Origin of the sequence: Kitasatospora sp. NPDC001540 (assembly GCF_042894345.1) — a bacterium.
GTDB classification, from domain to species: Bacteria; Actinomycetota; Actinomycetes; order Streptomycetales; family Streptomycetaceae; genus Kitasatospora; species Kitasatospora phosalacinea_C.
Genome location: NZ_JBIAVO010000009.1, coordinates 139,042 through 224,029, shown reverse-complemented (window position 1 = coordinate 224,029; position 84,988 = coordinate 139,042). Strand labels below are relative to the sequence as shown.

General features: G+C 75.0%; 82 protein-coding genes and 2 pseudogenes. 40 read left to right on the top strand and 44 right to left on the bottom strand.

Annotated elements, in window-relative coordinates:
• Positions 1-108 (top strand): annotated as a pseudogene (locus ACFY00_RS14555) (electron transfer flavoprotein subunit alpha/FixB family protein); the annotation flags it as partial.
• 80 nt (positions 109-188) lie between these two features.
• Here ACFY00_RS14555 and ACFY00_RS14550 read toward each other — a convergent pair.
• Complete coding sequence (locus ACFY00_RS14550; RefSeq protein WP_388031083.1) at positions 189-2,174, bottom strand: hypothetical protein; 1,986 nt, start codon at positions 2,172-2,174, stop codon at positions 189-191.
• Between the two features lie 86 nt (positions 2,175-2,260).
• On the opposite strand from ACFY00_RS14550, the gene ACFY00_RS14545 reads away from it, so the two are divergent.
• Positions 2,261-3,103, top strand: coding sequence for a class I SAM-dependent methyltransferase (locus tag ACFY00_RS14545; RefSeq protein WP_388031080.1), 843 nt, complete (start codon positions 2,261-2,263; stop codon positions 3,101-3,103).
• Positions 3,104-3,119: 16 nt separating this feature from the next.
• Here ACFY00_RS14545 and ACFY00_RS14540 read toward each other — a convergent pair whose 3' ends face one another.
• Together ACFY00_RS14540 and ACFY00_RS14535 are read right to left on the bottom strand one after the other, a co-directional pair.
• The gene (locus ACFY00_RS14540; RefSeq protein WP_388031078.1) at positions 3,120-3,461 is read right to left on the bottom strand and encodes a DUF5713 family protein; all 342 of its coding nucleotides are present in this window, start codon (positions 3,459-3,461) and stop codon (positions 3,120-3,122) included.
• A gap of 90 nt (positions 3,462-3,551) precedes the next feature.
• A complete protein-coding gene (locus ACFY00_RS14535) occupies positions 3,552-4,646 on the bottom strand; it encodes an Acg family FMN-binding oxidoreductase (protein WP_388031076.1) in 1,095 nt (364 codons plus the stop codon).
• Positions 4,647-4,843: 197 nt separating this feature from the next.
• Between ACFY00_RS14535 and ACFY00_RS14530 the strand changes: the two genes are divergently transcribed.
• Positions 4,844-5,848 carry an aldo/keto reductase family protein gene (locus ACFY00_RS14530; RefSeq protein ID WP_388031073.1) on the top strand — a complete coding sequence of 335 codons (1,005 nt, stop codon included), beginning with the start codon at positions 4,844-4,846 and terminating at the stop codon, positions 5,846-5,848.
• A 178-nt stretch (positions 5,849-6,026) separates the two neighbouring features.
• On the opposite strand, the gene ACFY00_RS14525 is transcribed toward ACFY00_RS14530, so the two are convergent.
• From ACFY00_RS14525 to ACFY00_RS14515, 3 genes are all read right to left on the bottom strand, one after another.
• The gene (locus tag ACFY00_RS14525; RefSeq protein ID WP_388031072.1) at positions 6,027-8,513 is read right to left on the bottom strand and encodes a SpoIIE family protein phosphatase; all 2,487 of its coding nucleotides are present in this window, start codon (positions 8,511-8,513) and stop codon (positions 6,027-6,029) included.
• Complete coding sequence (locus tag ACFY00_RS14520) at positions 8,510-10,567, bottom strand: SpoIIE family protein phosphatase (protein ID WP_388031070.1); 2,058 nt, start codon at positions 10,565-10,567, stop codon at positions 8,510-8,512. Before ACFY00_RS14520 ends, ACFY00_RS14525 begins: the two co-directional genes overlap by 4 nt.
• A 160-nt stretch (positions 10,568-10,727) precedes the next feature.
• Positions 10,728-11,132 (bottom strand): SHOCT domain-containing protein, encoded by a 405-nt coding sequence (locus ACFY00_RS14515; protein ID WP_388031068.1) that lies wholly within the window; start codon positions 11,130-11,132, stop codon positions 10,728-10,730.
• A 155-nt stretch (positions 11,133-11,287) separates the two neighbouring features.
• Here ACFY00_RS14515 and ACFY00_RS14510 point away from each other — a divergent pair, with 155 nt between their 5' ends.
• On the top strand, positions 11,288-12,622 hold the full coding sequence (locus tag ACFY00_RS14510; RefSeq protein ID WP_388031066.1) for a threonine/serine exporter ThrE family protein: 1,335 nt from the start codon (positions 11,288-11,290) through the stop codon (positions 12,620-12,622).
• Between the two features lie 51 nt (positions 12,623-12,673).
• Here the strand turns inward: ACFY00_RS14510 and ACFY00_RS14505 are convergent, their stop codons facing one another.
• From ACFY00_RS14505 to mptB, 9 genes are all read right to left on the bottom strand, one after another.
• Complete coding sequence (locus ACFY00_RS14505; protein ID WP_388031064.1) at positions 12,674-13,570, bottom strand: hypothetical protein; 897 nt, start codon at positions 13,568-13,570, stop codon at positions 12,674-12,676.
• 216 nt (positions 13,571-13,786) lie between these two features.
• Positions 13,787-14,155 carry a hypothetical protein gene (locus tag ACFY00_RS14500; RefSeq protein ID WP_388031062.1) on the bottom strand — a complete coding sequence of 123 codons (369 nt, stop codon included), beginning with the start codon at positions 14,153-14,155 and terminating at the stop codon, positions 13,787-13,789.
• Between the two features lie 57 nt (positions 14,156-14,212).
• Positions 14,213-14,848, bottom strand: coding sequence for a ubiquinol-cytochrome c reductase iron-sulfur subunit (locus ACFY00_RS14495; protein WP_388031061.1), 636 nt, complete (start codon positions 14,846-14,848; stop codon positions 14,213-14,215).
• Positions 14,845-15,462, bottom strand: a complete 618-nt coding sequence (locus ACFY00_RS14490; RefSeq protein WP_388031059.1) for a 4Fe-4S dicluster domain-containing protein — start codon at positions 15,460-15,462, stop codon at positions 14,845-14,847. The genes ACFY00_RS14495 and ACFY00_RS14490 overlap by 4 nt, the downstream gene beginning before the upstream one ends.
• Before the next feature lie 5 nt (positions 15,463-15,467).
• Positions 15,468-17,768, bottom strand: a complete 2,301-nt coding sequence (locus ACFY00_RS14485) for a molybdopterin oxidoreductase family protein (RefSeq protein WP_388031057.1) — start codon at positions 17,766-17,768, stop codon at positions 15,468-15,470.
• Complete coding sequence (locus ACFY00_RS14480; protein WP_388031055.1) at positions 17,765-18,889, bottom strand: MFS transporter; 1,125 nt, start codon at positions 18,887-18,889, stop codon at positions 17,765-17,767. Before ACFY00_RS14480 ends, ACFY00_RS14485 begins: the two co-directional genes overlap by 4 nt.
• Before the next feature lie 182 nt (positions 18,890-19,071).
• Positions 19,072-20,211 (bottom strand): DUF4037 domain-containing protein, encoded by a 1,140-nt coding sequence (locus tag ACFY00_RS14475; RefSeq protein WP_388031053.1) that lies wholly within the window; start codon positions 20,209-20,211, stop codon positions 19,072-19,074.
• A 57-nt stretch (positions 20,212-20,268) separates the two neighbouring features.
• Entirely contained in the window at positions 20,269-21,600 is a 1,332-nt protein-coding gene (locus ACFY00_RS14470) for a glycosyltransferase 87 family protein (RefSeq protein WP_388031051.1), read from the bottom strand.
• Positions 21,594-23,402 carry a polyprenol phosphomannose-dependent alpha 1,6 mannosyltransferase MptB gene (mptB, locus tag ACFY00_RS14465; protein WP_388031049.1) on the bottom strand — a complete coding sequence of 603 codons (1,809 nt, stop codon included), beginning with the start codon at positions 23,400-23,402 and terminating at the stop codon, positions 21,594-21,596. The genes ACFY00_RS14470 and mptB overlap by 7 nt, the downstream gene beginning before the upstream one ends.
• A gap of 332 nt (positions 23,403-23,734) precedes the next feature.
• Here mptB and ACFY00_RS14460 point away from each other — a divergent pair, with 332 nt between their 5' ends.
• From ACFY00_RS14460 to ACFY00_RS14450, 3 genes are all read left to right on the top strand, one after another.
• A complete protein-coding gene (locus tag ACFY00_RS14460; RefSeq protein WP_388031047.1) occupies positions 23,735-24,661 on the top strand; it encodes a GNAT family N-acetyltransferase in 927 nt (308 codons plus the stop codon).
• Positions 24,658-25,557 carry a lysophospholipid acyltransferase family protein gene (locus tag ACFY00_RS14455; protein WP_388031045.1) on the top strand — a complete coding sequence of 300 codons (900 nt, stop codon included), beginning with the start codon at positions 24,658-24,660 and terminating at the stop codon, positions 25,555-25,557. Before ACFY00_RS14460 ends, ACFY00_RS14455 begins: the two co-directional genes overlap by 4 nt.
• A gap of 69 nt (positions 25,558-25,626) precedes the next feature.
• The gene (locus tag ACFY00_RS14450) at positions 25,627-25,893 is read left to right on the top strand and encodes a metal-sensitive transcriptional regulator (RefSeq protein WP_388031042.1); all 267 of its coding nucleotides are present in this window, start codon (positions 25,627-25,629) and stop codon (positions 25,891-25,893) included.
• A gap of 104 nt (positions 25,894-25,997) precedes the next feature.
• Here ACFY00_RS14450 and ACFY00_RS14445 read toward each other — a convergent pair whose 3' ends face one another.
• Positions 25,998-26,264 (bottom strand): metal-sensitive transcriptional regulator, encoded by a 267-nt coding sequence (locus ACFY00_RS14445; RefSeq protein WP_033255610.1) that lies wholly within the window; start codon positions 26,262-26,264, stop codon positions 25,998-26,000.
• 170 nt (positions 26,265-26,434) lie between these two features.
• Positions 26,435-27,808, bottom strand: coding sequence for a rhodanese-like domain-containing protein (locus ACFY00_RS14440; protein ID WP_388031039.1), 1,374 nt, complete (start codon positions 27,806-27,808; stop codon positions 26,435-26,437).
• 230 nt (positions 27,809-28,038) lie between these two features.
• Between ACFY00_RS14440 and ACFY00_RS14435 the strand changes: the two genes are divergently transcribed.
• The 3 genes from ACFY00_RS14435 (at position 28,039) to ACFY00_RS14425 (ending at position 30,176) form a co-directional block, all read left to right on the top strand.
• A complete protein-coding gene (locus ACFY00_RS14435; protein ID WP_388031036.1) occupies positions 28,039-28,413 on the top strand; it encodes a rhodanese-like domain-containing protein in 375 nt (124 codons plus the stop codon).
• A complete protein-coding gene (locus ACFY00_RS14430; RefSeq protein WP_388031035.1) occupies positions 28,410-29,381 on the top strand; it encodes a sulfite exporter TauE/SafE family protein in 972 nt (323 codons plus the stop codon). Before ACFY00_RS14435 ends, ACFY00_RS14430 begins: the two co-directional genes overlap by 4 nt.
• A gap of 219 nt (positions 29,382-29,600) precedes the next feature.
• On the top strand, positions 29,601-30,176 hold the full coding sequence (locus tag ACFY00_RS14425) for a rhodanese-like domain-containing protein (protein WP_388031034.1): 576 nt from the start codon (positions 29,601-29,603) through the stop codon (positions 30,174-30,176).
• 203 nt (positions 30,177-30,379) lie between these two features.
• Here the strand turns inward: ACFY00_RS14425 and ACFY00_RS14420 are convergent, their stop codons facing one another.
• Positions 30,380-30,619 carry a hypothetical protein gene (locus ACFY00_RS14420; protein WP_388031032.1) on the bottom strand — a complete coding sequence of 80 codons (240 nt, stop codon included), beginning with the start codon at positions 30,617-30,619 and terminating at the stop codon, positions 30,380-30,382.
• Positions 30,620-30,753: 134 nt separating this feature from the next.
• The gene (locus ACFY00_RS14415) at positions 30,754-31,584 is read right to left on the bottom strand and encodes a pentapeptide repeat-containing protein (protein ID WP_388031030.1); all 831 of its coding nucleotides are present in this window, start codon (positions 31,582-31,584) and stop codon (positions 30,754-30,756) included.
• A 359-nt stretch (positions 31,585-31,943) separates the two neighbouring features.
• On the opposite strand from ACFY00_RS14415, the gene ACFY00_RS14410 reads away from it, so the two are divergent.
• Positions 31,944-33,653, top strand: coding sequence for a SpoIIE family protein phosphatase (locus ACFY00_RS14410; protein ID WP_388031028.1), 1,710 nt, complete (start codon positions 31,944-31,946; stop codon positions 33,651-33,653).
• Positions 33,654-33,772: 119 nt separating this feature from the next.
• Here the strand turns inward: ACFY00_RS14410 and ACFY00_RS14405 are convergent, their stop codons facing one another.
• Both ACFY00_RS14405 and ACFY00_RS14400 read right to left on the bottom strand, forming a co-directional pair.
• Positions 33,773-34,537, bottom strand: coding sequence for a nucleotidyltransferase domain-containing protein (locus ACFY00_RS14405; protein ID WP_388031026.1), 765 nt, complete (start codon positions 34,535-34,537; stop codon positions 33,773-33,775).
• 182 nt (positions 34,538-34,719) lie between these two features.
• On the bottom strand, positions 34,720-35,676 hold the full coding sequence (locus ACFY00_RS14400) for a hypothetical protein (RefSeq protein ID WP_388031023.1): 957 nt from the start codon (positions 35,674-35,676) through the stop codon (positions 34,720-34,722).
• A gap of 371 nt (positions 35,677-36,047) precedes the next feature.
• Between ACFY00_RS14400 and ACFY00_RS14395 the strand changes: the two are divergent.
• The 3 genes and pseudogenes from ACFY00_RS14395 to ACFY00_RS14385 form a co-directional block, all read left to right on the top strand.
• A pseudogene (locus ACFY00_RS14395) lies at positions 36,048-37,178 on the top strand (glycosyltransferase family 4 protein); the annotation flags it as partial.
• A 209-nt stretch (positions 37,179-37,387) separates the two neighbouring features.
• Complete coding sequence (locus ACFY00_RS14390; protein WP_388031020.1) at positions 37,388-38,623, top strand: glycosyltransferase; 1,236 nt, start codon at positions 37,388-37,390, stop codon at positions 38,621-38,623.
• Positions 38,624-38,741: 118 nt separating this feature from the next.
• Positions 38,742-39,656: an SGNH/GDSL hydrolase family protein gene (locus tag ACFY00_RS14385; RefSeq protein ID WP_388031018.1), complete on the top strand. Its 915-nt coding sequence runs from the start codon at positions 38,742-38,744 to the stop codon at positions 39,654-39,656.
• 416 nt (positions 39,657-40,072) lie between these two features.
• Here ACFY00_RS14385 and ACFY00_RS14380 read toward each other — a convergent pair whose 3' ends face one another.
• Both ACFY00_RS14380 and ACFY00_RS14375 read right to left on the bottom strand, forming a co-directional pair.
• Complete coding sequence (locus ACFY00_RS14380) at positions 40,073-41,146, bottom strand: hypothetical protein (RefSeq protein WP_388031017.1); 1,074 nt, start codon at positions 41,144-41,146, stop codon at positions 40,073-40,075.
• A gap of 329 nt (positions 41,147-41,475) precedes the next feature.
• Positions 41,476-42,009, bottom strand: coding sequence for a GNAT family N-acetyltransferase (locus tag ACFY00_RS14375; protein ID WP_388031016.1), 534 nt, complete (start codon positions 42,007-42,009; stop codon positions 41,476-41,478).
• A gap of 152 nt (positions 42,010-42,161) precedes the next feature.
• On the opposite strand from ACFY00_RS14375, the gene ACFY00_RS14370 reads away from it, so the two are divergent.
• The 6 genes from ACFY00_RS14370 (at position 42,162) to ACFY00_RS14345 (ending at position 48,995) form a co-directional block, all read left to right on the top strand.
• Positions 42,162-43,058 carry an NAD(P)-dependent oxidoreductase gene (locus ACFY00_RS14370; RefSeq protein WP_388031105.1) on the top strand — a complete coding sequence of 299 codons (897 nt, stop codon included), beginning with the start codon at positions 42,162-42,164 and terminating at the stop codon, positions 43,056-43,058.
• 193 nt (positions 43,059-43,251) lie between these two features.
• Positions 43,252-44,160, top strand: a complete 909-nt coding sequence (locus ACFY00_RS14365; RefSeq protein WP_388031013.1) for a PHP domain-containing protein — start codon at positions 43,252-43,254, stop codon at positions 44,158-44,160.
• 115 nt (positions 44,161-44,275) lie between these two features.
• On the top strand, positions 44,276-45,355 hold the full coding sequence (locus ACFY00_RS14360; protein WP_388031011.1) for an SPFH domain-containing protein: 1,080 nt from the start codon (positions 44,276-44,278) through the stop codon (positions 45,353-45,355).
• Complete coding sequence (locus tag ACFY00_RS14355; protein WP_388031009.1) at positions 45,352-46,251, top strand: hypothetical protein; 900 nt, start codon at positions 45,352-45,354, stop codon at positions 46,249-46,251. Before ACFY00_RS14360 ends, ACFY00_RS14355 begins: the two co-directional genes overlap by 4 nt.
• An 87-nt stretch (positions 46,252-46,338) precedes the next feature.
• Complete coding sequence (locus ACFY00_RS14350) at positions 46,339-48,645, top strand: hypothetical protein (protein ID WP_388031006.1); 2,307 nt, start codon at positions 46,339-46,341, stop codon at positions 48,643-48,645.
• Between the two features lie 119 nt (positions 48,646-48,764).
• Entirely contained in the window at positions 48,765-48,995 is a 231-nt protein-coding gene (locus tag ACFY00_RS14345) for a DUF6296 family protein (RefSeq protein WP_285737599.1), read from the top strand.
• A 103-nt stretch (positions 48,996-49,098) separates the two neighbouring features.
• Here the strand turns inward: ACFY00_RS14345 and ACFY00_RS14340 are convergent, their stop codons facing one another.
• Positions 49,099-50,082, bottom strand: a complete 984-nt coding sequence (locus ACFY00_RS14340) for an aldo/keto reductase (RefSeq protein ID WP_388031004.1) — start codon at positions 50,080-50,082, stop codon at positions 49,099-49,101.
• Positions 50,083-50,237: 155 nt separating this feature from the next.
• Complete coding sequence (locus tag ACFY00_RS14335; RefSeq protein ID WP_388031003.1) at positions 50,238-50,813, bottom strand: TerD family protein; 576 nt, start codon at positions 50,811-50,813, stop codon at positions 50,238-50,240.
• Between the two features lie 256 nt (positions 50,814-51,069).
• Here ACFY00_RS14335 and ACFY00_RS14330 point away from each other — a divergent pair, with 256 nt between their 5' ends.
• The gene (locus tag ACFY00_RS14330) at positions 51,070-51,432 is read left to right on the top strand and encodes a UBP-type zinc finger domain-containing protein (RefSeq protein WP_388031000.1); all 363 of its coding nucleotides are present in this window, start codon (positions 51,070-51,072) and stop codon (positions 51,430-51,432) included.
• A gap of 119 nt (positions 51,433-51,551) precedes the next feature.
• Positions 51,552-51,875, top strand: a complete 324-nt coding sequence (locus ACFY00_RS14325) for a MazG-like family protein (RefSeq protein WP_388030997.1) — start codon at positions 51,552-51,554, stop codon at positions 51,873-51,875.
• Between the two features lie 84 nt (positions 51,876-51,959).
• Here ACFY00_RS14325 and ACFY00_RS14320 read toward each other — a convergent pair whose 3' ends face one another.
• A complete protein-coding gene (locus ACFY00_RS14320; protein ID WP_388030996.1) occupies positions 51,960-52,094 on the bottom strand; it encodes a DUF6126 family protein in 135 nt (44 codons plus the stop codon).
• Positions 52,095-52,246: 152 nt separating this feature from the next.
• On the opposite strand from ACFY00_RS14320, the gene ACFY00_RS14315 reads away from it, so the two are divergent.
• Positions 52,247-53,029, top strand: coding sequence for an SGNH/GDSL hydrolase family protein (locus ACFY00_RS14315; protein ID WP_388030994.1), 783 nt, complete (start codon positions 52,247-52,249; stop codon positions 53,027-53,029).
• Between the two features lie 85 nt (positions 53,030-53,114).
• Here ACFY00_RS14315 and ACFY00_RS14310 read toward each other — a convergent pair whose 3' ends face one another.
• Complete coding sequence (locus tag ACFY00_RS14310) at positions 53,115-53,525, bottom strand: organic hydroperoxide resistance protein (protein ID WP_388030992.1); 411 nt, start codon at positions 53,523-53,525, stop codon at positions 53,115-53,117.
• Positions 53,526-53,663: 138 nt separating this feature from the next.
• Between ACFY00_RS14310 and ACFY00_RS14305 the strand changes: the two genes are divergently transcribed.
• Complete coding sequence (locus tag ACFY00_RS14305) at positions 53,664-54,134, top strand: MarR family winged helix-turn-helix transcriptional regulator (RefSeq protein ID WP_388030990.1); 471 nt, start codon at positions 53,664-53,666, stop codon at positions 54,132-54,134.
• A gap of 62 nt (positions 54,135-54,196) precedes the next feature.
• Here the strand turns inward: ACFY00_RS14305 and ACFY00_RS14300 are convergent, their stop codons facing one another.
• On the bottom strand, positions 54,197-54,475 hold the full coding sequence (locus tag ACFY00_RS14300; protein WP_388030988.1) for a DUF2630 family protein: 279 nt from the start codon (positions 54,473-54,475) through the stop codon (positions 54,197-54,199).
• 185 nt (positions 54,476-54,660) lie between these two features.
• On the opposite strand from ACFY00_RS14300, the gene ACFY00_RS14295 reads away from it, so the two are divergent.
• Both ACFY00_RS14295 and ACFY00_RS14290 read left to right on the top strand, forming a co-directional pair.
• A complete protein-coding gene (locus ACFY00_RS14295; protein ID WP_388030987.1) occupies positions 54,661-55,050 on the top strand; it encodes an SCO5389 family protein in 390 nt (129 codons plus the stop codon).
• Between the two features lie 205 nt (positions 55,051-55,255).
• Positions 55,256-56,830, top strand: a complete 1,575-nt coding sequence (locus tag ACFY00_RS14290) for a glycosyl hydrolase 53 family protein (protein ID WP_388030986.1) — start codon at positions 55,256-55,258, stop codon at positions 56,828-56,830.
• Positions 56,831-56,931: 101 nt separating this feature from the next.
• Here ACFY00_RS14290 and ACFY00_RS14285 read toward each other — a convergent pair whose 3' ends face one another.
• Positions 56,932-58,392, bottom strand: coding sequence for an MFS transporter (locus tag ACFY00_RS14285; protein WP_388030984.1), 1,461 nt, complete (start codon positions 58,390-58,392; stop codon positions 56,932-56,934).
• A gap of 318 nt (positions 58,393-58,710) precedes the next feature.
• Between ACFY00_RS14285 and ACFY00_RS14280 the strand changes: the two genes are divergently transcribed.
• Positions 58,711-59,289 (top strand): TetR/AcrR family transcriptional regulator, encoded by a 579-nt coding sequence (locus ACFY00_RS14280; RefSeq protein WP_285737612.1) that lies wholly within the window; start codon positions 58,711-58,713, stop codon positions 59,287-59,289.
• Between the two features lie 213 nt (positions 59,290-59,502).
• On the opposite strand, the gene ACFY00_RS14275 is transcribed toward ACFY00_RS14280, so the two are convergent.
• Positions 59,503-60,069 carry a DJ-1/PfpI family protein gene (locus ACFY00_RS14275; RefSeq protein ID WP_285737614.1) on the bottom strand — a complete coding sequence of 189 codons (567 nt, stop codon included), beginning with the start codon at positions 60,067-60,069 and terminating at the stop codon, positions 59,503-59,505.
• A 274-nt stretch (positions 60,070-60,343) separates the two neighbouring features.
• Between ACFY00_RS14275 and ACFY00_RS14270 the strand changes: the two genes are divergently transcribed.
• Positions 60,344-61,144 (top strand): tyrosine-protein phosphatase, encoded by an 801-nt coding sequence (locus tag ACFY00_RS14270; RefSeq protein ID WP_388030981.1) that lies wholly within the window; start codon positions 60,344-60,346, stop codon positions 61,142-61,144.
• A gap of 7 nt (positions 61,145-61,151) precedes the next feature.
• Here the strand turns inward: ACFY00_RS14270 and ACFY00_RS14265 are convergent, their stop codons facing one another.
• Both ACFY00_RS14265 and ACFY00_RS14260 read right to left on the bottom strand, forming a co-directional pair.
• A complete protein-coding gene (locus tag ACFY00_RS14265) occupies positions 61,152-61,817 on the bottom strand; it encodes a VOC family protein (RefSeq protein ID WP_388031102.1) in 666 nt (221 codons plus the stop codon).
• 42 nt (positions 61,818-61,859) lie between these two features.
• Positions 61,860-62,864 (bottom strand): PHP domain-containing protein, encoded by a 1,005-nt coding sequence (locus tag ACFY00_RS14260; RefSeq protein ID WP_388030978.1) that lies wholly within the window; start codon positions 62,862-62,864, stop codon positions 61,860-61,862.
• A gap of 143 nt (positions 62,865-63,007) precedes the next feature.
• Here ACFY00_RS14260 and ACFY00_RS14255 point away from each other — a divergent pair, with 143 nt between their 5' ends.
• Both ACFY00_RS14255 and ACFY00_RS14250 read left to right on the top strand, forming a co-directional pair.
• Positions 63,008-63,952 (top strand): diiron oxygenase, encoded by a 945-nt coding sequence (locus tag ACFY00_RS14255; protein ID WP_388030977.1) that lies wholly within the window; start codon positions 63,008-63,010, stop codon positions 63,950-63,952.
• Between the two features lie 64 nt (positions 63,953-64,016).
• Positions 64,017-65,495: an MFS transporter gene (locus ACFY00_RS14250; protein WP_388030974.1), complete on the top strand. Its 1,479-nt coding sequence runs from the start codon at positions 64,017-64,019 to the stop codon at positions 65,493-65,495.
• A gap of 64 nt (positions 65,496-65,559) precedes the next feature.
• Here ACFY00_RS14250 and purB read toward each other — a convergent pair whose 3' ends face one another.
• Complete coding sequence (purB, locus tag ACFY00_RS14245; protein WP_388030973.1) at positions 65,560-66,990, bottom strand: adenylosuccinate lyase; 1,431 nt, start codon at positions 66,988-66,990, stop codon at positions 65,560-65,562.
• Positions 66,991-67,083: 93 nt separating this feature from the next.
• On the opposite strand from purB, the gene ACFY00_RS14240 reads away from it, so the two are divergent.
• Entirely contained in the window at positions 67,084-67,440 is a 357-nt protein-coding gene (locus tag ACFY00_RS14240; protein ID WP_388030970.1) for a DUF6204 family protein, read from the top strand.
• Between the two features lie 38 nt (positions 67,441-67,478).
• On the opposite strand, the gene ACFY00_RS14235 is transcribed toward ACFY00_RS14240, so the two are convergent.
• The 5 genes from ACFY00_RS14235 to ACFY00_RS14215 form a co-directional block, all read right to left on the bottom strand.
• Complete coding sequence (locus ACFY00_RS14235) at positions 67,479-68,114, bottom strand: hypothetical protein (RefSeq protein ID WP_388030969.1); 636 nt, start codon at positions 68,112-68,114, stop codon at positions 67,479-67,481.
• 96 nt (positions 68,115-68,210) lie between these two features.
• Positions 68,211-69,122, bottom strand: a complete 912-nt coding sequence (locus ACFY00_RS14230) for a DUF2797 domain-containing protein (RefSeq protein WP_388030967.1) — start codon at positions 69,120-69,122, stop codon at positions 68,211-68,213.
• Positions 69,123-69,179: 57 nt separating this feature from the next.
• Positions 69,180-69,632: a MarR family winged helix-turn-helix transcriptional regulator gene (locus ACFY00_RS14225; protein ID WP_388030964.1), complete on the bottom strand. Its 453-nt coding sequence runs from the start codon at positions 69,630-69,632 to the stop codon at positions 69,180-69,182.
• A gap of 105 nt (positions 69,633-69,737) precedes the next feature.
• Positions 69,738-70,136, bottom strand: coding sequence for a DUF3037 domain-containing protein (locus tag ACFY00_RS14220; RefSeq protein ID WP_388030962.1), 399 nt, complete (start codon positions 70,134-70,136; stop codon positions 69,738-69,740).
• Positions 70,136-70,891 carry a HipA family kinase gene (locus tag ACFY00_RS14215; RefSeq protein ID WP_388030960.1) on the bottom strand — a complete coding sequence of 252 codons (756 nt, stop codon included), beginning with the start codon at positions 70,889-70,891 and terminating at the stop codon, positions 70,136-70,138. The genes ACFY00_RS14220 and ACFY00_RS14215 overlap by 1 nt, the downstream gene beginning before the upstream one ends.
• A 154-nt stretch (positions 70,892-71,045) precedes the next feature.
• On the opposite strand from ACFY00_RS14215, the gene ACFY00_RS14210 reads away from it, so the two are divergent.
• Positions 71,046-72,404 (top strand): NAD(P)/FAD-dependent oxidoreductase, encoded by a 1,359-nt coding sequence (locus ACFY00_RS14210; protein WP_388030958.1) that lies wholly within the window; start codon positions 71,046-71,048, stop codon positions 72,402-72,404.
• A 55-nt stretch (positions 72,405-72,459) separates the two neighbouring features.
• On the opposite strand, the gene ykgO is transcribed toward ACFY00_RS14210, so the two are convergent.
• The 3 genes from ykgO to ACFY00_RS14195 all read right to left on the bottom strand — a co-directional run bounded on the left by ykgO (position 72,460) and on the right by ACFY00_RS14195 (position 74,341).
• Entirely contained in the window at positions 72,460-72,582 is a 123-nt protein-coding gene (ykgO, locus tag ACFY00_RS14205; RefSeq protein ID WP_111552099.1) for a type B 50S ribosomal protein L36, read from the bottom strand.
• 80 nt (positions 72,583-72,662) lie between these two features.
• Complete coding sequence (locus ACFY00_RS14200; RefSeq protein WP_388030954.1) at positions 72,663-73,013, bottom strand: hypothetical protein; 351 nt, start codon at positions 73,011-73,013, stop codon at positions 72,663-72,665.
• 11 nt (positions 73,014-73,024) lie between these two features.
• A complete protein-coding gene (locus ACFY00_RS14195) occupies positions 73,025-74,341 on the bottom strand; it encodes an aminotransferase class I/II-fold pyridoxal phosphate-dependent enzyme (RefSeq protein ID WP_388030952.1) in 1,317 nt (438 codons plus the stop codon).
• A 34-nt stretch (positions 74,342-74,375) separates the two neighbouring features.
• Between ACFY00_RS14195 and ACFY00_RS14190 the strand changes: the two genes are divergently transcribed.
• The 6 genes from ACFY00_RS14190 to ACFY00_RS14165 all read left to right on the top strand — a co-directional run bounded on the left by ACFY00_RS14190 (position 74,376) and on the right by ACFY00_RS14165 (position 79,996).
• Positions 74,376-75,041: a pyridoxamine 5'-phosphate oxidase family protein gene (locus ACFY00_RS14190; RefSeq protein ID WP_388030950.1), complete on the top strand. Its 666-nt coding sequence runs from the start codon at positions 74,376-74,378 to the stop codon at positions 75,039-75,041.
• The gene (locus ACFY00_RS14185) at positions 75,035-75,682 is read left to right on the top strand and encodes an FMN-binding negative transcriptional regulator (protein ID WP_388030948.1); all 648 of its coding nucleotides are present in this window, start codon (positions 75,035-75,037) and stop codon (positions 75,680-75,682) included. The genes ACFY00_RS14190 and ACFY00_RS14185 overlap by 7 nt, the downstream gene beginning before the upstream one ends.
• 112 nt (positions 75,683-75,794) lie before the next feature.
• Positions 75,795-77,198, top strand: coding sequence for a sugar porter family MFS transporter (locus ACFY00_RS14180; protein ID WP_388031100.1), 1,404 nt, complete (start codon positions 75,795-75,797; stop codon positions 77,196-77,198).
• Between the two features lie 149 nt (positions 77,199-77,347).
• A complete protein-coding gene (locus ACFY00_RS14175; RefSeq protein ID WP_388030945.1) occupies positions 77,348-78,043 on the top strand; it encodes a dienelactone hydrolase family protein in 696 nt (231 codons plus the stop codon).
• A gap of 76 nt (positions 78,044-78,119) precedes the next feature.
• On the top strand, positions 78,120-79,397 hold the full coding sequence (locus ACFY00_RS14170; RefSeq protein ID WP_388030943.1) for an MFS transporter: 1,278 nt from the start codon (positions 78,120-78,122) through the stop codon (positions 79,395-79,397).
• Between the two features lie 80 nt (positions 79,398-79,477).
• A complete protein-coding gene (locus ACFY00_RS14165; RefSeq protein WP_388030942.1) occupies positions 79,478-79,996 on the top strand; it encodes an HAD domain-containing protein in 519 nt (172 codons plus the stop codon).
• A 357-nt stretch (positions 79,997-80,353) separates the two neighbouring features.
• On the opposite strand, the gene ACFY00_RS14160 is transcribed toward ACFY00_RS14165, so the two are convergent.
• From ACFY00_RS14160 to ACFY00_RS14150, 3 genes are all read right to left on the bottom strand, one after another.
• Entirely contained in the window at positions 80,354-80,656 is a 303-nt protein-coding gene (locus ACFY00_RS14160) for a hypothetical protein (RefSeq protein WP_388030939.1), read from the bottom strand.
• Positions 80,657-80,769: 113 nt separating this feature from the next.
• Positions 80,770-81,558, bottom strand: coding sequence for a CPBP family intramembrane glutamic endopeptidase (locus ACFY00_RS14155; RefSeq protein WP_388030937.1), 789 nt, complete (start codon positions 81,556-81,558; stop codon positions 80,770-80,772).
• A 147-nt stretch (positions 81,559-81,705) separates the two neighbouring features.
• Positions 81,706-83,205 (bottom strand): glutamate--cysteine ligase, encoded by a 1,500-nt coding sequence (locus ACFY00_RS14150; protein ID WP_388030935.1) that lies wholly within the window; start codon positions 83,203-83,205, stop codon positions 81,706-81,708.
• A 370-nt stretch (positions 83,206-83,575) separates the two neighbouring features.
• Between ACFY00_RS14150 and ACFY00_RS14145 the strand changes: the two genes are divergently transcribed.
• Positions 83,576-84,370 carry a hypothetical protein gene (locus tag ACFY00_RS14145; protein WP_388030934.1) on the top strand — a complete coding sequence of 265 codons (795 nt, stop codon included), beginning with the start codon at positions 83,576-83,578 and terminating at the stop codon, positions 84,368-84,370.
• Positions 84,371-84,654: 284 nt separating this feature from the next.
• A complete protein-coding gene (locus tag ACFY00_RS14140) occupies positions 84,655-84,846 on the top strand; it encodes a DUF5999 family protein (protein WP_033251206.1) in 192 nt (63 codons plus the stop codon).
• Positions 84,847-84,988: the final 142 nt, after the last annotated feature.

The window sequence follows — 84,988 nt, the reverse complement described above, 5'->3', positions numbered from 1 at the left end:
GTCAACAAGGACCCCGAAGCCCCGATCTTCGAACTCGTCGACTACGGCGTCGTCGGCGACCTCTTCACCGTCCTGCCCCAGCTCACCGACGAGGTCAAGGCGGGCTGACACCGCCTCGACCCGCCGGCTAGCTCCACCCGCACGCAGGGCGCGACCGCCACGGTCGCGCCCTGCTGCCGTCCGTCCGCTCACCCCTGGACGGCCACCAGCGCTTCGGCCGCCGCCGTCCGCAGTTCCTCGTCCTCGACGAAGCCGCGCCAGGCCGCGTTGCTGCGCAGTCGGCGGTCCCCCGCGAGGGCGGCCCGCAGCAGCGGGGCGGCGGGCCGGGCGGCGGGGCCGATCCGGGCCAACTGCCGGACGGCGGTGGGCATGACGGGCAGGTGACGCCCCTCCTCGAGGCCGCGCAGGGCGGACAGCAGCGCCGGGACGGCCGCCTCGGCCTCCCCGGTCGCCGCCCACAGGGCGCCCGCGGCCTCGACCCCGACCCAGGCGTCCCGGTCGGCGGCCCGGACGCGCAACCGCCCGGCGCAGCGTGCCGCGTGCGGGCCGAGGTCGGCGAGCATCCGCAGCGCGGCGGGCCGGTGCAGGTGCGCGGCGAGGGCGTCGACGGCGGCCTCCGGGTCGCCGCCGAGCCGCCAGCACGCCCAGGCCGCAGTCCCGGCACCGGCACCGGCACCGGCACCGGCACCCGTGTCCGTACCGCCGTCGGCTCCGTTCATCCGTGCGTAGAGCATCTCCCTGGCCCGCGCGGCGGCGTCGGCACCGAGCACCCCGGGGCCGAGAAGCGCGAGCGCCCCGGCGGCGGGGGCCCAGCTGAGCTCCTCGGCCAGCAGGTCGAGCAGCCGCTCGACGGCGGTCCGGCTCGCGGTGCCCCACCCGGCCAGCACGGTGCCGAACCGGTGGGCCACCGTCCGGTCCCCCTGCCTGGCGAGTTCCTGCTCGACCACGGGCATCAGGTCCTGCGCGTGGCCGGGCAGCAGGGCCAGCACCTCGTGCAGCGCGGGCAGGACGGGCCAGTGCCCGCGGACACCCAGCCCGAAGTGCTGCCCTGAGCTGCCGAAACCCGCCGGAGCGCCCCGCAGGGCGGGCACGCAGCGCGGGTCGCCGCCGCGGGCGAGGGCCCAGAGCGCGGTGTCGGCGACCGGGTCGTCCTCCAGCAGGGCCGCGATCCGGTCGGCGTGCGGGGTGACGGCGGCCGGTCCGAGGCAGGCGAGCAGGTCGAGCGCGAGGCGGCGCACCTCGGGCGCGGGGTCGTCGAGGCGGGCGGCGAGCACGGGCAGCAGGTCGGCCGTGGGTGAGCGCCACTCGGCGAGCAGGGCGCCGGCCTGCTCCAGGGCGGCGGCGCGGTGCGCGGCGTCGGGGTGGTCGCGGAGCAGTGCGCGGACGAAGGCCGCGGCCGGTCCGGGCGCGGCGAACAGCGCTGTCGTGCGGCTGTAGACGCGGGTCAGGGCCCCCTGCTCCGCCCACTGCCGGGCGTCGGGGTCGCGCAGCGCTGCGACCAGCAACTCGGCATGGCCAGCCGGGAGTTCGGGTTCCTCCGGAACGAGGGCGAGCAGGGCGGCGTGGCGTTCCTGGAGGCTGTCGCCGTCCGCGAGCAGGGCCCGCAGCAGGCCCAGCGCCTCGGGGCCGTGCGGCCCGGCGGGTTCGCGCCGGGCGGCGCGACCCAGGGTCAGCAGCAGGTCGAGCCGGAGCGCCGGGTCGTCCTCCGCCGCCAGGGCCGCGAGCAGTCCGGGCAGCAGTTGCTCTCCTGGCGTGTCGCAGCACCGCAGCGCACGGGAGGCCCGGCGGCGGATCACGGGCAGCGGATCGCCGAGCAGCGCGAGGAGGTGCGGCAGCGCGCGCTCCCAGGCGGGCCACCAGCCGGGGTCGACGCCCGGTCCGCCCCTGGGGGCGTCCGCGGCCAGGTCGCCGACCAACTCCAGCAGCCACTCCCGGACGCCCGGTGCGAGGCTCGCGTCGGCCGCCATCCGCAGCACGAACGGCAGCGCGGCGGGGGCCGCCGAACAGATCCAACCCCCGTCGTGGAAGAAGCTGTTGGAGAGTTCCGAGACCGCGTCCTCGGCCTCCTCCCGATCGTCCCCCGCGCAGGCCCGCAGCAACTCCGGCAGGTCCTGCGCGCTGCCGTAGTTGTGTGTCAACGCGGCCCAGTCGACGGCGTCCAGTCCCTCCCACATGCCGCGGACTCTCTCACACCCGGGGCCCGACCCGCCCGTCCCCCTGCCCTATGATCGTCCACCGACCACCGGAACGAGGGGGACCCGTGTCGCAGGCCGCACCGTCTTCGAGCACCGCTTTCGACGCCAACGAGCGCACCGCCTGGGCCGGGCGCGGCGACGCCTACGCGGCCTCGTTCGGTCGGCTGTGCGCCCGCCCGGTGGGCGAACTGCTGGACGCGGCGGGCGTGTCGGCGGGCAGCCGGGTGCTGGACGTCGGGACGGGGCCGGGCACCGTCGCCGCCGCCGCGGGTGCGCGTGGGGCCCGGGTCACGGCCGTGGACGCCGAGCCGAGCATGCTCGAACTCGCCCGCCGCCACGCCCCGCAGGCCCGCGCCCTCCTCGCCACGCTGCCCGAACTCCCGTTTCAGGACGGCGAGTTCGATGCGGTGGTGGCCAACTTCGTGCTCAACCACGTGGGCCGTCCGCTGCTGGCCCTGGCCGAGCTTCGCCGGGTGCTGCGCCCGGGCGGCCGCCTCGCGCTGACCATCTGGTCGGGCAGCCCCGCTCCGGGTCAGACCCTGGTCCCGCGCGCCCTGCAGGCCGCCGGTGCGGTCCGTCCGCCGCACCTGGGCCCGCTCGACCCGGCCGACGACTTCCCGCGCACCACCGACGGCCTGGCCGGGCTGCTCACCGCCGCCGGACTGCGCGAGGCCGACTGCCGCACCCTCGACTTCGACCACGCGACCACGCTGGACGAGTGGTGGAGCGGCCCGGCGTCCGGCGTCGCCACGATCGGGCTGACCCTGCTCGCCCAGTCGCCCGAGGTCCGCGCCGCGGCCCGCGGCCACTACGAGCGGCTCGCCGCCGAGTACCGCACCGGCGACCCGAGCACCCCGGACGCCCTGCTGCTCCCGCACCGCGCGCTGCTGGCCACCGCCCTCCGCTGAGCCCGGCCGCCCGGTCTCACCACTCGCGGACGGCGACCAGCTCCTCCACGTCGGCGTCCGCGAAGCCGTACGCCTGCGCGATGTGGCCGAAGTCCTCGGCGATCGCCTCGCGCGCGACGGTCTCGATCTCGCTGTCCGCGGCGTCGAACTCCTCCGCCAGCAGGTTGAACTGCTCCGTCGCGACCTGCGTCAGCTCGTACAACTCGTCGAGCCCGCGCGGGGGTTCGGCCTCGATCCGCTCGCACAGCGCGTACAGGATGTCGCCGCCCTTGGCGACCAGGTGCGCCGGGTAGTAGCCGTCCCCGCGCATCGGCCGCAGGAACTCGTACCCCGCCACCCGCTCGTTCGTGATCGCCATGCCGTTGCTCCGCCCGGATCGAAGGATCTCCTGCGGCCCGATTATGCCCCGGAGCACCGACAGCGGGCGCGGACGGCGCCGCCGGGCCGCTCAGCCCTCCCCGGTGGGGCCGCGGAGCAGGTCGTCGACGTCCCGGCGCGGGGTGGCGGCGCCGGGCGGGCCGTAGCCGACCCTCAGCACCACCTGCACGGTGCCGATGCCGCTCTCCGGGTCGCGCAACCGCCATCGGGTGTCCGGGAGTTCGACCGCCTGGTGGAGCACCGAGACCCGCAGCCCGCGGGCGGTGGCCACCAGCCACACCCGTTCCATCGCCTGCCCGGCCCGCAGCCAGTCGGCGGCCGCGTCGCCACGGGTGGCGATGGTCGCGACCTGCGGCAGCGCTTCGAAGCGCTGGGTGCGCACCGGCCCGCGCCCGGCGAAGTCCCGTACGGGAACCCGGGCTTCGTGGTCCTGCGGGCCGAGCGCCCGCTCCGGGATGCCGTCCCGCACCGTCTCGGCGGGGCCCTCCGCACCCAGCGCCCCCGCCGGTTCCGCGCGCAGCCAACCCGCGGTCTCCGCACGGCGGGCGGCGTCCGCGACGATCCGTGCCTCGGCCTCCGCGGTGAGCGCCAGCACCCGGCGCGCCTCGGCCTCCTCGAGCACCTCCAGCACGGCGTCCTCGTCGGCGGCGGCCTCGACCAGTTCGCCGATCACCGCCTCGGGCACGTCCCGGTTCCCGAACGGCTCACGGCTGGAGCGCCGTCGGCCGATCGTCGCGGCCAACTCCGCCAACTCGACCGGTTCATCGGGGACTCCACGCGGCCCGAAGCGCACCACCGCGACCGGCCCATCCGGCCCGACGGCGCCGAGCGGCCCGGGCAGCAGGTCCAACTCCTCCACCGGCAGCCCGAGTTGTGCGGCCGCGACGCGCAGGTTGAACAGCGCCGCCCCGACCGACAGCAGCATCCCGCGCCCGTCCGGATCGGCCAGCGGCACCGCCCGCGCCGGGTCGGCGAACACCAGCACCCCGGGCCCGTCCGCGGTCGGCCGGAACCGCCACGGCTGCGCGTTGTGCAGCGACGGCGCGGCCCCGGCCGCCGCCACCAACGCCCGCAGCTCCGCCGCGCTCGGCCCGCCCGGCACTCCGGCACCGACCGTCGGCCCCGCCATCGAATCGGTCATCGACCCGGTCATCGACTCGGTCATCGCGGATCACTCCTCGCCGCATCCTCGTCGCGTTCCCCCACCTTCCGTGCCTCGATCCTGCGCCTGCCCCACCCCGCCCGGTAGAGCCCAAAGGCCCGGGCCGGACGGCCTCCGCCCCCTTCCTCCCCGCCCCGCCCCCGCCCCCGCCCCGCGTCGGTGCCCGCACCGCCCGCCGCCCCTGGCGTACCGTACCGACCATGGAATTCCGCCACCTGGGCCGCAGCGGCCTGATCATCAGCGAGATCGCGTACGGGAACTGGCTCACCCACGGTTCGCAGGTCGAGGAGGACACCGCGGCCGCGTGCATCCGCGCCGCCCTCGACGCGGGGATCACCACCTTCGACACCGCCGACGTGTACGCCGAGACGCGTGCCGAGTCGGTCCTCGGCCGGGCGCTCAAGGGCGAGCGCCGCGAGGGGCTGGAGATCCTCACCAAGGTGTTCTGGCCGACCGGGCCCGGCCGCAACGACCGCGGGCTGGGGCGCAAGCACGTCATGGAGTCGATCGACGGCTCGCTGCGCCGCCTGCAGACCGACTACGTGGACGTCTACCAGGCGCACCGCTACGACCCCTCCACCCCGCTGGAGGAGACCATGGAGGCGTTCGCCGACGTGGTCCGCTCCGGCAAGGCCCTGTACATCGGCGTCTCCGAGTGGACCGCCGACCAGATCCGGGCCGGGCACGCGCTGGCCCGCGAGCTGCGCGTCCCGTTCGTCTCCAGCCAGCCGCAGTACAGCGCGCTGTGGCGGGTCATCGAGGGTGAAGTGGTGCCGACCTGCGAGGAGTTGGGCATCGGCCAGGTGGTCTGGTCGCCGATCGCGCAGGGCGTGCTGACCGGCAAGTACAAGCCGGGCGCCGAGCCGCCGGCCGGGTCCCGGGCCACCGACGAGAAGGGCGGCGCGAACTTCGTGGCGCGCTGGCTGCGGCCCGAAGTCCTGGAGCGCGTACAGCTGTTGCAGCCGCTCGCCGCGGAGGCAGGGCTGTCGCTGGCCCAGCTCGCCGTCGCCTGGGTGCTGCAGAACCCGAACGTGTCCGCCGCGATCATCGGCGCCTCCCGCCCCGAGCAGGTCACCGAGAACGTCAAGGCCGCAGGCGTGAAGCTGGAGCCCGCGCTGCTCTCCAGGATGGACGAGATCCTGTCCCCCGTCGCCGAGTTCGACCCGGCCCGGACGGCGGAGAACGCCCCCAGGACCCGCCCCTGATCTCCCCGGAACCACCCGCGGGGGGGGGGGGGGGGGGAACGCATCGCCAAGGCCGTCAGCGCCCCGGACCCCGCCCCGGACCCCGCCCCGGGCGCCCCCCCCCCCCCCCCCCCCCCCCCCCCCCCCCCGGCGCGGGCGGCGCCCCCCCCCCCCCCCCCCCCCCCCCCCCCCCCGCGCCCTATCCGGGCAACTCGCCCCCGCCGCCGGGCTCCACCTCCTCCCCCGTTCCCGCGTCCGCCTCCGGCACCTCCTGCTGCGCCCAGATCGTCTTGCCGTGCCGGGCGAAGCGGGTGCCCCAGCGCTGCGCCAACTGCCCGATGATGAACAGTCCGCGGCCGCCCTCGTCGGTGGACTTGGCCCGCCGCAGGTGCGGGGTGCTGTCCGAGCTGTCCGACACCTCGCAGATCAGGCCTCGGTCGTTGATCAGCCGCAGCCGGATCGGCGACTTCCCGTACCGGATCGCGTTCGTCACCAACTCGCTGACGATCAGGTCGGTCGAGAACTCCAGCTCCTGCAACCCCCAGGCGGCGAGCTGGTGTTCGGCCAGGCGCCGGGCGGTGCGCACCACCGCCGGGTCCTCCGGGAGGGTCCACACGGCGACCTTGTCGTCCGGCAGCCCGAGGGTGCGCACCAGCAGCAGCACCGCGTCCTCGCGCTGCCGTTCGGGCAGCAGCGCGTACACCGCCTGGTCGCAGAGCTGCGACAGCTCCTCCTCCCCGGCCCGGGCCAGGACCCGCTGCAGCACCGCCCGCCGCCCCTCCCCGGGCCCGACCGGCAGCGCCTCGTCCAGGCCGCCGCGCTCCGCACCACCGCGCCCGGCCCCGCCGCGCTCCGCACCGCTGTCGGCCCCTCCCCCGGCGGGGCGGCGCGGCGGGCCGGACATCAGGCCGTTGGTGTAGAGCGCCAGGACGCTGCCGACGGGCAGTTCCACGACCCGGGTCTCGTAGCAGCCGTCGCCGCAGCCCAGCGGCAGTCCGGGTTCCACCGGGAACGGCACCGGCACGCCGTCGGGGCCGACCACGACGGGGCCGGGGTGTCCGGCCGAGGCCGCCGTGCAGGTCCGGCCGATCGGGTCGTAGATCAGGTAGAGGCAGGAGGCGAGCCCGTCCGGCAGGCTCTCCGCGCCCGCGGGCAGGCTGCCCTGCTGTTCGTCGGTCAGCACCCGGGCCGCGTCGTCCAGCCGCACCAGCAGTTCGTCGGGCTGCAGGTCCTGGACGGCCAGGGTCCGCAGGGCGGTGCGGACCTGGCCCATCAGGGCGGCGGCCTCGATGCCGGTGCCGGTGACCGAGCCGATCGCCAGGCCGACCCGGGCGGCGGACAGCGGCACCACGTCGTACCAGTCGCCGCCGGGCCCGACCCTGCCCGGCAGGTAGACGTGCGAGCTCTGCACGGCGCTCAGCTCCGCCGGTTCCCGGGGCAGCAGTTGGCGCTGCAGCGTGGTGGCGATCGAGCGCTCCCGCGCGTAGCTGCGCGCCTTGTCGATGGACATCGCGCCGCGCGCGGCCAGTTCGACGGCCAGCTCCAGGTCGTCCTGGTCGAACGGTTCGAGGCGCCGGTGCCGGTACAGCGCCAGCACGCCCAGCACGGCGTCGTGCACCACCAGCGGCGCGACGATCATCGAGTGCACGCCGAGCTCGGCCAGTCGGCGCGCGCGCTCCGGGTCGGCGCCCAGCCACTCCTCCTCGGTCAGCCCGCGGATCAGCCGGGCCCGCCCGTCCACCAGCGCCTGGCTGTACGGCGTCGGCGCCCCGTACGTGGACAGCGCGCCCTGCGGGATCGGCCCGGGCGAGGGACCGGTGGGGCCGGTGCCGCGCACGGACCGGTAGGCGACGCGGCGCAGCGGCGCGCCGGGGTCGATCGGGCCGGAGCGCAGCGGCAGTCCGCGCAGCGGTTCGTCGAGCAGGTCGACGGTGGCGGAGTCGGCGAAGCGGGGGACGGCGACGTCGGCGAGTTCCTGGGCGGAGCCGACGGCGTCGTGGGAGGCGCCGAGGCGGCGGTGGGCGCTGTGCAGGATGTCGAGCCGGTCGAGGGCGCCCTGCCGTTCGGTGACGTCCTCGACGGCGGCGACCAGGTAGGGGTGGCCGGTGTCGGAGACGATCCGGAAGAAGGAGGCCGAGACGACCATCTCGCGCCCGGGGTCGGTGGGCATCCGGCCGCGCACCAGGTGTTCGCGGACGTAGCTGCCGTCCTGGAGGGCCTGTCGGGCGACCGCCTCCAGTTCGGCGCGGTCGAAGCCGGGGGCGAACTCGGCGGGGCGGTGGCCGACGATGTCGGTGCTGGGCATGCCGCGCACGCCGTGGGCGGCGGTGTTGTAGCGGATCACCCGCAGGTCCTGGTCGAGCAGGTACAGGCCGAGCGGGGCCTGGGCGAACAGCGCGTCGAGCAGGGCGGCGTCGAGGCGGTCGCCCTCGCCGCTGCCCCGGGGCCCGCCGCCCTCCGGTGCCGTCTCCTCCACCGCGCCCTCCGCTTCCCCGTCCGCGCCGCCGCCATCGCCGTTGCCGCCGTTGCCGCTGCCGTTGTGCCGGTCGTCCCGGTGGCCGTCCACGCCGCTCCTCCGCTTCCCGCCCTCGTCCGGGCCCGTGCGCTCGACCTCGCGCCGCCCTGCGCCTTCGCCCTCGTCCCGGCCCGCGCCCTCGCGCGCGCCCTCGTCCCGGGGTCCGCTCACGGCCGCCCCCCTCCCTTCGCTCCGCTCCCGCCGTTCGGCGGGTCGGGTCGGAACGCGATCACGGCGATGTCGTCGCGGACGTCGGCGATCCCGGCGACGAGGTGCTCGCAGAGGTCGGCGAGCGGCCGGTGGCGGGCCGCCGCGGCGGCGGCGCAGAGGCGGGCGATGCCCTCGCTGAGGTGTTCGCCGGGCACTTCGACCAGGCCGTCGGTGTAGAACAGCAGCGTCTCGCCGGGCCCGACCGGGTGCCGGTGGGTGACCCGGGGGCGGCGCGGGTCGACGCACAGCGGGACGTCGGCGTCCTCGGCGGACAGCAGCCGGGGCGGCCCGTCGACGGGCACCAGGACGGGCGGCGGGTGTCCGGCGTTGGCCCACTCCATCTCCCAGCCGCCGTCGGCGCCGTGCCGCACCAGCCGGGCGTGCACGGCGGTGGCGAAGCTGCCGACGCCCAACCCCTCGGCGGCGGTGTCGAGTTCGCGCAGCGTGTCGGCGGGGGTGTGGGCCTGGCCGCGGGTGTACGCGATGGAGCGCAGCATGGCGCGCAGTTGGCCCATGGTGGTGGCGGCGGCGAGGTCGTGTCCGGCGACGTCGCCGATGGTCATGGCGAGCGAGCCGTCGGGCAGCGCGAAGGCGTCGTACCAGTCGCCGCCGACCTCGGCGTTGCGGCTGCCGGGCTGGTAGCGGGCGACGACGGCAGCGCCGCCGAGGGCGGGCGGGGTGGTGAGCAGGGCGCGTTGCAGGACGACGGCGGCGTGCCGGGCGCGTTGCAGGGCGAGGGCCTGGCGCAGCGGGGCCTGGGCGCGTTGCAGGACTTCGTGCTGGAGGTCGACGTCGGCGGGCCCCGGCGGTGGGGCGCCTTCGCAGCAGGCGGTGGCGGCGAGGGCGACGACGGCGCCGTCGACGACGATGGGCAGCAGGGTGAGGCTGGTGGCGCGGGTGTCGTGCAGCCAGCGGGCGGAGATCTCGGGGACGGCGCCCTCGGGGACGGCGCTGTCGGGGAAGGTCAGCAGGGTGGGGGTGCGGTCGGCGACGGCCTGCCGGGCGCGGGCGCCGAGGGTGAAGGTCTGCCGGTCGAGCGGGGGCAGCGGGGGCAGTCCGGGACGGGCGACGGAGGCGATCCGGGTGGCGACGACCTCGCCGTCGGCGGCGTCGGGCCCGGGCAGGAGGTAGACGGCGCAGACGTCGGTGAGGTCGGGGACGAGGGTGGCGGCGAGGGCGGCGAAGGCGTCCTCGGCGCGTTCGGCCTCGGTGACGGCTCCTGCTCGGGCGAGCAGGCGTTCGCGCAGGCGAGCACGCCACTGGTCCTCGATGTCGCCGGTGGTGCCGATCCACTCGGCGGCGCGGTCCTCGCGCAGCACGGGGACGGCGCGGGAGCGGACGTGCCGGTAGCCGCCGGTGACGCTGCGGACGCGGAAGGTCTGTTCGAAGACGGGGGGCAGGTCGCGGGCGGCGGCGGCCCAGCGGGCGGCGACGGCTTCGCGCTCGTGGGGGTGGACGACGTCCAGCCAGCCGCGGCCGACGGCTTCGGCGAAGGGCTGGCCGGTGAGTTCCTCCCAGCCGGGCATGAGTTCGTGGGCGGTGCCGTCGGGCTGGACGACCCAGACCATCTGGGCGGCGGCGGCCATCAGTGCCTCGTAGCGCTGCAGGGCTTCCAGGCGTTCGGCGGACTGGTGCTCGGCTTCGAGGGCGGAGTGCAGTTCGGCGGTGGTGTCGATGGCGGCGACGAGGATGCCGGGGCCGTACCGGGTGGCGGCCGGTGAGCAGGAGTAGACGAAGTGCCGGTGGGCGGGGGCGCCGGAGGGGCAGCCGAGGGTGCGGTGGGCGGTGACCTGCCGGGCGGTGCCGTCGGCGAGGACGGCGTCGAGGGTGGCGACGAAGCGTTCGGTGCCGGGTTCGGTGAAGGCCTCGCGGGCGGGCGCGCCGAGCGGGCGGTCGCCGAACAGGTCGCGGAAGGCGTCGTTGTAGTAGACCATCCGGTGGTCGGGGCCGGCGGTCAGGGCGATGGCCACGACGGCGCGGTCGAACACCTCGGGCGTCAGTTGCGGTTGCGGCACCCCGGTGTCCTCCTCCCGTCCGCCGTGCGGCGGGTCCGTGGGCCCTATGCGCTCTGCGGGCCCCGTGTGGTCGGTGTGCGCGTCGGCCCGGGCCGGTGCGGGTGGGGGCCCCGCTCCGGCCCGGGCTGTGCCGGTCCGTCGTCCGGTCATCCGTCCGGGGTCAGGCGAGCAGTTTCTGCTTCGCCTTCTCGAACTCCTCGGCCGAGATCGCGCCGCTGCTCTTCAGGTCGGCGAGACGGGCGAGCTCGTCGACGTGCCGTGGTCCGGCGTTCTGGTTCTCCGTCCCGGCGGCCTTCCGGATGTAGTCCTGGAAGTCGCCCTCGGCCTTGGCGGCCAGGGCCCGGTCGCGTTGGCCCATCTCCTTGCCGCGGGCGATCAGGTAGACCAGGACGCCGAGGTACGGCAGCACGATCACGAAGATCGTCCAGCCGGCCTTGCCCCATCCGCCCATGTCGTGGCTGCGGAAGATGTCCGTCAGCACCTTGAACATCAGGAAGAACCACAGGATCCACAGGAACAGCCACAGCATGGTCCAGAACAGGTTGAGCGCCGGGTAGTCGTCCATCGACTGGCTCCCTTCCACAGGTCCTTCGAGTGGTATCACCACATTCCGGACATCGCACCTCGGCGACCGCCCTCCGTGCGCCCCCGCGCGCGCCACCGCGCGCCGGGCGAGGATGTGAGCGGGTGTCAGGTTCGACGGCGGCGCGGGAGGCGCGAATGGACGCGGAGGACGGACGGACGGTGCGCCCGGACGACAACGACAACGGCGCCAACACCAGCAGCGGCACCGGCACCGGCACCGGCACCGGCACCGGGGGAACGGAGCAGGCCGAACGGCCGGAGCGGGTGACGGCGCTGCTGGCGCGGCTGACCCGGATGCTGCTGGCGGCCAGCGGCGAGGGCGCCTCGGAGGTCGAGCAGACCGTGGCGCGGGCCGCCGCGGGCCTCGGCGCCCGCACCTCGATGGTGCTGGTCCCGGACGGCGCGACGCTGACCGTCGTCCAGGACGGCCGCGCCTCGACGGTCGCGGTCCGGGCCTTCCCGAACATCGCCCGGCTGGACAAGGTGGCCGCGCCCAAGCCCTGGGCCCACCGGGTCTCGCTGGGCGGCACGCCCCTCGCCGAGGCCGAACGGCAGCCGGCGGCGATCGACGACTCGCCCGCCCCGTACCCGTGGTGGCTCGAGGGCCTGGGCATCGTGCTGTTCTCGGTCGGCTTCGCGCCGCTGATGCAGCCGACCTGGTACGAGATCGGCAGCACCGCGGTGCTCGGTCTGGTCACGGCGGTGCTGGCGGTGGCGGCAGGGCGCCGGCCGCGGCTGGCGCGGGTGCTGCCGCTGGTCGCGTCGGCGGCGGTCTCGGTGCTGGTGCTGGAGGTGTTCGCGCGCAGCCCGGTGCACGGCGGGGCGGTGCTGCTGGTGCTCCCGGCGCTGTTCTACTTCGTCCCCGGTGACCTGCTGTCCGCGGCCGCGACCGAGCTGGCGGCCGGGTTCCTGACCACGGGCGCGGTGCGCCTGGTGTACGCGGTGTTCCTGCTGCTGCAGCTGTACCTGGGCGTGATGCTGGGCGTGTACGCGACCGGCGGCGACACCTCGGCGCTGTTCGACCTGGCGGCGCACGCCGACCTGCCGCGCTGGGCGACGTTCCTGGCCTGGGTGGTGTTCACGGTCGGCACGGTGCTGGCGTTCGCGGTGCCGTGGCGGCTGCTGCCGCCGCTGCTGGGGCTGGGGTACCTGACGGTGGCGGTGCAGTCGGGCACGACGAAGCTGCTGGGCGAGGTCGGCGGGACGTTCGTGGCCGCCGCGCTGCTGGGCGCGCTGGCCACGGTGGTGGCCCGCCGCCCCGACCGGCCGCCGCGGACGCTGCTGGCGCTGCCCGGGTTCTTCACCCTGACCGTGGGCTCGCTGGGCACGCGCGGCCTGACCAGCCTGGCCGGCGGCCACCCGGTGCGGGGCTTCCACGACCTGCTGTCGATGGTCACCACCGTGGTGGCGATCTCCGTCGGCCTGCTGCTGGGCTCGGTCCTGGCCCAGCGCCCGCAGCCGCTGCCCTGACGCCCCCCGCCCGCGAAGTCCTCTTCCGGGTCGCCCTTGCCCCGCGGGGCCCTACCAGCCGGAGCCGCGGTAGCAGGTCAGGTCGAGCGCGGCCGGGTCCATCGCGGCCAGCCACTGCCCGCCCCGGCGCAGCACGGGCGTCAGCACGATCTCCGGCTCCCCGTCGTACCCGGCCCGCACCAGGGCGTCGTAGCGGACGGGCCGGTGGGCGGCGGTCGCGGGCGTGGGTCGCTCGTCGCGGTGGCGGCGGGCCTGCGCGTCGAGGGCCTGCAGGGTGCGCTGGAGGTGTGGTTGCCAGCCGGGCAGGTCGTGCGGGTCGGCGGGGACGAGGTAGCGGGCGCCGCCGTCGATCAGTGCCGCCACCAGGCGGCCGAGCGCCGCGGTGCGTTCCAGGCCGGGCGGGATCGCTTCGAGGGCGTCGGCGATCGGCCGGGTGACGCGCAGCAGCGCCTCGTTGAAGTCCAGTCCGTGTTCGCCCTCGGCCTGCACCAGCAGGGCGCGCTGCTCGCCGGTGAGGTGCAGCCGACAGGGGTGGGCGGCGCCTTCGGTGAGCAGGTCGGGCTGGCCGTGCCAGGCCACGGGGGTGTCGCCGAGCTGCGCCCACTCGGGCCAACTCACCTCTCCCCCGGGCTGTTTGACCGCGTACCCGAGCGGGTGGTCGCCGACGGTGAGGATCTCGATCCGGGCGCCGACCACCCGGGCGGGTTCGGGGTGGACGACCAGGCGGCGGGCGCCTTCGTCCCAGTCGAGACCGCCGACGAGGCCGCTGGCGTCGGCGTCGGCGTGGACGTCGGCGGGTTCGGTGGCGGCGAGGGTGAGCGGCCGGTGCGGGTGGGCGTCGTGCATGTGGGCGACGGTGACCGGGACGAGGACGGTCGCGCGGAGCACGGCCTGCCGGTCGGGGAACGGCCGGGGCTGGACCGCTTCGGTGGTGAGTTGCTCCGTCATGCGTCGTGCCCTTCCCGCGCCGCGCGGCGCGCACCCCCGGCGGGCGCCGACGCGTCCGGTCGGCCGCCCCGCGGTCTGTCCCGTCGGCCGTTCGCGCGGCCAGAGGGGGACAGCGTACGGGGCGCCGACCGGTTCGGGAACGCGGTGGCGCGGACGGCGGCGAATCGTGATCCTTCGTACCCCGCGGACCGCCGGGTGTCCGCAACGTCCGTGCGGTCAGCGGTCGTTGGGCGAGATCCGCCAGGCGAGCAGGACGACCAGGAAGGAGGCGGCGCTGAATCCGGTGCACCACCAGGCGGTGGCGGCGTGACCGCTCATCCAGGCGTTGGTGGCGGTGTTCAGGGCCCACAGCTGGCCGATCACGACGGTGACGGCCAGCGCGACCCGGGCGGACAGGACGGCCGACCGTTCGGGCCGCTGGTCGGTGCCCGCGCCGGGGCCGGGGCCGGTCGCGGAGACCCGCGGGTCGGCGTAGCCGGAGGTGGACCGGATCTGCGGGTAGCGTTCGTGGACGGGCCGGTTGAGCCTGGGTTCGTCGCTGCCGGGGTGGTAGCCCTCCGGGTAGTGGCCTTCGGGAACGCTCATCACGCACCTCCACAGGCGAGTTGGCGAATCGTGGGTTCAATTCGCTTGCCGGTCATATCACTTGCCGCTCTTGCGGCTGGCGCAGTTGGCGGCGGCGGCGAGCTCGGGGTTGCGCAGGGTCCGGCACAGGCCGGTCAGTTCCTCCTCGCCGGAGCGGACGGTGCCGACCGCCCACACCGAGCCGTCGCTCTGCTCCAGCATCACCACCCGGGGCAGCGGACGGGGCGGCGGGCCACCGGTGACCTCGCCGGTGCGGGAGTCGAACTGCCCTTCGTGGCACGGGCAGTAGAGGTCGCCGTCGGTGCCGTGGTCGCGCCGCCACAGCACCCCGCAGGCGAGGTGGGTGCAGACGGTGGAGTAGCCGACCAGGGTGCCGTCGGGCAGCCGGATCGCCATCGCCCGGTCGTCCTCGCCGGGGTAGTCGAAGGTGACCGCCTCGCCGCGCTCCAGCCGGTCGGCGACCTTCAACGGCGGTGCGGCGCCGTCACCGTGGCGGTGCAGCACGCCGGCCGAGACCACCGTGGAGCCGACCACCAGGCCGCCGGAGACGGTGGCGACGATCCGCAGGTAGTCGCGCCGGGTGGTCAGCGAGTCGGCGCTGATCCGCTCCTTCAGCGCGGTCTGTTCGGCCCGGTGGCCGTCGGCTCCGCCGTCCGGGCCGTACGGCTGGGGGGAGTTGACGGGGCTGGTCACGCCCTGGCTCCGTTCCCGGGCGTGGGGCGCCCGTTGACCTCGATCAGGTTCAGCGTCCCGCCGGGGACGGGGGTTCGGCGCTCGGCGGGCACCACCATGGCGACGCCGGTGGAGACCACGGTGTCGCCGAACGCGAACATCGTGGAGACGTCCACGCCGGGCCGCTCGGCCTGCAACTCCTCTACGGTGCCGTAGAACAGGGCGCCAGTGGGGCAGACCGTGGCGCACATCGGGGCCAGGCCGTAGGAGGTGCGGTCGTAGCAGAGGTTGCACTTCATCTGGAGCTTGGCCTCCAGGTCGATCTTGGGCACGCCGAACGGGCAGGCGTTGACGCAGTTCGCGCAGCCGATGCAGCGGGTCGGGTCGGCCTCCTGCACCACGCCGTCGGCGGTGATCAGGATCGCCTCGGCCGGGCAGACCTCGGCGCACGGCGCGACCGGGTCCTCGCAGTGCATGCACACGGTCGGCAGCGAGGCGACGGTGTGCCCTTCGTCCGGGTAGTCCAGGTGGATCATCGACTTGCCGCGGTGCGAGTCGCACTCGCGGCAGGCCGACACGCAGGCCTGGCAGCCGATGCAGCGGCCCGGGTCGATGAAGATGGTGCGTCCCAGCATCTCGGTCAGCCCCTCTCGGCGGTGCCGCGGCCCTGCGGCGAGGTCGGCGGCAGCGGGTCGGTGCGCGAGACCTGGGCCGCCGGGTACGCCTCGCGGCCCGGCGGCACCGGCGGTGCGGGCACCGGGTCGATCGCCTCGGCCCGTTCGATCCGCACCGCGCACACCTTGTACTCGGGGATCTTCGAGCGCGGGTCCAGCGCGTCGATGGTCAGTTCGTTCGCGGCGACGGGGTACGGCCAGTGGTAGGGCACGAACACGTGGTCGGGGCGGATCGCCTCGGTCACCAGCGCGGGCAGCACCGCGCTGCCGCGCCGGGTCACCACCCGCACCGGCTCCCCGGTGCGGAACCCGTGCGAGGGGTGCACCTCCACCCACGGGCGGGGCGTCTGCTCGACCAGGCCGCCCAGGCGCCGGGTCTGGTTGCCGGACAGGAAGTGCGCGACGGTGCGCCCGGTGGTCAGCCGCATCGGGAACTCGTCGCCGTACGGGTCGGCGGGCGGGTGCCACTCCACCGCCTGCAGGTGCACCTTGCCGTCCGGGTGGTAGGTCCTCCCGTCCTCGAACAGCCGTGGCGTGCCCGGGTGTTCGAGGCTGGGGCAGGGCCAGGCGATGCCGCCGGTGGCCTCCAGGCGCTCGTAGGTGATGCCGTAGTAGTCGATGACGGTCCCGGCCGAGGCGCGGCGCAGTTCGTCGAACACGTCCTTCGAGCCCTCGAAGGCGAACTTGCCGCCCTGGCCGAGGCGGCGGGCGATCTCGCACATCACCCAGGTGTCGGTGCGCACGCCCGGGGGCGGCTCCTGGGCCTTGTTGTGCTTGATCACCCGGGCCTCGGCGTTGGCCATCACGCCCTCGTCCTCGGCCCAGGTGGTGACGGGGAGGACCACGTGCGCGTTGGCGGCGGTCTCGGAGAGGAAGAAGTCGAACTGGGCGTGGAACTCCAGCTTGTCGTAACCGTCCTTCACCACCGCGTGGTTGGGCAGCGAGACGAAGGGGTTGTTGCAGACGCCGATCAGTCCGCGGATCTCGCCGCGCTGCATCTGCCAGACCATCTCCATCATCGAGGTTCCGGCCTGCGGGAGTTCGGACTCCTCGATGCCCCAGATCGCGGCGATCTGGCGACGGTGCACCGGGTCGTTGATGGAGCGGCCGCCGGGCAGCAGGTCGGACTTCTGGCCGTGCTCGCGGCCGCCCTGGCCGTTGCCCTGGCCGGTGAGGGTGCCGTAACCGGCGCCGGGGCGGCCCAGGTTGCCGGTGGCGGTGCACAGGTTGATGACGGTCAGGCAGTTCTCCACGCCCTGGGTGTGGTGCTCGATGCCGCGCGCGTGGCAGGCCATCGCCCGCTCCGCGCGCCCGAACATCCGGGCCACCTGGACGATCTGCTCCTCGGGGACGCCGCAGATCTCGGCGGCGCGGCTGGGCGGGTACGCCTCGACGGTGGCCTTGACCTCCTCCCAGCCGGTGGCGTGCTCGGCCAGGAACGCCTCGTCGGTCAGCCCCTCCTCGACGATCACGTGCAGCACCGCGTTGAAGAACGCCGAGTCCGTACCGGACTTGAGCGCGACGTGGACGTCGGCGGTGCGGGCGACCGCGGTCTCCCGCGGGTCCACCACGATCAGGGTGGCGCCGCGGTCGCGGGCCCCCCACACGTACTGGGTCAGCACCGGGAAGCACTCGCCGACGTTGGCGCCGGCGATCAGCAGGCAGTCGGTCTGCAGCATGTCGGAGAACGGGTTGCCCGCCCGGTCGATGCCGAAGGCCAGCTTGTTGGCGCCCGCCGCGCTCACCATGCACAGGCGACCGTTGTAGTCCACGTGCCGGGTCTTCAGCGCGACCCGGGCGAACTTGCCGACCAGGTAGGTCTTCTCGGAGAACAGGCTGGCCCCGCCGAGCACCCCGAACGCGTCCCGGCCGCTCTCGGCCTGGATCCGGTTGATCTCGGCGACGGTGAAGTCCAGCGCCTCCTCCCAACTCACCTCCCGGAAGGGCTCGTCGCGGCTGCGGCGCATCAGCGGGGCGGTCAGCCGGTCCGGGTGGTTGACCTGCTGGTAGGCGTTGATGCCCTTGGGGCACAGGCGCATCCGGTTGATGTCGTGGTTGCGCGGCTCGACCCCGAACACCTTGCCGTGGCCGTCCACCCGCAGGTACATGCCGCACTGGATGCCGCAGAAGCAGCAGTGCGTGGGGACGAGGGTCTGCTCGGTCTGGTCGGCCCGCCAGGCCGCGGCGGGCAGGCCGCCCGCGTCGCGGAAGTCGCGGGTCCCGAGCGGGGCGACGCTCGGGTCCAACGGGACGTGTTCGTGGCTCACTTGAACCCCCGCTTGACGTTCGACAGGTAGGCGTTGCCGCGCAGCACCCGCTTGCAACGGGGGCAGTACTCGGCCCACCCGTCGAAGCCCAGGCGCAGGTCGCGCATGGTGGCGCGCAGGTTGTCCACCGCCGCGACGGTGTCGATCGGCTGGCCGCAGCGCTTGCACGCCTGCAGCTCCTCGGCGTCCGAACCCCTGCGCCGCGCCGTGTACTTGAACAGTTGCATGCCGACCGCGGCCGGGCGCTGCACGATGTGGAAGAACTTCCCGAACGGGAGGTAGACCAGGGTGAGGACCACCGAGGCCATGTGCAGGATCGCCAGGAACTCGTAGCCGCCGCCGTGCAGGAACATCTCGGAGAAGGTCAGCAGCAGGCCGGTGACCGAGATGGTGAGCAGGGCCAGCAGCGGCAGGAAGTCGTAGCCGAAGCGCTGGCCGGTGGTCGCGGCGCGGTCGCGCATCCGCCGCCACAGGAAGTACCCGGCGCCGCCGATCACCATCACCGCGGCCAGGTCCAGGCCGTGGTAGAGCGCCCAGCCGAGGAAGCTGCCGGAGTCGAAGCCGAACAGCCGCAGGCCCCACAGCCGCATCTCGTAGCCCGGTCCGGCCGCGCTGGCGGAGGTGAAGGTGAACCAGCCCCAGGTCAGCGGGAAGGTGATCGCGGCGGCCAGCAGGCAGCCCCAGAAGATCAGTTGGTGCGCCGCCCAGCGGGCGTGCGAGCGGGCGCCGAGGAACTTCTGGAAGCCGAGGTAGGTGGCGATCATCCTCGGCAGGGCGGCGGGCGAGCGCTTGAGGTTCTCCCAGGACAGCGCGGCCTTCCAGCCCTGCACGAACAACCGGCGGGCGGCGGGCGCGGAGACCCACACCACGTAGCGGTACACCACGCCGAAGGTGAGGAACACCGTGGCCACCGCGTACGGCACCAGCGCCGAGTCGAAGTCCCGCAGCAGGCGGCTGCCCAGGACGATCGCCACCACCAGCAGCACGCTCGCCGCCGCGGCGATCAGCGAGGCGCGCACCGCCGTCGCCCGGGTGGCCGAGGCCACCACCCCCGCCGCGCCGTCCCCGGCCGGACGGTCACCGATCGGTCTGCCCTGCGGGGGCGGCGCTGTCCCGGCCACGCGCACTCTCCTAAGCGCTCGACGAGCCACTCGACCTGACGTTCTCTCCGCCGGACGCTAGCGATCGCCCCCACCCGGCGCCCGTCCGCTGCGCCGCGGGCGGCGCGTCGCTGGGCCGGACGGGTGAACGACCGGTGCACCCGCACCTGGGGCCGGGGGGCGTGCATCGAGCCGGGCTGTGCTCAGCCGAGGGCGTCGACGGCGGCGCGGACGGCCTGCGGGTGGGCGAGCAGGTCGGTGCTGTCGGCCCACTGGTCGACGGCGCCGGTCAGCGGCCGGTCGCGCAACTCCGGTGCGGTGACCGTCCGTTGCAGGGCCCGGGCGAAGCGGTCGGCACGCAGGACGAGGTAGGGGCGGTCGTGGTAGCGGCGGCGGTCCGGGTCGAGCGGCTCGGTCAGGCCGAGCGCGTTGTGGGCGCGGGCCGCGGCCTCGTACGCCTCGCACAGGTGCTGTTCGCGGGCGGCCTGGTCGGGGGCGGCGAGGGCCGCGCGGAGGGCGGGGGCCAGCGCGGGGGCGGTGTCGAGGCGGGCGAAGGCGCTGCCGAACCACTTGCCGTACGGGGCGTAGCGGCGGCTCATCAGGAAGGCCAGCCGCATCAGGTCGCGGACCAGGCGGGCGGTGAGCAGGGCCGCGCCGAGTTCGTCCCCGGCTTCGGCGCAGCGGCCGACGAACGCCTCCTCCTGGGCGATCCGCTGCCACTGGCAGGCCAGCAGGTGGCGCCACACCTGGTCGGGGTACCAGCGCAGGCGCTCGCGGGCGGCGGTGAGGGTGCCGAGGCCGTCGTGGAGGAGCGCGCCGCCGGTGAACTCGGCGAGCCGCTGCTGCGGGAGGGCCAGCCAGTCGACGGGGCCGGGGGCGGTGTCGGCCCAGGCGGCGGCGGGCGGGCCGAGGCGTTCGGCGAGCCAGCCGGGCAGGTCGTGGACGGTGACGCGGTGGTCGACCGGGCCGTCGGCGGGCGGCGGGATAAGGAGGCTGACCGGGTTGTCCGGGTCGCCGGTGGCGCGGTAGTGGGTGGACCAGCCGCGGACGCGTCCGGGCAGGCGGGCGGCGAGCAGTTCGCGGATCGCGGGGCCGTGGCGGCGGGCGTCCGCCGGCTCCAGGAAGAGCTGCAGGCGCGGCCCCCATTCGTGGTCGGCGGAGCGGGCGCTGTCGAAGCCGAGCACCTCCGACCCGGGGTCGATCCGGGCGGCCGCGTGGCGCAGGCCAGGGTGGGCGCGCTCCAGGAGCGGGCGGACGGCTTCCTCGTACAGCGCCCGGGCGAGTTCGAGGCCGGGGACGAAGGGCGGGTCGGTGCGCGGGCCGGAGGGGGTGGGTGCGGTCATGCGGCCCACTGTGGCGGAGCGGAACCGGAAGGGGCCACCGTTTAATCTGCGACGGAGTCAGCCGACGGGGGCCGGGTGCGTGCCGAGCGGCTGCGGCGGGCGGGCGGCCCCGGGGGCGGTTCCGGCAGTTCCGGCAGTTCCGGTAGTTCCGGTAGCTCCGGCAGTTCCGGCAGTTCCGGCAGTTCCGGCGGTCGCGGCGGGCGGCCCCGGCTGCTCCGGTTCGTCGGGGCGCGGCCGGATCGGCAGGGCGATCAGCAGACCGAGGGTGAGCAGGGCGTACGCGCTGCCGCCGAGGAGGGTGCCGAGGTCGCGGCCGTCCGGGCGCCAGAGCCACACCATGCCGCTGGAGACGACGAGTTGGAGCAGCCAGCAGAGGGCGAGCCACCCGCGGCGGTGGCGGGGCCTGCTCAGGGCGACGTCGGCGAGGACGACCAGGGCGGGCAGCATCCAGACCAGGTGGTGCACCCAGGTGATCGGGCTGACCAGGCAGCACGCGAGGCCGGTGAGGCTGTACGCGGCGAGGCTGTCGCGGGCGGCGGCGGCCCGGCGCAGGCGGTGGGCCCAGAGCACGAGGACGGCCAGTACGGCGGCCACCCACAGGGCGCGGCCGGGGAGTTGGGGGCCGAGCCGGGCGATCAGCCCCTGCAGGGACTGGTTGGACATGTTGGCGAAGCCGCCGACCCGGTCGGTGTCCCACAGGGTGACGGTCCAGAACTGGCGGGAGACCCCGGGGGCGAGCAGGAAGCCCGCGCCGGTGGCGCCCAGCGCGGTGACGACGGCGGTGGCCGCGGCCCGCCACTGGCGGGTGAGCAGCAGGTGGACGATGAACAGGGCCGGGGTCAGCTTGATCGCGGCCGCCAGTCCGGTGCCGACCCCGGCGAGCCGACGCCAGTGCGTGGAGGCGAATCGGCGGCCGGACAGGTGCCGGTCGGCGAGGACCAGGGCCACCAGCAGCAGGTTGACCTGTCCGAAGCTGAAGGTGTCGCGGACGGGGTTGGTCAGGCCGCACAGGCAGGCCGCGAGGCCGAACGCGTACCAGCGGCACCAGCCGCGGCGGCGGGCGATCGGGTCGACGGTCCAGTGCAGCAGCAGGGCGGTGGCGGCGGCGGACAGGGTCACGCCGACGGCGATCGCCGGGTGCCAGCCGAACAGGAGCATCGGCAGCATGCAGACGGCGGCGAACGGCGGGTAGGTGAATCCGTAGCCGGTGCCGGGGCGGACGTAGTCGTAGAGCTGCCCGGTGTCGGCCCAGTGGTGCACGGCGCCGTAGTACACGCCGACGTCGAACCAGCCGCGGTGGCCGGGGATGACGGCCAGGACCAGGGCGGTGGCGAGGACGCAGGCGGCGAGGACCGCGATCCTGGCGGTGGTGCTGCCGCGGGTCAGCACGTCGCTTGCCTTTCTTGGAAGATGAATTGTCGCTCGGCCAGTGCGAAGGTGGCCGCTCCGGCGGCCATGCCTCCGGCAGTGAGCACCAACTCGGCGGAATCGGGCGGGAATCCGTCCGGCATGACAGCGAACGCAAGGACGGCACAGGCGAGTTCGACCGTCCGCCGGGCATGCACGGCGCGCACGGCGAACGCCGCCGGGACGACGCACCACAGCGCGTACCAGGGACGGAAGGCCGGGCCGAGGGCGACCAGTGCGGTGAAGGCGAGCGCCAGGGCCGCCGCCGGTTCACCCTGACCCCTGGCGACCCGGGCCGCGAGCAGGCAGACCGCGACCGCCGCGGCGGCCAAACCCAGCAGCCGAACCACCGTAACCGGCCCCTCCGGTGCGACGTCGGCCAGATCGGCGAGCAGGCGACCGAGACTGCTGGTCGGCGACCAACTGCTGTCGGTGGCCGGGCTGGTGAGCGCGGAGACCCAGCCGTAACCGGTACCGGCCGCGGCAGTGACGGCGACCGTGGTCACGGCGGCGGCGAGCAGCATGGACACGGCCAGCAGCAGCGGACGCCACCGACCGCCGAACGGGCCGCGCCGACGGCCCGGTTCACCCACCCCCGGCGCAGTGGCGGCGAGCCACCAGGCGGCGGGGAGGGCCAGCGCGGCAGCACTCCTGACCGGGGCAGCGAGGACACTCAGCACGCCGCCAGGCCCAGCACCGAACGAGCGGCCACCCGAACCAACCGCATCCCACCCAACGATCGACCCTCGTCTCCGGAAGCCCAGTTCACCCGCCCCCAACGCCGTGACGACGGGCAGGACCAGCACGGCAGCAGCCCCGACCGGAGCAGCGGGGGGTCTCAGCACGCCGCCGGGCCGGACCCCGGCCGAACGACCAGCCGAATCAGCCGCCACGCCGACCGCATCTCGCCCAATGCTCAACCCTCCCCTCCGGAAGCCCAGTTCACCTGTCCCCGGTGCAGTGGCGGCGAGCCACCAGGCGGCGGGGAGGGCCAACGCGGCGGGGGCCTTGGCCAGGGCGGCGAGGGCGATCAGGGTGGCGGCGGCGAGCGGGCGGGGGTGGGTGGCGGCGAGCAGGCCGGTAAGCATCAGGGCCAGCGGGACGGCGTCGTTGTGCGCCCCCGCGACCAGGTGCAGCAGGACCAGCGGGTTGAGCGCGCCCAGGTGCAGTGCGGCGGCCGGGTCGGTGCCGAAGCGGCGGGCGAGGGCCGGGAGCAGGGCGGTGAGCGCGGCGACGGCGGTGACGGCGGTCAGCCGCAGCAGCAGCGTCCCGGCGTAGGGGTGGTCGGCGAGCGGTGCGGCGGCCCGGGCCAGCAGCAGGAAGGCGGGGCCGTACGGGGCGGGGGCGTGCTGCCAGACCTGGGGCACCTGCTGGGCGACGGGGCCGCCGAGCACGGCGGGCCCGTCCGCGTAGACGTCGAACCCGCTTGCCTGCATGGCTCCTTGGGCCAGGTAGCTGTAGGCGTCGCGGCTGAACAGCGGGGGCAGGAGCAGCAGCGGGGCGGCCCACCAGGCCAGGGTGACGGTCAACCAGCGAGTGGGGGGCCGGAGTTGTCCCCCGGGGCGGCGGCCGGTGGCGCCCAGGAGCAGCCAGGCGGCGGTGAGGACGGTCAGGCCCGCGAAGACCAGCACGGTGCCCGCGCCGCCGGAGGCGCGCAGCGCGGGGCCGGTGGTGGCGGCGGGCAGGGCGCCGGAGGTGAGTCCGCCGGTGGCGAGGGCGAGCGAGCCCAGCAGCCCGAGCCACCGGTACCGGCCCGGGTGGGCGTTCGCGCCCGTGTTCGGCATGTCGGGAACGCTGGCAGAGGGGCGTGGCCCCCGGGGGAAGAGTCGGCGTCCACCGGGTTGCCGGGGGACGTCCGGAGCACGCTGTGCGCAGGCCGGGGCGGGTGCCGGGGGCGGGCCGCCGCGCGGGGCCGAACCCGGCATTCAGCAGGTGCACATCTGGTCTCCCACGGACGGCCACCTCAGGGCCAGTCGGGTCGGGGAGACATACGGGTGCCGCCCGTGGCCGGCGCCGCCCGACCGGCGGCCCGGGTGCGAGCGCCCGTGTCGTTGCGTGTCGTCCCGTGCCGTCCGTCGCCACCCTACCGCGCCCCGAGATCCCGGAGAGTCCCGCCATGACCACCGCCCCCGCCCGTCCCGGACAGCTCCCCGCCCAGCCCTCCCGGCCGTCGTCGAACCGGCGAGTCGAGCCCCAACAGCCCACGTACCAGCTGGCGTTCGCGCGGACCGCGGAGGAGGTGCGGGCCGCCCAGCGGCTGCGCCACCAGGTGTTCGCACAGGAGATGGGCGCGGTGCTGGACTCGCCGCTGCCCGGTCTGGACGCCGATCCGTTCGACGAGTTCTGCGACCACCTGCTGGTGCGCGAGCAGCCCTCCGGCGAGGTGGTCGGCACGTACCGGCTGCTGCGGCCCGAACAGGCGCGCCGGGCGGGCCGGTTGTACTCCGACACCGAGTTCGACCTGGCCCGGCTGGGCGGGTTGCGGGACGGCATGGTGGAGGTCGGGCGGTCCTGCATCGCGGCGGAGCACCGCGGCAACGGCGCCGTGATCAACCTGATGTGGGGCGGCATCGCCCGCTACATGACCGCCACCGGCAACGCTTGGCTGGCGGGCTGCTGCTCGGTGCCGCTGGCCGACGGCGGCGCGACCGCGGCCGGGGTGTGGGACGCCGTCTCCGCCAAGCACCTGGCGCCGCCGCAGTACCGGGTCGCCCCGCTGCGCCCGTGGTCGGCGCAGGGCGTGTCCCGGAAGGGCCGCACGCCCGTCCCGGCGCTGCTGCGCGGCTACCTGCGGCTGGGGGCGTGGGTGTGCGGCGAGCCCGCGTACGACCCGGACTTCAACGTGGCGGACCTGTACGTGCTGCTGTCGCTGGAGCGCACCGACCCGCGCTACCTGCGGCACTTCCTGGCGGCCGCGGCGGACCTGCCGATCTCGGCGATCATCGGCAGCACCCAGGGCCCGGGCGCGGCGGTCACGGCTGTCGCGCCGCCGCTCGCGCCGCCGCTCGCGCCGTCCCCGCGCGGAACGGCGACGGCGGCATGAGCGCCTGGCTGCCGACCGCGCCGTGCACGCCCGGCGGCTGCGTGACGGTGACCGGGCCGCGGGCGGGCCTGCCGCTGCGGGTGCTGCGGCTGACCGGCTGCCTGCTGGTGCTGGCCGCCGGGCTGGCGGCGGTGCCGGTGGTGCGGGCGCTGGCGTGGCTGCCCGCGGAGCGGCTGGTGCGCTGGTGGTCGCGGCTGCTGCTGGCCGTGCTGGGCGTGCGGGTGCGGGCGGTCGCCGTGCCGGGTCGGCAGTCCGGTTCCGGTGGTTCGCTGCTGGTGTCCAACCACATCTCGTGGCTGGACGTCCTGCTGGTCGGCGCCGTCCGCCCGGGCCGGATGCTGGCCAAGACCGAGGTCGGCCGCTGGCCGGTGCTGGGGCCGCTGACCTCGTGGGGCGGCACCCTCTTCATCGACCGGGAGCGGCTGCGGGCGCTGCCCGGCACGGTCGCGGACATCGCGGCGGTGCTGCGCCGCGGCGGGCGGGTGGTGGTCTTCCCGGAGGGCAGCACCTGGTGCGGGCGCGGCGGGGGACGGTTCCGCCCGGCGCTGTTCGAGGCGGCGGTGCGGGCGGACGTCCCCGTGCAGCCGCTGGCGCTGCGCTACCGCACCGCGGACGGCCGTCCCAGTACCGCGCCCGCGTTCGTCGGCGAGGACGGGCTGCTGGCCTCGATGTGGCGGGTGGTGTCGGTACGGGGCCTGCGCGCGGAGGTCGAGTTCCTGCCGCAGTTGCCGCCCGCGCTGTTCCCGGACCGCCGTCGGCTCGCGGCGGCCGCCCAGCGGGTGGTGGACCGACTGCGCGACCCGTCCGACGGCCTCGGTTGCGCGGCCTGCGCGCCCGTCGTCGAGCGTCCGGCCCGGATGCCGGAACCCGCGAGGCCGGTGGGGGTCGGCGGGTAGGCGGGCGGCTCGGGCGCCTCCCGTATGATCGGGCGGGTTCAGAGTCGGAAGAGGGCGAGGAGGTGCTCGATGCAGGTGGACGAGGAGGCCGTCGGCGCGGTGCTGAACCGGCTGCGCCGGGCACAGGGCCAGCTGAGCGGCGTGATCGCGATGATCGAGGCCGGGCGTGACTGCAAGGACGTGGTCACGCAGCTCGCCGCCGTCTCGCGCGCGCTGGACCGGGCCGGGTTCAAGATCCTCGCCAGCGGCATGCGCCAGTGCCTGGCGGAGGCCCAGGAGGGCGCCGCTCCGATGACCGAGGCGGAGCTCGAGAAGATGTTCCTCACCCTGGCCTGACCGCCGCCCGCCGCGCACCACTCACCGCGCACCACCTGCCGTGCGCCGCCCGCCGTGCGCCGCGCCGCAACGGACGCGGTGCACGCGAGCCACTTCCCGCTCGCTCAGGCAAGGGCCAGGAAGAGCTTCTCCAGTTCGGCCTCGCTCATCGGGGCCGCGCCTTCCTCCGACTCGGCCAGGCACTGGCGCATGCCGCTGGCCACGATCTTGAACCCGGCCCGGTCGAGGGCCCTGGAGACGGCGGCGAGCTGGGTCACCACGTCCTTGCAGTCGCGGCCGGCCTCGATCATCGCGATCACCCCGGCCAGCTGGCCCTGCGCCCGGCGCAGCCGGTTCAGCACCGCACCGACGGCCTCGTCGCCCACCTGCATCGGGTCTCCTCCTCGTCCTCGGCGGGCGCCGGTCGCCGCCCGCCCCCAGGGGGCGTGCCGCGTCCCGTGACCCGGCCCTCATACCCCCTCCCGTATCAACCCGCCCGGCGGACGGCGCATTCCCCCGCCCGCCGGACGCCCCGGCCCTCCCCCGCGTTCCCCCGGGCGGCTCAGGCCGCGGCCTCCCAGGCGCCGTAGCCGCCGAGCAGGTCGGAGGTGTGCGGGTGGCCGTGGTGGCGCAGCAGGCTGGCCGCGATGGAGGAGCGGTGGCCGCCCGCGCAGTGCACGACGACCTGGCGGTCGCGCGGTATCTCGGCGAGGCGGTGCGGGAGTTCGGCGAGCGGGAGGTGGACAGAGCCGGGGATGTGTCCGTCCGCGCGCTCGCCCTCGCCGCGGACGTCGACGACCAACGGCGGTTCGGCCCCGGCGAGTTCGGCACGCAGGTCGGCGACGGTGCGGCGGGGGGCCTGGCGCATCTGCCCGGGGACGGCGCGGAAGGCCGCCTCGGGGTCGGCGAGGTGTCCGGCGACGCGGTCGAAGCCGATCCGGGCGAGCCGGGTGACGGTCTCCTGCTCGCGACCCTCGGGGGCGATCACCAGCAGCGGCCAGGCCGGGTCGAGGACGGTGCCCGCCTGCTCGGCGAAGCGGCCGTCGGCGGGGACGTTGACGGCCCCGGCGAGGTGTCCGGCGGCGAACTCCAGCGGGTCGCGGGCGTCGACCACCACCACGCCGTCCTCGGCGCGGCGGGCGAGGAAGGTCTCGGCGTCCAGCGGGGCGGCGAGCGCGGCGGCGTCGAACAGGTCGCGGTCGCGGCGGTTGAGGTCGGCGTCGTAACCGAAGTAGCCGGGGGCGGTGGGCTGTCCGGCGGTGACGATGGCCACGAACTCGTCCTCGGTCATCGGCGCGCAGGCGTAGTTGGTGGCGCGCTGCTGCCCGATGGTGGACTGCCGCTCGGTGGACAGGTTCTTGCCGCAGGCGGAGCCGGCGCCGTGCGCGGGGAAGAGCCGGACCTCGTCCGGCAGCGCCATCAGCTTGCGCTGGACGCTGTCGTACAGCATCCGGCCGAGCCGGTCGGCGGTGACGCCCGCGGAGGCCAGCAGGTCGGGGCGGCCGACGTCGCCGACGAACAGCGCGTCGCCGGTGAGCACCCCGTACGGGACGGTGTCCTCGGCGTGCTCGCGGACCAGGACGCTGATCGACTCGGGGGTGTGGCCGGGCGTCTCCACGATCTCCAGGACGACCTCGCCGAGGCTGATCCGCTCGCCGTCGGCGAGCTTGCGGATCGGGTACTCGGTCTCGGCGCGGCGGCCGTAGCCGATCCAGGCTCCGGTGCGGTCGGCGAGTTCGAGGTGGCCGGAGAGGAAGTCGGCGTGGAAGTGGGTGTTGATGACGCCCACGACCGTGAAGCCGCGGGTCTCGGCCTCCGCGAGGTACTCGTCCACGTCCCGGCGCGGGTCGACCACCACGGCGCGGCCGGTGGTCTCGTCCGCGATCAGGTACGAGGCCTGGGAGAGGCAGTCGAGGTAGTACTGGGCGAAGAACACGGGGGTCCTCTTCTCTGCATCGGCTGGAGGTGCGGCCACACACGGGCCGGGATACCCCGGTAGGTATTCTTGCAGGCAGTTCCCGGTCAGGAGGCCTGCCGCGTTGATACCGGTGGGGGTATATGCTCGGGACCAACGATATACCCCCGCCGGTATCTTCCCGGGGACGGACCGCCGTCCCGGGGCCCGCCGGAACCCCCGTACCACCCGCCCACCCCCAGGAGGACACCGTGGCCTGGACCCCCCAGCCACCCGCGCCCGCGCAGATCGACCCCACCGAGGCGCACCGCCTGGCCGCCGCCGGGGAGGCGCTGCTGCTCGACGTCCGCGAGCCCGAGGAGCACGCCGAACTGCACGCGCCCGGCGCGGTCCTCGTCCCGCTCGGCGACCTCGGCGCCGCCGCGGGCCTCGACGCCGCGCGGGCCGCGGGCGGCGGACGGCCGGTGCTGGCGGTGTGCCGCTCCGGCCACCGCTCGCAGACGGCCGCCGAGCTGCTGAACGCGCACGGAGTGCCGACGGCGAACGTGGCGGGCGGGATGCGCGCCTGGCTGCGGGCCGAGCTGCCCGTGCACCGGGACGCGTGTCGCTGCGGCGGCGCGATATGAGCACCGTCCTGCTCGCACTGGCCGCCGGCGCGGTGGTCGGCCTGGCGCTGGGCGGGCTCGGCGGCGGCGGCAGCATGCTGGCCGTCCCCGCGCTGATCTACCTGATCGGACTGACACCCGGCACCGCGACCACCGCCAGCCTGCTGATCGTCGCCCTGACCTCGCTCACCGGACTGGTCGCCCACGCACGGGCCGGACGCGTCCGCTGGCGCGAAGGGCTGCTGTTCGGCGCGGCCGGGCTGCCGCTCGCCGCGCTCGGCGGCGCGCTCTCCCGCCACCTGCCCGGCCCCGCCCTGACCGCCGCGTTCGCGCTGCTGGCCGGACTGGCCGCCTGGCGGATGCTCGCGGGCGGGCGGCGGACGGCGGACGAGGGCACCGGCGGCAGCGACGTTGCCGGTGGCGGCGGTGGCGCGGCGTGTCCGACGACGGTCGCGGGGCGGGCGCCCGCACCCGTACCCGGGGCCGCACCCACACTCGGGGCCGCTCGGACGCCCGGCGGCACGGGGGCGACGGTCGCCCTCGCGACCGAGATGATCCCTGCAGGGACGAACTCCGCTCCCGAGCCGCTCCCGGCCACCGCCGGGCCCGCGCCCCGAGCGTCCGCCCCGGCGCGGCGGGCCGCACTGGCGGGGGCCGGACTGGGGGCGGCGACCGGGCTGCTGGGCGTCGGCGGCGGATTCCTCGCGGTGCCCGCGCTGGTGTCCTTCCTGGCGTTCCCGATGGCCGAGGCGATCGGCACCAGCCTGCTGGTGATCACCCTGAACTCGCTGGCCGCGCTGCTGCCCCGGCTGGGCGCGGCCGCCGAGATCCCCTGGTCGACGGTCGGCCCGTTCGCCGCCGCGGCAGTCCTCGGCGCCTGGGACGGCAAGCGACTCGCGGCCAAGCTGTCCGGCCGCACGCTGCAGCGACTGTTCGCCGGGGCCCTGCTGGCGGTCGCCGCCCTGATGCTGGTGGACGCCGTGCTCTGACGCCTTCGCCGCCCCCGCCCTCGACGTCCCGACCGCGGCGCGCACCTGCCGTCGCACCCGTCCCGGGCCGCCCGACCGCCGCTTCCCGCCCCTCCGGCTACCGGCACCGCTCAGGCACCCTTGGACGTTCCCCCCTTTTTGCCCGGTTTCCTCCGTTTTCCCGCCCGGCCCGCCCCCACGCGCCGGGGCCTCCCCCTCCCGAAAGGTCCGACCCGTCCCATGACCACGCCCCTGACCGTCGAGCAGCTCCAGCCCCGTCTGCACGAGCTGACCGTCATCGACGTCCGCTCCCCCGGCGAGTTCGCCGGGGGACACATCCCGGGCGCCCACAACGTGCCGCTCGACCAACTGGCGCGGGCCCTGCCCGCGCTGCGGGCCGCTGCCGAGCGCGGCGAGCTGGCCGTCGTCTGCGCCTCCGGCGCCCGCGCCCTGAACGCCTGCGAGCAGCTGTCCTCGGCCGGCGTGCGGGCGCTGCTCATCGACGGCGGCACCTCCGCCTGGACCGCCAACGGCGGGGCGCTGAACCGGGTGCCGGGCCAGAAGGTCCGCTGGGCGATGGACCGGCAGGTCCGGCTGGTGGCGGGTTCGCTGGTGCTCGCGGGCATAGTCGTCGACGTGGCCGTCCCCGGCGTGCGCTGGGTGTCGGCCGCGGTGGGCGGCGGCCTGCTGTTCTCGGCGGTCAGCAACACCTGCGCGATGGGTTCGCTGCTGGGCAAGCTCCCGTACAACCGTCCGCGTGACTCCGGCGCCGCGCTCGACGCGACGCTCACCGCGCTGCGCGACGGCGGCAAGTGACGGGAAAGGAACGGTAGTTCGAGCGACTCGAGTGCCTCAGGGGCGGCAAGTGGCGTCCACGTCGAGTTCGTGGGATCTCGTCAGATCCCTTGCCCGTCCGGGAAGTTCAGCCCCCGGATCCCCTCCCCTCGTCGGGTGGGGGCGCCGGGGGCCTTCGCGCGCCGGTCGGGGAGGGGGCCGACCCGCCGCCGCCGTGGGGCGGTTCAGCGGGTGACGGCTGCGCCCTGCGGGGCGGGCGTGGTCGTGGTGGCGGTCGGGGTGCAGGAGGCGGCGGGGGCCGCGGTGCCGTAGTGGTTGGCCAGCCAGAAGCCGGCCAGCAGGCCCGCCACGCCGAGCGCCTTGTGACGGTTGCGCTTCCACCACGAGGGCGTACCCGCGGCCATGAACCGCAGTTGGGTGAAGTCCGGGTGTTCGCTGGGCGGTGCGTCCTTGAACATTCCCATCGCGGATGATCCTCCTCTCGCGTCGGGGAGTTCATGACCATACGCCCGGTTCCGCCCTGACCGCAGGCAATTAATGCCGATTCACGGGTCTGCGCGCGCCCCCGCGCGCCCCCTTCCGCGCCCTGCGGCAGGTCTCACCAGTGCGCGGGACGGGCCAGGTCGGCGCCGAGGCGGGTGGCGGAATCGCCCTTGGCGGCGTTGAGTTGGGACTGTGTGAGGAACAGCGCACCGGTCAGGTCGGCGCCCCGCAGGTCGGCGTCGCGCAGGTCCGCACCGATCACGTCGGCCTCCCGCAGGTCCGCGCCGGACAGGTCGGCCGCGATCAGGTAGGCGCCCCGCAGGTTGGCGCCGCGCAGGTCCGCACCGCGCAGGCGGGCCCCGATCAGGTCGGCGCCCCGGTGGTTGCGCTTCTTGCCGGGCAGCGCGTTCCGGGTCAGTTCGCTGGCCCGGAGCAGGAGTTCGTTGGCACCGGCCCGGATCGCGGGGACGTCGGCGGCGATCAGCGCGGCGGCGTCCCGGAGGGTGAGCTCCTCGATCCCGTCGAACGTCCGACGGAGTTCGGCGTGCACCGGGCGGGCCTTCGGAAGCTCCAGCGCCTCGGCCAAGTACCGCAGCAGCTCGTGCAGTTGGCGCATCACCGGGAACACCTCGAACATCTGCCCGGCGGTCTCCCGGTCCTCCCGCCAACCGCGTCCGCCGAAGGTGTGCCGGGAGACCTTCTGCCCGGCCCCGAAGCAGTCGAAGACCGTGCAACCCTGGTAGCCGCGCTCGCGCAGGACGGGGTGGATCCCGCAGCGGTAGTCGGCCTGCAGGTTGCGGCAGGGCGTGCCCGCGTTCTTGTTCGCCGCGAAGTCGCTGGACTTGGCGAAGGGCAGGGCGACGCAGCACAGTCCGAAGCAGGCGGAGCAGTCGGCGAGCAGGTCGAGTCGACGGCCGGTCGGGGCGGGCTGCTGCTGGTCGGTCACGGTGCGGAGCCTCCGGTGGTGGGGTGGTGGTGGCTCCATTCTCCCCGGTGGACCGGCCGTACTCGAACCCGCACCCGACCCTGCGGCGACGGTCGGCCGGCCCGCCCGCTCCACGCTCACCCTCCGGGCGCAGCCCGCGCCCGGAGGCGGACCTTGCGGGGCGAAGGGCACGAACGGCAGAGAATCCCGCGCGCACCGGAATTCCGCACCGTGTCGGGTTCGGCTTCGGCGAATCCGGCGAGTATGGTGCGATCCCCGGATGCGGATCATCCGGGAGGCGGGGCACCGGGGGTACGGTGCGGCGACGCGCCGCGTCCGCCCGCGGCTCCATGGGAGACGTGGCGAGGGAGGAGTCACGGGTGCGGCCCGAATCGGCGGGCGAAGGCTCGACGGATTCGCTGCTCACCGCTGCCTCCGCGGCCCTGCGGGTGGAACGTGCGGAGCTGGCCGGCGCCCTGCTCGACCAGTTGCCCGTCGCGGTGGCGGTGCTCGACGGCGAGTTGCGCTGGCGCTACCTGAACCCGCCGTTCCAGCAGGTCACGAGCGTGTCGCCGACGGCCGTGCTGGGGCGCCCCGTCGCGGACGCGGACCGCGCCCTCCCGCACGTGCTGGCCGACGGGCGGCCGCGTTCCGGGACGTTCGCCGGGCGGCCCGCCGACTTCCGCAGGCTGGAGGTGCGGGGCGCGCCGGTCGGCCTGCTGGCCGTGCTGCCGGGCGGCGCCGACGCGCACCGGGCCGAACTCGAACGCGTCCGGGCCCGGTTCGCCCTGCTGGAGGCCGGTTCGGAGCGGATCGGCACCACCCTCGACCCGGACACCACCTGCGCGGAGCTCGCCGCGTTCGTCGTCCCCCGCTCCGCCGACCTCGCCCTCGTCGACGTCCTGCCGCTCGACGCGCCCGACACCGGCGGCGCGGTCGCCGCTGCTGCCGCGGCAGGCGGCGACCGTCCGCTCCCCCGGCTGCGGCGCGCCGCCACGGCCTGCGAGAAGGACCTGTCCGAGCTGCTGGCGTCCGCGCCGACCGGCGGACCGACCGGCGGACCGGCCGTGCGGCACCGCCCCGGCTCGGTGGCCGCCCGGGCGCTCCTCGAGGACCGTCCGGTGGCCGCCAACCTGCTGTCCGCCGAGGAACTGGCGGCGCTCGTGCCCGACCCGGCCGCCCTGGCCGCGTGCCGGGCCGCAGGCGTCGACTGCCTGCTCGCGGTGCCGCTGATCGCCCGCGGACGGCCCATCGGGGTGCTCACCCTGGCACGGGCGCACGGCAGTTCGCTCGGCTTCACCGACGAGGACACCGAACTGCTCGCCGCGATCACCGGACGCGCCGCGCTCACCCTCGACCACGCCCGGCGCTACGCCCGCTCGCAGAACACCGCCCTGGAACTCCAGCGGGCCCTGCTCGCCGAACCCGGCAGCCCGCACCCCAACCTCGAACTCGCCTCCCGCTACCTGCCGTCCGGCATCACCTCCGTGGTCGGCGGCGACTGGTACGAGACGGTGCGGCTGCCGTTCGGACGGACCCTGCTCGCGATGGGCGACGTGATGGGGCACGGCGTCGAGGCCGCCGTCGACATGAGCAACTACCGCTCCACGCTGCGCTACGTCGCCGCGATGGACCTGCCGCCGCACCGCATCCTGCGCCAGCTCGACGCCCTGATCGCCGAGCAGGAGAACGCCCGTCCCGCGACCTGCGTGCTGGCCCTCGCCGACCCCGCCCGGGCCCGCTGGACCCTCGCGAGCGCGGGCCACCTGCCGCCCGCGCTGCTCACCTCGCACACCACCGAGTTGGTCGACGTGCCGACCGGCCCGCCCCTGGGCACCGGCGTCGGCGGCTACGAGCAGACCACCATGGAGCTGCGCGCCGACCACGCCCTGCTGCTGTACACCGACGGCCTGGTGGAGCGGCGCGGCGAGGACATCGACGCCTCGCTGGCCCGCCTGTCCGCGCTCCGGCTCCCCTCGGACGGCCCGCTCGACTCCCTGCTGGACGCCACCCTCGCCGCGCTCGCGCCGGAGGACGCCGAGGACGACATCGCCCTGCTCGCGGCCCGGGTCCGTCACCGGCCGTCGTGAGCCGGCCGCGTGCGGCGCCCGGAGCACGTGCGGCGCCCGGGCCGCTCAGGGCGTAGGGCCTCGCTCAGGGCGTAGGGCGGGGATCGGCCAGGACGGGGATCGGCGAGGACAGGGGTCGGTCAGGGCGCCGAGGAGAGTTTCGGCCCGCCGCCGGGCGTTGCGGCCCGGGCCGCCGGGGGCCAGCCTCGGTGGTAACCCGCCGAGAGCGGGCCGCCGACCAGGTCGAGCACGGCGGTGGCCGCCGCCCCGAGGGCGGTGGGGTCGCCGGACTCGCCCAGTGCGCGATGGGCCTCCAGGAGGCGTCCGCCGAGGTCGGGGGCGGTGGCGAGCAGGCGACGCGGGAACCACTTGCCGGTCCCGGTCCAGGCCCGGTGGTGGTCGCTGAGCAGGTCGGCAGCGGCGCGGAGGACCTCGGCGCCGATGGCGAGCGCCTCCAGGCGGTCCGGGGCGTCGCCGAGGTCGTCCAGCAGGTCGGTCAGGGCGTACCGCAGGTTCTCGCGCTGCTCGGCGCCGAGCGGGGGCGGGCCGGTCAGCAGTTCGGCCCGGCAGTCCGCGACGATCCGGGCGGCGTGACCGTCGCGGTCCAGCAGGACCAGCCCGGTCGCGTACAGCTGCTGCACCACCCCGCGACGGGAGGCGGCGTCGAAGGCGCGCAGTTCGGCGAGCCCGGCCCTGGTGTGCGCGAACACCTCGACCACCCGCCCCTCGTGGCGCAGCGTCTCACGGTGGGTCTCCCGGCCGTCGGGCAGCAGCACGGCCAGGTCGAGGTCGCTGCCCGCCCGGGCCCGCCCCGCCGCCACGGAACCGGCCAGCACCACGGCCGACGCGTCGGGGTAGCGCTCGGCGGCGACCCTCCTGGCCTGGTCGATCATCACCTCTCGCATGCGCACAGCCTCCCACAGGGGCGGACGGCGCCACGGGCGTGCACAATCCCGCACAGGTGAGCAGAAATTTGCCCGGGCACTCATAAAGCTGCACGGGCAGGAACCCATCCGCACGGACGCACGCAGGCATGCGCAGCATCCGTGGGCGGCCGCGCACATTCGGGAGCCGCCCTGACGAATCGTCAGCCGGGCGTTCGGCCGACACCCCGGCGCCCGTCCGGCCCGTTGCCGCGGCGGGGGCTGTTCGGGCCCCGGGAGCCGCGGGCGCGGCGGGCGCGGTCGGCGGCGTAGGCCGCGCCTGCGGCGAGGGCGACCAGGAGGGCGGTGGCGAGGCGTCCACCGGCCAGATCGAGTCCGAGGAAGAGCACGAACAGGAAGGCCGCGACCGGGAGCAGCAGGGCGAGCAGGGTCTGGCCGAGGACCGCGATGGTGGCGGTGCGCGCGTACTTCTCCTCGCCGTGCGGGGTGGCGCCGGGGCCGGGGCCGCCCGCCGCCTCGTCGGGCCAGTAGAAGGCGGTGGCGCGCCGGGCGAGGGCGCTGGTGGCGCGGACGTTGGCGCGCCCCATGACGGGGATCCACACCACGGGGAAGGCGAGTCCGAAGACCACCAGGAGCGCGGTGCCGACCCAGCCCGCGATCCGGCGGATCCGGCCTCGGGGATCCTCGCCGATGGCGACGAGCCCGAGCAGGTAGGCCATCCGCCGGACCATGTCCAGCCGAGAGGCCCAGGACGGGCGGGACGACGGGCGGGACGACGGCCCGGCCTTGGGGACGGCATCCTCCGCAGCGGTGGCGGCCAGCGCGGCGCGGGCCTCCGGGACGGTGGCGTACACGCCCTGCAGGACGAGGAGTTCGGCGCTGCGTTCGGCCCGGTCGCCCTCCGCCCCGGCGAGGAGGGCGAGTTCGAGGACCATCCGGGCCTGGGCGAGCATGCCCGCGCAGAACGCCACCGGAACGAGGAGGACCAACGGCCCGCCGACCACGCAGCCCTCGACCAGGGTCAGCCGGATGCCGTGGGTGATGACGGCCGCGCGCCGCTCGGCGAGCGTGCCCGCCCCGGCAGACCCGGCCACCGCCTTCTCGGCGGGCTTCGACTCCTGGCGCACCGCCAGTGCGGCCAGGTGCTCGGGCAGCCGCACGGCATCGTGCCGGACGGCCCTCCACAGTTCCCCGGCCGCCCCGCCACCGACCGCGTCCGGGCCATCCGCGGTTCCGGCTCCGACCCCGGAGCCGCCTCCGGAACCGGGTCCGGCTCCGGACGGTGGCGGCCCGTCGGCGGACCCGTTCGCCATCGGCCCGTCGGCGGGCTGCGCCGCTTCCCCTCCCGGGTGCTCCATCCCGACAGACTACTCGGACAAAACGGTGGAAAACACCTGCCGGGCTCGTCCGGGCCCACCCGGAAGGTCCCAGCCTCCGCATTCACACACCAGTGCGGAAATGGCGGCAGACGTTCGTCTGCGCGAAAGATCCCTTTGTCTGACCGCACGCCTGGCGTGGCCACAACGTTGGCATGCGAGTCGCCATCGTCACCGAGTCCTTCCCGCCCGAGGTCAACGGCGTGGCCCACAGCGTGCTGAGGGCTGCCGAGCACCTCGTTCGGCGGGGCCACCAGCCCCTGGTGATCACCCCTGCCCCGGCGCGGGGCGCGCACTGCCCGCCGCAGTCCTTCGGCCCGGACCGGGAACCGCTGCCAGTGGTGCGCGTCCCCTCCGTCCCGCTGCCCCGCTACCCGCAGGTGCGCATCGCCCTGCCCAGTCGCAAGCTGGCCGCCGCGCTGACGGCCCACCGGCCGGACGTGGTGCACCTGGCCAGTCCGTTCGTCCTCGGCGCGCGGGCCGCCCGGCTCACCGAGCGCCTGGACCTGCCGACCCTGGCGGTCTACCAGACCGACCTGGCGGGGTACGCACAGGCGTACCGGATGGGCCGGGGGGTCGGTTCGGCGATCGCCTGGGCACGGATCCGCTCCGTGCACCGCGCCGCCGCCCGTACGCTCGCCCCGTCGACCCCGGCCGCGCAGGACCTGACGGCGCACGGGGTGCGGCAGGTCCGGATCTGGGCGCGCGGCGTCGACTCGGTGCGCTTCCATCCCGACCACCGCGACGAGGCGCTGCACCGCGCGCTGGCCCCGGGCGGCGAGGTGCTGGTGGGGTACGTCGGGCGGCTCGCCCCGGAGAAGCGGGTGGACCTGCTCGCGGAGGCGTCCCGGTTGCCGGGCGTGCGGGTGGTGGTGATCGGGGACGGTCCGAGCGCACCCGCGCTGAAGGCCGCGATGCCCGGCGCGGTGTTCCTCGGGCGCCGTACGGGCGCCGAACTCGCCCGCTGTTTCGCCTCGTTGGACCTGTTCGTGCACACCGGCCCGCTGGAGACCTTCTGCCAGACCATCCAGGAGGCGATGGCCAGCGGCGTGCCGGTGGTCGCTCCGGCGGTCGGCGGCCCGCTCGACCTGGTCGGCCACCACCGCACCGGGCTGCTGGTCGCCCCGCGGGACGCGGGGGCCGTCGCCCGGGCCGTCGCCGACCTCGCCCGTGCGCCCGAACTGCGGGCCCGGTACGGCGCGGCGGGTCGGGCCGACGTCACCGACCGGAGCTGGGAGGCGGTCGGTGACCAGCTGATCCGGCATTACGAGGAGGTGCTCGCCGAACACCAGCCGCGCCACCGCACCCGAGCGGGCGGACCGTCCCCCGTCCCCACCGGCGCCGTCCCCACCAACGCCGTCCCTCCCAGCAGCGTCCCGGCACCCCGCCAGGCCGAAGCACCCGCCTCCACCCCGGCCCCGCTCCCCACCCCGGCCCCTACTGCTCCGCTCCCGGCCCCGGCCCCGGCCCCGGCCCCGGTCGAGGAGCAGCCCGCGTGAACCACGAAACGGCCCGTACGGAGGGCGGGTTGTGCATCGTCCGGGTGGCGAACTTCGTCACCCCGGTCTCGGGCGGCCTGCGGACGGCGCTGCGGCACCTCGGCGCGGGGTACCTGGCGGCGGGCCACCGGCCGGTGCTGGTGGTGCCGGGGCCGGCGGGCAGCGACGAGTGGACCGAGCAGGGGCGGGTGATCACCCTGCCCGGCCCGCGCGTCCCGGGCAGCGGGGGCTACCGGGTGCTCCGCGACAGGCGTCGACTCTCCTCGCTGCTCGACGAGTTGGCGCCGGACCGACTGGAGGTGTCGGACCGCACCACGCTGCGCTGGACGGGCGCGTGGGCGAAGGCGCACGGGGTGCGGTCGATGATGGTCTCGCACGAGAGCGCGACCGGGGTGCTGGGCGCCTGGGGCGTGCCCTCCGGGACCGCACGGCGGCTCGCGGACCGGCTCAACTCCCGTACTGCGCAGAGCTACGACACAGTGCTGTGCACGACGGCCTGGGCTGCCGAGGAGTTCGAGCGGATCGGTGCCCGCAACGTCGAGCGGGCGCCACTGGGGGTGGACCTCGAGACGATGCGTCCGGAGTGCCACGACCCTTCGCTGCGGGCGGAGTTGGCCGATCCTCGGCAGGTGCTGCTGGTGATGTGCTCCCGACTGTCCGGGGAGAAGCGGCCCGAGCGGGCGTTGGAGGCGCTGGCCGAGTTGCGCCGTCGTCACCGGATTCCGGCCGTGCTGGCGGTCGCGGGGGCGGGTCCGCTGCGCGGTCGGCTTGAGCGGCTCGCCGCCGAACTCCGGCTCCCGGTACGGTTCCTGGGGCACCTGGCGGGGCGTTCCGAGGTGGCGGCCCTGCTGGCCACGGCGGACGTGGCGATCGCCCCGGGTCCGGTGGAGACCTTCGGCCTGGCCGCGCTGGAGACGCTGGCCTGCGGCACCCCGGTCGCGGTCAGCCGGTCCTCCGCGCTACCGCAGGTGGTCGACGGAGCCGGGGTCGCCGCGGTCGACAGCGGTGCCGGATTCGCGCTCGCGGTGAGGGAGTTGCTGGAGCGCCCGGAGGCGGAGCGACGGGCCGCCGCCCGGGCCAGGGCCGCGGAGTTCAGTTGGGACGCCGCCACCACCGCGTTCCTCGCCGCCCACCAGGTGCCCGCACTCACACCCACGCCCACCACCACGCCCACGCCCACCACCACGCCCACCACCGGCCTCCCCTCGCCGACCGTGCCCGAGGCCGGATGACCCCAGCCCAGCCCCGCCCCGCTCCGTCCCGTCCCCCGCCCCGTCCCGCCTCCATCTTCCAACTTCCCTCTCCTGCAACCCCGTTCGGCCACCTTTCCAGCCCCTCCGGAGGGACGCGATGACGGTTCGATTCGCTGCGCTCGGCGACTCCCTCACCGAAGGCGTCGGCGATCCGGTGCCAGGGGGGTGGCGGGGCTGGGCGGCGCTGCTCGCCCCCGCCCTCTCGCCGGGGCCCGTCGAGTTCCGCAACCTCGCCCACAGCGGCGCGCTCAGCCGCGACCTGCTGGTCTCCCAACTGCCCACCGCGCTCGCGCTGCGCCCGCAGTTCGCGGCGGTGCTGATCGGCGGCAACGACACCTTGCGGGCCTCCTTCGACCTGGAGTCGACGGCCCGCCGATTCGCCTCCGCACTCTCCTCGTTGACCTCGATCGGAGCCGTCCCGCTGACCGCCTGCCTGCCCGACCCGGGGCTGCTACTGGGGCTGCCCGCACCGCTGGCCCGGCCGCTGGCCCGCCGGATGAGGGGCGTCAACGCGGCGGTGCACGCACTGTCGGCGCACCACGGGGCGGTGCACCTGCACCTGGCGGAGTTGCCATGGACCGAGCATCGGGAACTGCTGAGCGTGGACCGCCTGCATCCGAGCGCTGCGGGACACCAGTTGATCGCCCGTGAGTTCCACGCCCGGCTCGCCGGGGCCGGGCACCGGGTCGGCGCGCCACCCGCCCGGCTGAGCACGAAGCCGCCCGGGCGCGGGGCGGACCTGTGGTGGATGGCCACCCAGGGCACCCGCTGGGTGGCGGCCCGCTCGACCGACCTCCTGCCCGGACTGTTCGCCCTGGCCGCCCTGGAGGCCCGCCACCTGCTACGCGGCTCGGCCCACCGCCTCGACCGGGCCGAGGCCCTGGCCACCGACGCGATCGTCACCCGCCTGACCGCCACACCGTCCCCCCGATCACCGGCATCCACACCCGCACCTCCGCCCGTACCGATGAGCAGGCTCAGCAGCGGTCGGTGCCCCAGCCGTGAACCGTGATCCCGTTCGCGCCGGGACGGTCCGGTCGACGGGCTACCCGGCGACCAGGGCCGCCAGACCCACCGCGCTCACCGCCTTCTCACCGAATTGCCGTTCGGGCAGTGCCCGGGCGCGCGCAGCACGTCCCCCCGACCGGGGCGTCCCCCGACCGAGGCTCCACCGGATCGGCCGGGGACTGTGCGCCGCTCCAGATGACGCAGGATTGCCCGGGTCGCGGTGGTCGTGGGCCGTGCACTGCACCGCGGTGAGAGCATCGGCGCCGGGGACCTCCGCAAACGGTCTTCCACCGCACGAGTCCGGCCCCGCCATCCACGCGGCGGGGCCGGAGCCCGACCTCTCGGCCTTCAAGGTGTCGGGCGGGTTTGCGTATCGATCAGTTGGATCCCGACCGCTGCGACGGCGGCTTCCGGAGACGCTCAGTGCCTGCGGCGGGACCGGCCGAGGCAGAGCAGCGAGGCGCCGGTGGCGGCGGCCAACGCGGCGACGGCGGCCAGCGGGCCGGTCTCCGAGGTTCCGGTGTCCGCGAGGGCGGGGCCTGTCGGGGTGCCCGTCGGCTCCGGGGCGGTGGAACCTTCGCCCGTGGGGCTCGGCTGGGGAGCGGTGGAACTCGGTGTGGAGCTGGCACTCGGCTGGGGAGCGGTGGAACTCGGTGTGGAACTCGGTGTAGGGCTGGGACTGGAAGCGCAGGGCAGCCACTGGAGCTGGACCGCTCCGTCGCCGCTGCGCACGCCCGTGGTGAACTGGGCTCCGGCGGGGCCGAGGCTGGAGCCGCCCCCGCCACCACCTGCGTCGAGCGTGCCTTCGGTGGACGATCCGCCCGCGCCGCCGCCGTGGGCGCCGCCGCCACCGCCTCCGCCGGTTCCCATGTGGGGATCGGCGACGTTGAGCGCGCCGCTCCCGCCGATCATGCCGTTCGCCGAGCCACCGGCCACGCCCGGCTGGTCGCCGGGCGACGTCGGGGTTCCACCGGCTCCGCCGCTGCCGCCGTCGCCACCCGCTGCGCCGCCGTGGCCGGCGCCCGGGGTGGTGGGCGTCTGGCCGGGGTCGCCGTTCTGGCCGCCGTCGCCGCCGCGGCCGGTGCCGTTGTCGCTGAAGCTTCCGGCTCCGCCGCCGCCTCCGCCCGCGACGATGACCGTGGTGCCGTCGAGGGCGACAGACGTCGCCCCGCCCCCGCCGGCGGCGGTGGCGCCGTTGCCGGGCCTCGGGTCGGCGCCGTAACCGCCGCCCCCGTACCCGCCGTGCGGGGCGCTGCCGTCGGTGAGGCTGCCACCGCTTCCGGCGCCGGCCACGTTCACGGTCAGCGCCTGGCCGCTGTGGACGTCCAGCGTCGCGCGGACCTCGCCACCCAGGCCGCCGGACGACCCGTAGACCGCCTTTCCGCCCGCGCCACCGAAGGCGGTCACCTCCACCCGGCACACGGCGTCGGGCACCGTGAGGGCTTGGGGGCTGCCGGTGAACGCGAGGTTCAGCACCCCCTCGGCGGCTTTCATCGTCGTTGGAAGGACCCGGGCCGCACAGGTGGCGGGGACGGCCAGGAGCAGACCGGAACTCAGGGCAACGGCGCAGGCTGCACGTACGGTGGGGCGTAGTCGTTTCATACGTACACGATATTATCGCGCTCGGCAAAAACTTCGTTACCATGAGTAATCATCTGACGTGTCGGCCGCTTCTGCGGCAGGGGGCGCCGAACCCGGCCGGGCCCTCACCCTCGCGACACCGTGATCCGATCACCTGCCTCGTCAGAGCCGCCTATCGGCCCGATCCCGGCGGTCGAGCGGGTGATCGCGTAGGCGCCCGCGGTCCGGCTCCAGGGCGGGTGTCACCAGAGGTCGCCCTCGCGCCAGTCGCAGACCAGGCCGGCCACCGGGTCCAACTCCCCCTCGCCGCCGAGGAGGTAGATCCAACCGTCCTCCTCGGCGGTGCGCTGCCGTCCGTGCGGGCCGAGGGCCCAGGTGGGGCCGGGCCAGGGGCGCCAGCCCCGGGCGAGGTAGAACGGGACGCCTTCCTCGCTGGCACCGAGCGCACCGATCTGGTGGGCGGCCCGGACGACGCGTTCCGCCTCGTTCATCAACTTCCCGCCGATGCCCCGCCGTTGGCGGTCCTGCCGGACGACCACACCCTCCAGGTAGCCGGCCCGCAGGATGCGGTCGCCGTTCATCAGGCGGCGCTGCACCACGGCGGCGTGTCCGACCAACTCGCCTCCCTCCCAGGCGAGTACGTGCAGCCCGCCGAGGCAGTGCGTCCAGTCCTCCTCGGTCATCTCCGAGCCGAACACCTCGAACAGCAGCGCCCGGACCGCCCTCCGGGTCACCGGGTCGAGGTCCGCCGTGTGCACCGTCCGCACCGTCACCATGCCCGCACCTTCACCCTCCCCGCGCCCGCACCGCGCCCGCACCGTGCCCGCATCCTCGCAGACCCGGCGCCGCCGGTGGCAGCACCGCGCCCCGGGCAATCCGGACCGCTCGCACGCCCGGGTCGTAGCATCGGCCTCGGAGCACGACCAAGATCCACCGGGAACGGGAAGGACAGCGCATGGACGTCGGTTTCGTCGGTCTGGGAGGAATGGGTCGGGCGATGGCCCGGCGGCTGCTGGCGGCCGGTCACGCGGTGCGGGTGTGGAACCGCTCGCCGGAGCCGGTGGCCGCGCTGGTCGCCGACGGGGCCTCGGCGGCCGGGACGCTCGCCGGGGCGTTCGGGGCACAGGTGGTGGTGTCCATGCTCGCGGACGACCGGGTGGTCGAAAACCTGCTGCTGGACGAGGAGTTGCTGTCCGGTGCGCGGGGCGTCACGCACGTCAACATGGCCACCGTCTCACCCGCGCTGGCCCGTCGGGCCGCCGAGCTGCACGCCCGGCACGGCCTCGGGTACGTCGCGGCACCGGTGCTGGGCCGGACGGACGTCGCGGCGGCCGGGAACCTGAACATCCTCGCGGCCGGCCCGTCGGCCGAACTCGACCGGGTGGCACCGCTGTTCGAGGCGATGGGACGCCGCACCTGGCCGCTCGGGGAGGACCCGGCGGCCGCGAACGTGGCGAAGATCAGCGCCAACTTCCTGCTGGTGTCGGCGATCGAGGCGTTCTCCGAGGCGGCCACGCTCGCCGAGGCCGGCGGACTCGACCCGGCAGCGTTGCTGGCGGTGCTCACCGACTCGCTGTTCCCCGGCCCGGTGTACGCGGGCTACGGCGGGATGATCACCGAGCGGTCCTTCGAACCGGCCGGGTTCCGCCTGGCGTTGGGCCTGAAGGACGTGAACCTCGCCCTGGAGGCCGGGGCCGCCGCCGGAGTCCCGCTCCCCCTCGCCTCGCTGCTGCGCGACTCGCTCCTCCAGGCGGTCGCCCACGGCCACGGCGAACAGGACCTCGCCGCGATCTCCACCACCTCCCGCTCCCGCGCCGGAATCTGACGGGAGGTCACCCTGGCGCGCACCGCCGGGCGGGCCGCGAAACGACCCGCCCGGCCCCGACCTCCGGCGCCCCGTTCCCATCACCCCGCTCCCGGGCTTCGCTAAGGTGAAACCCCCGCGCCGCCCCCGCCCCCGCGCCGCACAGAACCACGCCTCACCGCCCCAAGTGCCGCCCGCACCAAGGAGGTCGACCGTGATCGCGCTGCCCTTCGGCCTACCGGGCCGGTTCTGGCGCGGCAACCTGCACACCCACACCGACCGCTCGGACGGGGCGCTGTCGCCGGAGGAGACGGCCCGGCGCTACCGGGACGCCGGGTACGACTTCCTCGCCGTCACCGACCACTTCCGGCCCGTCCACGGCTACCCGGTCACCGACACCCGACCGCTGCGCACGCCCGGGTTCACCACCCTGATCGGCGCCGAACTGCACGCCCCGCGCACCGAGTTCACCTCCGAGTGGCACATCCTGGCGGTCGGCCTGCCACTCGACTTCGCCCCGCCCTCCCCCGGCGAGAGCGGCCCGGAACTGGCCCGCCGGGCGCGTGCCGCGGGCGCGTTCGTCGGCATGGCTCACCCGGCGGCCTCGCTGCTCACCGAGGCCGACGCTCAGCGCCTGGACGCCGCGCACGCCGTCGAGGTGTACAACGCGCTGTCCGCGCACGAGGACCGCGGCGACAGCTGGCACCTGGCCGAGACGCTGCTCAACCGCGGTCGCCGCCTGCACGCGTACGCGGCCGACGACGCGCACTTCCAGCCGCAGGACCCGCCGGGCTGTGCGGCCTGGGTACAGGTGCGCGCGACGGAGCTCGCCCCCGGGGCGCTGCTCGCGGCGCTCAAGGCGGGCCACTACTACTCCAGTACCGGGCCCGAACTGTTCGACGTCTCGCTCGCCGACGGCCGGATCACGGTGCGCTGCTCCCCGGCCCGGAAGGTGCTGGTCACCGGCGGCCGTCCCGGCAAGCAGGTCGTCGCGGGCCGGGTCGGCGGCGAACTCACCGGATGCACGCTGCCGTTGGCCATGTTCCGCGACACCTGGTGCCGGGTGACGGTGGAGGACGCGCAGGGCCGCCGCGCCTGGAGCAACCCGATCCAGCTGGGCTGAACCCCCGACCGCCCGCCCCCGCCGGCCCTCTTCCCACCCCCCTTTTCGTCGTATTGACGACAAGCGGCACCTCCAGTTATCGTCATAGCGACGAAAAGAGAGGAACCGCGACCCCATGGCCGACATCACCCGCCGCTTCGGCTTCCGGCACCTGCGTTCCACCCCCACCAGCCACATCCGCCACCTGCGCGGCGGACAGCTCGCCCACGAGGGCACCGGACTGGCCTTCTGGTTCCGGCCGCTCACCGCCGCGATATCCGAAGTCCCGGCGGACGACCGTGAGTTGGCGATGATGTTCCACGCCCGCACGGCGGACTTCCAGGACCTCGCGGTGCAGGCCAACGTCACCTACCGGATCAGCGACCCGACCATCGCCGCCACCCGCCTCGACTTCGGCATCGACCCGGACACCGGCAGCTGGCGCGCCGAACCGCTCGCCCAGCTCGGCAGCCTGCTGACCGAGACCGCCCAGCAGCACGCGCTCCAGCTGATCGCCCGCACCCCGCTGGCCGACGCCCTGGTCAACGGCGTCACGGCCGTCCGCGAGCGGATCACCGAGGGCCTGGCCGCCGAACCCCGGCTGGCCGAGATCGGGGTGTCGGTGCTGGCGGTGCGCGTCACCGCCGTCCGACCGGAGGCCGAGATGGAACGGGCGCTGCGCACCCCGGCCCGCGAACAGGTCCAGCAGGAGGCCGACCGCGCGACGTACGAGCGCCGCGCCGTCGCGGTCGAGCGGGAGCGCACGATCGCCGAGAACGAACTCGCCAGCCAGATCGAACTGGCGCGTCGCGAGGAGGAGTTGGTGGCCCAGCGGGGCACCAACGCGCGGCGCGAGGCGGAGCAGAAGGCCGCCGCGGACGCGGTCCGCACCGAAGCGGACGCAGTCCGCCGGACCAAGATGGCGGTCGCCGAGGCCGAGGCCGCGGGCACCCTGGCCGCCCAACAGGCCGAAGCCGCACGCTCGTTGGGTGAGGCGAAGGCCGCCGCGGAGGCCGCCTGGCTGGCCGCCCACCAGCAGGCCGGCCCCGAGGTCCTGCAGGCGCTGGCCCTGATCCGGTTGGCCGAGCACCTGCCGCGGATCGACAGCATCACCCTCACCCCGGACGTCCTCACCGGCCTGCTCACCCGCCTGGCCACCCCCGCCTCGGCTCCCGCCACCGCTCCCACCACCACTCCCGGGGAACCGGTCCGATGAGCCTGGCCCCTCGCGTGGTGCTGATCCACCGGCGCACCGAGTACGAGGAGTTGATCGCCCGGCACGGCACCCGCGGCCAGGCCGAGTTCTTCCTCTCCCGGCGCGGCCGCTCGCTGGCCGAGGCCGAGCAGCGCCACCACCGGGCCCGGGGCGCACTGGCCGCGGTGTCGGCCGCGGTGCCGCTGGACTGGCGGCAGGCCCGGGTGGAGCGCTCCGACCTGGACCGGTTCCTGTTCGGCCCGGAAGACGTGGTCGTGGTGGTCGGCCAGGACGGCCTGGTGGCGAACGCCGCGAAGTACCTGGCGGGCCAGCCGGTGATCGGCATCGACGCCGAACCGGGCCGCAACGCGGGCGTCCTGGTCCGGCACCGCGCCGAACAGGCCGAGCCGCTGCTGCGGGCGGCCGTACTGCCGGGCGTGGAGAGGCGGTTGGAGCGGCGCACGATGGTGGAGGCGGTCGCGGACGACACCCAGCGGCTGCTCGCGCTGAACGAGATCTACCTCGGGCAACCGGGCCACCAGACCGCCCGCTACCGGCTGGCGGCCCCCGGCGGCGCGGCCGAGTCGCAGGCCTCCTCGGGCGTGCTGGTCGGCACCGGCACCGGCGCCACCGGATGGTGCCGCTCGGCCTGGCTGGAGCGCTCCAGCCGCCTGGACCTGCCCGCGCCGACCGCCCCGCGCCTGTCCTGGTTCGTCCGCGAGGCCTGGCCGTCCCCGGTGACCGGCACCTCCCGCGTCGAGGGCCTGCTGGACGCCGACCAGCAGCTCACGCTGACCGTCGAGTCGGAACTCCTGGTCGCGTTCGGCGACGGCATCGAGTCGGACGCCCTGCAGCTGACCTGGGGCCAGACCGTCCGGATCGGCCCGGCCGCGCAGCGCCTGCACCTGCTCGCCTGAGCACCGCCACCACCGCCACTGCCCCTGCCACCGCGGCCGCCACCGCCACCGCGGCCGTGTCACCGCCCACTGCGACAATCCGACCCCATGAGCCACCGCCCCGCCCCGACGACCGGCCTCGACGGGATCCACCTGACCGACTGGTCCCAGCTCCGGCACGCCTACGGACCCGCCACCGACGTCCCCGCCCTGCTGCACGACCTCGCCACCGCCGCCGACCCCGTCGCCCTGTCGGAGGCCGTGCAGGAGGCGTGGAGCAGCCTGGTGCACCAGGGCACGGTGTACGGGGCGACGGTCGCGGCGGTCCCGTTCCTCGCTGCACTGGCCACCGCCACCGCCACCGCCAGCACCAGCACCAGCACCAGCACCGACCGAACCGCCAACCGGGCCGCCGCAGTGGGCCTGCTGGCCTCGATCGCGGCGAGCACCGACGAACACGAACTCCCCTTCCCGGGCGCCGCCCGCGCCGCCGTGGTCGATCAACTCCCCTCTCTCGCAGCGCTGTTGGGCGACCAGTCCGCAGAGATCCGGCAGGCCGCGCTCACCTTGCTGCTCCCCTGCGCCTCCACCCCTGCCACCACCACCGTCCGCGCCGCGCTCCGCCGCCGCTGGCAGCAGGAGGCCGAACCCGCCCTCCGCGCAGACCTGTTGACCGTCCTCGCCGCGTTCGACCCGGCCGCCCGCGCCGAACTGCGCGGCCACGCGCTCTCCCCGGCCCTGCCCGGCCCCGTCCGGATCGCCGCGCTGCGCGCGACCGTCGCCGACGGCCTGCCCTGGGACGCCGAACTGTCTGCTGCCGTGGCCGAGTTGTGCCCCATCGAAGCACACACTGAGCACACCGCGCTGAACCGCTGGACGCTGCCCGCCCTCGCCACCGGCTTGCACGAACGCGGCGACACGGAAGCCGCCCTCACCCTGCTGGAGACGACCGCCGCCCGCGCGAGCGATCCCGCCGCCGCCCGCGAGCTCCTCACGGCCGCGGACTCCCTGGCCCGGCGCTCCCGCAGCGCCCCGGCCCGATTGCTGCCCGTCCTGCTCCCGTTCCTCACCGACGACGATCCTGCGCCCGACGCCCCGGTCCACGAGATCCTCGACGCACTGGCCCAGTGGGGCGAACCGTTCCCGCAGGCCGTGCCCGCGCTGCTGCGCCTGGCCGACCGGCCGGACCGGCTCGGCGACCACGCGCTGCAGGCCCTGCTGCTCCTGCCCCGCACCCACCCGGCGCACACCCCGGCCCGGCTCGCCGAGCTGCTGGGCCGACGGCTGGCCCACCGCTGGCGGTCGCTGCGCACCGTGCACGCGCAGTCCGTCGAGCGACCGCCCACCCTCCTGCCCGTCGACACCGGCCTGCTGGCCGCCGTCCGGGCCGAGCTGCTCGCCCCGGCACCCCCGCCGCCGGACAGCGGCCCGTGGACCCGCGACCTGGTCGGCAACCGCACCACCGAGCTGCTCGGCCTGCTCACCACCTGGGGCCCGGCCGCCCGCCCCGCGCTGCCCGAACTGCGACACCTGCTGGACGAGCGCCCGACCCGCGTCAACGTCCACGCGCTGGCCAGGGCGCTGGCCGCCGTCGCCGACCCGGCCCGCGACCCGGACGTGCCCGCGGGCCTGCGCGCGCTGGCCTCGGCCCCCGACATGCCCTGGCGCGACCGCCACGCCGCCACCACCGCCCTGCACGCCCTGACCGGCGACGACGCCCCGCTGCTCGCCCTGCTCGCCGCCGCCCTCGACACCCGCGCCCCGCACGAGCTGTCCACGGCCCTGCACGCCCTCTCCGCCCTCGGCGAGCGCGCCCGCCCCCTGCTGCCCCACCTGCTGGCCCTGCTCATCACCCCCACCCCCGCCACCGCCACCGCCCCGGGCCTGCCCCCGGACGATCTGCTCGCCGCCGCCGAGGCCGTACGGTCACTGACCGGCGACCGGCACCCGGACGTCCTGCTGCCCCACCTCGCCGCCGCCCTCGCCCGCGACGCGGACAGCCCCCGGCGCTCCTCCCGCGCCCTGCCCCTGGCCGCCCGGCTCGGGCCCGCCGCCGCACCCACCGCGCCCCTGCTGCTGCGTCTGCTGGCGCACCCGAGGAACAGCGCCGAAGCGGCCCGCGCCCTGGCCGCCGTCCACCCGGCCGACGCCCGTCCGGCGGGGATGCCCCGCACCGAGCTGGCCGACCTCGTGCTGGCCGCGCTCGCCGCCCACGGCTCCCCGGCCGACCTGGAGGCGCTGGAGGCCCTGGCGGCCGCCGAGCCGCTCACCCCGGCGCAGCTGGCCGCGCTGCACCGCCTCGCCACCTCCGACGTCCGGGCCGTCCGCTCGGGCTCCCACGACCGGATGGTCCACGACGACCTCGCGTTCCGCACCGCCGCGCGGGCCCTGCACACCCGCCTGGCGCCCGCGTGAACACCCGGGCCCCGGCACTCGGGCAACCCGCCCGAACACCCGCCCGAGCCACCAGATCGCGACCGCCCGCCCCCGACCTGCCTAGGATGGAACGACGTCCACGGGAAGAAGGCCCGGCCATGACCCAGCGATTCGCACTCACGTTCCCCGGCGAGACCGGCGGCCACGCCGAGCAGGACGTGGTGGTGGTCGAGGCGACCGGCGCCCGGGGCCCCGGCGGCCACCCGGTGTACGCGGACCCGTCCGGCATCGTGCAGGCCGAGATCAGCGACCGGGGCGAGGTCCGGATGCTGGCCAGCGGCGGCCACCAGGCCCCCCGCACCCCGCTGCACGCCGAACCGCTGCCCTGAACCGAGCGAGCCCGGAAACCGCCCCGCGCCCACCCCGCGCCCGCGGGGCGCCCGCTCCCGGGCGCCCCGCGGAACCGGTGCGAGCCACCGCCCGCACCACGCCCTACCAGCGCGAGTGCACCTGCGCCCGCAGCCGCCGGTCGTACAGGTCGCGGACGGCCTGCAGGGTCTGCTCCGGCAGCGGCGACAGCGCCATCGTCTCGGCGTTCGCCCGGGCCTGCTCGGGCGTGCGGGCACCGGGGATGACGGTGCTGACGCCGGGCTGCTGGACGATCCAGCGCAGCGCGGTCTGGGCGGAGCTGGCGCCGGGCGGGGCGAGCCGGGCGAACTCGTCGGCGGCCTCCACGCCGGTCTCGAAGTCGATGCCGGAGAAGGTCTCGCCCTGGTCGAACGCGGAGCCGTCCCGGTTGTAGGTGCGGTGGTCGTCGCTCCCGAACACGGTCTCCTTGGTGTACCTGCCGGAGAGCAGTCCGGAGGCCAGCGGCACCCGGGCGATGATGCCGACGCCCGCCTTCTCGGCGGCGGGCAGCACCCGGTCGAGCGGCTTGAGCCGGAACGGGTTGAGGATGATCTGCACGCTGGCGACGCCGGGCCGGGCGATCGCGGTCAGCGCCTCCTCGCAGGTCTCCACGCTGACGCCGTACGCGGCGATGCTGCCCTCGGCGACCAGGGTGTCGAGCGCGTCGAACACCTGGTCGTCGGAGTAGACGGCGGTGGGCGGGCAGTGCAGCTGCACCAGGTCGAGCCGTTCAACGCCCAGGTTGCGGCGCGAACGGTCGGTCCACTCGCGGAAGTTGGCGAGGGTGTAGTTCTCCGGCAGCTGCGGCAGCCGCCGGCCGAGCTTGGTGGCGACCATCAGGCCGTCGTCACGCCGCTCCTTCAGGAAACGCCCGATCAACTGTTCGCTGCGGCCGTCGCCGTAGACGTCGGCGGTGTCGAAGAAGGTCACCCCGGCGTCCGCCGCGGCGCCCAGCACCGCCAGGGCGTCCTCCTCCAGCACCACGCCCCAGTCCGCGCCGAGCTGCCACGTTCCGAGACCGATCACCGAGACCGGGCGCCCGGTCCTGCCAAGTACACGCTGTTCCATGCGCCGAGCCTGCCACAGCCCGGCGCACCACCCGAACGCCGACACCCCCCGACCGGGGCGACGGAGCGCGCGGGGGACGCCGGAACGCGCGGGGGCCGCCCCGGTCGCGGCCTGCGGCAACAGCGGGACGGCCCCGTGCGACACGGGGCGGCAGGTCAGACGTTGACGCCGTAGTCGAGCGCGATGCCGCGCAGGCCGGAGGCGTAACCCTGGCCGATGGCGCGGAACTTCCACTCGCTGCCGTAGCGGTACAGCTCGCCGAAGACCATCGCGGTCTCGGTGGACGCGTCCTCGGAGAGGTCGTAGCGGGCGACCTCGCTGCCGTCGGCCTCGTTGACGACCCGGATGAACGCGTTGCGCACCTGGCCGAAGCTCTGGTGCCGGTTCTCCGCGTCGTAGATCGACACCGGGAAGACGACCTTGGCGACCTGCGGCGGGACGGCCGTCAGGTCGACCTTGATCTGCTCGTCGTCGCCGTCGCCGCCACCGGTCAGGTTGTCGCCGCTGTGCTCGACCGAGCCCTCGGGGCTGCGCAGGTTGTTGTAGAAGACGAAGTGCTGGTCGCTGAGCACCCGGCCGGCCTCGTTGCACAGCAGCGCGCTGGCGTCCAGGTCGAAGTCGGCGCCCGTGGTGGCCCGGACGTCCCAGCCCAGGCCGACGATGACGTTGGTGAGCCCCGGGGCCTCCTTCGTCAGCGAGACGTTTCCGCCCTTGGCGAGCGAGACTCCCATGTGTGCCCTCCTGTGGTTTCCCCGTACCGGGCCCGGCAGTTCGGCCGGTTCGGCGCCGACGGCCGTCGCCCGGCCTCCTCGGTCGGGCCCGGGCCCGCACCGAATCTACAGCACTGTAGATCAGTACGGAATCCACCTCCGCACCGCCGTCCGCCCCTCCCGTTCCCCGGCGGCCCCGGCCCCGTCCCGCCGCGCCGGATCCGCTTCCGGCGCGCGCCCGCCGCCCCGGGCATACCCTGGCCGAGGAGGTGCAACGATGAGCGACGACACGACGATCCCCGGCATCGACCCCACCGTCCCGCCGAGCGGCGACGGCTGCGCGGAGTGCCTGGCGGGCGAGGGCCAGGGCTGGTGGTTCCACCTGCGCAGGTGCGCCGCCTGCGGGCACATCGGCTGCTGCGACTCCTCCCCGTCCCAGCACGCCAGCGCGCACGCCCGGTCGGCCGGGCACCCGTTCCTCACCAGCTTCGAGCCCGGCGAGGACTGGTTCTGGAACACCGAGACCGAGCAGTTCTACGAGGGTCCGCCGCTGGCCGGTCCGACCTCCCACCCGGTCACCCAGCCCGTCCCCGGCCCGGCCGGCCGCGTCCCGATCGACTGGCAGCAGCGCCTGCACTGACGCCCCGTCACCACTCACCGTCCCGGGCCGGTCGGGCCGGTCGGTACGATCGTCGTCCAGCGGCGGGCGGGCGGCCCGGACACCCGCCCCGCCGGAGGTCCGGCGATCGGTGGTGGGACGTGGACGAGCGGCAGTGGGGGACGGTGCGGCGGCTGGCCGACTGGCTGGCCGAGGGCAGCGCCCAACCCCCGGAGATGCAGCGGGTGTTGCAGTGCCTGAAGCTGAGCGAGGAGGCCGGCGAGGTCGCCGAGGCGGTGATCGGCGCGCTCGGCCAGAACCCGCGCAAGGGCTTCTCGCACTCCTGGGACGACGTCGCGGACGAGCTGTGCGACGTGGTGATCACCGCGCTGGTCGCCCTGGTCCGCGTCCACCCCGACCCGCCCGCCGCGTTCGACGCGCACCTGGCGAAGGTCGCGCAGCGCGTCCTCCCGCAGCAGCCGTAGGACCGCACCCCGGCGGCCCGGCGGGGCCGAGCAGCCCGACGGGGCCGAGCGGCCCGGCGGGGTCACGACCCAGTGGGCCACGGCTCAGTGGCGGCCGCCGACCGCGAACAGCAGGATCACGAAGCCGGCGAACAGGTGCGTACCGGCGATGTAGATCAGCGCCCGGACCAGCATCTGCTTGCGGCGCGAGTTCTCCTCGCGCACCCCGTCACTGGTCACGACCACCCTCACCGTCCGCCTGCCCCCGCCGGGTCGTCCATCGCCCGCAACCCCTGCAGGGTACCGGCCCCGGCCCCCGTGGCGGAGATCACGCTCTGCCACGGGGCACCTACGGTGGCGTAAGTCACTTCACAAGGTGAACCATCTGCTGCATGGCCGACTACCAGGAGATCCTTGACCTCAGTTCCTACGCGGCCCTCGGTGACAGTTTCACCGAGGGCCTCAACGACCCCGGCCCCGACGGGCAGTTCGCGGGCTGGGCCGACCGCCTGGCCGCGATGCTGTCCGCCCGCAGGCCGGAGCACGACTTCCGGTACGCCAACCTGGCCGTCCGCGGCCGCCTGCTGGACCAGATCGTCGCCGAGCAGGTCCCGAAGGTCCGTCAACTCCGGCCCGACCTGGTGACGTTGTGCGCGGGCGGCAACGACATCCTGCGCCCGGGCAGCGACCCGGACCTGATCGCCGAGCACTTCGAGTCGGCCGTCCTGGAACTGCGCGAGAGCGCCGGGACGATCCTGATCTGCACCGGCTTCGACACCCGCAACGTCCCGGTGCTGCGCCACCTGCGCGGCAAGATCGCCACGTACAACGCGCACCTGCGGGCGATCGCCGACCGCAACGGCCTCGCGGTCGCCGACCTGTGGTCGCTGCGGGCGGTGCACGACCGGCGGGCCTGGTCCGAGGACCGGCTGCACCTGTCGCCGGAGGGCCACCAGCGGGTGGCGCTGCTGGCGGCGCGCGCGCTCGGCCTGCCGGTGGACGCGGACCCGGAGGCCGCCTGGCCGCCCGCGCCCGTCCTCACCCCGGCCGACCAGCGCCGGGAGAACCTGCAGTGGGCCCGCACCTTCCTGCTGCCCTGGGTCGGCCGTCGCCTGCGCGGGGAGTCCTCGGGCGACCACGTGGAGGCCAAGCGCCCGGAGCTGCTCCCGCTCTGACGCCCCTCCCGGGAACAGCACCGCGGGCCGCCTCCACCCCCACGTGGACGCGGCCCGCAGACCCCGGTGAGACCCCTGCCTCGCCTTATTCGACGACCAGCTCCACCGGAACGTTCCCGGCGGTGGCCCTGGAGTACGGGCAGACCTGGTGGGCCTGCTTGACCAGCAGCTCGCCGGCCTCGCCCGCCAGCGACTCCGGCAGCTCGACCCGCAGGACGACGGAGAGGCCGAAGCCGCCGTCGTCCTTGCCGATGGTGACCTCGGCGGTCACCGACACGTCCGAGACGTCCACCTTCTGCTGCCGGGAGACCACGCCCAGCGCGCTGGCGAAGCAGGACGCGTACCCGGCCGCGAACAGCTGCTCGGGGTTGGTGCCCTCGCCGTCGCCGCCGAGCGCGGGCGGCGGGGAGAGCTTGAGGTCGAGCCTGCCGTCGGAGCTGACGGCGCGGCCCTCGCGGCCGTTCGCGGTGGCGACTGCGGTGTAGAGCGGGTTCATCGCGACTGTCTCCTTCGTCCTTGCTTCGGCGCTTCTGCTGGTGCGCTTCCGCTGCCAGGTCTCGCTGCTTCCTACCCAAAACTACAGCACACAATTCAATTGCGCACAACTAAATCGGTCGCTTGCTACCCTGGAGCCATGACCTGGCACGGCGAGCACACCCCACGCGAGGACGCGGACCTGCTCCTGCTCGACCAGCAGATCTGCTTCTCGCTGAACGCCGCCTCCCGCGCCTTCGGCGGCGTCTACCGCACCGCGCTCAAGGACCTCGGCCTGACCTACCCGCAGTACCTGGTGATGCTGGTGCTGTGGGAGGACGGGGCCCTGCCGGTCAAGCAGCTCGGCGAACGCCTGCGCCTGGACTCCGGAACCCTCTCGCCGCTGCTCAAGCGCCTGGAGGCGGCCGGACTGGTGACCCGCGAACGCAGCCCGGAGGACGAGCGCTCGGTGATCGTCACCACCACCCCGGCCGGACGCGAGCTGCGCGAGGGCGCCCTGGCCGTCCCCCGCCGCATCCTGGCCGCCGCCGGACTGCCCCTGGACGACCTGCGGGCGCTGCGCGAGCTGCTCACCCGCGTCACGGCCAACCTGGACGCCGCCGGGGCCTGACCCCGCCGCCCGCCCGGCGCGCCCACCGCACCCGGCGCGCCCGCCACGTCCGCCACGTCCGCCTAGGACTCGTAGCGCTCGACCTCTTCGACGCTGCGCACGCTCGCGCCGTCGGGGTCCTCCCCCGCCCGGACCCGGGCGCGGCGCTGGCGGAGCAGGTCCCAGCACTGGTCGAGCTGCTCCTCGATGTCCTTGAGTTCGCGGTGCTCGGTGGACTGGTCGATGCGGCCCTCCACGAGGGCGGCGCGCAGGCCGCGTTCGGCCTCGACCATCTCGCTGATCCGCTCCAGGATGCGGCGGTCGGCACTGCCGGTTCCGCCGTCGCGGCGCTGCTCGTCCATCGGGGCCTCCTCGCGGTTCGTCTGGCCCCTCCCACTCTAGGAAGGGCCGGGAGCGGCCGCGAGCCGGGCGGCACCGGGTGCCGCGCCGAACGGAGGAGCGTAATTGACAGGGCGTCAGCCGGGCGACAGGATCACTTACTGAAAACGACTTCCACTACCACTAACCCCGGAAGGCTCGATCCACCATGTCGCTGGACGTCTCCCCCTCCCTGCTGACCCTGGCCGAACGCGACGAGGTCGCCGATGCCGACTTCCTCGCCACCGTCCGCACCTCGCTGCCCTACGCCTACCGCCTGGTCAACGACCTGACGGCCGAACTCGCCCGCACCGACGCCGAGTTCGCCGACAACACGGTCGCCCCGAGCGAGGCCGAGCGGGCCCAACTGCTGCGCGCGCTGGCCAGCGACTCGATCCGCGGCGCACTGGAGCGGCACTTCTCGGTGAAGCTGGCCTTCCAGAACTGCCACCGCCTCGCGGCCTTCCACCCGCACGCCGAGCACACCGCCGCCTACCGGGAGTTCACCTCCCCGCGGGCCCAACTGCTGAACCAGTCGCCGGAGCTGCGCGACTGCTGAGCCCGCCCGGGAGGGCGGCCGCGGGCGGGGTCCGCGGCCGCCCTCCCGTTATGTGAACGTTCACAAGAAAATGGCGTCGACTGCTTGCAGCCTTGCCCGGCCCTGGGGTTTCCTATGGCAGGACGCAGCAGCAGACTTCTGTGCACGTTTACAGATGCATCCCGCTCCACCCCACCCCCGCCCCCACTCCCCGTCAAGGACGACGATGCACCAGGGCATCAAGCGCGCGCTCATCACCACCGCGGCGGCACTCCCGATCGCCGCCGCCGCCGTCACCGGCCTGCCCGGCACGGCCGGTGCCGCCGCCACGCTCACCAACACCGGCTTCGAGGCCAACGGCACCGGAACGGCCACCCCCACCGGCTGGTCCACCTACTCGGCCACCGGGCAGAACAGCGCCTCCTACACCGAGGCCGGGGGCCACAGCGGCTCGTACCGGCTCGCCCACTACGCGGCCACCGCCTACAAGGTCGAGACGTACCAGTACCTGTCCGGCCTGGCCAACGGCACCTACACGCTGACCGCCTGGGTCCGCTCCAGCGGCGGGCAGAACTCCGCGTACCTGGCCCTGCGCAACTGCGGCTCCGCCGAGCAGCGCACCGACCTGCCGCCGACCCCCAACGGCGCCTGGATCCGGCTGGTCACCTCGGTCACCGTGACCGGCGGGCAGTGCACCGTCAGCATCGACTCCGATGCCAACGCCGGGAACTGGATCAACGTCGACGACCTCTCCCTCACCCCCGGCGGCACCGGCCTGGCCGCCCGCGGCGTGGACGTCTCCACGCTGAAGAAGAGCGAGGACAAGGGCGGCGTCTACCGCTGGGCGGACGGCACCGCCGGTGACGCGCTGAGCATCCTGCACTCCAGCGGCGCGAACTACGTGCGCCTGAAGGTCTGGGTCAACCCGGCCGACGGCTACAACAACAAGGACAAGGTCCTGGCGATGGCCAAGCGCGCCAAGGCGCTCGGCATGGGCCTGCTGATCGACTTCCACTACTCCGACAGCTGGGCCGACCCCGGCAAGCAGACCAAGCCCGCCGCCTGGTCCGGTTACTCGCTGGCCCAGTTGAACTCGGCGGTCTACAACCACACCTACGACGTGCTGAACGCGCTGAAGGCCCAGGGCACCACGGCGGACATGGTGCAGATCGGCAACGAGATCAACGCCGGGATCCTGTGGAACGAGGGCTCCACCTCCAACTGGTCCAACCTGGCGGCGCTGCTCGCCCAGGGCGCCAACGCGGCGAAGGCGGTGAGCGGTTCGACCAAGGTGGCGCTGCACCTGGCGAAGGGCGGCGACGACGCCGGGGCCCGGGCGTTCTTCGACCAGGCGGTCTCGCACGGCGTCCCGTTCGACCTGATCGGGCTCTCGTACTACGGCTACTGGCACGGCCCGCTGAGCGACCTGCAGACCACCCTGGACGACCTGGCCGCCCGCTACGGGAAGCAGGTGTTCGTCGCCGAGACCGCGTACGCCTTCACCCTGGCGAACGACGACGCCCTGGAGAACAACGTCGCCACCTCCTCCCAGCTGGTGGCCGGCTACCCCGCCACCCAGGCCGGCCAGGCCGCCAACCTGCGCGACGTGATGAACGTGGTGGAAGCCGTGCCGAACGGGCGGGGCCTGGGCGTCTTCTACTGGGAGCCCACCTGGACGGCCGTGCCGGGCAACGGCTGGGACCCGGCCGACCCGACCTCCCAGGACGCCTGGGAGAACCAGGCGCTGTTCGACTACAACGACAGGCCGACCAGCGCCATGAACTGGCTGCACCACCGGTGACCCGCCGCTGAGCCACCGCCGACCCACTGCTGGACCACCGCCCGGCCGACGAGGCACCTTCCTCGTCGGCCGGGCGGTCGCCGCCGTTCCCCGTCGGCCGGCTAGCCGCCGACCACCTCGTGCTCCGCAGCCGTGGCCGCGGCCGCGGCCTGTCGCGCCGCGGCGGGGGCCTCCACCGGGACGGGTGCGGCGACGGGGCGGCGGGCCGGGACGAGCAGGGCGGCGAGGGCGGCGGCCAGGCAGAAGGCGGCCAGCAGCGCGAAGCCCTCGGTGTAGCCGGATTCGGCGGGGCGTCCGCCGGCCTGCAGGTGGCCGGTGACCAGGCCGGTCATCAGGGCGGCGCCCATCGAGCCGCCGATGGTGCGGATGTTGGCGTTCATGCCGGTGGCGGCGCCGGTCTGGGCGGCGGGGACGGCCTGCACGATGAGGTTGCTCATCGAGGCGAAGGCGAGTCCGATGCCGAGGCCGAAGACGCCCGCGGCGAGCGCGACGTCCGCGGGGCTGTCGTGCCGGGTGGCGAACAGGGCGCAGGCGGCCGAGCCGAGCAGGGCGCCGGTGACCAGTTGGGCCTTGGCGGGGAAGCGTCCGGCCAGCCGTCCGCCGACCACGCCCGCCACGAACATGGCGGCGACCATCGGGAGCATCAGCATCCCGGCGCCGGTGACGCTGGAGCCGAAGCCGTACCCGGCGCTGGTGGGCATCTGCACGAAGCCGGGCAGGAAGGCCCAGACCGCGTACATGCCCGCGCCGAACAGCAGGGCCGCGGTGTTGGTGGTCCAGACGGCGGGCAGGCGCATGACCCGCAGGTCGATCAGCGGGTTGCGGGAGCGGGACTCGTTCAGCGCCCAGGCCGCGAACAGCACGACGGCGACGGCGAGCAGGCCGAGCACCTTGGCCGAGGCCCACCCCCACTGGGAGGCCTGGCTGACCGGCAGCAGGAGGGCGACCAGCCAGCCGGAGAGCAGCACGGAGGAGAGCCAGTCCACGCTGCCCTCGCTGCGGTGGGGCGACTCGGGGACGTAGCGGTGGGCCAGCAGGACGGTGCCCGCGACCACGATGACGGGCAGCCAGAACAGCCAGCGGTAGTCGAGGGCGCCGACGATCGGCCCGGCCAGGACCATGCCGAGGCCGCTGCCGACGGCGATCACCGCGGACATGTTGCTGATGCCGCCGGAGACCCGTCCGGGCGGGAACTCGTCGCGGATGATGCCGAAGGAGAGCGGGAACAGCGCGCCGGCGATGCCCTGGATCACCCGGGCGAGGATCAGCACGGTGATGTTCGGCGCGAGCGCGGCGACCAGGCAGCCGACCAGCAGCGCGACCAGCGCGGCGACCAGGGTGCGCTTCTTGCCGACCAGGTCGCCGACCCGGCCGAGGATCGGGGTGAAGACCGAGGCGGAGAGCAGGTAGGCGGTCATCACCCAGGTGACGGTGGACTGCGTGGTGTGCATCTCCTCCTGGACGATCGGGAGGGCGGGCGTGATCAGCGACTGGAGCAGTGCGTAGACGCCCGCGCCGACGGCGAGCACGCCGAAGGTCAGGCGGGGGGAGTGGCGGTTCATCGAACCCTCTCGGGACTCGGGACCCGGGACGGCGCGCGGGCAGCACGGGGTGCGCCTCAGCGGCCGGACGGGAGGACAGGCGGGACGGAGGAGCGGCAGGGCAGCGGGGCTGCGGGACGGGATCGGTACGCAGGGTCGCCGTACGGTCGCCCGGCGTCGTCGGTCGGGTGTGCGGGCACGGCGAAACGGCAGGTCCGCCGGTACGCGGGCGGGCCGGAGTCCAGGCCCCGGTGCTAAAGTCGAGGCATGCCTCCAGATTAGCGGAGGCATGCCTCCGGTTCAATTCGAATTCCCGGACGTGTCGAGAACGAGGTCCCCGTGCCGGATCAGATCGTGGTGAGCGAGTTCCTCGCCGCCCAGCGCCCGCGCCGCGCGGACGCCGCCCGCAACTTCGACGCACTGCTCGCCGCCGCCCGCGAGGCGTTCGCCGCGCACGGCGCCGAGGCCTCCCTGGAGGACATCGCCCGGCGGGCCGGCGTCGGCATCGGCACCCTCTACCGCAACTTCCCCACCCGTCGGCACCTGTTCGAGGCGGTGTACGCCGCCGAGGTCGACGACCTCTACCGGGCCTCCCTCGCGGTCGCCGACCTGCCGCCGTGGGAGGCGCTGACCACCTGGCTGCGCCGCTTCGTCGACTACGCGACGACCAAGCGGGCCATCCGCGAGGCCCTGGCGGGCGAGGAGTCGGACATCTTCCAGGCCTGCCTGCTGACCATGTACGCCGGCGGCACCCCGCTGCTGCTGCGCGCCCAGGAGGCGGGCGAGGCGCGCACCGACATGAGCATCGAGGACCTGCTGCGGATGGTCTCCGGCATCGCCTCGGTGGCGTACCCGGAGGAGGGGCAGCGCGAGCGCGTGCTGGCCATCGCCCTGGACGGGGTGCGCACCCGGCGCTGACGCGCGCCGCCTACCGCCCCAGCGGGTGCGCGGGGTCGCGGACGCCCAGGCCCAGCGGCGGGGCGGGGGCGCCCGCGTCGGCCGGGACGGGGACGGGGTCGGCGAACAGTCCGGAGGCGGCCAATGCGTCGGCCTGCGGGGCGAGTTCGGCGAGGGCGAACTCGGCGGCGGCCGGATCGACCGGGGCGTCGGCGCCGACGCCCCGGCGGGCCGTTACTCGACCGGGGCCTTCTCGCGCAGCAGCTTGACGAACGCCCGCATCCAGGACGGGTGGTCCGGCCAGGCCCGGGCGGAGACCACCACGCCGTCCACCACCGCGTCGCCGTCCACGAAGTCCGCCCCGCCCGCGGCCACGTCCGGCTCCAGCGCCGGGTAGGCGGCGGTGCGGCGCCCGGCCAGCGAGCCGGTGCGCAGGGTGATCAGCGGCCCGTGGCAGATCTGCGCGAGCGGCTTGTCGTCCTCGACGAACGCGGCGACGATCCGCTGCACCTCCGGGTCGTTGCGCAGGTACTCGGGCGCCCGGCCGCCGGGCAGCACCAGCGCCACGTACTGCGCGGGGTCGACGTCCGCGAACGCCAGGTCGGCGGGCCAGGTGTAGCCGGCCTTCTCGGTGTACGTGTCGTAGCCCGGGACGAAGTCGTGCACCACGAACTGCAGGGTCTTCCTGGTCGGCGCGGCGATGTCGACCTGGTAGCCCTCCTCCAGCAGCCGCTGGTACGGGTAGAACACCTCCAGCGACTCCGCCGCGTCACCGGTGATGATCAGGATCTTCGCTGCCATCCGGGGATTCCGTCCCTTCGTCGCACCAGGCACGCCCCGCCCCGACGGGGCCGGGCGGTGACCACCCTGCCCGCTGACGTCACGTCAATCAAGGGGCGCGCGCGGCGCGGCGCGGCGCACGGGTGCGCTCCCCGGCCGCTCCCCCGAGCGCTCCGCCGTCCGCCGCGGAGGTCCGCCCGGCCGGGGGTACTCCGGGGGCGACCCGCCCGGGGCGCGCCTAGCGTGCTGGCAAGGTCCGCCCGTTTTCCCCGGGTCCGTCGGCAGGGAGGCCGTCATGCAGCACTCGCACCTCGTGGACTCCGTCACCGTCGCCAACCTGCGCGACCTCGGCGGCATCGACCTGCCCGGCGGGGCCCGGGTCCGGCCCGGGCTGGCGCTGCGCTCCGGCCAGTTGGACCGGTACGACCCGGCGGGCGACCCGGTGTTCGACGCGCTGGGCGTGCGCACCGTCGTGGACCTGCGCACCGCCGCCGAGCGCGCCGCCTTCCCCGACCGCGTCCCCGGCGGGGCGCACCTGCTGGTCGCGGACGTGCTCGCCGACGAGGCGGGCAGCGGGGCGACGGCCGCGCTGGCCGCGGCGCTCGCCGACCCGGCCGGTGCGAACCGCGCCCTCGGCGGCGGCCGGGCCGCGGACGCCCTGCGCGAGGACTACCGGGCGTTCGTCACCTCGGCCTCCGCCCGGCAGGCGTACAAGCAGCTGCTCACCGCGCTCGCCCACCGGGGCGGCGGGCCGGTGCTCTTCCACTGCACCGCGGGCAAGGACCGCACCGGGTGGGGCGCCACCCTGGTCCTGCTGCTGCTGGGTGCGGACGAGGAGACCGTCCGCACCGAGTACCTGTCCGTCGACCCGGCGGTGCGGGCGCGCTACGCCCCGCTGGTGGAACGTTTCGTCGCGGCGGGCGGCGACCCGGAGGTCGCGGACGCGGTGCTCTCCGTCCGCGCCGAGTACCTGGACGCCGCGCTCGACGTCCTCGCCGGGCACTGGGGCGACGCCGAGAGCTACGCCCGGGCCGGGCTCGGCCTCAAGGACGACACCCTGGAGAGCCTGCGCGAGCGCCTGGTCGAGAGCGCCTGAACGGCCCTCAGCCCGCGGCCCCGGCGGCGCCGACGCAGGCCTCATTGCCCTCCGGGTCGGCCAGCACCCAGTGGTTCGGCGCGTGCTCGTCCGTCACCAGGCGGCCCCCGGCGGCGATCGCGGCGGCGATCCGGGCCTCGGCGAGGTCGTGCGGCACCCAGACGTCCACGTGCACCCGGTTGCGCTGCGGGCGGGGCTCGTCCATCTGCTGGAAGTAGAACGGCGCGCCGCGGCGGGCCGGGTCGATCAGGTCCTCCGGGCTGCCGGAGCGGTCGCGGTAGCCGAGCAGCGCCCGCCAGAACGCGACCACGGCGGGCACCTCCAGCGCGTCGACTGTGACCTGGACGGTCTGCAGGCCGCCCGGGTCGGCGACCGCGCCGAGCTCGCGGGCGGTCGCGGAGACCAGCCGGGCCAGCTCGACGTGCCGCCCGGTCAGGCCGTAGTACTCCTCCCCCACCTCGACCAGCCGGACGGTCACGCCCTCCGGCCGCAGGTCCACGTCCACCTCGCCGACCCCCGCCAGCGCCTCCCCGAGCGCCCCGACCAGCCGCGCCCCCGCCCCGAACGACCCCGTCCGGAAGAACGCGCAGGCTCCCTCCCCCAGCACCCTCCAGTCCTCCGTCCCACCCGCCGCGTGGAACGCCAACGGCCTGATTCGCGTCACCTCGTGCATCTCGGTCATCCGGGCAGCGTACCGGCCCGCACTGACACTCCCTCAGCGCGCCCCCGCCCACGCCAGCAGGTGCTCCACCGACCACGCCGTGATCACCCGCTCCGCCTCCAGCCCCACCCCCACCGCCCGCTCGCACCCGTCGATCTGCCGGTCGAGTTCCCCCGGCGCGTGCGCGTCCGTGTCGATCGCGAACAGGCAGCCGAGGTCGGCGGCGAGGGCGAGGAGGTCGTCGGGCGGGTCCTGGCGGTCGGGGCGGCAGTTGATCTCGACGGCGGTGTCGTGCTCGCGGCAGGCGGTGAAGACGGCCTCGGCGTCGAACGCGGACGCCGGGCGGGGCTTCTCGCCCAGGCGGCGCCCGGTGCAGTGGCCGAGGACGTCGACCAGCGGGTTGCGGACGGCGGCGAGCAGCCGGTGCGTCATCGCGTCGGCGTCCATCCGCAGCTCGGAGTGGACGGAGGCGACCACCACGTCCAGGCGGTCGAGCAGTTCCTCGTCCTGGTCGAGCGTGCCGTCCGCGAGGACGTCGCACTCGATGCCGGTGAGCAGCCGGAACGGGGCGAGCCGGGCGTTGAGCTCCTCGACCAGGTCGAGCTGTTCGCGCAACCGGTCCGCGTCGAGGCCGCGGGCGACGGTGAGGCGGGGCGAGTGGTCGGTGAGGACGGCCCAGTGGTGGCCGAGGGCGCGGGCGGTGCGGGCCATCCGCTCGGCGGGGACGGTGCCGTCGGACCAGTCGGAGTGCAGGTGGCAGTCGCCCTGGAGCTTCTCGCGCAGCCGCAGCGCGGCGGCGGACGGGGCGGGCCCGGCGGCGGCGCGGGCCTCGGTCTCCAGCAGGTACTGGGGGGTGCGGCCGACCGAGGCGTCGGCGATCACCCGGGCGGTGACGGGGCCGACGCCGGGGAGGCGTTCGGCCCGGGCGGCGTCGATCGGTTCGGGGGGCAGCGCGGCGGCGGCCTCGGCGGCGGTGCGGAACGCCTTGGCCCGGTGGGGGGAGGCGAGTTCGCGCTCCAGCAGGAAGGCGATGCGTTCCAGGGCGGTGACCGGGTCCATGCGGCCAGTCTGCGCGGGGCCGGACGGGGTCGCACGCGGACGGTTCCCCCCCGCCGATCCGCCCGCACCCCTTGTTGACACTCTGTCTCATTGGTTTACTCGTCCCGGAGCCCCCGTCGTACCCCACCCTCCGGAGCCCGCCCGTGTCCGACACCGCCACCCCGCCGCAGTCCCCCGTCCCGCCGCAGTCCGTCGCCCGGCAGCGCAACGCCGACCGCGAGCTCAACGCGGCCCGCCTGCTGCGCGCCTCCGCCAAGCACTCGTACGACCCGCTCACCGAGATCGACTGGTCCGCGCCCGTCGACCCGGACCACTACGCGCTGCCCGCGCACCGCGTCGCGCTGTACGGCACCCCGCTGTGGGAGCGGCTGGACGAGCGGGCGCGGGCCCGGCTGAGCGTGCACCAGTTCGCGTCCACCACGGCCGCCGGGATCTGGTTCGAGCTGGTGCTGATGGAGGGCCTGATCCGGCACGTCTACGCGGGCGACCTGACCACCGGGCACGCCCAGTACGCGCTGACCGAGGTCGCCGACGAGTGCCGCCACTCGACCATGTTCGCCCGCTACATCACCGCGACCGGCTACCCCTCGGCCCGGCCGACCCGGCGCGCCGACCGGCTGGGCAAGCTGCACTTCCTGCTCAACGACACCACCATGACCTTCGCCGGGGCGATCTTCGTCGAGGAGTTCACCGACGCGATGCAGCGCGAGATGGTCCGCGACGAGTCGCTGCAGCCGCTGGCCCGCGCGGTGGCCCGGATCCACGTGGTCGAGGAGGCCCGGCACATCGGCTACGCCAAGCCGGAGCTGGAGCGCCGCTGGGCGGCGATGACGGCGGCCCGGCGGGCGGTGTTCCGGCGGGCGCTGGCCCTGCTGGCCCGGCACGCGGTGGACGAGATCGTGCACCCGCGGGTGTACGCGCTGGCCGGGCTCGACCCGGCCGAGGCCCGCCGCGCCGCCGAGGCCAACCCGCACTGGCGGCAGGCCCGGATCGACTGGGCCCGCAAGGCGCTGGAGTTCTTCGCCGACCTGGGCGTCCTCACCCCCGCCACCGCCCGCTCCTGGCGCCGCGCCGCCCTGCTGCCCTGACCCGTCGCCCGCGCCGCCTGCGCGCCGCGCCCCGCCGCCGCCCCCGCTGCCCGAGACTCTGAGCGTGGACGACAACGGGATCCGCCTCGGCACGGGCCGCGGCCGGTGGGTGGTGGCGGCGACGGCGCTGGGCTCCGGCATGGCGATGCTGGACGGCACGGTGGTGAACGTCGCGCTGCCGCGGATCGGCGCGGACCTGGGCGCGGACCTGGCGGCGCTGCAGTGGACGGTCAACGCGTACATGCTGACGCTGGCCGCGCTGATCCTGCTGGGCGGCTCGCTCGGCGACCGGTACGGACGGCGGCGGGTGTTCCTGCTCGGGGTGTGCTGGTTCGCGCTGGCCTCGGCCGGGTGCGCGGCCGCGCCGAACGTCGAACTCCTGGTGCTGGCACGGGCGTTGCAGGGGGTGGGCGGGGCACTGCTGACGCCCGGTTCGCTGGCGATGCTGCAGGCGGTGTTCGCCGAGGAGGACCGGGCGGGCGCGGTCGGCGCCTGGTCGGGGCTGGGCGGGGTCGCGGCCGCGGTCGGGCCGTTCCTGGGCGGCTGGCTGGTGGACGGGCCGGGCTGGCGGTGGATCTTCCTGCTGAACCTGCCGCTGGCGGCGGTGGTGGTCGCGGTGACGGCCCGGCACGTCCCGGAGAGCCGCGACCCGGACGCCTCCGGCCGCTTCGACGTGCCGGGCGCGCTGCTCGCGGCGCTGGCGCTGGCCGGGATCACCTACGCCCTGACCGAGGCCGGTTCGGGGCTGTCCCCGGGCGCGCTGGCGGCCGGGGCGGCGGGCCTGGCGCTGACCGGGGCGTTCGTGCTGGTCGAGCACCGCTCGGCACACCCGATGCTGCCGCTGACGCTGTTCCGCTCCCGGCTGTTCACCTCCGTCAACCTGGTCACGCTGTGCGTGTACGGGGCGTTCAGCGGGGTGTTCCTGCTGCTGACGGTGCAGTTGCAGGTCGTGGCCGGGTTCACGCCACTGCTGTCGGGGGTCGCCCTGGTGCCGATCACCGTGCTGATGCTGCTGTTCTCCGGCCGGGCCGGACGGCTGGGCCGGGCGGTGGGACCGCGGCTGCCGCTGACGGTGGGTCCGCTGGTGGTGGCCGCGGGCGTGCTGCTGATGCTGCGGATCGGGCCCGGCGCGAACTACTGGCGGGACGTGCTGCCCGCCGTCACCGTGCAGGGCGCCGGGATGACCCTGCTGGTCGCCCCGCTGACCGCGACCGTGCTGGCCGCCGTGGACGTCCGCCGGGCGGGCATCGCCTCCGGCGTCAACAACGCGGCCGCCCGCGCGGCGGGCCTGTTCGCGGTCGCCGCGATCCCCCCGCTGGCGGGCCTGAGCGGCGACGCCTACCGCGTCCCCGCCGAGGTCGACGCCGCCTTCACCACCGCCGTGCTGATCTGCGCCGCCCTGCTCGCCACCGGCGCCCTCCTGGCCCTCACCACCATCCGCCCCGACGCCCTCACCCCGCCCCACCCGGTCGCCGAGCCGGACTGCGACTGGTACTGCGCCCCGACCACGCCCCCGATCCACCCGCACGACGGCGAACGCTGAACGGCCCGCCCCGGAGAACTCCCCGGGACGGGCCGCTGCTGCTCCTGCTACCGGCGACGGAGCGTCAGAGGATGTCGCCGGGCGCGTACTTGGCGGCCTCCGGGTGGGCGGCGGCCACCTCCTCGATGCGGCGGACGAGTTCGCCGACCTGGGCGGCGGCGGCGCCGGTGAAGGAGAGCCGGTCGGCGAGCAGGGCGTCGAGGGCGGCGTGGTCGAGCGGGATGCGCGGGTCGGCGGCCAGGCCCGGGACGAGGGTGTTCTCGCGGGCGCCCTCGCGCATGGCGAGCGCGGCGTTGACCGCGTGCTCCTTGATGACCTCGTGGGCGGTCTCGCGGCCGACCCCGGCCCGGACCGCGCCCATCAGGACCTTGGTGGTGGCCAGGAACGGCAGGTAGCGGTCCAGCTCGGCCTCGATGACGGCGGGGAAGGCGCCGAACTCGTCGAGGACGGTCAGGAAGGTCTCCAGCAGGCCGTCGAAGGCGAAGAACGCGTCCGGCAGCGCGACCCGGCGCACCACGGAGCAGGAGACGTCGCCCTCGTTCCACTGGTCGCCGCCGAGCTCGGCGGTCATCGAGGCGTAGCCGCGCAGGATGACGGCCAGGCCGTTGACGCGCTCGCAGGAGCGGGTGTTCATCTTGTGCGGCATGGCCGAGGAGCCGACCTGGCCGGCCTTGAAGCCCTCGGTGACCAGCTCGTGGCCGGCCATCAGACGGATGGTCTTGGCCAGGCTGGAGGGACCGGCGGCGAGCTGGACGAGCGCGGAGACCACGTCGTAGTCGAGCGAGCGCGGGTAGACCTGGCCGACCGAGGTGAAGACGTTCTCGAAGCCGAGGTGGCCGGCCACCCGGCGCTCCAGCTCGGCGAGCTTGTCGGCGTCGCCGCCCAGCAGGTCGAGCATGTCCTGGGCGGTGCCGACCGGGCCCTTGATGCCGCGCAGCGGGTAGCGGGCGATCAGCTCCTCCAGCCGGACGTACGCGACCAGGACCTCGTCGGCGGCGGTGGCGAAGCGCTTGCCGAGGGTGGTGGCCTGGGCGGCGACGTTGTGCGAGCGGCCGGCCATGACCAGCTCGGCGTACTGGGCGGCGAGGCGGCCGAGGCGGACCAGGACGGCCACCGTGCGGTCGCGGACGTGCTCCAGCGACTGGCGGATCTGCAGCTGCTCGACGTTCTCGGTGAGGTCGCGCGAGGTCATGCCCTTGTGGATCTGCTCGTGCCCGGCGAGTTCGGAGAACTCCTCGATCCGGGCCTTCACGTCGTGCCGGGTGACCTTCTCGCGCTCGGCGATGGACGCCAGGTCGACCTGGTCCACCACCCGCTCGTAGTCGGCGATCGCGGTGGCCGGGACCTCGATGCCGAGGTCCCGCTGCGCCTTGAGGACGGCCAGCCACAGGTGGCGCTCCAGGACCACCTTGTGCTCGGGGGACCACAGCTGGGCCAGGGTCGCCGAGGCGTACCGGGAGGCCAGGACATTGGGGATCTTGGGCTTCGCGCTCACGTTTCGCAAGCCTAACAGTCGAGGTCAGGCGAGGACGAAGCGCGTCCGGAAACCGGGATGAACCCGGCGGGGGCGACGGGTTAGGGTCCGGGCATGACCAAGCGCACCTTCCGGATCACGGTCCGCGGCTCCTTCGACGCCCTGACCGACGAGCAGCGGGCCGAGTTGCAGGCCGAGGCCGCCGAGCACGACGTGCTGCGGGCGGAGTTCACCGAGGAGGGGCACCTGACGTACGACCTGTCGGCGCGGCCGTTCTTCACCTTCCGCTTCCTGGAGCACGGGGAGTCGGAGGAGGACGTGGTGGCGGCCTCGGTGCGGGCCGAGACGGCGGCGGAGCTGTGGCTGACGGACCGCGGGTACGGCTACAAGAACCTGAAGTCGCAGGCGCAGGACATGGCGCTGGCGGCGCTGGGGGCGCGGCAGAAGCAGGAGGCCCGGAAGAGGGGCTGAGGGCGGCCGGGGCCCGGCCCGGGCGGGGCGGGGCGGGCTCAGGGCGAGCCGTTGGTGAGCAGCAGGTGCAGGGTGCGGCCGCGGTGGGCGAGCGTGGCGGTGTCGCTGCCGCAGCCGTCGAAGTAGGTCGGCCACTGGTCCGGCGCGTCGTCGGGGTAGTGGGCGCAGCGCAGGAAGTCCGGGCCGACCGCGGCGAAGGACCAGGCCGGGCCGCCGCGGCTGCCGCAGCCGTCGCGGCCGTCCGGGCCGAGCAGTTCCCGGGCGAAGTCGCCGACCAGCCGTTCGGCCCGCGCCGCCGGGAGCCGGCGCTGGTACGGGCTCCACGCCTCGCGGAGCATCCAGCGCAGCCGGGCCAGGAATCCCGCGCGGTCGAGGGGTTCCGGCTCAGCGCGGAAGTCCCGGCGCAGGAGCGGGGGTTGGTGGGTCCGGTGGTCGTCCGTGAGGCGGTGCCAGCCGCGGCGGGCGTCGGCCCCGCGCAGCAGCGGATCGAACAGGTCGCCGCGCAGGAGGGCGGGCAGCGCGGCGGGGCCGTCCTGCGCGGTGAGGGGCGGGTCGCACTCCGCGGTGAGCAGCAGGGTGTTGCTGTTCATCGTGCGGTCGACGGCGGAGAGGAAGGCGTCGACGGCCGGGGGTTCGGGGGTCGGTGGCGGCGCGCTGAAGGTCCATGGGCCCATGCCGGGAGCCTCCCGGGCGGGCGGCCCCGGGTTCAACGGGTTTTCGGCGGGAGCGGCCCCGAGCGGCTTCGAGCGGCCCCGAGCGGCCCCGAGCGGCTAGAACAGGGTGTCCTGTTCGGCGGCGGGGCGGGCCCTGGGGAGCAGGGTCAGGCCCTCGCAGCCGGGGGCGTCGGGGGCGGGGTGCAGCGTCCAGCCGGTGAGCAGGCGGGTGTCGAGGAGCAGTGGGGGGCCGTCGGGGCGGTCGAGGAGGAGGTGACTGCCGATCGGGGGGCGCAGGCGGCCGGTCAGGCGGGCGCCGTCGGCGAGGGCCTTGACCTGCTGGTAGTGGTCGGGGGCGCCGTCGGTGAGGCCGAAGAGGTCGACCTGGTCGGTGACGGGGTGGTCGGGGAGCAGGGTCAGCTGGTCGTGCTCGGCGAGCAACCGGTGGGCGCGGGTGCGGGCGGCGGTGAGCGCGTCGTGCCGCTGCGCGGGGGCGGGCAGGCTCCACCAGGCCGGGTACTTGGCGGCGGCGGGGATCCGTTCGCGGGCCAGCCGGGCGTGGGCGAGGGCGAGTTCGGCGCGGCGGACGGCGGGCAGCGGGCCGTGGGCGATGAACGTCCAGGTGAGGGCGGCCTGTTCGAGCAGGCGGGCGGTGCCGCGGTCGGCGGCGGTGAGGCCGACCTTGAGCAGGTCGGGGGCGAACCAGGCGAGGTAGAGGCGGTAGGCGCGGCCGTCGTCGAGGATGCGGTCGCGGGCGAGCTGCAGGCCGCGGTCGGCGTTCTGGCAGCTCGGGCACTGGCTGAGGGTGCCCTCGGCGGGGACGGTGGCGCGGTGCGGGCAGGGGCGGTGGCCGCGCTCGGTGTGCGCGCCGGTGCAGCGGCGCGGGCCGGTGATCCGCCAGGCGACGGGGGTGCCGTCGGCGAGCGGACGGGTGTGGCGCTCGCGGCCGTCGGTGGCGGTGAGGTGGGGCGCGCCGCCTTGCCAGCGCAGCCCCGTGGCGGTCCATCCGTTGCCCTGGTCCTGGTGCATCCGGTGAGCGTACGGCACGCCACGGACGGTCACGGGCTCGCGGCCTCGGTCACGGCCTCACGGGCGCAGCAGCAGCGGCAGGACCTGGTCGCAGAGCCCGGCGAGGGCGGCGCGCTGCTCGGGGGCGAGGCTGTCGAAGGCGGCGCGGGCGCGGGTCATGTCGGCGCGGATCAGGTCCAGGACGTCGCGGCCGGGCCCGGTGATGGTGACGATCTTGACCCGGCGGTCGGTGGCGGCGGCCTCGCGGCGGGCGTAGCCGAGCGCCTCGAGGCGGTCGACGATGCCGGTGACGTTGGAGGCGTCGCAGCCGAGCCGTCCGGCCAGGGCGCGCATCGGGACGGGTTCGAGGACGGCCTTGAGGGCCTTGGCCTGCGAGGAGTTGAGGCCGTGGCGGGCCGCGGCGACGGCGAAGTCCTGGAAGTAGGCGGTGCCGACGGCCGCGATCCGTTCCATGAGTTCGGTGCTGGAGGGTGCGGTGGCGGCGGTGTCGCTGCCTGTGCTGCTGGCCATGGCGGTCAGGGTACGCCCATTCGTTTCAGTGTCTCCAGTATTGAGACCGACAAGTAGTTCGCCGATCCGGTGGACGCTCCGTGCCCGACCGCCCGGCCGGGCCGCTCAGAGCACCAGACGGTCGAACAGGTGGTGGAGTTCCGCGGCCGGGTCGGCGGTCAGCCCGGTGTGCACCGGCCCGGGCTGGACGACGGCGCTGCGCGGGGCGGTGAGCCAGCGGAAGCGCTGCCCGGCGCTGTCCCGGGCGGCCGGACCGGCGGCCTCGCCGCCCGCGCAGACCGCCTCGACGCCGCGCAGCGCGCGCCGCACGCCCGCGACGTCGGCCAGCGCGTCCAGGGCCAGCAGCCGTCCCTGGTCGAGGTGGGTGCGGGCGCCCAGGTACTCGGCGGTGCGGCAGTACAGCAGGACGCCGATGTTGACGCACTCGCCGCGCTCGACCCGGGGGACGGCCCGGATCAGCGCGTACTCGTAGTCGTGGCGGGGCTGTTCGTGGACGGGCTCCATCAGGACGCCACCTCCGGGAGCCAGTCGCGGGGCCCGGCGAGGCGGGCGGTGAGCTGTGCGGTGTAGGCGGCGCGGACGTCCTCGGGGGTGTCGAAGCCGGGTTCGTCGGCCAGCCAGACGTCCGGGACGGCGGCGACCGCGGCGGGCAGCGCCCGCTCGGCGAGGGCGGCGAGTTCGGCGTCGACGGCCCCCAGGTGGCCGGCGGCGTGCCGCAGCGCGTGGTCGGAGGCGTCGTAGGGCTTGCGGCGCCACTTCTCGGCGCCCGGCCAGCTGTGGTGGAAGATCAGGCTGGCGCCGTGGTCGATCAGTCGCAGTCCGCCGGCCGCGACCAGCAGGTTGGGGTTGCGCCAGGAGCGGTCGACGTTGCCGATCAGCGCGTCGAACCAGAGCACCCGGGCGGCGAAGTCGTCCTCCACCTCGAAGCAGAGCGGGTCGAAGTTCAGCGCCCCGGAGACGTACGCCATGCCGAGGTTGGTGCCGCCGCTGGCCCGCATCTGGTCCTGGATCTGCACCTCGGGCTCGCTGCGGGCCAGGACCGGGTCCAGGTCGACCAGGGCGAGTTCGGGCACCGGCAGGCCGAGCCGGCGGCCGAGTTCACCCGCCAGCACCTCGGCCACCAGCGCCTTGCGGCCCTGGGCCGCACCGACCCACTTCAGGACGTACAGGCGGCGGTCGTCGGCCTCGATCAGGCCCGGCATCGAACCGCCTTCGCGCAGCGGCGTCGCGTAGCGGACGGCCGTCACCTCGGAGAGCATCCGGACAGCCTAGCGGCCCCGTCGGGGGCATGGCCGCGCGCCGGGCGGGCAGGCGCCCGGCAGCCCGTTGGAGATGCACCCGCCGTTACCCCGTGCGAGTGTGGCCAACAGTCGTCCTTGCCACTCACGGACCTGCACACAGTAGGGGATGAAGATGGAACGACCTCGGATCCTGATCGTCGGCGGCGGCTTCGCCGGACTGGAGTGCGCGCGCCGCCTGGAGCGCAAGCTCGCCCCCTCCGAGGCGGAGATCTCCCTGGTCACGCCGTTCTCGTACCAGCTGTACCTGCCGCTGCTGCCGCACGTCGCGGCCGGGGTGCTGACCCCGCAGTCGGTGGCGATCTCGCTGCGGCGCTCGCTGCGGCGCACCCACATCGTGCCGGGCGGGGCGATCGGCATCGATCCGCGGTCGAAGGTCGCCGTGGTCCGCAAGATCACCGACGAGGTGGTGGCGGTCAAGTACGACTACCTGGTGCTCGCGCCGGGCAGCGTCACCCGGACCTTCGACATCCCCGGCCTGCCGGACTACGCGCGCGGCATGAAGACGCTCGCCGAGGCCACCTACATCCGCGACCACGTGATCGCCCAGCTGGACCTGGCGTCCGCCTCGATGGACGAGAACGAGCGGGCCTCCCGGCTGCAGTTCGTGGTGGTCGGCGGCGGGTACGCGGGCACCGAGACCGCGGCCTGCCTGCAGCGGCTGACCACGGCGGCGGTCAAGCGCTACCCGCGGCTGGACCCGCAGCTGATCAAGTGGCACCTGATCGACATCGCGCCGAAGCTGATGCCCGAACTGGGCGACAAGCTCGGCACCACCGCGATGGAGATCCTGCGCGGGCGCGGCGTGGACGTGTCGCTGGGCGTGTCGGTCGCCGAGGTCGGACCGGAGACGGTCAAGTTCACCGACGGGCGCAGCCTGCCGTGCCGCACCCTGATCTGGACGGCCGGCGTGGCCGCCTCCCCGCTGGTCGGCACGCTGGACGCGGAGACGGTGCGCGGGCGCCTCGCGGTGACGGCGGAGATGCGGGTGCCGCAGTTCGAGGGCGTGTTCGCGCTCGGCGACGCGGCCGCGGTGCCGGACCTGGCCAAGGGCGACGGGGCGGTCTGCCCGCCGACCGCGCAGCACTCGGCCCGGCAGGGCAAGAAGGTCGCCGACAACCTGGTCGCGGCGCTGCGCAACCAGCCGCTGCAGCCGTACTTCCACAAGGACCTGGGGCTGGTCGTCGACCTCGGCGGCAAGGACGCGGTCTCCAAGCCGCTGGGCGTGGAGCTGCACGGCGCGCCCGCCCAGGCGGTGGCCCGCGGCTACCACGTGATGGCGATGCGCACCAACGCCGCGAAGTACCGCACGGCGGCGAACTGGCTGCTCAACGCCACCGCGGGCGACGACTTCGTCCGCACCGGCTTCCTGGCCCGCCAGCCCGCCCGGCTGCGCGACTTCGAGTACACCGACGCGTACCTGTCCCGCGACCAGGTCCGCGAGCACGCGCAGGCGCTGCTGGCCAAGGGCTGAGACGCGCCGGGCCCCCGACCGGATCGCCTATCCGGTCGGGGGCCCTCGCGCGCGGTCAGCCCTGGCGGGCCTTGAAGCGCGGGTCCCTGCGGTTGATCACGAAGGTGCGCCCGCGACGGCGGACCACCTGCGCGCCGGGCTTGGCCTTCAGGGAGCGGAGCGAGTTTCGGACGCGCATGACGGGTCCTTCCTGGTCGGTGCCACTGCGGGCTCCAACCGGAACGGGCCGTCCGCTATTCCTCGCGGACATGACAGCCGTCAGAGGTCGTACGGGTACAGCTCGGCGCGGACGCACGGGACGGCGACCTCGATCCGGCCGGGCGGGGCGGCCAGGTCGAGCAGGGTCAGGCTGTCGCCGATCCGCAACTCCCCCGCGCCGTCGAACTCGCCGACCAGCAGCAGGAGTTCGCCCTCGGTGCGGACGGCGGGCGCGGCCCCGGGAGCCGGGCGGACGGTGGCGTGCTCCTCGTCGATCGTCCACTCGACGCGGTACGCGCCGGGCGGGGCGGCCGGGTCGCCGCGCCAGCGGGCGAGGGCCGGGCCGTACGGGGTGCGGACCTCGGCGAGCGGGGGTTCGCCGGGGCGCAGGCGCTCCAGGTGGACCAGCACGGGCGGCCTCCTCAGGTCAGCCGGGAGCCGGTGGCGGGGGCGGCCAGGACGGCGGCGAGGTCGGCGGCCAGCTCGGGGGCCTCGGCCGGGTCGAGGGTGGAGACGGTGATCCGGATGCCGGGCGGGGAGGCGAGGCGGAACCGGGAGCCGGGGGCGGTGACCCAGCCGCGGTGCAGCATCGCGGCGGTGGTGGCGGTCTCGTCGGGGACAGGCACCCAGACGTTGAGACCGCTGGCGCCGTGGGCGCGGATGCCGTGCGCGGCGAGGGCGGTCAGCAGGGCCTCGCGCCGGGCCCGGTAGACGGGGGCGGGGGCGGGCGGGCGGCGGCGCAGTTCGAGGACGGTGCGCTGCAGCAGGTGGCTGACCCATCCGGCGTCCAGGCGCTGGCGGCCCAGGACGCGGGAGATCGTGTCGGCGTCGCCGACGCAGACGGCGACCCGCAGATCGGGGCCGAGCGCCTTGGCGGCGGAGCGCACCAGCGCCCAGTGCCTGACGGTGCCGTCGGCCAGCGACCGGAAGGGCTGGTCGACCATGCCGTGGCCGTGGTCGTCCTCGATCAGGACGGCCCCGGGCCGCTCGGTCAGGACCGCGCGCAGGGCGGCGGCGCGGGCGGGGGTGAGGGCGGCGCCGGTGGGGTTCTGGGCGCGGCTGGTGACGACCAGGGCGCGGGCGCCGTGGTCGAGGGCGGCGGCGACGGGGGCGGGCAGCGGGCCCTGGTCGTCGACCGGGACGGGGGCGGGGCGCAGCCCGAGGGCGGGCAGCAGGTCGAGCAGGCTGCCCCAGCCCGGGTCCTCGACGGCGACGGTGTCGCCGGGGCGCAGGTGGGCCGACAGGACGCGCGCGATGGAGTCCAACGCGCCGGAGCAGACCGCGAGTTCACCCTCGGGGACGCCGTCGGCGCGGAACTCGGCGCGGTAGTCGGCGAGCAGTTCGGGCTCGGCCACGGGGTGCCCGTACAGGACGGTGGGGCCGGCGGCTGCGGCGGCCAGGGCGGGGCCGAGCGGGGGGAGCAGGGCCGGGTCGGGGTTGCCCGCCGAGACGTCCCGCGCGCCGGAGGGGACGGGCAGCCGGGCCTGGTCCCGCGGGGCGGTGACGGGGCGGGGACGGACCCGGCTGCCGCGCCGCCCGGCGGTCTCGATGACGCCGCGTTCGCGCAGCAGGCGGTAGGCGGCGGCCACCGTGTTGGGGTTGACGCCGAGCTCGCCGGCCAGCTCGCGCAGCGGGGGCAGGGCCGCCCCGGGGGCCAACTCCCCCGCGGCGACCGCGCGTTCGACGTCGGCGGCAATGTCGCTGGCCCGCCGACCGGTGATCCGATAGTCTCCTAGCACAAAGCAGATTATGCACTAGTACAGAGGAGTTGTCATGTCGGACAGTCCCGGCGCGTCGTACACCCGCGACGACCTCACCACCCCGACCCGCTCCAAGGAGCGCGCCGCCTGGGACGAAGCGGCCGTGCACGCGATCCTCGACGCCGGCTACCTCTGCCACCTCGGCTTCGTCCGCGACGGCGCCCCGGTGGTGCTGCCCACCCTGTACGCCCGGGTCGGCCGGGTGCTGTACGTGCACGGCTCCACCGGCAGCCGCCCGCTGCGCGGGGCGAAGGACGAACCGGGCCTGCCGGTGTGCGTGACGGTCACCCACGTGGACGGGCTGGTGCTGGCCAAGTCCGCCTTCCACCACTCGGTCAACTACCGCTCGGTGGTGGCCCACGGCACCGCGCACCAGGTCACCGACCCCGCCGAGCTGCGCCTGGCGCTGGACGCGATCGTCGACCAGGTGGTGCCGGGCCGCTCGGCCGACTGCCGCCCCGGCAACGCCAAGGAGCTGGCCGCCACCGCGGTGATCCGGCTGGAGCTGGACCGGGTCTCGGCGAAGACCCGCACCGGCGGCGTCAACGACGAGGAGGAGGACCTCGCCCTGCCGTACTGGGCGGGCGTCGTCCCCGTCGCCCCCGCGTACGGCGCGCCGCTGCCCGCCCCGCACACCGAGGTCGGGCCCCCCGCGTACCTGCCGGGGCAGCCGTGCTGATCCGGGGGTGGGACCGCGGCGCGGAACAGGAGTGGCACCAGTGGCTGGCCGCGGGCCGGGACTTCGGCACGCTGGCGGCCAACGGGCCCGACGGCCCGGTGCTCACCCCCACGCACTTCCTGCTGGACGCCGAGGCGGGCGAGGTGCTGCTGCACCTGTCCGCCGCCAACCCGCTGCTGGCCGCGGTGCGCGCCGACCCGCACGTGACGCTGGCCGTCACCGACGACTACGCCTTCGCCCCCGGCCGCTGGCGCGGCGCCCCGTACACCCCGACCAGCTACTACGCCTCCGTGCAATTCTCCTGCACCGCCGAACTGGTCGAGGACCCGGCCCGGAAGGCCGCGCTGCTCAACCGGCAACTGGCGCACTTCCAGCCCGAGCAGCCCGCGGACCGGGTGGAGCCCGGAGACGTCTACTGGGCGCAGCTGACCGCGATCCGGGGGCTGCGGCTGGCGGTGCACCGGGTGCGGGCGAAGTTCAAGTACGACGACAAGAAGCCGGTCGAGCTCCAGGGCGAGGTCGCCGATCGGCTGGCCGCGCGGCACGCGGCCACCGGGAACCCGCAGGACTCGGGCGCCCGGGCGCAACTGTTGCGGCGGATGGCCCTGCGGACGGGCCCCGCTGACCGTTCGTCGGACTGACAGTTGATCGTCTGCGGGCGTGTCGGACGCGGACGGCGGGGTAGCCGCTGGTCGAATTACCTCCGGAGATTTCCGTCCCAAACGGGACGGATCGTCATGTAGGGAGAGACCACTGGCTACCCACGCCGCCCCCAGGGACGAACACCTCGGCCACGTGGTGTTCATCTCCGCCGCCGCCGCGATGGGCGGATTCCTGTTCGGCTACGACAGTGCGGTGATCAACGGCGCGGTCACCGGCATCCAGAAGCACTTCGACGTCGGCAACGGCGAGACCGCGTTCGTGGTCGCCATCGCCCTGCTCGGCTCGGCGGCCGGCGCCGTGGTGGCCGGCTGGCTGGCCGACCACTACGGCCGGGTGCGCACCATGCTGCTGGCCGCCGTGCTGTTCGCGATCAGCGGCGTCGGATCGATGTTCCCGCCCAGCATCGAGGTGCTCGGCGTGTGGCGCGTGCTCGGCGGCATCGCCATCGGCATCGCCTCGGTGATCGCCCCCACCTACATCGCCGAGGTCGCGCCCACCGCGTACCGGGGCCGACTGGCCTCCTTCCAGCAGATGGCCATCGTGCTCGGCATCACCGTCTCGCAGCTCGCCAACTGGGCGCTCAACCAGGCCGCCGGGGGCGAGTCCACCAACCACCTGGCGGGCGTCCAGGCCTGGCAGTGGATGCTCGGCGTCGAGGCCGTGCCCGCCGTCGTCTACGGGCTGATGGCGCTGTCCATCCCCGAGTCGCCGCGGTACCTGATCAGCGACGGGCGCGAGGCGCAGGCCCGCAAGGTGCTGGCCGAGGTCGAGGGCGCGCACGTCGACCTGGACGCCCGGGTCGCCGAGATCCGCCAGGTGCTGAACACCGAGCACAAGCCCCGCCTGAAGGACCTGCTGGGCGGACGCTTCGGGCTGCTGCCGATCGTCTGGATCGGCATCGGTGCCTCGGTGTTCCAGCAGTTCGTCGGCATCAACGTGATCTTCTACTACTCCTCGTTCCTGTGGCAGTCGGTCGGCATCGACGAGTCCAACTCGCTGCTGATCTCGCTCTCCACCTCGATCGTCAACGTGGTCGGCACCGTGGTCGCGATGCTGCTGGTCGACCGGATCGGCCGCAAGCCGCTGGCGCTGGCCGGCTCCGCGGGCATGGCCCTCTCGCTCGGCCTCGCCGCCTGGGCCTTCTCCTTCCGGCACGGCACCGGCGACAGCGCGACCCTGGCCGACTCGTACGCCACCGTGGCGCTCGTCGCCGCGCACGTCTTCGTGTTCTGCTTCGCCTTCTCCTGGGGCGTGGTGGTCTGGGTGCTGCTGGGCGAGATGTTCCCCAACCGGATCCGGGCGCTGGCCCTGTCGGTGGCCGCCTCCGCGCAGTGGATCGCCAACTGGGCCATCACCGTCACCTTCCCCAACCTCTCCGACTGGAACCTGTCGGCGACGTACGTCATCTACGCCTGCTTCGCGCTGCTGTCCATCCCGTTCGTCGCCTTCTGCATCAAGGAGACCAAGGGCAAGTCCCTGGAGGAGATGGGCTGAACGAGGGGCGACGGTACGTCAGGAGGCGGGTGGCGGACGTGGATTCCGCCACCCGCCGCGCATAGAGTGCGCCCCGATCACCAGTCGAACCCGCTGCCCGCCGCGAGCCGCCCCAGGCTGCCGCGCGCGGCCGTCCCGACGGAGAGGCCATGGGCGCCGCCCGCCAGAACACCAGCTTCCCCGGACCCGGTTCCGGGAGCACCTTGCACGGCTACCTCGCCCGGCCGCCCGCCGGGACCGGCCCCGGCGTCCTCGTCGTCCAGGAGTGGTGGGGCCTCACCCGGCACGTCGCCGACCTCACCGACCGCCTCGCCGCGGCCGGCTTCACCGCCCTCGCCCCCGACCTGTACGGCGGCACCGTCACCCACGACCGGGCCGAGGCCGCCCGGATGAAACGCGAACTCCCCGTCGAACGGGCCACCGCGCAACTCACCGCCGCCGTCCGGTACCTGCTCGACGACCCGGCCACCGTCGGCGACGCGATCGGCGCGATCGGCCTCTGCATGGGCGGCGGCCTGGCCCTGCGCCTCGCCGTCCAGGAGGGCGACCGCATCGCCGCGGTCGTCCCCTTCTACGGGCTCCCCGACGAGGACTACCGCTACGACGGCCTCACCGCCCACGTCCTCGGCCACTACGGCGAACAGGACGCCTCCCTCCCCGCCGAGGTCGTCGACGAGGCCGCCAGCCGCATCGGCGAGGCGACGGGGCGCCGCCCCGAGATCCACTTCTACCCGGCCGGGCACGCCTTCCTCAACGACGAGAAGACCCCCAGCGCGTACGACCCGCTGCAGGCCGAGATCGCCTGGCGGCGCACGCTCAGCTTCCTGTGGGGGCACCTGGGCTGACACCTGCCCCCGGCGGGCCGGGGCAGAGGGGGAAAAGCGCTGGACAGCGGGGGTGTGGCAGGTCCATGGTCGGGCGGTGACGTTCCTCGATCCGGCCTGGGCGGGCCGTAACTATCGCGTTCAGACCGCGGCGACGGTGGTGAGCGGGCTCGGCAACGCCGCGGCTCCGATCGCCACCGCGTTCGCCGTCCTGCACTCCGATCCGCGCTGGGGCAGCGCCGAGGTGGGGTACGTGACCGCGGCGCGGACGGTGCCGTTGGTGGTGCTGCTGCTGGTGGGGGGCGCGGTTGCGGACCGGTTGCCGCGGCACCTGGTGATGGTGGGGGCGAACCTGTTCAACGCCGGTTCGCAGGGGGTGCTGGCGGCGCTGGTGCTGTTCGGGCACCCGAGCCTGTGGGCGTTGACGGCGCTCTCGGCGGCGGGCGGGGCGGGGCAGGCGTTCTACGCGCCGGCCGCGGAGGGGGTGATCCTGCAGGCGGTGCCGGCCGAGCACGCCGCGAAGGCGTTCTCGGTGTTCAAGATGGCGATGAACGGCGCGTCGATCGCGGGTGCGGCGCTCGGCGGCGTACTGGTCGCGGTGGTCGGCCCCGGCTGGGTGCTGGCGGCCGACGCGGCGTGCTTCGCGGTCGCGGCGGCCCTGCGCGTCGGCCTGGAGCCCGCGGGCCCCGGGCGGGGCCCGGCGCGCCCCGGGCTGGCGCACGAACTGCTGGTCGGCTGGCGGGAGTTCACCGCCCGGCGGTGGCTGTGGGCGATCGTGGTGCAGTTCGGCCTGATGAACGCGTGCGTGCTCGCCGTGGAGGCGGTATACGGGCCGGTGGTGGCCGAGGACCGGATGGGCGGCGCCGGGGCGTGGGGCGTGGCGATGGCCGCGCTGAGCGTCGGCATGGTGGTGGCGGGCCCGCTGATGACGCGCTGGCAGCCGCGTCGGCTGCTGCTGGTGGGCAACGGCGGGGTGTTCCTGTTCGGGCTGCCGCCGCTGGCACTCGCGCTGGGCTGGCCGCTGCTGCCCGTGGCGCTGGCGATGTTCCTGGCGGGCGTGGGCACCACGGTGTTCGTGGTGGGCTGGATGGTGACGCTGCAGCAGGAGATCCCGGAGGAACTGCTGTCGCGGATGTCGGCGTACGACTCGTTCGGCTCGTTCGCGCTGCTGCCGCTGGGCAGCGCGCTGGCCGGTCCGGCGGCGGACGCGTTCGGGCTCTCCGGGGCGCTGTGGGGCTGCGCGCTGATCTGCGCGGCGCTGGCCGGGCTGGTGCTGCTGGTGCCGGAGGTGCGGCACCTGGAGCGCGCCGTCCCGGAGGCGCGGGCGGGGTCACGGGCCGGGGCGGCGGAGGCGGAGGCCGTCACTTCCGGGTGACAGCCGCTGACAGCTTGCAACCTCCCGGCCCCCGGGCTCGTCCGACCAGGTAACTGGCCGCGACCGGGAGGGACCGCCGCATGGACAAGCCACTGCTGTACCTCGACGTCGACGGGGTGCTGAACCCGGTGTTCCCGCACCCCGACGACGACTTCGACGCGCACACCCTGCTGGGCTACTCGGTGCTGCTGTCGGCGCGCCACGGCGACTGGCTGCGCGAACTGGCCGACCACTACGAACTGGTGTGGGCCACCACGTGGGAGGAGCGCGCCAACGAGCACATCGGCCCGCTGCTCGGCCTGCCCGAGCTGCCGGTGGTGGTGTTCAGCGGCTACGTGCCGCAGCCCGACGACCCGCGGGTACCGCTGATGGAGCTGTTCTCGGCCGCCAAGTGGGCGCCGCTGCTGCGACACGCGCAGGGCCGCCCGTTCGCCTGGGTGGACGACTGCATCCCGCCGCGCCTGGTGCGGCGCAGCGTCCTGCGGACGGACCGGCTGCTGCTGCCGGTCGACCCGGCGCAGGGGCTGCAGCGCGAGCACGTGGACCGGCTGCTGCGACGGCCGCCCTCGCGGGCCCGGCTGAACCCGTGGGCCTGCTGAGGGCCGTCCCGCCCGCGGGCCTCCGAGCGGTGCGGGGCCCGGTCGGTCGGCTGCGCGTGCAGGGGTGCGCGCGGCCCGGACGGCCGCCTCGGAACGGGATGCGGAGCACCGGCCAGGCCCGGTCGTCCAGGAGGACCTCGGACAGGGCGTCCGTGTCCGCGCCGTCGTCGCCGAACCGCTCGGGCTCCGGCCGGGCCCCGTCCGGGGTGAACCGGCACATGGCCAGCAGGTGGTGCGACCAGAACCCGGCGCGCTCGAGCAGCCGCTCACCCGCGACCAGCGGCCCGTGGTCGTATCCCTCGATCAGCACGCACCGGAGTGTCTCGGACCCCGTCGGCACGCGAGCGGCCGGGCCGGTCACTCCTCGGGGCGGGTGGGGGAGGTGCGCAGCGGGGCGGGCAGGGGGACGGTGTGGTCGGAGATCTCGACCCAGACCCGCTGCCAGCGGGCGGTCTCGGTGTGGCCGTAGCGGTCGCCGAGCGCGAGGACGCGCAGCATGGCGAGCGTCTGGGTCTGGTCGGGCTGTTCGGTGACCCGGACGGAGAGCCGGGTGGCGCCGTGGCGGGTGCGGTCGACGACGGGCGGGCGGCCGGTGAGTTTGTGCAGGGCGTCCGCGATCAGGCGTACCCGTGCGCCGTGCGGGCCCGGCAGTCCGTCCATCTCGCGCTCCCCCGTCGTGCGTACCCCGCCACCGCGGCTGTCGGGGGTCAGCCTACCGCCGTCCGGTGACGGGGAGTCAGCGCGGAGCGGTCGCGGCGGCGGCCCCGGCCGGGTCAGGGCAGCCAGCTGACGTGCCCCGCCAGCAGGGCGTAGCCGACGAAGGCGGTGGTGTCGATCAGGGCGTGCGCGGCGACCAGCGGGCCGACCCGCTGCCAGCGGCGGTAGAGCAGGCAGAAGACCACGCCCATCACCATGTTGCCGACCAGTCCGCCGACGCCCTGGTAGAGGTGGTACGAGCCGCGCAGCACCGCGCTGGCGGCCACCGCCGCGGGCCAGCTCCAGCCGATCTGCTGCAGGCGGCGCAGCAGGTAGCCGACCACGACGACCTCCTCCAGGATGGCGTTCTGCCAGGCGGAGGCGACCAGGACGGGGATCCGCCACCAGACGTCGGGCAGGCCGGAGGGGGCGACGGTGAGGTTGACGCCCGCGGCCTGGGCCCCCAGGTAGAGGGCGAGGCCGGAACCGCCGATGCAGGCGGCGACCAGTGCGCCGCGGCCGAGGTCGGAGAGCTTGTGGCGCAGGTCGAAGCCCAGCGCCCGCAGCGAGGCGCCCTCCCGGACGAGCAGGTAGCCGACCAGGACGACCGGCATCAGGCCGCGGGCCACGGAGTAGAGCTGCCAGGCCAGGTCGAGCCAGGGGCGGCCGGGGGCGCGGGAGGCGTTGAGGGTCGCGACCTGGCTGCCGAGGTCGGCGTGCTCGGTGAGCGAGCCGACGAAACTGATCAGCGAACTGACGCCGCTGGCACCGAGGGAGAGGCCGAGGACGATCAGCAGCTCGACGGCGAGGAGCCGTCGCGAAGGGGCCTTGGGGGTGGTGGCGGGCTCGGCCGAGGCGGTGGTCACGGGTCTCCCGGGGGCGGACGATCGGCCCGGGGCCGTGCTGCTGCCCCGGGCCGATCATCCTTTCACAGGAAGATGAGCCTTCCGTGAAGCGCCGTGGCCGGTGCCCGCTCGGGAGGGGGACGGGGACGGGCGGGGGCGGGCGGGGAGTCAGTCGAGCGGCCAGGTGTGGACGGGTTCGCCGGTGCGCATGCACTCGATGTAGCGGCGGGTCATGGCGGCGATCGCCTCGTTCGGGCCGAGGTTGTGGTGTTCGCGCAGGCGGTGGACGGTGGCGGCCTGCCAGGCGGCGCCGTTGGTGCGGCGGAGGCAGCGCTGTTCGATGATGCCGAGGTAGCGGTCCCGGTCTCGGGCTTCGATGCCCCATTCGTCCAGGCCCTGGTGGGCGAGCGGGAGGAGTTCGTTCAGGACCAGGTCGGTGGCCGGGAGTTCGACCTGGCCGCGGGCGCCGCGGCCGCTGCGGGGCCACCACTGGACGGCGTCGATGCCGTGGCGGGCGCCGTTCTGGAAGTTCCGGTCGGCCAGCTCGAAGGGGAGCCTGGTCCAGATCGGGCGGGACTGTTCGGCGAGGACGCGGACCAGGCCGTAGTAGAAGGCGGCGTTGGCGAGGGTGTCGACCACGGTCGGGCCTGCGGGCAGGCAGCGGTTCTCCACCCGCAGGTGCGCGACGCCGTCGGCGACGTCGTACACGGGGCGGTTCCAGCGGTAGATGGTGCCGTTGTGCAGGCGCATCTCGCCGAGCCGGGGGACGCCGCCGGAGGAGAGCACCTTGACCGGGTCCTCGTCGTCGCAGATCGGCAGCAGCGCCGGGAAGTAGCGCAGGTTCTCGGCGAACAGGTCGAGCGCGGAGTCGACCCAGCGCTCCCCGAACCAGGTGATGGGGCGCACGCCCTGCGCCTTGAGCTCGGCCGAACGGGTGTCGCAGGCCTGCTGGAACAGCACCGGGCGGGTCTCGCGCCACAGCTCGCGGCCGAACAGGAACGGGGAGTTGGCGCCGAGCGCGAGCTGGACGCCGCAGATCGCCTGGGCGGCGTTCCAGACCGAGGCGAAGCGGGCCGGGGTGACCTGCAGGTGCAGTTGCAGGGAGGTGGCGGCGGCCTCGGCGACCATCGAGACCGAGTCGACGGCGAGGCGTTCCACCCCGTCGATGTCGAGCGCGATGTCCTCGCCGCGGGCGGCCAGGATCTGGTCGCTGAGCAGGCTGTAGCGGTCGTTGCGGCTCATCGCGTCCAGCCCGGCGTGCTGGAGGTCGAGGGTGGGCAGGATGCCGACCATCACGATCCGGGCGCCCGCGGCGGCGGCCCGCCGGTCGGCGTAGCGCAGGCCGGTGTCGAGCTCCTCCCGGAGGTCCTCGAAGACGTGTCCGCCCAGGCGGCGGGGGGCGACGTTGACCTCGATGTTGAACCGGCCGAGCTCGGTCTGGAAGTCGGCGGAGGAGATCGCGTCCAGCACCTGTTCGTTGCGGAGCACCGGCAGGCCCTGCTCGTCGGCCAGGTTCAGTTCGATCTCCAGGCCCATCATGGCCCGGGGGCGGTCGAACCGCTCCTCCCTGAGCATCCGCTCCAGTACGTCCAGACAGGACTGGAGCTTGCGGCGGTACAGCTGCCGGTCGGCCAGCTCCGCCCGCGTCGCCACGACCTTCTCGCCCACGGGTGCCTTCCCTCCCCTCGGTCGACAGTGCCCCAGCATCATGCCCAGCTCGAAGATCGATAGCCCGGGCGGCGGAACAGCCGTGCGGGACAGTGTTTCTGACGGATGATCAGCCATTCCTCAACTTGTGTCGCGCAACGGAACGTGATATGAAGGTCACCCTGCGCACCTGTTCGAATGGAATTCGCACGCAGCTCAGGCCCGGTCAGGGCCGTCCGAGACACCCACGATGCCGAGGGGCCCTCGTCGACGACCCGCCCACCACACTCGGCGCCATGCACAACCGGACACGGCCAGACCTCACCTCGCGTCGGCGCCATGCCGGTATGCCGCACGGCACGCCGATCTCGCACGGAGAGGCGACCCAGCCATGACCCTGCACCTGTCCCAGCCCCCGGCCGGCGCACTGCGCGCCGTCCTCCGCGCCCTCGCTCCCGAGGCGGAGCTCCCGCCGTCCTCGGCCAGCGTCCTGCGCCATAGCGTCGACCGCCCCCGGCCGCTGCTCGCCCTGCCCGTCCACGCCCTGCACGGCCCCGCGCCCCGGCTGGCCGGCGCCGACTGCACGGGCTGGCGCTTCCTGCTGAGCGAGACCGCCCCCGGGGAGGCCGCGCCCACCGCGCCCGCCCCCTGCGGGCACGGCGACTGCGCCGCCGGAGCGGGCCGACCGGGCGCACAGGCCCCGGGCGCGCCGGGCGCGGCCGAGCCACGGGGGGAGCGGGGGCGGGAGCGCGCGCCACTGACCGTCGGCGAGTTCACCGAGGACGGGCTGGACGGGGTGGTGGCCGCCGCCGAGGTGGTCGACGGCCCGGCCGGACCGGCCTTCTCCCACCTGACCGCGGGCCCGTTCCTGGACTCCACCGTGCGCGCCCTGCGCCAGGCCTGGCAGCTGACCCACGGCACGCCCGGGCGGTACGAGCCCCGGCTGCTGTCGCTGCCCGAGCACTACGCCTCGGCGCTGTGGCTGCACGGCGCCCAGCCCGGGGAGGACCTGCTCGTCCCGCTGGCCCCCGCCCCGCTCGGGGTGGCGGCCCACCAGGTGCTGCCCGCCGCCGAACTGCTGGCCCGGCTGGAGCGCTCCCCCGCGGCCCCGGCCCGGGGCGCGGCCGCCACCGTCGCCGTCGCCGCTGCTGCCGCCGCCGCACAGTCGAGCGCGCTGATCGGCTGACCGGTCGGGCCGGTCCGACCGATCGGCGCACCACCCGGACGGGCCATGGCGCACTGATCTGATCGGATCAGTGCGCCATGGCCCGTCTGTGCGCGGATCGGACCGCCTCCCGCCCGGTCGGGTGATCTCGCACGCTCTTCTGTGGCGCATGTCACCAAATGGCTGCGCGAGCGCCTGCGGAGTCGGACACTGGTGACGGTCGGGCGGAGGACCAATCGTCCTACCCGGCTGACGCCGGTTCACACCTGATCCGGTGCAGAATTTCAGCGAAGCGAGGTACAAGGATGTGCCAGCACCGAACCGAGTGTCCGTCCGCCGAATCGGCTGACCGCGAAGCGGCCGTCCCGGTCGCGCGCCACCCCGAACAGGGCTGGAGCCTGCTGTGCAACGGCGTGCTGCTGTTCGACGACACCGGTGAGCTGCTGCCGGACGGCCGGGTGATCGCCCCGCGCCGGAGCCTGCTGATCGCCGCCTGACCACGCCCCGCTGTCCGCCGTCCCGGCACCGCGCCCCCCCCCCCCGGGGCGCCCCCCCCCCGGGGGGGGCCCGGGGGGGCCCGCGGGGCGGCCGGGCCCCCCCGGCCGGCGCCCCCCGGGGCGCGGGGGGGGGGGGGGGGCC

Excerpts from the sequence above, each read along its gene's own strand:
- ACFY00_RS14550 (WP_388031083.1), bottom strand. The coding sequence starts at position 2,174 with ATGTGGGAGGGACTGGACGCCGTCGACTGGGCCGCGTTGACACACAAC.
- ACFY00_RS14540 (WP_388031078.1), bottom strand. The coding sequence starts at position 3,461 with ATGGCGATCACGAACGAGCGGGTGGCGGGGTACGAGTTCCTGCGGCCG.
- ACFY00_RS14535 (WP_388031076.1), bottom strand. The coding sequence starts at position 4,646 with ATGACCGAGTCGATGACCGGGTCGATGACCGATTCGATGGCGGGGCCG.
- ACFY00_RS14530 (WP_388031073.1), top strand. The coding sequence starts at position 4,844 with ATGGAATTCCGCCACCTGGGCCGCAGCGGCCTGATCATCAGCGAGATC.
- ACFY00_RS14515 (WP_388031068.1), bottom strand. The coding sequence starts at position 11,132 with ATGGACGACTACCCGGCGCTCAACCTGTTCTGGACCATGCTGTGGCTG.
- ACFY00_RS14510 (WP_388031066.1), top strand. The coding sequence starts at position 11,288 with ATGGACGCGGAGGACGGACGGACGGTGCGCCCGGACGACAACGACAAC.
- ACFY00_RS14505 (WP_388031064.1), bottom strand. The coding sequence starts at position 13,570 with ATGACGGAGCAACTCACCACCGAAGCGGTCCAGCCCCGGCCGTTCCCC.
- ACFY00_RS14500 (WP_388031062.1), bottom strand. The coding sequence starts at position 14,155 with ATGAGCGTTCCCGAAGGCCACTACCCGGAGGGCTACCACCCCGGCAGC.
- ACFY00_RS14490 (WP_388031059.1), bottom strand. The coding sequence starts at position 15,462 with ATGCTGGGACGCACCATCTTCATCGACCCGGGCCGCTGCATCGGCTGC.
- ACFY00_RS14475 (WP_388031053.1), bottom strand. The coding sequence starts at position 20,211 with ATGACCGCACCCACCCCCTCCGGCCCGCGCACCGACCCGCCCTTCGTC.
- mptB (WP_388031049.1), bottom strand. The coding sequence starts at position 23,402 with ATGCCGAACACGGGCGCGAACGCCCACCCGGGCCGGTACCGGTGGCTC.
- ACFY00_RS14460 (WP_388031047.1), top strand. The coding sequence starts at position 23,735 with ATGACCACCGCCCCCGCCCGTCCCGGACAGCTCCCCGCCCAGCCCTCC.
- ACFY00_RS14455 (WP_388031045.1), top strand. The coding sequence starts at position 24,658 with ATGAGCGCCTGGCTGCCGACCGCGCCGTGCACGCCCGGCGGCTGCGTG.
- ACFY00_RS14450 (WP_388031042.1), top strand. The coding sequence starts at position 25,627 with ATGCAGGTGGACGAGGAGGCCGTCGGCGCGGTGCTGAACCGGCTGCGC.
- ACFY00_RS14445 (WP_033255610.1), bottom strand. The coding sequence starts at position 26,264 with ATGCAGGTGGGCGACGAGGCCGTCGGTGCGGTGCTGAACCGGCTGCGC.
- ACFY00_RS14430 (WP_388031035.1), top strand. The coding sequence starts at position 28,410 with ATGAGCACCGTCCTGCTCGCACTGGCCGCCGGCGCGGTGGTCGGCCTG.
- ACFY00_RS14425 (WP_388031034.1), top strand. The coding sequence starts at position 29,601 with ATGACCACGCCCCTGACCGTCGAGCAGCTCCAGCCCCGTCTGCACGAG.
- ACFY00_RS14420 (WP_388031032.1), bottom strand. The coding sequence starts at position 30,619 with ATGGGAATGTTCAAGGACGCACCGCCCAGCGAACACCCGGACTTCACC.
- ACFY00_RS14405 (WP_388031026.1), bottom strand. The coding sequence starts at position 34,537 with ATGCGAGAGGTGATGATCGACCAGGCCAGGAGGGTCGCCGCCGAGCGC.
- ACFY00_RS14385 (WP_388031018.1), top strand. The coding sequence starts at position 38,742 with ATGACGGTTCGATTCGCTGCGCTCGGCGACTCCCTCACCGAAGGCGTC.
- ACFY00_RS14380 (WP_388031017.1), bottom strand. The coding sequence starts at position 41,146 with ATGAAAGCCGCCGAGGGGGTGCTGAACCTCGCGTTCACCGGCAGCCCC.
- ACFY00_RS14375 (WP_388031016.1), bottom strand. The coding sequence starts at position 42,009 with ATGGTGACGGTGCGGACGGTGCACACGGCGGACCTCGACCCGGTGACC.
- ACFY00_RS14360 (WP_388031011.1), top strand. The coding sequence starts at position 44,276 with ATGGCCGACATCACCCGCCGCTTCGGCTTCCGGCACCTGCGTTCCACC.
- ACFY00_RS14355 (WP_388031009.1), top strand. The coding sequence starts at position 45,352 with ATGAGCCTGGCCCCTCGCGTGGTGCTGATCCACCGGCGCACCGAGTAC.
- ACFY00_RS14350 (WP_388031006.1), top strand. The coding sequence starts at position 46,339 with ATGAGCCACCGCCCCGCCCCGACGACCGGCCTCGACGGGATCCACCTG.
- ACFY00_RS14345 (WP_285737599.1), top strand. The coding sequence starts at position 48,765 with ATGACCCAGCGATTCGCACTCACGTTCCCCGGCGAGACCGGCGGCCAC.
- ACFY00_RS14340 (WP_388031004.1), bottom strand. The coding sequence starts at position 50,082 with ATGGAACAGCGTGTACTTGGCAGGACCGGGCGCCCGGTCTCGGTGATC.
- ACFY00_RS14335 (WP_388031003.1), bottom strand. The coding sequence starts at position 50,813 with ATGGGAGTCTCGCTCGCCAAGGGCGGAAACGTCTCGCTGACGAAGGAG.
- ACFY00_RS14330 (WP_388031000.1), top strand. The coding sequence starts at position 51,070 with ATGAGCGACGACACGACGATCCCCGGCATCGACCCCACCGTCCCGCCG.
- ACFY00_RS14315 (WP_388030994.1), top strand. The coding sequence starts at position 52,247 with ATGGCCGACTACCAGGAGATCCTTGACCTCAGTTCCTACGCGGCCCTC.
- ACFY00_RS14310 (WP_388030992.1), bottom strand. The coding sequence starts at position 53,525 with ATGAACCCGCTCTACACCGCAGTCGCCACCGCGAACGGCCGCGAGGGC.
- ACFY00_RS14305 (WP_388030990.1), top strand. The coding sequence starts at position 53,664 with ATGACCTGGCACGGCGAGCACACCCCACGCGAGGACGCGGACCTGCTC.
- ACFY00_RS14300 (WP_388030988.1), bottom strand. The coding sequence starts at position 54,475 with ATGGACGAGCAGCGCCGCGACGGCGGAACCGGCAGTGCCGACCGCCGC.
- ACFY00_RS14295 (WP_388030987.1), top strand. The coding sequence starts at position 54,661 with ATGTCGCTGGACGTCTCCCCCTCCCTGCTGACCCTGGCCGAACGCGAC.
- ACFY00_RS14290 (WP_388030986.1), top strand. The coding sequence starts at position 55,256 with ATGCACCAGGGCATCAAGCGCGCGCTCATCACCACCGCGGCGGCACTC.
- ACFY00_RS14285 (WP_388030984.1), bottom strand. The coding sequence starts at position 58,392 with ATGAACCGCCACTCCCCCCGCCTGACCTTCGGCGTGCTCGCCGTCGGC.
- ACFY00_RS14275 (WP_285737614.1), bottom strand. The coding sequence starts at position 60,069 with ATGGCAGCGAAGATCCTGATCATCACCGGTGACGCGGCGGAGTCGCTG.
- ACFY00_RS14270 (WP_388030981.1), top strand. The coding sequence starts at position 60,344 with ATGCAGCACTCGCACCTCGTGGACTCCGTCACCGTCGCCAACCTGCGC.
- ACFY00_RS14265 (WP_388031102.1), bottom strand. The coding sequence starts at position 61,817 with ATGCACGAGGTGACGCGAATCAGGCCGTTGGCGTTCCACGCGGCGGGT.
- ACFY00_RS14260 (WP_388030978.1), bottom strand. The coding sequence starts at position 62,864 with ATGGACCCGGTCACCGCCCTGGAACGCATCGCCTTCCTGCTGGAGCGC.
- ACFY00_RS14240 (WP_388030970.1), top strand. The coding sequence starts at position 67,084 with ATGACCAAGCGCACCTTCCGGATCACGGTCCGCGGCTCCTTCGACGCC.
- ACFY00_RS14235 (WP_388030969.1), bottom strand. The coding sequence starts at position 68,114 with ATGGGCCCATGGACCTTCAGCGCGCCGCCACCGACCCCCGAACCCCCG.
- ACFY00_RS14230 (WP_388030967.1), bottom strand. The coding sequence starts at position 69,122 with ATGCACCAGGACCAGGGCAACGGATGGACCGCCACGGGGCTGCGCTGG.
- ACFY00_RS14225 (WP_388030964.1), bottom strand. The coding sequence starts at position 69,632 with ATGGCCAGCAGCACAGGCAGCGACACCGCCGCCACCGCACCCTCCAGC.
- ACFY00_RS14220 (WP_388030962.1), bottom strand. The coding sequence starts at position 70,136 with ATGGAGCCCGTCCACGAACAGCCCCGCCACGACTACGAGTACGCGCTG.
- ACFY00_RS14215 (WP_388030960.1), bottom strand. The coding sequence starts at position 70,891 with ATGCTCTCCGAGGTGACGGCCGTCCGCTACGCGACGCCGCTGCGCGAA.
- ACFY00_RS14210 (WP_388030958.1), top strand. The coding sequence starts at position 71,046 with ATGGAACGACCTCGGATCCTGATCGTCGGCGGCGGCTTCGCCGGACTG.
- ykgO (WP_111552099.1), bottom strand. The coding sequence starts at position 72,582 with ATGCGCGTCCGAAACTCGCTCCGCTCCCTGAAGGCCAAGCCCGGCGCG.
- ACFY00_RS14190 (WP_388030950.1), top strand. The coding sequence starts at position 74,376 with ATGTCGGACAGTCCCGGCGCGTCGTACACCCGCGACGACCTCACCACC.
- ACFY00_RS14175 (WP_388030945.1), top strand. The coding sequence starts at position 77,348 with ATGGGCGCCGCCCGCCAGAACACCAGCTTCCCCGGACCCGGTTCCGGG.
- ACFY00_RS14165 (WP_388030942.1), top strand. The coding sequence starts at position 79,478 with ATGGACAAGCCACTGCTGTACCTCGACGTCGACGGGGTGCTGAACCCG.
- ACFY00_RS14160 (WP_388030939.1), bottom strand. The coding sequence starts at position 80,656 with ATGGACGGACTGCCGGGCCCGCACGGCGCACGGGTACGCCTGATCGCG.
- ACFY00_RS14145 (WP_388030934.1), top strand. The coding sequence starts at position 83,576 with ATGACCCTGCACCTGTCCCAGCCCCCGGCCGGCGCACTGCGCGCCGTC.
- ACFY00_RS14140 (WP_033251206.1), top strand. The coding sequence starts at position 84,655 with ATGTGCCAGCACCGAACCGAGTGTCCGTCCGCCGAATCGGCTGACCGC.